The organism is Streptomyces sp. SID12501 (genome assembly GCF_010550245.1).
Taxonomy (GTDB): domain Bacteria; phylum Actinomycetota; class Actinomycetes; order Streptomycetales; family Streptomycetaceae; genus Streptomyces.
Map to the genome: position 1 here is coordinate 170,817 of NZ_JAAGLU010000003.1, position 115,343 is coordinate 286,159.

The 115,343-nt window shown below is 69.5% G+C and carries 103 protein-coding genes (2 of these 103 cut by a window edge); 47 read left to right on the forward strand and 56 right to left on the reverse strand.

The window, feature by feature from the left end; all coding sequences use genetic code 11:
- The 3 genes from G3I71_RS04250 to G3I71_RS04260 all read right to left on the reverse strand — a co-directional run.
- Positions 1-978, reverse strand: partial view of a four-carbon acid sugar kinase family protein gene (locus G3I71_RS04250; protein ID WP_203729282.1) — the 5' portion only. It extends 471 nt beyond the left edge of the window; the window shows 978 of its 1,449 coding nt (coding positions 1-978); the start codon lies at positions 976-978; the stop codon falls past the left edge of the window.
- A 47-nt stretch (positions 979-1,025) separates the two neighbouring features.
- Positions 1,026-1,724: a FadR/GntR family transcriptional regulator gene (locus tag G3I71_RS04255; RefSeq protein ID WP_164312549.1), complete on the reverse strand. Its 699-nt coding sequence runs from the start codon at positions 1,722-1,724 to the stop codon at positions 1,026-1,028.
- A 1,086-nt stretch (positions 1,725-2,810) separates the two neighbouring features.
- Complete coding sequence (locus G3I71_RS04260) at positions 2,811-3,065, reverse strand: type II toxin-antitoxin system prevent-host-death family antitoxin (RefSeq protein ID WP_164312550.1); 255 nt, start codon at positions 3,063-3,065, stop codon at positions 2,811-2,813.
- 128 nt (positions 3,066-3,193) lie between these two features.
- Between G3I71_RS04260 and G3I71_RS04265 the strand changes: the two genes are divergently transcribed.
- Positions 3,194-5,872, forward strand: coding sequence for an ATP/GTP-binding protein (locus G3I71_RS04265; RefSeq protein WP_164312551.1), 2,679 nt, complete (start codon positions 3,194-3,196; stop codon positions 5,870-5,872).
- A gap of 81 nt (positions 5,873-5,953) precedes the next feature.
- Here the strand turns inward: G3I71_RS04265 and G3I71_RS04270 are convergent, their stop codons facing one another.
- From G3I71_RS04270 to G3I71_RS04285, 4 genes are all read right to left on the reverse strand, one after another.
- Positions 5,954-6,487, reverse strand: coding sequence for an SMI1/KNR4 family protein (locus tag G3I71_RS04270; RefSeq protein WP_164312552.1), 534 nt, complete (start codon positions 6,485-6,487; stop codon positions 5,954-5,956).
- A gap of 339 nt (positions 6,488-6,826) precedes the next feature.
- Positions 6,827-8,746, reverse strand: a complete 1,920-nt coding sequence (locus G3I71_RS04275) for a hypothetical protein (protein ID WP_164312553.1) — start codon at positions 8,744-8,746, stop codon at positions 6,827-6,829.
- 191 nt (positions 8,747-8,937) lie between these two features.
- On the reverse strand, positions 8,938-9,600 hold the full coding sequence (locus G3I71_RS04280) for a Uma2 family endonuclease (RefSeq protein ID WP_164312554.1): 663 nt from the start codon (positions 9,598-9,600) through the stop codon (positions 8,938-8,940).
- Between the two features lie 895 nt (positions 9,601-10,495).
- Complete coding sequence (locus G3I71_RS04285) at positions 10,496-10,867, reverse strand: STAS domain-containing protein (protein ID WP_164312555.1); 372 nt, start codon at positions 10,865-10,867, stop codon at positions 10,496-10,498.
- A 306-nt stretch (positions 10,868-11,173) separates the two neighbouring features.
- Between G3I71_RS04285 and G3I71_RS04290 the strand changes: the two genes are divergently transcribed.
- The 7 genes from G3I71_RS04290 to G3I71_RS04320 all read left to right on the forward strand — a co-directional run bounded on the left by G3I71_RS04290 (position 11,174) and on the right by G3I71_RS04320 (position 18,547).
- A complete protein-coding gene (locus G3I71_RS04290; RefSeq protein ID WP_164312556.1) occupies positions 11,174-11,773 on the forward strand; it encodes a chemotaxis protein CheB in 600 nt (199 codons plus the stop codon).
- Positions 11,773-13,638 carry a CheR family methyltransferase gene (locus tag G3I71_RS04295; protein ID WP_164312557.1) on the forward strand — a complete coding sequence of 622 codons (1,866 nt, stop codon included), beginning with the start codon at positions 11,773-11,775 and terminating at the stop codon, positions 13,636-13,638. The genes G3I71_RS04290 and G3I71_RS04295 overlap by 1 nt, the downstream gene beginning before the upstream one ends.
- A 22-nt stretch (positions 13,639-13,660) precedes the next feature.
- A complete protein-coding gene (locus G3I71_RS04300) occupies positions 13,661-14,515 on the forward strand; it encodes a GAF domain-containing protein (RefSeq protein ID WP_164312558.1) in 855 nt (284 codons plus the stop codon).
- A gap of 12 nt (positions 14,516-14,527) precedes the next feature.
- Positions 14,528-15,265: an ANTAR domain-containing protein gene (locus G3I71_RS04305; protein ID WP_164312559.1), complete on the forward strand. Its 738-nt coding sequence runs from the start codon at positions 14,528-14,530 to the stop codon at positions 15,263-15,265.
- Positions 15,266-15,401: 136 nt separating this feature from the next.
- Positions 15,402-16,511 (forward strand): sugar ABC transporter substrate-binding protein, encoded by a 1,110-nt coding sequence (locus tag G3I71_RS04310; protein ID WP_164312560.1) that lies wholly within the window; start codon positions 15,402-15,404, stop codon positions 16,509-16,511.
- Positions 16,512-16,577: 66 nt separating this feature from the next.
- Complete coding sequence (locus G3I71_RS04315) at positions 16,578-17,354, forward strand: ATP-binding cassette domain-containing protein (protein ID WP_343242842.1); 777 nt, start codon at positions 16,578-16,580, stop codon at positions 17,352-17,354.
- Complete coding sequence (locus G3I71_RS04320) at positions 17,351-18,547, forward strand: sugar ABC transporter permease (protein WP_343242843.1); 1,197 nt, start codon at positions 17,351-17,353, stop codon at positions 18,545-18,547. The genes G3I71_RS04315 and G3I71_RS04320 overlap by 4 nt, the downstream gene beginning before the upstream one ends.
- Before the next feature lie 34 nt (positions 18,548-18,581).
- Here the strand turns inward: G3I71_RS04320 and G3I71_RS04325 are convergent, their stop codons facing one another.
- Positions 18,582-19,772, reverse strand: a complete 1,191-nt coding sequence (locus G3I71_RS04325) for an FAD-dependent monooxygenase (protein WP_164312561.1) — start codon at positions 19,770-19,772, stop codon at positions 18,582-18,584.
- 220 nt (positions 19,773-19,992) lie between these two features.
- On the opposite strand from G3I71_RS04325, the gene G3I71_RS04330 reads away from it, so the two are divergent.
- The 4 genes from G3I71_RS04330 to G3I71_RS04345 are packed head-to-tail and all read left to right on the forward strand — an operon-like array spanning position 19,993 to position 23,817.
- Positions 19,993-20,574: a hypothetical protein gene (locus tag G3I71_RS04330; protein ID WP_164312562.1), complete on the forward strand. Its 582-nt coding sequence runs from the start codon at positions 19,993-19,995 to the stop codon at positions 20,572-20,574.
- A gap of 2 nt (positions 20,575-20,576) precedes the next feature.
- Positions 20,577-21,842 (forward strand): peptidoglycan-binding protein, encoded by a 1,266-nt coding sequence (locus G3I71_RS04335; protein WP_164312563.1) that lies wholly within the window; start codon positions 20,577-20,579, stop codon positions 21,840-21,842.
- Positions 21,843-21,862: 20 nt separating this feature from the next.
- Positions 21,863-22,609 (forward strand): ABC transporter ATP-binding protein, encoded by a 747-nt coding sequence (locus G3I71_RS04340; RefSeq protein ID WP_343242844.1) that lies wholly within the window; start codon positions 21,863-21,865, stop codon positions 22,607-22,609.
- Positions 22,606-23,817: an ABC transporter permease gene (locus G3I71_RS04345; protein ID WP_164312565.1), complete on the forward strand. Its 1,212-nt coding sequence runs from the start codon at positions 22,606-22,608 to the stop codon at positions 23,815-23,817. Before G3I71_RS04340 ends, G3I71_RS04345 begins: the two co-directional genes overlap by 4 nt.
- A 113-nt stretch (positions 23,818-23,930) precedes the next feature.
- Here the strand turns inward: G3I71_RS04345 and G3I71_RS04350 are convergent, their stop codons facing one another.
- Complete coding sequence (locus G3I71_RS04350) at positions 23,931-24,299, reverse strand: SH3 domain-containing protein (protein WP_164312566.1); 369 nt, start codon at positions 24,297-24,299, stop codon at positions 23,931-23,933.
- Between the two features lie 272 nt (positions 24,300-24,571).
- On the opposite strand from G3I71_RS04350, the gene G3I71_RS04355 reads away from it, so the two are divergent.
- Positions 24,572-26,200, forward strand: a complete 1,629-nt coding sequence (locus G3I71_RS04355) for a cell wall metabolism sensor histidine kinase WalK (RefSeq protein ID WP_164312567.1) — start codon at positions 24,572-24,574, stop codon at positions 26,198-26,200.
- 21 nt (positions 26,201-26,221) lie between these two features.
- Here the strand turns inward: G3I71_RS04355 and G3I71_RS04360 are convergent, their stop codons facing one another.
- Positions 26,222-26,926, reverse strand: coding sequence for a response regulator transcription factor (locus tag G3I71_RS04360; protein WP_164312568.1), 705 nt, complete (start codon positions 26,924-26,926; stop codon positions 26,222-26,224).
- Positions 26,927-27,356: 430 nt separating this feature from the next.
- Between G3I71_RS04360 and G3I71_RS04365 the strand changes: the two genes are divergently transcribed.
- The 6 genes from G3I71_RS04365 to G3I71_RS04395 all read left to right on the forward strand — a co-directional run bounded on the left by G3I71_RS04365 (position 27,357) and on the right by G3I71_RS04395 (position 36,271).
- Positions 27,357-31,490, forward strand: a complete 4,134-nt coding sequence (locus G3I71_RS04365) for a WD40 repeat domain-containing protein (protein WP_164312569.1) — start codon at positions 27,357-27,359, stop codon at positions 31,488-31,490.
- Positions 31,491-31,964: 474 nt separating this feature from the next.
- Positions 31,965-32,735, forward strand: coding sequence for a glycosyltransferase (locus tag G3I71_RS04375; RefSeq protein ID WP_343242845.1), 771 nt, complete (start codon positions 31,965-31,967; stop codon positions 32,733-32,735).
- A gap of 79 nt (positions 32,736-32,814) precedes the next feature.
- A complete protein-coding gene (locus G3I71_RS04380; protein ID WP_164312570.1) occupies positions 32,815-33,711 on the forward strand; it encodes a DNA-processing protein DprA in 897 nt (298 codons plus the stop codon).
- A 13-nt stretch (positions 33,712-33,724) separates the two neighbouring features.
- Entirely contained in the window at positions 33,725-34,477 is a 753-nt protein-coding gene (locus G3I71_RS04385) for a hypothetical protein (protein WP_164312571.1), read from the forward strand.
- Between the two features lie 480 nt (positions 34,478-34,957).
- Positions 34,958-35,947: a helix-turn-helix domain-containing protein gene (locus tag G3I71_RS04390; protein ID WP_164312572.1), complete on the forward strand. Its 990-nt coding sequence runs from the start codon at positions 34,958-34,960 to the stop codon at positions 35,945-35,947.
- 171 nt (positions 35,948-36,118) lie between these two features.
- Positions 36,119-36,271, forward strand: a complete 153-nt coding sequence (locus G3I71_RS04395; protein ID WP_164312414.1) for a hypothetical protein — start codon at positions 36,119-36,121, stop codon at positions 36,269-36,271.
- Between the two features lie 85 nt (positions 36,272-36,356).
- On the opposite strand, the gene G3I71_RS04400 is transcribed toward G3I71_RS04395, so the two are convergent.
- From G3I71_RS04400 to G3I71_RS04420, 5 genes are all read right to left on the reverse strand, one after another.
- Positions 36,357-37,793: an RICIN domain-containing protein gene (locus G3I71_RS04400; RefSeq protein ID WP_164312573.1), complete on the reverse strand. Its 1,437-nt coding sequence runs from the start codon at positions 37,791-37,793 to the stop codon at positions 36,357-36,359.
- 135 nt (positions 37,794-37,928) lie between these two features.
- Positions 37,929-39,233, reverse strand: a complete 1,305-nt coding sequence (locus tag G3I71_RS04405) for a hypothetical protein (RefSeq protein WP_164312574.1) — start codon at positions 39,231-39,233, stop codon at positions 37,929-37,931.
- 108 nt (positions 39,234-39,341) lie between these two features.
- Positions 39,342-40,889 carry a serine/threonine-protein kinase gene (locus G3I71_RS04410; RefSeq protein ID WP_164312575.1) on the reverse strand — a complete coding sequence of 516 codons (1,548 nt, stop codon included), beginning with the start codon at positions 40,887-40,889 and terminating at the stop codon, positions 39,342-39,344.
- A 19-nt stretch (positions 40,890-40,908) separates the two neighbouring features.
- Positions 40,909-41,658: a serine/threonine protein kinase gene (locus G3I71_RS04415; protein WP_164312704.1), complete on the reverse strand. Its 750-nt coding sequence runs from the start codon at positions 41,656-41,658 to the stop codon at positions 40,909-40,911.
- Between the two features lie 327 nt (positions 41,659-41,985).
- On the reverse strand, positions 41,986-42,930 hold the full coding sequence (locus G3I71_RS04420; RefSeq protein ID WP_203729287.1) for an FkbM family methyltransferase: 945 nt from the start codon (positions 42,928-42,930) through the stop codon (positions 41,986-41,988).
- Between the two features lie 141 nt (positions 42,931-43,071).
- On the opposite strand from G3I71_RS04420, the gene G3I71_RS04425 reads away from it, so the two are divergent.
- Positions 43,072-43,653, forward strand: a complete 582-nt coding sequence (locus tag G3I71_RS04425; RefSeq protein ID WP_203729289.1) for a hypothetical protein — start codon at positions 43,072-43,074, stop codon at positions 43,651-43,653.
- Positions 43,654-43,737: 84 nt separating this feature from the next.
- Here G3I71_RS04425 and G3I71_RS04430 read toward each other — a convergent pair whose 3' ends face one another.
- From G3I71_RS04430 to G3I71_RS04460, 7 genes are all read right to left on the reverse strand, one after another.
- On the reverse strand, positions 43,738-45,042 hold the full coding sequence (locus G3I71_RS04430; RefSeq protein ID WP_164312576.1) for an amidohydrolase family protein: 1,305 nt from the start codon (positions 45,040-45,042) through the stop codon (positions 43,738-43,740).
- A gap of 173 nt (positions 45,043-45,215) precedes the next feature.
- A complete protein-coding gene (urtE, locus tag G3I71_RS04435) occupies positions 45,216-45,926 on the reverse strand; it encodes an urea ABC transporter ATP-binding subunit UrtE (protein WP_164312577.1) in 711 nt (236 codons plus the stop codon).
- Positions 45,927-45,931: 5 nt separating this feature from the next.
- A complete protein-coding gene (gene urtD, locus G3I71_RS04440; RefSeq protein WP_164312578.1) occupies positions 45,932-46,726 on the reverse strand; it encodes an urea ABC transporter ATP-binding protein UrtD in 795 nt (264 codons plus the stop codon).
- Entirely contained in the window at positions 46,723-47,886 is a 1,164-nt protein-coding gene (gene urtC / locus G3I71_RS04445; protein ID WP_164312579.1) for an urea ABC transporter permease subunit UrtC, read from the reverse strand. The genes urtD and urtC overlap by 4 nt, the downstream gene beginning before the upstream one ends.
- Positions 47,883-48,770, reverse strand: coding sequence for an urea ABC transporter permease subunit UrtB (gene urtB / locus G3I71_RS04450; RefSeq protein WP_164312580.1), 888 nt, complete (start codon positions 48,768-48,770; stop codon positions 47,883-47,885). The genes urtC and urtB overlap by 4 nt, the downstream gene beginning before the upstream one ends.
- An 80-nt stretch (positions 48,771-48,850) precedes the next feature.
- The gene (urtA, locus tag G3I71_RS04455) at positions 48,851-50,104 is read right to left on the reverse strand and encodes an urea ABC transporter substrate-binding protein (protein WP_164312581.1); all 1,254 of its coding nucleotides are present in this window, start codon (positions 50,102-50,104) and stop codon (positions 48,851-48,853) included.
- A gap of 127 nt (positions 50,105-50,231) precedes the next feature.
- A complete protein-coding gene (locus tag G3I71_RS04460; protein WP_164312707.1) occupies positions 50,232-51,347 on the reverse strand; it encodes a substrate-binding domain-containing protein in 1,116 nt (371 codons plus the stop codon).
- Positions 51,348-51,447: 100 nt separating this feature from the next.
- On the opposite strand from G3I71_RS04460, the gene G3I71_RS04465 reads away from it, so the two are divergent.
- Positions 51,448-52,089 (forward strand): precorrin-8X methylmutase, encoded by a 642-nt coding sequence (locus tag G3I71_RS04465; RefSeq protein WP_164312582.1) that lies wholly within the window; start codon positions 51,448-51,450, stop codon positions 52,087-52,089.
- Between the two features lie 35 nt (positions 52,090-52,124).
- On the opposite strand, the gene G3I71_RS04470 is transcribed toward G3I71_RS04465, so the two are convergent.
- Together G3I71_RS04470 and G3I71_RS04475 are read right to left on the reverse strand one after the other, a co-directional pair.
- The gene (locus tag G3I71_RS04470; protein ID WP_164312583.1) at positions 52,125-53,210 is read right to left on the reverse strand and encodes a HoxN/HupN/NixA family nickel/cobalt transporter; all 1,086 of its coding nucleotides are present in this window, start codon (positions 53,208-53,210) and stop codon (positions 52,125-52,127) included.
- Between the two features lie 92 nt (positions 53,211-53,302).
- Positions 53,303-54,079, reverse strand: a complete 777-nt coding sequence (locus G3I71_RS04475) for a cobalt-precorrin-6A reductase (protein WP_164312584.1) — start codon at positions 54,077-54,079, stop codon at positions 53,303-53,305.
- 35 nt (positions 54,080-54,114) lie between these two features.
- Here G3I71_RS04475 and G3I71_RS04480 point away from each other — a divergent pair, with 35 nt between their 5' ends.
- The gene (locus tag G3I71_RS04480; protein WP_164312585.1) at positions 54,115-55,290 is read left to right on the forward strand and encodes a cobalt-precorrin-5B (C(1))-methyltransferase; all 1,176 of its coding nucleotides are present in this window, start codon (positions 54,115-54,117) and stop codon (positions 55,288-55,290) included.
- A gap of 137 nt (positions 55,291-55,427) precedes the next feature.
- Positions 55,428-57,401: a TrkA family potassium uptake protein gene (locus G3I71_RS04485; protein ID WP_164312708.1), complete on the forward strand. Its 1,974-nt coding sequence runs from the start codon at positions 55,428-55,430 to the stop codon at positions 57,399-57,401.
- Between the two features lie 451 nt (positions 57,402-57,852).
- On the opposite strand, the gene G3I71_RS04490 is transcribed toward G3I71_RS04485, so the two are convergent.
- The 6 genes from G3I71_RS04490 to G3I71_RS04515 form a co-directional block, all read right to left on the reverse strand.
- On the reverse strand, positions 57,853-58,257 hold the full coding sequence (locus G3I71_RS04490) for a hypothetical protein (protein ID WP_164312586.1): 405 nt from the start codon (positions 58,255-58,257) through the stop codon (positions 57,853-57,855).
- A 123-nt stretch (positions 58,258-58,380) separates the two neighbouring features.
- Positions 58,381-58,749: a DUF6415 family natural product biosynthesis protein gene (locus G3I71_RS04495; protein WP_164312587.1), complete on the reverse strand. Its 369-nt coding sequence runs from the start codon at positions 58,747-58,749 to the stop codon at positions 58,381-58,383.
- Positions 58,746-58,970, reverse strand: a complete 225-nt coding sequence (locus G3I71_RS04500; RefSeq protein WP_164312709.1) for a hypothetical protein — start codon at positions 58,968-58,970, stop codon at positions 58,746-58,748. The genes G3I71_RS04495 and G3I71_RS04500 overlap by 4 nt, the downstream gene beginning before the upstream one ends.
- Before the next feature lie 618 nt (positions 58,971-59,588).
- Positions 59,589-60,833 carry a helix-turn-helix domain-containing protein gene (locus G3I71_RS04505; RefSeq protein ID WP_164312588.1) on the reverse strand — a complete coding sequence of 415 codons (1,245 nt, stop codon included), beginning with the start codon at positions 60,831-60,833 and terminating at the stop codon, positions 59,589-59,591.
- A gap of 98 nt (positions 60,834-60,931) precedes the next feature.
- Positions 60,932-61,573, reverse strand: coding sequence for an HAD family hydrolase (locus G3I71_RS04510; protein ID WP_164312589.1), 642 nt, complete (start codon positions 61,571-61,573; stop codon positions 60,932-60,934).
- Positions 61,574-61,873: 300 nt separating this feature from the next.
- Positions 61,874-63,712 carry a prolyl oligopeptidase family serine peptidase gene (locus G3I71_RS04515; RefSeq protein WP_164312590.1) on the reverse strand — a complete coding sequence of 613 codons (1,839 nt, stop codon included), beginning with the start codon at positions 63,710-63,712 and terminating at the stop codon, positions 61,874-61,876.
- 129 nt (positions 63,713-63,841) lie between these two features.
- Between G3I71_RS04515 and G3I71_RS04520 the strand changes: the two genes are divergently transcribed.
- Positions 63,842-64,243: a nuclear transport factor 2 family protein gene (locus G3I71_RS04520; protein WP_164312591.1), complete on the forward strand. Its 402-nt coding sequence runs from the start codon at positions 63,842-63,844 to the stop codon at positions 64,241-64,243.
- Between the two features lie 57 nt (positions 64,244-64,300).
- A complete protein-coding gene (locus G3I71_RS04525; RefSeq protein WP_164312592.1) occupies positions 64,301-65,107 on the forward strand; it encodes an SURF1 family protein in 807 nt (268 codons plus the stop codon).
- A gap of 45 nt (positions 65,108-65,152) precedes the next feature.
- Here the strand turns inward: G3I71_RS04525 and G3I71_RS04530 are convergent, their stop codons facing one another.
- The 4 genes from G3I71_RS04530 to G3I71_RS04545 form a co-directional block, all read right to left on the reverse strand.
- Positions 65,153-66,208 carry a hypothetical protein gene (locus G3I71_RS04530; RefSeq protein ID WP_164312593.1) on the reverse strand — a complete coding sequence of 352 codons (1,056 nt, stop codon included), beginning with the start codon at positions 66,206-66,208 and terminating at the stop codon, positions 65,153-65,155.
- A gap of 308 nt (positions 66,209-66,516) precedes the next feature.
- Complete coding sequence (locus tag G3I71_RS04535) at positions 66,517-67,182, reverse strand: SigE family RNA polymerase sigma factor (protein WP_164312594.1); 666 nt, start codon at positions 67,180-67,182, stop codon at positions 66,517-66,519.
- 398 nt (positions 67,183-67,580) lie between these two features.
- Positions 67,581-68,657 (reverse strand): aspartate-semialdehyde dehydrogenase, encoded by a 1,077-nt coding sequence (locus G3I71_RS04540; RefSeq protein ID WP_343242846.1) that lies wholly within the window; start codon positions 68,655-68,657, stop codon positions 67,581-67,583.
- A gap of 278 nt (positions 68,658-68,935) precedes the next feature.
- Positions 68,936-70,216, reverse strand: a complete 1,281-nt coding sequence (locus tag G3I71_RS04545; RefSeq protein ID WP_164312596.1) for an aspartate kinase — start codon at positions 70,214-70,216, stop codon at positions 68,936-68,938.
- A gap of 208 nt (positions 70,217-70,424) precedes the next feature.
- Between G3I71_RS04545 and G3I71_RS04550 the strand changes: the two genes are divergently transcribed.
- Both G3I71_RS04550 and G3I71_RS04555 read left to right on the forward strand, forming a co-directional pair.
- Complete coding sequence (locus G3I71_RS04550) at positions 70,425-71,144, forward strand: response regulator transcription factor (protein ID WP_164312597.1); 720 nt, start codon at positions 70,425-70,427, stop codon at positions 71,142-71,144.
- A complete protein-coding gene (locus G3I71_RS04555; RefSeq protein WP_164312598.1) occupies positions 71,141-72,493 on the forward strand; it encodes a HAMP domain-containing sensor histidine kinase in 1,353 nt (450 codons plus the stop codon). The genes G3I71_RS04550 and G3I71_RS04555 overlap by 4 nt, the downstream gene beginning before the upstream one ends.
- Positions 72,494-72,529: 36 nt before the next feature.
- On the opposite strand, the gene G3I71_RS04560 is transcribed toward G3I71_RS04555, so the two are convergent.
- Complete coding sequence (locus G3I71_RS04560; RefSeq protein WP_164312599.1) at positions 72,530-73,027, reverse strand: SgcJ/EcaC family oxidoreductase; 498 nt, start codon at positions 73,025-73,027, stop codon at positions 72,530-72,532.
- A gap of 234 nt (positions 73,028-73,261) precedes the next feature.
- Between G3I71_RS04560 and G3I71_RS04565 the strand changes: the two genes are divergently transcribed.
- Positions 73,262-73,897 carry a hypothetical protein gene (locus G3I71_RS04565; protein ID WP_164312600.1) on the forward strand — a complete coding sequence of 212 codons (636 nt, stop codon included), beginning with the start codon at positions 73,262-73,264 and terminating at the stop codon, positions 73,895-73,897.
- A 6-nt stretch (positions 73,898-73,903) separates the two neighbouring features.
- Here the strand turns inward: G3I71_RS04565 and G3I71_RS04570 are convergent, their stop codons facing one another.
- The 4 genes from G3I71_RS04570 to G3I71_RS04585 form a co-directional block, all read right to left on the reverse strand.
- Complete coding sequence (locus tag G3I71_RS04570) at positions 73,904-74,695, reverse strand: class I SAM-dependent methyltransferase (RefSeq protein WP_164312710.1); 792 nt, start codon at positions 74,693-74,695, stop codon at positions 73,904-73,906.
- Between the two features lie 172 nt (positions 74,696-74,867).
- Positions 74,868-75,527, reverse strand: coding sequence for a DUF5063 domain-containing protein (locus tag G3I71_RS04575; RefSeq protein WP_164312601.1), 660 nt, complete (start codon positions 75,525-75,527; stop codon positions 74,868-74,870).
- Complete coding sequence (recR, locus tag G3I71_RS04580) at positions 75,520-76,119, reverse strand: recombination mediator RecR (protein WP_164312602.1); 600 nt, start codon at positions 76,117-76,119, stop codon at positions 75,520-75,522. The genes G3I71_RS04575 and recR overlap by 8 nt, the downstream gene beginning before the upstream one ends.
- Before the next feature lie 130 nt (positions 76,120-76,249).
- Positions 76,250-76,597, reverse strand: a complete 348-nt coding sequence (locus tag G3I71_RS04585; protein WP_006373444.1) for a YbaB/EbfC family nucleoid-associated protein — start codon at positions 76,595-76,597, stop codon at positions 76,250-76,252.
- 307 nt (positions 76,598-76,904) lie between these two features.
- On the opposite strand from G3I71_RS04585, the gene G3I71_RS04590 reads away from it, so the two are divergent.
- Positions 76,905-77,675 (forward strand): SLATT domain-containing protein, encoded by a 771-nt coding sequence (locus tag G3I71_RS04590; RefSeq protein ID WP_164312603.1) that lies wholly within the window; start codon positions 76,905-76,907, stop codon positions 77,673-77,675.
- A gap of 147 nt (positions 77,676-77,822) precedes the next feature.
- Here the strand turns inward: G3I71_RS04590 and G3I71_RS04595 are convergent, their stop codons facing one another.
- The 4 genes from G3I71_RS04595 to G3I71_RS04610 form a co-directional block, all read right to left on the reverse strand.
- Positions 77,823-78,212: a hypothetical protein gene (locus G3I71_RS04595; RefSeq protein ID WP_164312604.1), complete on the reverse strand. Its 390-nt coding sequence runs from the start codon at positions 78,210-78,212 to the stop codon at positions 77,823-77,825.
- 180 nt (positions 78,213-78,392) lie between these two features.
- Positions 78,393-78,656, reverse strand: a complete 264-nt coding sequence (locus G3I71_RS04600; RefSeq protein WP_164312605.1) for a hypothetical protein — start codon at positions 78,654-78,656, stop codon at positions 78,393-78,395.
- A gap of 118 nt (positions 78,657-78,774) precedes the next feature.
- The gene (locus G3I71_RS04605) at positions 78,775-83,301 is read right to left on the reverse strand and encodes a ricin-type beta-trefoil lectin domain protein (protein WP_343242847.1); all 4,527 of its coding nucleotides are present in this window, start codon (positions 83,299-83,301) and stop codon (positions 78,775-78,777) included.
- A 479-nt stretch (positions 83,302-83,780) separates the two neighbouring features.
- A complete protein-coding gene (locus G3I71_RS04610) occupies positions 83,781-85,541 on the reverse strand; it encodes a serine/threonine-protein kinase (RefSeq protein ID WP_164312606.1) in 1,761 nt (586 codons plus the stop codon).
- A gap of 145 nt (positions 85,542-85,686) precedes the next feature.
- Between G3I71_RS04610 and G3I71_RS04615 the strand changes: the two genes are divergently transcribed.
- The 4 genes from G3I71_RS04615 (at position 85,687) to G3I71_RS04630 (ending at position 91,354) form a co-directional block, all read left to right on the forward strand.
- Positions 85,687-87,060, forward strand: coding sequence for an aspartate aminotransferase family protein (locus G3I71_RS04615; protein ID WP_164312607.1), 1,374 nt, complete (start codon positions 85,687-85,689; stop codon positions 87,058-87,060).
- 191 nt (positions 87,061-87,251) lie between these two features.
- Positions 87,252-88,088 carry a GntR family transcriptional regulator gene (locus G3I71_RS04620; RefSeq protein WP_164312608.1) on the forward strand — a complete coding sequence of 279 codons (837 nt, stop codon included), beginning with the start codon at positions 87,252-87,254 and terminating at the stop codon, positions 88,086-88,088.
- Positions 88,085-90,520 carry a glycosyltransferase gene (locus tag G3I71_RS04625; protein WP_164312609.1) on the forward strand — a complete coding sequence of 812 codons (2,436 nt, stop codon included), beginning with the start codon at positions 88,085-88,087 and terminating at the stop codon, positions 90,518-90,520. The genes G3I71_RS04620 and G3I71_RS04625 overlap by 4 nt, the downstream gene beginning before the upstream one ends.
- A 183-nt stretch (positions 90,521-90,703) precedes the next feature.
- A complete protein-coding gene (locus G3I71_RS04630) occupies positions 90,704-91,354 on the forward strand; it encodes a hypothetical protein (protein WP_164312610.1) in 651 nt (216 codons plus the stop codon).
- A gap of 36 nt (positions 91,355-91,390) precedes the next feature.
- On the opposite strand, the gene G3I71_RS04635 is transcribed toward G3I71_RS04630, so the two are convergent.
- A complete protein-coding gene (locus G3I71_RS04635) occupies positions 91,391-91,681 on the reverse strand; it encodes a DUF3303 family protein (RefSeq protein ID WP_164312611.1) in 291 nt (96 codons plus the stop codon).
- Between the two features lie 141 nt (positions 91,682-91,822).
- Here G3I71_RS04635 and G3I71_RS04640 point away from each other — a divergent pair, with 141 nt between their 5' ends.
- From G3I71_RS04640 to G3I71_RS04650, 3 genes are read left to right on the forward strand one after another with little or no spacing between them, the layout of a single operon-like run.
- The gene (locus G3I71_RS04640) at positions 91,823-92,251 is read left to right on the forward strand and encodes a hypothetical protein (protein ID WP_164312612.1); all 429 of its coding nucleotides are present in this window, start codon (positions 91,823-91,825) and stop codon (positions 92,249-92,251) included.
- The gene (locus G3I71_RS04645; protein WP_239148885.1) at positions 92,248-93,033 is read left to right on the forward strand and encodes a pectate lyase; all 786 of its coding nucleotides are present in this window, start codon (positions 92,248-92,250) and stop codon (positions 93,031-93,033) included. Before G3I71_RS04640 ends, G3I71_RS04645 begins: the two co-directional genes overlap by 4 nt.
- Positions 93,034-93,063: 30 nt before the next feature.
- Complete coding sequence (locus G3I71_RS04650) at positions 93,064-93,894, forward strand: endo-1,4-beta-glucanase (RefSeq protein WP_164312613.1); 831 nt, start codon at positions 93,064-93,066, stop codon at positions 93,892-93,894.
- Between the two features lie 76 nt (positions 93,895-93,970).
- On the opposite strand, the gene G3I71_RS50180 is transcribed toward G3I71_RS04650, so the two are convergent.
- The 5 genes from G3I71_RS50180 to G3I71_RS04675 form a co-directional block, all read right to left on the reverse strand.
- A complete protein-coding gene (locus tag G3I71_RS50180; protein WP_203729293.1) occupies positions 93,971-94,441 on the reverse strand; it encodes a hypothetical protein in 471 nt (156 codons plus the stop codon).
- The gene (locus G3I71_RS04660) at positions 94,438-94,701 is read right to left on the reverse strand and encodes a hypothetical protein (RefSeq protein WP_239148886.1); all 264 of its coding nucleotides are present in this window, start codon (positions 94,699-94,701) and stop codon (positions 94,438-94,440) included. Before G3I71_RS04660 ends, G3I71_RS50180 begins: the two co-directional genes overlap by 4 nt.
- A 143-nt stretch (positions 94,702-94,844) precedes the next feature.
- On the reverse strand, positions 94,845-96,245 hold the full coding sequence (gene iscB, locus G3I71_RS04665) for an RNA-guided endonuclease IscB (protein ID WP_343242848.1): 1,401 nt from the start codon (positions 96,243-96,245) through the stop codon (positions 94,845-94,847).
- A gap of 296 nt (positions 96,246-96,541) precedes the next feature.
- On the reverse strand, positions 96,542-96,946 hold the full coding sequence (locus G3I71_RS04670; RefSeq protein WP_164312614.1) for a hypothetical protein: 405 nt from the start codon (positions 96,944-96,946) through the stop codon (positions 96,542-96,544).
- A gap of 199 nt (positions 96,947-97,145) precedes the next feature.
- A complete protein-coding gene (locus G3I71_RS04675; protein ID WP_164312615.1) occupies positions 97,146-97,589 on the reverse strand; it encodes a hypothetical protein in 444 nt (147 codons plus the stop codon).
- Positions 97,590-97,712: 123 nt separating this feature from the next.
- Between G3I71_RS04675 and G3I71_RS04680 the strand changes: the two genes are divergently transcribed.
- Both G3I71_RS04680 and G3I71_RS04685 read left to right on the forward strand, forming a co-directional pair.
- Positions 97,713-98,549 (forward strand): helix-turn-helix transcriptional regulator, encoded by an 837-nt coding sequence (locus G3I71_RS04680; RefSeq protein ID WP_239148887.1) that lies wholly within the window; start codon positions 97,713-97,715, stop codon positions 98,547-98,549.
- Complete coding sequence (locus G3I71_RS04685) at positions 98,546-98,800, forward strand: DUF397 domain-containing protein (RefSeq protein WP_164312616.1); 255 nt, start codon at positions 98,546-98,548, stop codon at positions 98,798-98,800. The genes G3I71_RS04680 and G3I71_RS04685 overlap by 4 nt, the downstream gene beginning before the upstream one ends.
- A gap of 28 nt (positions 98,801-98,828) precedes the next feature.
- Here G3I71_RS04685 and G3I71_RS04690 read toward each other — a convergent pair whose 3' ends face one another.
- Positions 98,829-99,569: a hypothetical protein gene (locus G3I71_RS04690; protein ID WP_164312617.1), complete on the reverse strand. Its 741-nt coding sequence runs from the start codon at positions 99,567-99,569 to the stop codon at positions 98,829-98,831.
- Positions 99,570-99,765: 196 nt separating this feature from the next.
- On the opposite strand from G3I71_RS04690, the gene G3I71_RS04695 reads away from it, so the two are divergent.
- The 4 genes from G3I71_RS04695 (at position 99,766) to G3I71_RS04710 (ending at position 102,683) form a co-directional block, all read left to right on the forward strand.
- A complete protein-coding gene (locus G3I71_RS04695) occupies positions 99,766-100,407 on the forward strand; it encodes an RNA polymerase sigma factor (protein WP_164312618.1) in 642 nt (213 codons plus the stop codon).
- Entirely contained in the window at positions 100,404-101,339 is a 936-nt protein-coding gene (locus G3I71_RS04700) for a CU044_5270 family protein (RefSeq protein WP_164312619.1), read from the forward strand. The genes G3I71_RS04695 and G3I71_RS04700 overlap by 4 nt, the downstream gene beginning before the upstream one ends.
- 294 nt (positions 101,340-101,633) lie before the next feature.
- The gene (locus G3I71_RS04705; RefSeq protein ID WP_164312620.1) at positions 101,634-102,188 is read left to right on the forward strand and encodes a hypothetical protein; all 555 of its coding nucleotides are present in this window, start codon (positions 101,634-101,636) and stop codon (positions 102,186-102,188) included.
- 99 nt (positions 102,189-102,287) lie between these two features.
- Positions 102,288-102,683 (forward strand): hypothetical protein, encoded by a 396-nt coding sequence (locus G3I71_RS04710; RefSeq protein ID WP_164312621.1) that lies wholly within the window; start codon positions 102,288-102,290, stop codon positions 102,681-102,683.
- A 149-nt stretch (positions 102,684-102,832) separates the two neighbouring features.
- Here G3I71_RS04710 and G3I71_RS04715 read toward each other — a convergent pair whose 3' ends face one another.
- Together G3I71_RS04715 and G3I71_RS04720 are read right to left on the reverse strand one after the other, a co-directional pair.
- On the reverse strand, positions 102,833-103,219 hold the full coding sequence (locus G3I71_RS04715; protein ID WP_164312622.1) for a hypothetical protein: 387 nt from the start codon (positions 103,217-103,219) through the stop codon (positions 102,833-102,835).
- A gap of 120 nt (positions 103,220-103,339) precedes the next feature.
- Complete coding sequence (locus G3I71_RS04720; RefSeq protein WP_164312623.1) at positions 103,340-104,011, reverse strand: DUF4097 family beta strand repeat-containing protein; 672 nt, start codon at positions 104,009-104,011, stop codon at positions 103,340-103,342.
- Positions 104,012-104,253: 242 nt separating this feature from the next.
- Between G3I71_RS04720 and G3I71_RS04725 the strand changes: the two genes are divergently transcribed.
- Complete coding sequence (locus G3I71_RS04725; protein ID WP_164312624.1) at positions 104,254-105,027, forward strand: GbsR/MarR family transcriptional regulator; 774 nt, start codon at positions 104,254-104,256, stop codon at positions 105,025-105,027.
- A gap of 10 nt (positions 105,028-105,037) precedes the next feature.
- Here the strand turns inward: G3I71_RS04725 and G3I71_RS04730 are convergent, their stop codons facing one another.
- Together G3I71_RS04730 and G3I71_RS04735 are read right to left on the reverse strand one after the other, a co-directional pair.
- Positions 105,038-105,736 (reverse strand): hypothetical protein, encoded by a 699-nt coding sequence (locus tag G3I71_RS04730; protein WP_164312625.1) that lies wholly within the window; start codon positions 105,734-105,736, stop codon positions 105,038-105,040.
- Between the two features lie 13 nt (positions 105,737-105,749).
- Positions 105,750-106,679, reverse strand: a complete 930-nt coding sequence (locus G3I71_RS04735; protein ID WP_164312626.1) for a hypothetical protein — start codon at positions 106,677-106,679, stop codon at positions 105,750-105,752.
- Positions 106,680-107,067: 388 nt separating this feature from the next.
- Here G3I71_RS04735 and G3I71_RS04740 point away from each other — a divergent pair, with 388 nt between their 5' ends.
- Positions 107,068-108,360: a hypothetical protein gene (locus G3I71_RS04740; RefSeq protein WP_164312627.1), complete on the forward strand. Its 1,293-nt coding sequence runs from the start codon at positions 107,068-107,070 to the stop codon at positions 108,358-108,360.
- Positions 108,361-108,462: 102 nt separating this feature from the next.
- On the opposite strand, the gene G3I71_RS04745 is transcribed toward G3I71_RS04740, so the two are convergent.
- Positions 108,463-110,295 carry a bifunctional UDP-sugar hydrolase/5'-nucleotidase gene (locus G3I71_RS04745; protein ID WP_164312628.1) on the reverse strand — a complete coding sequence of 611 codons (1,833 nt, stop codon included), beginning with the start codon at positions 110,293-110,295 and terminating at the stop codon, positions 108,463-108,465.
- A gap of 276 nt (positions 110,296-110,571) precedes the next feature.
- Here G3I71_RS04745 and G3I71_RS04750 point away from each other — a divergent pair, with 276 nt between their 5' ends.
- Both G3I71_RS04750 and G3I71_RS04755 read left to right on the forward strand, forming a co-directional pair.
- Positions 110,572-112,563, forward strand: coding sequence for an Ig-like domain repeat protein (locus tag G3I71_RS04750; protein ID WP_164312629.1), 1,992 nt, complete (start codon positions 110,572-110,574; stop codon positions 112,561-112,563).
- 107 nt (positions 112,564-112,670) lie between these two features.
- Complete coding sequence (locus G3I71_RS04755; protein WP_164312630.1) at positions 112,671-113,276, forward strand: Uma2 family endonuclease; 606 nt, start codon at positions 112,671-112,673, stop codon at positions 113,274-113,276.
- A gap of 78 nt (positions 113,277-113,354) precedes the next feature.
- Here G3I71_RS04755 and G3I71_RS04760 read toward each other — a convergent pair whose 3' ends face one another.
- Positions 113,355-114,638, reverse strand: coding sequence for an adenylosuccinate synthase (locus G3I71_RS04760; protein ID WP_164312631.1), 1,284 nt, complete (start codon positions 114,636-114,638; stop codon positions 113,355-113,357).
- Between the two features lie 195 nt (positions 114,639-114,833).
- Here G3I71_RS04760 and G3I71_RS04765 point away from each other — a divergent pair, with 195 nt between their 5' ends.
- Positions 114,834-115,343 carry the 5' portion of a diacylglycerol kinase gene (locus G3I71_RS04765; protein ID WP_164312632.1) on the forward strand. The gene runs 381 nt beyond the window's last position, so 510 of the gene's 891 nt are visible here — the first part of the coding sequence; it begins with the start codon at positions 114,834-114,836; its stop codon lies off the right edge, out of view.

Below are 115,343 nucleotides of genomic sequence, written 5' to 3' on the forward strand. Positions count from 1 at the left end.
CAGCCGGTCCAACTGCCGCGTCGTCAGCGACACATGGGACCCCACGGCGATCAGCCCGTGCGGCGTGTCGCCGCGCAGCGGGCGCAACTGCGCCGGGGTGAGCGGTGGCCGCCCGGCCTGTCCGGCGCGGGCCCTGACGAAGGACGGCCCGACGCGGTAGAGCAGCCGTGTGCCGTTCTCCTCCGCTTGGGCGAGAGCCAGGGCGAGCACGCGCAGGTCGTCGTCGCAGACCGCGTCGACCACGGCCGTACGCCCGCCGCTCAGCGAGGACAGCAACCGCGCCGTATGCTCCGGGCCGCCACCACGCAGGTCGTCGAGGGTGATGCGCAGCACCTCGCCCGCGGGCACCCGCCCGCCCGTCTTCTCCTCGACCCACTCGGGCAGCGAGGAGCTGCGGTAGCCGAAGGTGGCGTCGCGGGCGAACTCGCTCTCACCGACCGGGAGGAGTCCGTCGACGGTGCGCATCCAGTGGTGGGAGTCGACGGTCAGCCGGCCGGCCTCGATGTAGGCGGGGACCAGCACGACACCGTCCGGGGCGCCGACACCCAGCTCGGTCAGTTCCTCGGCGAGGACGTCGGTCTCCAGGGGGAAGTGGCCGCGCAGGGTCGAGTCGCCACGGCTGGCCAGCACGTAAGCGGTGCCCTCGGCCGCCGACGCCGTGTGCAGGGCACGGACCACCTCGCGGTTGCGGGCGGCGGCATCCTGGGGCGACAGGCTGCGGGTGTTGGTGAGGACGAAGAAGGCGGCACTGTCCTGGCGCAGCGCCCAGCGCAGGTCGTCCACCGTCCAGGAGGTCAGGACCGGCACGTCCGCGACCGTCTGGGTGCCGGTCGGGTCGTCGTCGAGGACGACAAGACGGGCGCCGCCGGAGATCCGGGCGGCCACCTCGGCGGCGCTCACCTCGCGGATGGGCGGGAGCCCATCCAGCACCGCGGCCTCGCTGACGGGCCCCGTCTGGGCATGGAGAGGTAGGGACATGGCGAATTCCTGGTCTCTAACGGGAAGTTGGGGGGAGCTGGGCAACGTCAGTCGAGGTCGCGCTTGATCACATGGGTGCGCAGGTCGTCGGCGGTCTGGTTCATGTGACCGTCCATGGCGGTCCGGGCGGCCTCGGGGCTGCCGGACTCCAGCGCGGCGAGCACCGCCTCGTGGTGCGCGATGGCGTTCGTGCGGATCTCCGGGACGGCCGAGGTCTCCCGGCGCCCCCCGACGAGCAGCGGGCCGAACGGCTCGAAGAGCAGGGGGACGAAGAGGTTGCCCGTCGCCCGCATCACCGTGTCGTGGAAGTCGATGTCGGCCTGCACGAACTGCTCGGTGTCGCCTGCGTCGGCCGCCTCGCGCATGCTCGCCAGGTGCTGGCGCAGCACGTCCAGGTCCTCCTCGGTGCGGCGGGAGGCGGCCAGCTCGCACGCGCCGTTCTCGATGAGCCGGCGTGCCTCGATCAGCCGCTCCGACAGGGCGCCGCTCGCGGTGCGCGAGGCCGCCCGCACCACCGGCTCCAGGGCGGTCCAGCGGTCCGGTGCGTTGACGTAGGTGCCCCGGCCGCGGACCACCCGTACGACGTTCTGCGCACGCAGCTGCTTGACCGCCTCCCGCACGGTCAGCCTGCTCACCCCACCCTGCTCCGAGAGTTCTCCCTCGGGCGGGAGCGCGGAGTCCGGCGGGTACTGGCCGTCGATGATCGCGGTGAGCAGCTGCTCGGCAAGGTCATCGGGGAGCGACATGGCGGGAACCTCTTCGTCCGTGATCACATCTGACGTCAGACATCTGATGTCTATATGTCGGAAACGATGACACCGGAGGTAGGACTCGTCAATACCCTCCGGTCGGAAACAATTGGGGATCATGGAGGCGGGCGCCACCTCGTCGCCGCGGCATCCGCATCGCGTCTCTTCGACCACGCCGCCGAGCGGCCCGTCGACTCCCCTCGCCCGGCCAGGGATGGTGGCGGTGGTCGCTCTGACATGGAACGCTCCGGCCAGGGCGCCGGCGGCGCGGGCCAGGTTGTGCGCCAGGGCCGCCAGGGCGAGCCACGCGGCATTGGCGCGTCATTCCGCCCCAGAGGCAGCCTTGACCCAGATCACCACGGACCTCCGAAAGCGCCTGGGGGTGCGGCCCTCACTTGAGAGAGGCATGGACTCGCCGAGTCTTGGCGCTCCCGGACTGCACTACGGAACTCATCCGCGCTTTGCCCACCTGGACAGCCTTGACCATGGGCGGCCAACGGCATGGAACGGCCCACAAGGCTGTGGCATCGACCGTGTCGACCTCCCTCAGCGACAGCAACGAGGCATGGTCCCGCTTCGCCACCGACCCCGCCTCACACTCCGGCCCAACAGCGTGGCTACGACTCGGCGACATCCTCGATGCCGCCGCGCGAAATACGGACTGGCCGAAGCCCTCGAACTCCAAGTGACACTGCAGGCGCGCAAATTCCCGTGCGCAACGCGACAAGACTCGACAGTCGCAGTACCGCCGCTCGATCGGCTGGGAGAAATCTGGGAGAAGACCTTCTCCCAGAACCCTCGCAACACCTCGCCACACCAACCGAGACAGCTAGCCTGACCTGCATAATCATCCACCTCGGCCGGTATTGATCTTGTCCGGACCTCATTCGGGACGAAGAGGTCGTGGGTTCCAATCCCGCCACCCCGACAGTAAAACGCCAGGTCAGGGCCGCCCACTCAAGTAGTGGGCGGCCCTGATTTCGTGGTGCGTGACTAACTGCGTGACTACCGGTCCTGAAGCCGCCACCACAGATAGTCCTCCCAGGCGCGAGAGGAGAAGGTGATCTTCATTCGCGGCCCTTGTCAGTCGGTCGTCAGCTCGCGCACGGTACCGCCGCCGTTTTCCAGCTCGTCGATGGATGCGAGCAGGCGCCGGGCATTCGCAGGGCTGCGCAGCAGGTACGCCGTCTCCTTCAGGGACTCGTAGTCCTCAAGGGAGACGATGACGACCGGTTCATGTCCGGCCCGGGTGATGACGACCTCTTCACGGTCGTCGGTAACGGCATTGAGCACCTCGGCGTACCGCGCCCGAGACTCGGAATACGTCATGGTCTTCACGATCACCCCTCCTTCATCACTGACTGCGCACCAGGTGGACGCGACCTGCCTTCCCTGCCTGAATGCAGACTTGCCAGGCGGTCCTCAAGGGAGCATAGATTGGCTGCAGTTGATCGTCTGGGGGAGCGATGGCAGGGCAGGACCTTCGAACACTGTTCAGCTCGAACGACCGGAGCATCGCCGCCAATGAGGCGTTCACGAACCGGCAGGCACAGTGGCGAGCGGTCACGGCCGGCCTCGCAGGACACCTCCGGCACGTGACCGGTGCGGACTTCGACGTGGAGGACCTGGAAGCTCCCCGCCGCAACATCCTCGTCTTCCACGGCGTGGGTGGGATCGGCAAGTCCACGCTCTCCCGCAAGATCGAGGCATCGCTCGCCCGCAGCGAGCACCGCCCCGTGCAATGGGAATCGCCGTCCCACCCCGAGGATCGGACGCTGCCGGTCCGCATCGACTTCTCGCGCGCCGCGGGCATGGACTTCGAGCGCGTCATTCTCACCATCCGCCTTGCCGTCGCCGCGCTCGGTCGGCCGATGCCCGCCTTCGATCTCGCACTGCGCCGTTACTGGGAGCACAACCACCCGGGTGAACCGATCGAGGACCATCTGCGCCGGGGCGGGCTGCTGAGCCGCTTCAGCGCCGCTGCCGCCCTGCCCCAGCAGATGCAGTCCGCTCTCAGCGACGTCGCCCAGGCCCTGCTCCTGCCCGGCACTGTAGGGAGCGCGCTCGGTCTCGGGGCCGGAGCGCTCATCAAGGCGTTACGCGAGCGGCGCCAGTCCGTACGCGCTCTGGCCGGCTGCTCCCGTCTGGCCGACCTCCTGGAGGCCGAGCCCGACCTGGAAGCCCTCAGCTTCTACCCGCACCTCCTCTCCTGGGATCTGGCTCAACTCCCGTCGGACAAGGGCGCATTACCCGTGATCCTGCTCGACACCTTCGAGGACACCGGCGACCGTACACACCGCGATTTCGAGCGTCTGCTCCAGCGCGTCGTGTGGCTGATGCCCAACGCGTTCTTCGTCGTCACCGGACGCAACCGCCTCCAGTGGGCGGAGACCAGTGTGGAAGGACAACTCGACTGGACCGGGCCGGACGCCTGGCCCGGCCTCGTCCCCGACACCGCGCAGACCAGGTTAGGTGTATCGGGCCGCCAGATCCTGATCGGCGACTTCTCCCCCGAGGACTGCGAGGACTATCTGGCCCGCAGACTCAGCCGCGACGGGCAGCCGCTGATCGGCGACCCGATCCGCCGGATCATCGCCGAGCACTCCCATGGACTGCCTCTGTACCTGGACCTGTCGGTCATGCGCTACCTGGAACTCCGACGCGGCGGCAGACAGCCGCAGGTCACCGACTTCGACCACGACTTCCCCGCCCTGATCGCCCGTACCCTCAGCGATCTGACCGCCGATGAGCGCCACGTGCTCCGTGCGGTCAGCCTACTCAGCGCGTTCTCCGTGCCCCTGGCCACCCAGGTCGCCGGCATGGACCACGACGCGCCCGCCCTACGGCTGACCGAGCGCCCCTTCATCCGGGAGTCTTCCGCCGGTGTATGGCCCTTCCATGTCCACGACCTGATCCGTGCCGCCATTCGCAACGCGGACGACGACAGCGACGACCGCTGGTCCGAGCAGGACTGGCAGCGCGCGGTCCAGCGTGCCTTCCACGCCCTGGAGTCCCAGTGGCGCCGGGACCCACGACGCGACCGCGCCCTCCTGGTCGGCTGTCTTACCCAAGGGCTGCTCCTCGCACGGGACTTCCGACTCGATCTCGGCTGGCTCGCCGATGCCGCCTTCCAGTACGTCGGGGATTGCGTCTGGGAGCCGCTGGCACTCCCGGCCCCGGCCACCCATGACACGTCATCAAGCGGCCTACGGACTGCCGCGGACGCCCTGGTGGAAACGCTCAGCGCCGTCGCCCGGCGCCAGCACGAACACCGTGAACGCACGGCCGGTCGGCTCTCGGCCGTCCTCGCCTCGGGGCTGCTCCCTGATGATCTGGTCGAACTGGCCACGTATTACCTGGCGAAGGCCCAGCGAGACCTCGGCCTGACCGATGATTCGCGCCGCAACATGTGGCGTGTCGCCTCCGCCGACGGTCGGCTCGCTTCCGCCGCTCGACGCGGCCTGGCGCACCTGAGCAGGCTGTCCGGAGACTTCCCGACGGCGGTCGAAACCGCAGGAAGGCTGGGCTGGGAGGGTCGGCACCACCGGGTGCTGGGCGACGTGTGGTGGGTCCAAGGCGACATGGAGCGGGCGGCAGCCGCCTACCTGGCAGCCCGGAGCGAAGCCGAAGAACACGGCGTGGTCGGCGAGACCGCCATGGTCCAGGCGCATCTCGCCTTCGCCGTCTCCTTCTCTGACCCGCTTCGGGCCGATGACGAACTCGACTTGGCGGACCGGCTGCTGTCGCGCCTCAGCCTGCGCTCCACCGAGATGACCGCTCGCATCGCCGCAGTCGTACGCGACGTCGGGTTCGCCGCAGACGTGCCCGACCGGGCAGCCGTGCTGCTCGCCGAAATCGGCGTCTCCGGCATTTCCTACGCCGCGGCGAAACTGCAACTGGCCCTGTGCTTCCACCACGCCGTTTTCGATGCCCAGGACGACCTCGCCACCACGATCACACGCCTCCGCGACCTCACGCAGAGCGGTGACTACGCCTACTACGTCGACATCGCCCACTTCATGGCCGGCCTTCCGCTTCCCGAGCACACCGCGCGAGCACGGTGGATCGACGGAGAACAACAGACCCGCGAACGATGGCGCCACCTGGTTACGACACGTCGCAATCACCTCGCCACGACTCGTTAGCTTGACTCTGACACGAAAATAAAGGCTTCGTGCAGATCAGGTGATCTGGTCCGATTCGCCTCTGGTCTCAGACGATCGGGTTCAGCGGCAGAGCTCCATGATGGTGTCGTCGAAGTCGGGGAACTCTCGCGTGGCCTGCTCGATCACGACAACTGCCGCCGCGCGATGGAGTGGAGCGAATTGTTCCGCGATGGCAGCCAGTTCGCGGTTGGAATGTGGGACCCGGTCGGGCTCGGGCTCGTACGAGGTGGCCGCTTCCCATGGGCCGAAGCCGTCGGCCAGCAACCACAGGAAAGCGCCCAGGTCGCGGGCGACGACGCCTGTCTCTCCTTCGGAGCCGAGGAACACGACGGGCTGCTCGGCCAGTACTCGACCCGGGCGGATCAGCCAGAATGCGGCGTACCCACCGGTGCCGTCTTGGCCGAACACGCGGAAGGCGTCGCCGTTCAGCTCGCCGTTACCGGTCCACGCGCGGAACCAGTCGGTTGTCTCATCGGCAGTCAGGAAAGCCTTGAAGGGCTCGAAGTCGACGCCGTCCTCGCCGATGCGGTCGAGCCGGACCGCCATGGCAGCGGCAAGTGGGGCAGGGAACTGGCGGTCCTCGGTCGGTGTCACACGAACAGACTAGCGACGTGATCTTCCGCGACTACCGAGACTGGCTGGCCACCCAGTGCTGGTGGCAGTTCAGCACGCGAGCACCGGACCTGATCAACTGAGACGAAGTTGGCCATCCACCCCCGCCGAATCACGTCAGATGGGAAGCCGACTCACAGGGCGTCTCAAACGATCTGGTCGCCGCAGGTCACAGCTCGACTCCCGAACCAGATCCTTTGAGACGGGGCACGTACGACCGGGTACGGCGGGGGCGCTCGCGGAGTTGGTGCAGGGGTGGCCGACCAGGCGTGCCGGAGTTCGGTGTCGGACCGCCACGGCCTCCCTGCAGCGTGTCGGCGTTCAGCGCCGGGCTGCCACGGCTGTCGCGGCCGCGGCCAGGATGCGGTGCAGGACGGGGACCGGGATCGCCGGGTTGGTGACCGCCGCGCATGCCGTGTCGCGGTCGTGCAGCAGCCCGGCCAGGACGCGGGCCGGCAGCCGCGGATTGCGCACCGCGGTGCCGCGGACGTAACCCTCCGGGTCGTTCAGCAGCCGCACCGCGTCGGCCGGTGCCAGCCGGTAGTCCTCAGCCGCGCGGCGGCGCACCTCGGCTTCGGGATCCCGGGCCAGGCGTGCGACGTCGGCCGGTGTCGACTCCGGATCGTCCAGGGCCAGGCGGCGCATCCGCCCGCTGGGGTCGGCGGTGTAGCGCAGCAGGCCCGTACGGGGGAAGTTGGGGTGGCTGCGGGGCCGGTCGGGGTGGCTGAAGCTGCCGTCCCACCAGCGCCAGACCTCCAGCAGCATGTCGGCCGGCGCGTCGTCGCACGATTCGGCGAGGAACAGGCGGACCGTCCGGTCCTCGTCCCGTGCCAGGCGCGCCACGACATCCGGCGGGAGGTGCCGGGCTCGGGCCACACCGCGGCGGATGAGCGGATGGGACGACGTTGCCAGTCGGCGCATCGCGTCGGTGTCGCCGTGCAGGTCCTCGACCCAGGGCAGGGTGTGCGACATCGACGTCGGGTCGAAGTCGTGGCGTACCGCGGCACGTTGCTCCTCGGTGAGGTCGGGGCGCAGCGCCACCGTGGAGCGGATGTCGTCGTGCGGGTCCTGCGCCAGCACGGCGACGCCGTGCGCACCCAGGCCCGGGTTGGCGGCCAGCGCGCGACGTACCTCCGCGTCCCCGTCCCGGACCAGCTCCACCTCCAGCTCGGGCGCGAGGCGGCACCGTTCGAGCGCTCGTCGCGGGTCGCGCAGGGCGGCGAAAACCTCGCGGGGCATGGGGAGGCCGGTGTGGTGGGCGAGCAGCGCAGCCGTTCGCACCTCGTCGTCGGTGTCGGCCAGCAGCCGCTCCCGCAGCGGCGCGGCGAGGTCCTCCCACCGGGCGCAGGCTGCCGTCCGCACCCGTGGATCGGCGTCGGCCGCGAGGCTGGGAAGGTGGTGTGCGGGGAGCCCCGCGAGTTCGGCGGCCAGGGCGCGGGACGGGCCGGCGAGGAGGTCGTCGTACAGGTCCCCGGGAAGTTCGGCGCCCCAGACGCGGGCACGCTCCGCCCAGAACGCGCGTCCATCCGGCGACGGCTCGGCGCGGACCAGGCGTACCCACTGATCGGACGTGAGCTTGGGCCGGAAGGTGTCGGCGGGCCTTGACCGCACCCCCGGATCAGGGTGCGCCACGGCGGCGTCGAGGACGGCGGGCCGGCCGCATCCGTGCAGGAAGCCAACCTCCACATCCAGCAGCCGGATCAGCAGTTCGTCCGTCGCGGCCGGATTGGACCCGATCCCCTCCGCCCAGTGCAGAGGCCACGCACGTCGGCCGGGCACCGCCGCCCACACCTCGGCGCGCTCGACCTCCGTCTCGCGCCCGGCGGCCGCGGCGGCCTCCTCCAGCCGCTCCGGCAGCCGGTCGAGGGCCGTCACCCGAGGCCCGTCCGCGCCGGGCACCTCCGCCAGCAGCACCTGCCCGTCGAGGGAGAGCGCCATGAAACCGGGGTCTCCGGTCAGCCCCGGCACACCGCCGCCGACGTAGCGGACCCGGGTCCACAAGGAGTCGTTGCCGCCGATCCGATGTCCGAGGACGGCCACCAGGAACTCGCTGTCGACATCGCAAAGACGGCGCCACCACGCGGCATCGAGTGCTTCCCGGGCCACGCTGTCCGGCTCCGCGATCCCCCGCGCGATCCGCCAGCCGGCCTCAGGCGGGAACAGACTGCCTGGGCGCACGTCCTCGACGACCGTGAGTCCAGCGTGTACGAGCAGTTCGTGGAGTTTCTCTTGGCGCGCCACGCGGTCATGATCCCCGCCGGCTCACGGTGGAACAAGGCTTTCAGCCCCGGCCAGTGCTTCGGCGGGGCGACGGCCGGGTCCGTGATCCGGAGCCGGCGCTGCGACATCTGACGCGGGGATCCTGATGCCTTGGATGACCGGTTCGCCGCCTCGGACCGACTCGTCGACAGCGACGTGCTCACGGGCGCCGATCAGAACGCGAGGTCGTCCCAGGTGATGTGCAGGTTGAAGGGTTCGGGGAAGTCGATGCCCAGGCCCGTCGGCTCCCACTCGCCCACCGGGACGTATATGGCCGGGCGCAGTGGCTTGACGGTAAGACCGGCGGTGGGAACGGCGGCCAGTTCGTAGGCGCGTACGGCGCTGATGTCCCAGGTGCCGGCTGAGTCGAGTTCGACCTCCCAGTACCAGGGGATCCCGGCTTCGGCGTAGCGGGCCATCTTCCAGGCCACGCGCTTGGGGGTGTCCGAGCCGGAGAGGACCTCGCCGACCAGCGCGGTGTCGGTGGCGAAGGTGTCGGCGCCGCGGGGCAGGCAGTGGCGCACGAGGAAGTCGGGGGTGAGGAAACTGGACTTGTCGGGCTTGAAGAAGACGTTGGTCTCGACCCCGACCTGCCAGCAGGGCTGTTTGCCCTCGCCGGACGCGGTGCGCATGGCCTCGCGGGCGGAGGCTTCGAGCGCGTTGCGCATCCGGACGGAGAACTGCTGATGCTCGAGGGGTCCGCGCCGGTTCCAGATCACCCGCCGGTCCCAGAGCTCGATGTCGGCGGCGAGGCCGTCGGGGAGCTGCTGAAGTTCCTCCCAGCTCAGGAACTCGGGAAAATGTGCTTCCGGTGTGTTGAGCGCGCCTGCTGACATGTCGCCTCCCGAATGTGGTTCGCCCGACTCACGGTAGCGGAAACGGCGGGCCTGCCCGGGGTGACGGGGAGCGGTCGGGCGGCGCCACGCACGCCCTGCGTCCGGCCCCATCACCCCACGCAAGCACGGTGGGAGCCGTTTGGGAGCCGAATTGCTCCCCAAACCCCCGTCACACCACGCGAGACCGGTCGAGACCATGACTCTGACCAGGGGAAACGCCATCTCCGCACGCAAGATCAGCGCCCGAACCTCATTCGGGACGAAGAGGTCGTGGGTTCCAATCCCGCCACCCCGACAGCTGTAGCACCAGGTCAGGGGCCTGATCCGCATCGCGGGTCGGGTACCTGAGTCGTTGTGGGGGCCGGTTTGGGGGGGGCTAGTTGGGGGTGGCTGCGGAATTCGGCTTCCCCGTAGCCGTCCGTCGGGGCCGGGAGCGTCGGCGTCAGGGGCGGCCGTCGCCCTGTGGTGGCGACGGCCGCCGGCGCGCGGGCCTGTGCCCCCCTTGTCACGGGATCCGCGCGCGCGGATCGTCCTCGCGGTCACTGGGGCGACTCAGGAGTGTGCCCCAACTCGAACGGACCGGGAGGACACGGGCCGGAGGCCCGTCACGCCCGGTGCAAGGACGTGAGGTTCCGGCCACTTGACGGATGTGTCTCTCCCGACCCGGGGGCACGGGGTCGGAAACGGCCCACTGCACAGGCCACCAGTCCAGCAGTGCTGCAGTCCAGTGGTTCTGCAGTCCAGTGGTTCTTTAGTCCTGTAGTGCCGTAGTGCTGTAGTGCTGACTCGATGAGGGCGAAGCCTCTGCCCGCAGCCTAGGGCGAGTTGCGCGGAAGGCAACAGCCCGCGGACCGGACGTTCGGCAGGAGAACCCGGTCTCCGCGTGTGTCCGGCCTCAGCTCGCCGGCGTACGGACGCCGAGCGCCTCGTCCACGGTGGACGTGACAGCGAAGACCCGGTCGAGTTCCACGATCCGGAGCATCCTGCGGATGCGGGGATGGGGGCAGACGAGCGTCAGGCGTCCGCCGCGTTCCTCGGCTCGTCGGCGTGCACGGCAGAGCAGGCCCAGCCCGGAGCAGTCCAGGAACTCGACGGGGCCGAGATCGACCACTACGTCGGTATTCGGTCGGTTTATGGCCGCGTCCATCTCGGCGGTGACTCGGAGGACTACGGCTATGTCGATCTCGCCGTGCAGCTGGACGACGGTTCGTCCTGCCGTCTCGTAGACGTGAATCTGCTGGGCAGGGGAAACGGGCTCCCGGGGCATCGCGGCATCTCCATGGTTTCGCGAGATGCCCGCCTCGACGGCGAAGCGGGCGGCATTGGATATCCACAGCCACCGGGGGCACGGGTGACGACAGTGCCGACTTTAGGCCGACACTTCGAACAGAAACGCTTCGCCTTGGAGTGGGCTCCACCGTTCGGGTGTAATTTTGTAGATATTCTTGGTTAGGAGCCCCAAAGAGTGCACTCAGACCAGGAAGTCGCTCCGGAAGGCGTCGGCCGCGAACCTGGGCGCTCGTCAGCCGCTTCGGCTCCCCACCGGCCGGCCCCGTTCCGCTACGCTCGCGGCGTGACTCGTGACCAGCAACCCGCGGATCACTACAGCGTCGTCGCCGTCGCCTCGTCTGCGGGAGGCATCCAGGCACTGACCGCGCTGCTCGGGGCGCTCGGCCCCGAACTGCCGGTGCCGGTACTGCTGGTCCAGCACCTGTACCCGCGGCACCGGACGGTGCTCGCCGAGGTCCTCGGACGCCGGACCAGGCTTCAGGTCAAGCTCGCCGAGGCGGGGGAGCGCGTGCGGCCCGGCACCGTCTACGTCGCCCCTCCCGACCGGCACCTTCTCGTCGACTCCGACGGCGTCCTGAGCCTGTCCAGCAGCGAGCTCGTCCACTTCGTACGCCCCTCCGCCGACCGTCTCTTCGAATCGGTCGCCGGTGCCTACGGGCCGGAGGCGATCGCCTGCGTGCTCACCGGGACCGGCCAGGACGGAGCCACGGGAGTCGACGCCGTGAAGTCGCGCGGCGGTACGGTGATCGTCCAGGATCCGGAGACCGCGGATTTCCCAGGAATGCCGCAGTCGGCGGTGGACACGGGAGCGGTGGACTTCCTGCTACCCCTTGAGGAGATCGCCGCGGTCGTGCGGGGACTTGTCGGGGCCGAGAGGCAGTGATGGGCGAACCGCAGGACGACGAGGACAACGAGGCGTTGGAGGAACTGCTCGTATTCATCCGGGAATCCCGCGGTTTCGACTTCAGGGGCTACAAGCGTTCGACGCTGGCCCGGCGCATCCACAAGCGGATGACGGACGTCGGTATTCGCTCGTACCCGGACTACCAGGATCTCCTGGAGACCAACACCGAGGAATTCGGCGTCCTCTTCAACACGATCCTGATCAACGTCACCTCCTTCTTCCGCGACCCGGAAGCCTGGACCCTCCTCCAGCACGAGGTCGTACCCGAGCTGCTCACGACCCTCGATCCCGAGCAGGAGATCAGAGTGTGGAGCGCGGGCTGCTCCAGCGGCGAGGAGGCGTACTCGATGGCCATGATGTTCTCGGAGGCGCTCGGCGTCGAGGAGTGCCTGCGGCGCGTCAAGATCTACGCCACGGACGTCGACGAGGAAGCGCTGCGCGAAGCCCGTTCCGGGCTGTACACGTCGAGGTCGCTGGAACCGCTCCCCTCGGAGATAAGGGAGAAGTACTTCGAGCAGAACAGCGCGCAGTTCAGCTTCCACCCCGACCTGCGACGTCGGGTGATCTTCGGGCGGCACGACATCACCCGTGACGCCCCGATCTCCCGGCTCGACCTGCTCGTGTGCCGGAACACGCTGATGTACTTCAATGTCGAGGCCCAGACGCAGATCGTCGACCGTTTCCATTTCGCCCTGCGCCCCAGCGGCTTCCTCTTCCTCGGCAAGGCCGAGATGCTGCTGAACGACAGCGAGCGGTTCGAAGTGGTGAACATGCGTCAGCGTGTCTTCCGGCGCCGGGTCGGCAACAACGGACTGACCTACCATCCGGCCCCTTTGAAAATCAGGGGGGGCACAGGTGGCGAGGTGCACTCGGTGGCGCGCGCCCGCCAGTTGCGCGACCTGGTGCTCGACGCCGGACCCACCCCGTCGATCGCCCTCGACAGCGACGGAACCGTCGTGACGGTCAACAACCAGGCCAGGATCCAGCTCGGCCTGACCACCGGTGACATCGGCCGTCCCTTCCAGGACCTGGAAGTCTCCTACCGGCCGGTCGAACTCCGTTCCCTGATCGACCAGTCCATGCACGAGCGCCGGATCCTCCGGGTCAACCGGGTCGAGCGCCGGGCGAGCGAGGACGTCCAGTACTACGACATCATCATCCAGCCGCTCACCGGACCCAGCGGACTGCACGTCGCCACCGTGATCTCGTTCACCGACGTGACCGTCGCCACGCATCTGAAGGCCGAGGTCAAGCGGGCCCGGGAGGAGCTGGAGACCGCGTACGAGGAACTCCAGTCCACCAACGAAGAGTTGGAGACCACCAACGAAGAACTCCAGTCCAGCATCGAGGAACTGGAGACGACGAACGAAGAACTCCAGTCCACCAACGAAGAGTTGGAGACCACCAACGAAGAACTCCAGTCCGGCAACGAGGAACTGGAGACGATGAACGAGGAGATGCGCATCCGCACGGACGAACTGGACGAGGCCAGGGTATTCCTGGAGGCGGTTCTGACGAGCATCGCGGCGGGTGTGGTGGTCCTGGGCAAGGACCTGAAGGTCAAGAGCTGGAACCGGGGCGCCGTCGACCTGTGGGGGCTGCGCGTGGACGAGGTGATCGGCGAGCCCTTCTTCGAACTGGACTTCGGGCTGCCCACCAGACAGTTGCGGCCCGTCGTGGAGCAGTGCCTGGAGACCCGCAGTCGCTCCGGCCCGATCGGCGTCGAGGCCCTGAGCCGCATCGGCCGGCCCATCAGCTGCGACGTGTTCTTCTCCCCGTTCGGCGGGAACCACGGTGGCGTCGTCCTGATGATGGAGGAGAGCCGAGGCGATGTCCCCGACTGATCCTGCGGCGTAGCCTGGGCTCATGGACCCGAAGGGGCGCAGGGAAGACCTCGGTCTGGCAGCGATGGCACGGCAACGTGCCGCGCTGGCCCATGAGCGGGCGGACCGGGCCGAGGCCGCCGCCGAGCGGCACGAACTGCTGGCGGCGAAACCCGGACGGGAGTTGCACAGCCAGATCGCGAGTACGCATCGCAGAACCGCCGAGTGCCATCGCGCCTCGGCACGCCTCCAGGACAGCTTCGCCCTCCGCGCGGCGGCGTGGACCGGCGGGCGGGGCACCCGGCCGCGGTTCATGACGGTGGTCGCGGAGGCGTGCGGTACCGACAGCGCGGCGATGGCACTGATCGACACCGAGCAGAACCATCTCGCGGTCGCGGTCTCCGACCAGCTCTCCCGCGCGGCCCAGGACCTGGAGTACGTACTCGGTGAGGGTCCGGGCCAGGACGCGGCGGCGGAACACCGTCCGGTGCATGTGTCCGGGCCCGAGATCGAGAAGCGCTGGCCGGGGTACGGGCCTTCCCTGGTCTCGCTGGGCATCGCCTCGGTGGCCGCCGTACCGCTGCAGATACAGGGCAGCTGTATCGGGGCGCTGACGGTGTTCGACCCGCGGCCCGCGGACGCGAGGCCCGCCCGTCTCGCCGAGGTCGCCGAGGCCCTCACCCGCATCGTGCTGCTCGATCCCGACGCCGATCCGGACCTCTACGGCGGAACCGACGTGCGAGCCACCGTGCACCAGGCGGCCGGCATGGTTTCCGTACGGATCGGCTGCTCCGTCATGGACGCGCTGGCGCTCATCAAGGCCGTGGCGTTCGCCGAGGAGGTGTCCTCCGACGCCCTCGCCCGGCAGATCGTGCACGGGGACCGGAAACTCATCTGAGGGAGAGGTGCCATGACACCCGAACAGCGGCTGGCCGACGCGTTCGTAGCCCTGGCCGGCGGCACGGCGAACAGCTCATCGGACGGGCCCGGGCCGTTGTCCGTGCTGGCGCACCGCGCCCCGGCCCTGCTCGGCACCCATGCCGCGACCGTGGTGTTCGCCCCCGAGGGCTACGACGCGGCGCACGTGACGGGCTCCAATCCCCAGGTGTCGCTCCTGGAACACGAAGCCGTCGGGTGGCGGGAGGGGCCCGGTCACGACTGTCGTCAGGCCGGCACGGGGCCCCGGACCCCGGCGGCTCTCGACAGCGGTCCCGCCAGGCGGCGGTGGCCGCACTACACGCCACGGGCGCTGAAGCTGGGCTACACCCACGTCGTGGCCCTCCCTCTGCGCGGACACAGCGGAACGAGCGGCGCGCTCATCCTGCTGTCCTGCACACGGCACGCCTTCTCCCCGGCGACGCTGGAGCTCGGGCGGTCGCTCGCGGACTTCACCGCCGTCGTCCTGGAACACGCCCGCGAGGCCGACCGCAGTCGGACGCTCACCGCCCAGCTGGAACAGGCGTTGACCAGCCGCGTCGTCATCGAACAGGCGAAGGGCGTGCTCGCGACCCTCCGTGCGGTGTCTCTGGACGAAGCCTTCGATCTTCTGCGCAAACACGCCCGGTCACGTCAGCGACCGCTGAAGGACGTGGCCCGCGATGTGGTCGAAGGACGCGCGGCTTCCGATCTGACCCGTCCCACGCCCTGACCTCCGAGCGGGACCTCGGCGGCTTGGCTACGCTTGACCTCGAGTTCGCATATCGCCATACACATCCGCATACGTCCCGTTTGGATTGATCTTTCATTGCGCTCCGAAATCGCGCAAATGTTCTAAGGAACCGAACATGGGTCCCGGTGCCGGCCGTCCAGCCATGAAGCGCAGGTTCCTCGCGGTCTCGGTCGTCGCCGGTCTGGGCCTCCTCGGGGCCTGCGGCGCCGGGGACGGGGGTGGGGGCAGTGGCGCCGACGGTGACAGTCCCACCGTGGGTGTTCTCATGCCCGGAGGTGGCGATTCGCGGTTCGGGCAGTTCGACAAGCCCCTCATCGTGAAGAAGCTGAAGCAGTTGTGCCCGGACTGTCCTGCCGCGATCGTCGCCGCCACTGCCGACCCGGCGGTTCAGCAGCAGCAGTTCGAGGCGATGATCACCCGGGGCGTGGATGTGCTCATCCTCGCCGCCGTCGACCCCCAGCTGATGCGTCCCTCCGTCGAGGCCGCGCACCGGGCCGGTGTTCCCGTCGTCGCCTATGACCGGCTCGCGCAGGGGCCGATCTCCGGGTACGTCACCTTCGACGGGGAGGAGGTCGGGCGCCTACAGGGTGAGGGGCTGCTGAAGGCCATGGGCGACAAGGCCGACGGTGGGCGGATCGTCATGATGAACGGAGCCACCACCGATCCCAACGCCGGGTGGTACAAGGAGGGCGCGCTTGCCGTGCTCAAGGGCAGGGTGACGATCGGCAAGTCGTACGACACCGTCGGATGGCGGCCCGAGAACGCCTACGTCAACATGACCGGTGCCATCGCCGCCCTCGGCGCGGAGAACATCGACGGCGTTCTCTCCGCCAACGACAGCATGGCCGGTGCCGTCGTCTCCGCCTTCAACGCCGCCAAGGTCAGACCGCTGCCCCCGATCACCGGGCAGGACGCCGACCTCATGGCCGTACGGCGGATCGTCAAGGGCGAGCAGTACATGACCGTCTACAAGCCCTTCAGGCGCGCGACCGACGCGACCGTCGAGATGGCCGTCGCCCTCGGTCGCGGCGAGAAGGTCGAGGCCATCGCCACCGGGTCCGTCGACAGTCCCACCACCAAGAACGTGCCGGCGGTCCTGCTGCCGTCCGTCTCGGTGACTGTCGCCGATATCGGGGAGACGCTGGTGAAGGACGGTATGTACACCGTCGACGAGATCTGTACGCCCGCTCTCCGGTCCGCCTGTGACCGGGCCGGGCTCATGTGACGAGTCCGATGCGCTCGGTGAGTCCGGTGGGTTCGGTGGGTTCGATGAGTTCCAAGGAGGTGGCCCGTGCCCGGTCAGCCCCTGCTGGCGTTGCGCGGTGTCTCCAAGCGGTTCGCCGCCGTGCAGGCACTCGTCGACATCGAGCTGGAGGTCAGGGCCGGGGAAGTGGTCGCCCTGGTCGGTGACAACGCCGCCGGGAAGTCCACCCTGGTCAAGGTGATCTCGGGGGTCGGGCCCCCGGACAAGGGCGTTGTCGAGTGGGAGGGCAGCGCCGTCCAGATCCGGCGGCCACAGGACGCCAGCCTCCTCGGGATCGCGACCGTCTACCAGGACCTCGCGATGTGCGAGAACCTCGATGTCGTCGCCAACCTCTTCCTCGGCCGGGAGATCCACCGCTTCGGCATCCTCGACGAGGTCGAGATGGAGCGTCGTACCCGCGAGCTGCTGCACACGCTCTCCATCCGGATTCCCGACGTACGGGTGCCGCTCGCCAGTCTCTCCGGCGGCCAGCGGCAGGTCGTCGCGATCACCCGTTCGTTTCTGGCCTCGCCCCGGCTGCTGCTGCTCGACGAGCCCACCGCCTCCCTGGGCATCCAGCAGACCAACCAGCTCCTCGACCTGATCGAGGAGCTGCGCGACCAAGGGCTCGGGGTGCTTCTCATCAGCCACAACATGAGTGACATCAAGGCCGTCGCCGACCGGGTCGCCGTCCTGCGGCTGGGCCGCAACAACGGGCTCTTCGACGTCAACACCACCTCCCAGGAGCAGATCATCTCCTCCATCACCGGCGCGGCCGACCATGCCGTCGCCCATCGGCCGCAGGCGGACGAGGTGTGGCCGTGAACCTCGACCCGCGGCTCGTGGCGTGCGCCGGTGCCGTGCGCCGCAAGGTGCGCGAGGGCGGGCTCGGGCCTGCCCCGGTGCTGCTCGCGCTCGTCGTGACCTGGGTGGTCTTCCAGTGCCTCAACGAGAATTTCCTGTCGCCCCGCAACCTGTCCGTCCTCAGCGTGGACATCGTCGGGACCGGCATGGTCGCCGTCGGCATCGTCTTCGTTCTGCTGATCGGCGAGATCGATCTGTCCGTGGGCTCGCTCGCCGGTCTGGCGGGCGCGTTGTTCGCGGCGCTGAACGTGAACCTCGGTATGACGGAATGGCTCGCCGTGGTCATCGCGGTGATCTGCGGTACGGCCATCGGGGCGATCCACGGGTTCCTCTTCGCCCGGTTCCGCGTACCCGCCTTCGTCGTCACCCTCGCCGGGCTGCTGGCCTGGAGCGGTCTGATGCTCTACCTGCTCGGCCCGGACAGCTCCATCCACTTCAGCGAGGACGGGCTGGTCGCCACGCTGACCAGCCGTTACTTCAGCGCCCCCGTCCTCACCTACGGCCTGGCGACGCTCTGCACGGCCGCCTATCTGCTGGTCTCCCTGCGCGACCACGGCCGCCGCGCCGCCGCCGGGATGCCGTGCCGACCGGTGGCCGAGATCTGGGTGCGTACGGCCCTGCTCGCCGCCATCGCGTTCACCGCGGTCTCTGTCCTGGGCCGCTTCGAGGGGCTGCCGCTGGCGCTGCTGATCTTCCTCGGGGTCATCGTCGCCTCGGACCTGCTGCTGCGCCGCACGCCCTACGGACGGCAGGTGCTCGCCCTGGGCGGCGGGGTGGAGGCGGCACGGCGGGCCGGGGTCGACGTGACGCGCGTACGGATCTCGGTGTTCATGGTGTCGGGGACGCTGGCGGCGGTCGGCGGGCTGTTCGTCGCGTCGCGGTTCACCTCGGCGAGCCCCGTCTCGGGCTCCGGCATGCTGCTGATCAACGCCGTCGCCGCCGCCGTCATCGGCGGCACCAGCCTGTTCGGCGGACGTGGCTCGACCTGGTCCGCGCTGCTGGGGGTGCTCATCATCCAGTCGATCGCCTCCGGAATGGCGCTGCTGGGCGTCGAGACCGCCGTCCAGTTCATGATCACGGGCGGGGTGCTGATCACCGCCGTGATCTTCGACTCGCTGGCGCGGAGCGCCCCCGAGTCGCGTGGGCGGGCCTGAGAGAAGGCCCTGGGTCCTCCGGTCACTTCTCCGGTCACTCCTCCTGTACGTCGTCCCGCCACGCCGTCGAGTGCGGGCCGAACCTGTTCTCGTGCCCGTACGCCACCATCCGGGCGTTGCGGGCCTCGGCCTCCGGCCCGTCCGGCAGGTGGTAGGCGTCGCCCGCGCTCGCCGAACCGGCCTGCACGCGCGTCGCGGTGGCGAGCCGTCGGCGTACGTACCGGGTGAGCGCGTCCGGGATCTCCGCCGGTGCCGTGTCCGCGAGGGAGTCGCCCAGGACCGCCGCGTCCATGATCGCCTGGGCGGCGCCCTGGGCCTGGAACGGCACCATCGCGTGGGCGCTGTCGCCGAGCAGGGTCACTCTTCCGATGTTCCAACGCGCGAGCGGGGTACGGGTGTTGATGCCGTACCGGAACACCTGGCCGGCGCGTTCGAGGGCGGTGAGCACGCGGCGGTCCCAGCCGGCGAACTCGCGGAGTTGTTCTCCCGGTTCAGCCCGGGCGGTCCATGACTCGCGCGCCGCCTCCGCCCCCGCCTCCACCTCCATCTCCGTCGTGAACACGGCTACCAGGTTGAGGAGTTGACCGCCGCGCACCCAGTAGTGGACGACGTGCCGGCCCGGCCCCAGCCAGCCCGCGTACTCCGGCAGGTCCAGGTCGGCCACCTCGGCGGCCGGGAGCAGCGCCCGGTAGGCGGCGGTGCCGGAGAAGACGGCCTCGTCGGCGCCGAAGAGCCACTGGCGGGCCGCGGACCGCACCCCGTCGGCCGCGACGACGAGGTCCGCGCCGAGGCGTTCACCGTCGGCCGTCGTGACGTAGGCGGCCCTGTCGTCCTGGTCGATGCCCACGACCTGGGTGTTCAGCCGCACCGAGCCGGGCGGAATCCGGGCGGCCAGGGCCTGGTGCAGGTCGGCCCGGTGGACCTGTAGGTAGGGCGCCCCGAACTCGTCCTCGACCTCGGGGCCGAGCGCGTAGCCGCAGATCTCGGTGCCGTCCGACCAGGTGCGGAAGCTCAGCCGGGCGGGGTGGGCGGCCCGGGCGGCGACCGTGTCGAGCAGGTCCAGCCGGCGCAGTACACGGGTGGCGTTGGGCGCCAGCTGGATGCCGGCGCCGATCTCGGTGAAGCGCCGCGTCTGCTCGACGAGGGTGACCTCGTGACCGCCAGCGCGCAGGCTCAGTGTCGCGGCCAGGCCGCCGATGCCCGCTCCCACGACGATCGCCCTCATAATCCGCCTCCCCGATCGGCGTCGCACGGATCGGTCCGGGACCGATTCCGGACCGGTCCCGGACCGATCCTCGCCCTGCGCGTCACCGGCGTCGAGAGTCTTTTCCGCCGGTCGCACGACCGGATGACAGGTTCTTCAAAAGTTCTTCATCATGTCCGTTCTACCGTCGGGCTGCTCGCCGCGTTCGTGGCCGGGCACGACAGGAGGACGGGGAGAACCGATGAGGACGAATCGGGTACTGCTGGCCGTGGCGGCCTCGGTCATGGCGTTGGCCATGACCGGCTGCGGGGGCGACGACGGTGGCTCGAAGGTCCCCACGGCGGCGAGCGGGGGAGCGACCACAGCGTCCGGCTCGTCGGCCGGGGGCGGCTCCGGGGACGATGTGGCCGCGTATGTGGCGGCCCAGGGCAAGTACGTGAAGTGTCTGCGGGAGAACGGGATCGACGCGCCGGACCCGGACGCGCAGGGCAACATCGACTTCGGCGGCGGCGACAATCTGCGGGCCCTGAAGAAGGACCCAAAGTTCAAGACCGCCTCGGTGGCGTGCGCCGACTATCTGACGGCCGTTCCCGAGAGCATCGAGAAGGGCAACCAGCCCGCGCTCACCGCCGCGCAGATCAAGGTGAAGCAGGAGTACGCCACCTGTATGCAGAAGAACGGCGCCGCCGACTTCCCCGACCCGGGTGCCGACGGTCTGGGCCAGGGCGAGTGGGACCAGACGTCGGCCGGGGCCAAGCGGGCCATCCGTATCTGCGGGCCGATCGTCGGCGTTCCGGCGACCGCCGCCCCCGGCAAGGGCTGACCGTGGCGGAGACGGGCACCGTGACCCACTTCGACGCCGACACCGAACCGGCGGACACCGAGCCGCCCCGTGGGGTGCGCGGCCGACGTACCGCGCTCATCGCCTGTGGCGTGGTCGTCGTGGCTGCCGTTGCTGTGGTCGGGGCTCTCGGGCTCGGCGGCGGCGAGGACAAGAGCGTGAGCGCACCGCCCCGGGCCGGCTCGGTCGTTCCGGTCACCCGGGCGACACTCACCGAACGCACAGACGTGGACGGGCAGTTGGGCTTCGGTACGGAGATACCGCTGCCGGTGAAGGCGACGGGCACCGTGACCTGGCTGCCCCAGCAGGGCGCGACGGTGGAGCGCGGTGACACACTGCTGCGGGTCGACGACCGCCCCGTACTGCTGCTGTACGGGTCGATGCCCATGTACCGGGACCTCGGGCTCACCGCCACGCCCACCGTCTCCGATGCCGGGGCATCCGCGTCCGGGGAGTCCGACACCGGGACCGGAGCCGCTCCCTCCGCGTCACCCTCCCCCACCACGGGAACGGGAGCGGGAACCGGAACCACTGCGCCCGCGCCGATCACCGGTATGGACGTCCTGCAGTTCGAGACCAACCTCGCCGCGCTCGGCTACACCGGCTTCACGGTGGACGAGAAGTTCACGGACGCCACCGCGCGGGCCGTCAAGCGCTGGCAGAAGTCGCTCGGGCTGACCGAGACCGGGACAGTCGGTGTCGGGGACGTCATCTACTCCGCCGGCAAGGTACGGATCGGTCAGCCGGGCGCCCGGCTCGGCTCGGCCGTCGGCGAGAACACGCTGACGTACACCGGGACGGCACGCAAGGTCGTCGTCAACGCCTCGGCCTCGGACGCCGGTTGGGCCGTACGCGGCACAGCCGTCGGGATCACGCTGCCCGACGGGAAGTCCGTGCGGGGCGAGGTGGTCTCGGTCGGGCGGCAGGCCGACGCGCCCGAAGGGGGCAGCAGCGAGGGCGAGTCGGGAGCGGGCGCCGCCACCCTGCCGGTGACCATCACCATCGCGGACCAGAAGTCCGTGGGACGGCTGGAGAGCGGGCCCGTCACCGTCGAGTACGTGGGCCGCGAGGTCAAGGACGTGCTGAGCGTGCCGGTCGCCGCGCTGGTCGCCCTCGCCGAGGGCGGACACGGGCTGGAGACCGAGGACGGTCGGTTCGTCGCGGTGAAGACGGGGCTCTTCGCCGACGGGAACGTCCAGGTCAGCGGTTCCGGGGTCCGCGAGGGCATGAAGGTGAGGATTCCCGAGTGAGCGAGCCTTCGCCTCCGGCCGTGTCAACTCCCCCAGTATCGGCTCCCGTTGTCGAGTTCGACAGTGTCTCCAAGGCCTATCCCGGCGGGGTCGCCGCCGTCCGTGACGTGAGTCTGCGGATCGGGCGCGGCGAACTGGTCGGTGTGGTCGGGCCGTCGGGGTCCGGCAAGTCGACGATGCTGCATCTCATGGGGAGCCTGGACCGGCCCTCGGCGGGGCGGGTCCTGGTCGACGGGTACGACGTGGCGAAGCTGTCCGACCGTGAGGTCTCCGCGCTGCGGGCCACCCGGATCGGCTTCGTCTTCCAGCAGTTCCATCTGGCCGTCGGTGTCCCGGTGCTGGACTCGGTGGCGGACGGTCTGCTCTACACGGGCATGCCGATGCGCCGCCGCCGGGCCAGGGCCGCGTCCGCGCTGGCCCGGGTCGGGCTCAGTCATCGCGTCCGGCATCTGCCGCACCAGCTCTCCGGGGGCGAGCGGCAGCGGGTCGCGGTCGCCCGTGCGGTGGTCGGCGAGCCGTCGGTCCTGCTGGCGGACGAGCCGACCGGCAATCTCGACTCGGTGTCGGGAGCCGCCGTACTGGCACTGCTGCGCGAACTGCACGCGGCCGGTACGACGGTCGTGGTCATCACCCACGACCTGGAGATCGCCGCCCGGCTCCCCCGCCGTATCGAGATGCGCGACGGCCGCCTGATCAACAACACCCTGCAAAGCGCCGACACCAGTACGAGTACGAGTACGAGTACGACGATCGGGGCGCATCAGTGACCGACCCCTTGGACAGGCCCAGGCCGTTGCGCGCCGCGCGGCTGCGGCCCGCCGATGTCGTACGGCTGGGTGGGACGGGGCTGCGGACGAGGCCGTTGCGGGTGTTCCTGTCCGCGCTCGGGATCGCCATCGGGGTCGCCGCGATGGTCGCGGTGGTCGGTATCTCCGGGTCCGGACAGGCGGAGGTGGACCGGCGGCTCGACGCCCTCGGGACGAACCTGCTGCGGGTCGCCCCCGGCGAGTCCCTCACGGGCGAGCAGGCCAAGCTGCCGTACGAGGCTGTCGCGATGGTCCGGCGCATCCCGCCCGTGGAGCAGGTGACGGCCACCGGCGCGATCGGTGCCGGCGTGTACCGCAACGAGCGCATCGCCATCGGGCGGACCAACTCGCTGACCGTGCTCGCGTCGGGCACCGATCTGCTGCCGGCCGTCGGCGGAAAGGTCAACAGGGGCCGCTGGCTCGACTCGGCCACCGACAAGTACCCGGCGGTCGTGCTGGGTGCCACGGCCGCGCAGCGCCTGGACGTGTACACCCCGGGGACCCGGCTGTGGATCGGTGGCCGCTGGTTCTCGTTGATCGGCGTCCTCGAACCCGTACCGCTGGCGCCCGAGTTGGACAGTGCCGCGCTGGTCGGCTGGCAGGCGGCCCGGAGCTATCTGCGCTTCGACGGTCATCCGTCGACGGTGTACGTCCGTGCCGAGGACAGCCAGGTGACCGCCGTACGGGCGGTGCTGCCGGCCACGGCCAACCCGGAGAAGCCGGGCGAGGTGCGGATCTCGCGGCCCTCCGACGCACTCGCGGCCCGCGAGGCCACCGAGTCGGCGCTGACCGGGCTGCTGCTCGGGCTCGGCGGGGTCGCGCTGCTCGTCGGTGGGGTGGGCGTGGGCAACACCATGGTCATCTCGGTGCTGGAACGCCGGCCGGAGATCGGTCTGCGCCGCGCTCTCGGGGCCACCCGGGGCCAGATCCGGACGCAGTTCGTGACGGAGTCACTGCTGCTGTCCCTCATCGGCGGGCTGGGCGGGACGGTGCTCGGCACGGTCATCACGGCGGGCTACGCCGTCAGCCGCGACTGGCCGACGGTCGTCCCGGCCTGGGCCAGCTTCGCGGGCATCGGCTCGACCCTGCTCATCGGCATGATCGCCGGACTGTATCCGGCGGTCCGCGCGAGTCGGCTGGCCCCGACGGAGGCGCTGGCCGGCACATGACCACCACCGGGCGTTCTGGCCGACGCTCCGGTGGTACGGAGCGGGGGCGGCCCCGAGAACCGGGACCGCCCCCGCTGTCGCGCTACTTCGAGGTGCTGGACGTGATCGGCGTATCAGAAGCCGCAGTACACGCCGCTGCCGTTGTCACTCAGCAGGTTGTCCCGGACCCAGCCGGTGACACCCGTGGAGTCGTTCCTGAGGTACGTCCAGGTGTAGCCGTCGTTGCCCAGGGTCCAGCAGTGGTAGTCCAGGTTCTGCGTGTTGTAGGCGATGCCCTTGATGGTGCAGTTGGTGCTGCTGGAGGCAATGGTGCCGCTGCGCTCGTTGGCTCCGTTGGCCGTCTTGTTCCAGGAACTGCTGTCCTTGTCGGAGACCGTGGTGCCGCACGCGGCGTGTGCGGCGGCCGGTGTGGCGATGGACAGCGGAACGGCGATGGCGACGGCCGCGAGTGCCGGAACGAGAGCCGCGATTCGACGCTTCATTTCATACCCCCTGTATGTGATTCGTCGGCGCTGCGAAATGCGAAAGCAGCGGCCCCTGCAACCCCCTGCGACAACTGGGGGGCCAGTGGCTTAAGTACGATCGCCCCGCGTTAATACTGAAGAAATAATTCCGCCTACAAGTGTCCATATCTAATGCTTCGTAGGCTGAAAGTGACTGGGGAGATAATTCGCCACTCCTGAGGCTTTCTGGCCGACACCGTCCTCTTGCGATCCACGGAGATCCAGGAATCCGCACCGAAAGGGTCACGCCGATGAGTTTCCGGCTCCGGGTCCTCGGCCTGCTCATGCTGGTCGCCATGGCCGCCACCGCCGCCACCGGCTGGCTGACCCTGCGGCAGGCGAACCGCCAGGTCCAGGCGACCGTCACGGCCGGGCGGCAGGAGGTCGCCCGGATCACCGGTGAGCTGCGGACGTACGGATTCACCCACGGCACCTGGAACGGGCTCTCGCCCACGGTCGCCGAGCTCGCCCGGGACACCGGCCAGCGCATCCGGGTCGCCACCGAGTCCGACGTACTGCTCACCGACTCCGATGCCCTGGCCGGACGTACGCCCCGCGCGCTGAGCGGCCAGCCCGCGGTGCTGGTGGACGCGCGGCCCGTACTGAAGGTGCCGGCGGGCCAGGGGCACCGGGCCTCGCTGAAGCAGGTCTCCGTCGCGATCGCCGACTACCGCGCCGAAGTGGCGTACGCGGCCTGTCTCACGTTGGCCGGAGCCGAGGTGACCGTCCGGACGGACGGCCTCGGCATCCCCCGGTACAGCGCCGACCGGCGGCCTGCGCGGTGCCCGGCGCCGGGCACCGCCGGTCCGCTGGCCCCGGCGGATCTGAACGCCGTCGACGCCTGCCAGGCCCAACAGCAGTTCACCGCCTGTCTGCAACGGGTGTTCAACAACCGGGTCGGCTCGGCCGCCCCGCCCCGCCTGGAGGTCCACCTCGGCGTGCGGAACGAGTCGCCGCCGACCTTGGCCGCCGCGCCCACCATCGCCGTCGCGGCGGGCGTCGCCCTCGCCGTCATCGCCGTCGCACTGCTGCTGAGCAGGGCCGTTCTACGTCCCGTACGGGCCATGACGGTCGCCGCGAAGGCGCTCGGCGAAGGCGACCTCGGGCGTCGGGTGCCCGTTTCCGGGCGGGACGAGATCGCGCAGCTCGGCGGCGCCTTCAACCGTATGGCCGACTCCATCCAGGCGGGCGAGGAACGGCAGCGCCGGCTCACCGGGGACATCGCGCACGAGCTGCGCACCCCGCTGGCCAACCTGCGCGGGTATCTGGAGGCGCTGCGGGACGGGGTCGTCGACCCGACCCCCGAGCTGCTCGACTCCCTCCACCGGGAGGCCCTGCTCCAGCAGCGGATCGTGGACGACCTCCAGGATCTCGCCCTCGCGGAGGCGGGTGCGCTCACCTATCACCCCGCCGACGTCGACCTGCGCGACCTTCTGGAGGCCGGGCGCCGGGCGCATCACGCCCAGGCCGAGGCGGCGGGTGTCGCCCTGCGGGTGGAGGCGTCGGCGCCCGTCCATGTCACCGCGGACACGGACCGGCTGCGCCAGGTCGTCGGCAACCTGGTCGGCAACGCGCTGCGGGCCACTCCGGCGGGCGGCTCGGTCACCCTGGCCGTGATCCCCCGGGGTGAGCTGGCCGTCGTGGAGGTCCGGGACACCGGCAAGGGGATATCGGCGGCGGACCTGCCCCACCTGTTCGACCGCTTCTGGCGCGCGGACGCGTCCCGGGGGCGGGCGACCGGAGGCAGCGGTCTGGGGCTGTCGATCGCCCGTCAGATCGTGACGGACCATCGGGGCACGATCGACGTGCGCAGCACGGTCGGGGAAGGGACGACGTTCACGATCGTGCTGCCGAGGGCGCCCTGGCACTCCGCCGAGTAGGCAGTTCTTGCCCGCGCCCCTTCAGGGCGCTGCCGTACCGTCGGCCAGGCGGTAGCCCCGGCCGTACACCGTCTCCAGCAGACGGGGTCCGCCCCGGCTCCCCGCCTCCAGCTTCCTGCGTAAGTTCATGACGTGGGCGTCGATCGTGCGCTCCAGCACATCCCGATCGTAACCGAAAACGCGTTCGATTATCTGGGCCCGGGTGAAGACGCGGCCGGGTTCGCGGGCCAGGGTCTCCAGGATGTTGAACTCCTTCGAGGTCAGCGCCACCGGCCGGCCCGCCATCCGTACCTCGAAGCGTGCCGTGTCCAGCTCCACCTCGCCGACCCGCAGCACCGACGGCTGGGCCGCCGCGCTCGCCTTCCCGGACCGACGCAGCAACGCCCGTACCCGCGCGGTCAGTTCGCGGGGGCTGTATGGCTTGGTGAGGTAGTCGTCAGCGCCGAGGTCGAGGCCAAGGAGCATGTCCTCCTCGGTGGTGCGGGCGGTGAGCAACAGGATCGGTACGTCCGACTCGGTGCGCAGGATGCGGCACACGTCGAGTCCGTCGACCAGGGGCAGCATCACGTCCAGGACGATGAGGTCCGGCCGGGTCGAGCGGGCCCGCTCCAGGGCGGCGCGGCCGTCGGCCACCACCTGTACCGCGTTTCCCTCGCGTTCCAGATAGATCCGGATCAGGCGGGACTGCATCTCGTCGTCTTCGGCGACCAGAATCCGAGCGCTCAACGGTTCTCCCCCAACAACCACGACAAGGCCCTGCGCGTACCGGCACCGTACTGCGCCCACAACGACGTTCGGCACCGGTCCCTCCCCACGTGGGGACCGGTGCCGAACGATGGACGAGGACCCGGGCGGTGTCCGTACTGTGCCGGTTCCGCGGATCTGAGGCCCGCGCGGTGCCGCCGTCGCACCCGGCTGGCGAATCCGCGGAAGCTGGCCGAGAACGATCGGCGTCGAAGCTGCCCTGGGGATCGCTGCGCTGGTGGTCCGGGTGGACGCCACGCGGCTGGTTCCTTGTTGCGTCATGATCCTGCCATTCACGGCTCCAGGAGAGGAGGTTCCGGTGCAGGGCTGAGGGCTTAACCGCAGGTCAGCCATATAGAGTGGGTTTTCCGGTCCGGATGACACCGGATGACAGACGCGGGGGAAGTAAGGGGTGGAGACCTTGAGTTCCGACTCAGGGGCACGCACTGCCTTCGCGGAGCGGCTCTCGCTGTTGTACAAGGAGGCCGGTAATCCTCCCCTCAAACGGGTGGCCGAAGCCGTCGTCCAGTTGCAGCGGGTCGACGAACGAGGGCGTCCCGTGCGGGTCTCCGTCCAGCGGATCAGCGACTGGCGGCGGGCGAAGAACGTGCCCGCCCAGTTCGCCGCCCTCGCCGCCGTGCTGAGCGTTCTCGTCCCGCAGGCCCGGCGCACCCGGCCCGTGGCCGTCTCCCCCGGGCTGTACGACATGGTCCAGTGGCAGCACCTGTGGGAGCGTGCCGTCGCCGACCCCGTCGGTGACCGGGTCACGGGGTCCCTCGACGACGAGGAGTCCTCGGCCGCCGAGGTCGCGGCCGTGCCCGGCGGGGTGTGCCCCTACCTGGGCCTCGCCTCGTACCGTCTGGAGGACTCCCGGTGGTTCTTCGGCCGGGAGCGGAGCACCGACGCCCTCGTCGCCCAGCTCCGCGCGGCGGAATCAGCGGAGACCACGGCGACCACGGCCACCGGCACCGGCGGTCTGGTCATGCTCGTGGGCGCCTCCGGAGCGGGCAAGTCCTCCCTGCTGAGCGCCGGGCTGGTGCCCGCGTTGCGGGAGGGGGCGCTGGGCGGCCCGGGTCAGCGGGCCCGGGAGGTCCTTCAGCTCGTCCCGGGCAGTGATCCCCTCGCCGAGCTGACCCGCCGTATACCCGGGCTCTCGGAGATCCTTTCTCCCGCCGGAAAGCCGGCGATCGAGCCCGGTACGCCCGAATTCGCCCATGCCGTACGGGAGACGGTCACCGCCTGGGCCCGCCGCGACGCCCCCAACTCCACTGCCTCCGGCTCCACGGCCGCCGACTCCAGTGGCTCCGCGCCCGGCCGGCCCGTCGTCATCGTCGACCAGTTCGAGGAGACGTTCACCCTCTGCGCCGACGAGACGGTCCGTAACACCTTCATCCAGGTCCTGCACGCCGCCTCCTCGCCGCCCGGACGCGGTGAGCGGGACCGTTCCGGCGAGTGGGCGCCCGCGCTCGTCGTCCTCGGTATCCGCGCCGACTTCTACGACCAGTGCCTGCGCCATCCCGAACTCGCCGACGCGCTCCAGCACCGGCACATGGTCCTCGGGCCGCTGACCGGCGCCGAGCTGCGGGACGCGGTGACCGGACCGGCCAAGGCCGTCGGCCTGGAGCTCGAACCGGGGCTCGCGGAGCTGATCGTGCGGGAGGTGAGCACCGGCGGACCACGCGGTGGGGGTACCTCCCATGCCTTCCGGGCCATGGGGGAGCACGACGCGGGCGTGCTGCCGCTCCTCTCGCACGCCCTGCTCGCCACCTGGCAGCGCCGCAAGGCGGGCCGCCTGACGCTGTCCGGCTACCGCGCGGCCGGCGGTATCCAGGGAGCGGTGGCGGCGACCGCCGAGCGCGCCTGGACCGGCCTCGACCCGGCGGCCCGGACCGCCGCGAGGCTGCTGCTGCTGCGGCTGGTGCGCCTCGGCGAGGACACCCAGGCCACCCGCAGGCGCGGTACGCGACGGCAGCTGGCCGCCGAGTCGGCGGACCCGGACAAGACGGAGGAGTCCCTCGAAGCGCTGGTGCGCGCCCGGCTGGTGACGCTCGACGCGGAGAGCGTGGAGATCACCCACGAGGCGCTGCTGCACGCCTGGCCGCGTCTGCGGGACTGGATCGACGAGGACCGGGGCGGCAACCTGCTGCGTCAGCGCCTGGAGGAGGACAGCCGGTCCTGGGAGGAGTCGAAGCGCGACACGTCGCTCCTCTACCGGGGCTCCCGGCTGGACCAGGCGCACACCTGGGCGAAGTCCGCCGGTGACACCTTCCTGACCCGCGGCGCGGTGCAGTTCCTGACCGCTTCGGTGAGGCTGCGCCGTCGCACGGTCCTGATCAGCCGCGCCGCCGTCGCCGCGGTGGTCGTGCTGGCCCTGCTGGCCGGGGGTGCGGCGCTGATCGCCCGGCAGCAGCGCGACGACGCGGTGTTCGAGAACGTGCTCGCCGAGGCCGACCGCGTCCAGGCCACCGACCCGTCGCTGTCGGCGCAGCTCAGCCTGGTCGCCCACAGTCTCCGCCCGGACGACGCGAGCACCCGCAGCCGGCTGGTCTCGATCGTGAACACCCCGCTGGCCACACCGCTGATCGGCCACACCGGCGCCGTCTACCTGACCACGTTCAGCCCCGACGGACGGCTCCTGGCCACCGCCAGCTACGACCAGACCGTACGCCTGTGGAACGTGGCGGACCCGACGCATCCCAAGCCGCTCGGCAAACCCCTTGTCGCGAACGCGAGTTGGGTGAGCAGCGCGGTCTTCAGCCCCGACGGCCGGACCCTCGCGAGCGCGGGTGACGACGGCACGATCCACCGGTGGGACGTGTCAGACCCCGCCCACCCGCGCCCCCTCGGCGCGCCCCTGACCGGTCACAACGGCACGATCTATCTGATCGCCTTCAGCCCGGACGGCCGTACGCTCGCCTCGGCCGGCGAGGACCGCACGGTCCGCCTCTGGAACATGACCGACCCTGCCCGCCCCACCCCTCTCAGTACCCTCACCGGCGCGGGCGCCGCCGTGCGAGCGATCGCGTTCAGCCCCGACGGCCGGAAACTGGCGGCGGGCGGCGACGACAACACGATCCGGCTGTACGACGTGTCGAAGCCGCGCGACCCGAAGCCGTACGACGCGAGACTGACCGGGCACACGGACCTGGTGCACTCGGTGGCGTTCAGCCCCGACGGCCGCACCCTCGCCAGCGGCGCCGCCGACGACACGATCCGCCTGTGGAACGTGTCCGACCCCGAGCACGCCGCTCAGCTCGGCGCGCCGCTGACCGGCCACACCGACGCGATCTGGTCGGTGGCCTTCAGCCCGGACGGGACCACGCTGGCCGCCGCCAGCGCGGACAGCACCGCGAGCCTGTGGAACGTCAGCGACCCGGAGTACCCGTCGCAGGTCGGCGAACCCCTCGCGGGCAGCAGCGGCGAGATGTACGCGCTGGGCTTCAGCCCCGACGGCCGTACGCTCGCCACCGGGAGCGGCGACAGCAAGGTGCGGCTGTGGTCGCTGCCGACGTCGGACATGATCGGCCGCATCGGGGTGTTCCGCCCGGACGGCAAACTGCTGGCCACGGGCTCGCGCGACGGCCGGGTCCGCCTGTGGGACGTGTCCGACCCGGACCACCCGGTGGCGCAGGGCGAACCGTTCACGCCCGGGGGAGGCGAGGTACGGACGCCGGCGTTCTCCCCCGACGGCCGCACTCTCGCGATGGCGTCCGGAGACCGCACCATCCAGCTGTGGAACGTCGGCGACCCGAAGCGGCCCGTCGCCTGGGCGCCGCCCGTCGAGCTGAAGACCCGGTTCGCGGCGGCGGTGGCGTTCAGCCCGGACGGGCGCACGCTGGCCACGGCCTACGAGGACTTCACCGTCCAGCTGTGGGACGCGACCGACCCGGCTCATCTGCGCCCGCTCGGCCCCCAGCTCACCGGCCACACCGGCTACATCAACTCGCTCGCCTTCAGCCGGGACGGCCGTACGCTGGCCGGCGCGAGCGACGACGGCACGGTCCGCCTGTGGAACGTCACCATTCCGGCCAAGGCCCGCAGCCTCGGCAAGCCGCTCACGGGACACGACGGCCCCATCAACGAACTGGCCTACAGCCCGGACGGCCTCACGCTGGCCAGCGCGAGCGACGACGGCACGGTCCGGCTCTGGGACGTCACCGACCCGGCGAAGGCCCACAGCCTGGGCTCGCCCCTCGTCGGGCACACCGAGGCGGTCGAGTCGCTGACGTTCAGCCCGGGGGGAGACGTCCTGGCCAGCGGCGGCAACGACAACGCTGTCCGGCTGTGGGACGTCACGAACCCCGCGAGGGCGACACCCATCGGCCAGTCGATGAGCCCCAACGCCAAGACGGGCAACTTCCTGGCGTTCAGCCCGCACGGCGAGATCGTCGGGGTGTCGAGCGGCACGGACACCGTCCGGCTGTGGAACCTCGACGTCGAAAAGGCCGTCGAGCACATCTGCTCGACGACCCGGGGCGTCCTGACGGCTGAGAGGTGGCACGAGTATCTGCCGCGATTGTCCTACCAGCCCCCATGTGACGAGTAACGACCGGTAAGGGGACAAGTGGGGGACCCGTCCCCCGGCTCACGCGAGGTCGTACGCGCCCCGGTCGGCGATCTTGCCGTAGCCGATTCGCCGGTCGTTCGCGTTCACGTCGGGGTTACTCGCGAGTACTTGAAGAACGGTTGTACTGAAGTGGACACGAAAGAGAGTGATCCCGATCACAACTGGTCGTTGTAGCAGAGCAGTCGGCTCCCACTGAGCAGCCAGTGTTGTTACCCTTGGCCATAGCCCGATCGCTGGTGCATCCCCCGTCGCCAGCGGTCGGGTTTTTCTGTGCCCCGAGTCCGCTTGAGGAGTCGTACGCTGAGGTCATGCCCAAGGCGTACGAGGTGATCGCGGACGGTCTCCGCCGCTCGATCCACGCGGGGCCGTCCACGACCGCGTGGTGGACGTCTCCCGTATGACGCTCCCCGGCGACCGCACGGAACTGCTCCTCACCACTCCCCCGGAAAGGTGGTGAGTGTCGCCGTGCCCCGGCGCATCGTCATCGTCACCGCAGTCCACGCCCCCTCGGCCCGCTTCCTCCCGGAGGCCCACAAGTCCCTGTGCGAACAGGAGCTGCCGGACGGCTGGACCTGGCACTGGCTGATCCAGGAGGACGGCACGACGGACGAGGTCCGCCCGTACGTCCCCGAGGACGAGCGGATCACGTTCCGCCAGGGCCGGGCGGGCGGCCCGGGAGTCGCCCGCACGATCGCGCTGTCCGCGGCGGACGGCCCGTACGTGAAGATCCTGGACGCGGACGACCAGTTGGCGCCGGGCGCGTTGGCACGGGACCTGGACGCCCTGGAGTCGAACAGGGACTTGGGCTGGGCGACGTCACGCGTCCTCGACCTCCTCCCCGACGGCTCGACGGCCGGTTTCCCGGGCGACCCGGACGCCGGTCCGATCGAGCGCGGGGCGGTACTCGACTACTGGGCGGCCAACGATTTCCGGGCCCCGGTCCACCCGGCGACGCTGTGCGTACGCCGGGACCTCCTCCTGGCCCTGGGCGGCTGGATGGCCCTGCCGGCCTCGGAGGACACGGGACTGCTGCTGGCGCTGAACGCGGTGAGCCGGGGGTGGTTCTCACCGGAGGTGGGCCTGCTCTACCGGAAGTGGGAGGGCCAGGCGACAGGCCAGGCGGCGCACGTGGACTCGGGGGAACGGGACGCGCGGATGGGGGTGGTGGAGGCGCGGGCTCGGGCGTTGGGGGGGTTGGGGTGGAGTTATCGGGGTGGGGGGTGAGGGGGGCTTGCGGCGGTCGGTGGCCGGCGACCTGGGACGTGTGGGAGCCGTGGGAGGCGTGCCTTCCTATACTCGTGTCATGGACCAGGAGCTGGAGCGAGCCGCCCTCGTCGCACTCCTGCGGCGCGGTGATCGCTCATGGTCCGAGCTGACCGACCAGGTGGAAACCGTCGGGAGTGCGCGAGAGGTCCTGGAGAGCGTGCTCGACGCCTCGGGACAGGGGGCGCTCTTCGATACCGGGCCCGCAGTGGACCTGGAGGCTGTCGCCGCCGAGATCGCCGCCTGGGACCGCGAGGGCATGCGGCTGGTGACGATCCTGGACGAGGACTACCCCCTCTATCTGCGCCTGGTCCACCAGCGCCCACCGTTCCTGCTCATGCGCGGCGCGTCGACCGAGAGCGATCTGCAGGGCGATCTGCGAGTCGCCGTGGTCGGAACCCGGACGCCCACCCCGGAGGGTGTCGCGTACGCCTGTGCCATCGCCGGCGGGCTCGCCGAACGAGGAGTCACCGTGGTCAGCGGCCTGGCCGCCGGGATCGACACCGCCGCACACGGCACCGCGCTCGCGGTCGGTGGCCGTACCGTCGCCGTCATCGGCACCGGCCTGCGGCAGTCCTACCCCGCGCAGAACGCGGGTCTCCAGCGGGAGATCGCGGAGCGGGGCCTGTTGATCTCCCAGTTCTGGCCGGACTCGCCGCCCTCGAAGTCGTCGTTCCCCATGCGCAACGCTGTGATGAGCGGCTACAGCCTCGCCACGGTCGTGATCGAGGCGGCCTACCGCAGCGGTGCCCGTATGCAGGCCCGCCTGGCCCTGGAACACGGCCGCCGGGTCTTCCTCATGCGCTCCCTCATGGACCATGAATGGGCGAGGGAGTACGCGGGCAGACCCAACACCACCGTCATCGACGGCCCCGAGGACGTCTTCAGCCAACTCGACTCTCTCGTGCCCACCACGGGCGAACTGACCTGGGCCTGACGGGCAGACCCACGTGACAACAGTCGTCGGGCTGTCCGCCCGTTACGCCAACTTCCTCGTCCATCCCTTATTGCCCGGCCCCGGCGTGTGCCAGGTCTGCCGTGGCCCGGCGAGGACCGGCTGTCCCACCTGTCTGCCCTGCCACCAGACAAGCAGAATCCTTGGCGCTGACGCCGCCGACGCCGTGGTCCCGGTCAGCCTGGCGCTCAAGGGCGAGCAGTACGCGAACGAGCTGTGGCGCTACAAAAACACCGCAGGCCCGCAGCAGCAGTACTTCCGCACGGGCCTGGCAGCCGTCCTCTGGCGTTTTCTTGCCCTGCACGAGGACTGCGTGACGAACCACTGCGCCGTCCCCGGCTTCGAGATCGTCACCACGGTGCCCAGCACCAGTGGTCGTGCGGATCATCCCTTGCGCACCATGGCCGCAGACATGGTCGGCATCACCCGCGACCGCTACCGCGACCTGCTCACACCTACACCGGACGCGGTCGAACTCGGACGCACCGCGTCCGCCTCGCGCTACACGTCATCACCACTGTGGAACGCGAACGTCCTGCTCATCGACGACACCTGGACCACTGGCAACCACGCCCAGTCCGCAGCCGCCGCCCTGAAGGCCGCCGGAGCGGGCAGCGTGGCAGTCCTCGTCCTCGGACGCCACCTCAACAGCGGCTACGGCGACACGGCGACACATGTCGAGCAGGCACGGCTGCGCAGATTCTCCTGGGAGAGCTGCGCGCTCAAGAACTGGGACCACGTGCGCTGAGGACGACCGCGGATTCGCGGCGACGTCCAAGGGCCGGAGTCGCTCTGCGGTGACCGGGAGGCGGGTCAGTGTTCGCTCTCGTCGAGGCGCTCGCCGCCCGCTGGGGGTGGAGTCCGGGGCTCCGGCCTAGCAAAACGGTGTGGGCGGAAATCGATGTCGCACCGGAACCCGATTCCCCGTGCTCCGGTGCGACCAGCGGTCCTTTCAAAGGAACTTGGAGAGAAAGAACTCAACCAACCAAACCCCACCCCTCCCGTCCGCAGGAGACAGCGACCACAGCCGCTTCCGCTGCTGCCGCGCAAACTCACTCGCCCGAGTGAACATCAGCAACTCAGCTGGATTTGTGCCCGGTTGCCTGCCTTACGCTCAGCGCAGCAGCACGACCACAGGCAACCGCAGACAGCGGACATACGACGGCCCCCGCCGGGACTGGCATCCCAATGCGAGGGCCTGACCACCAAGGAAGTCGGAACCTTCCCGATGGATACGCAGAACCCTAGTGCGCCCCCGTGCGCCGAGTCCCGTCCGGCGGGCAAAAATCACCCCCACCGGCGCCCCAATTCCGGCATCTCCGGCGTCATTCATGACAACGCCCGCCACACCACCCGCTTCACGGTGATCGGCAACCACCTCGCCCAGCACCCCGCGCTGTCACTGCTCGCCATCGGGCTGAGCGTCCACATCCAGTCTCTGCAAGCTGGTTCCCCGGTCGACATCAAGACCCTCGCCAAGAGGTTCCCCGAGGGACCGGACCGTATCGCCGCCGCCCTGCGCGAACTCGAAACCCACGGCTACCTGCGCCGAACCCGCGAACGTACCACCGGCGGCAACATCGTCACCCGCACGGTCTCCTGCAACCGCCCCGGACACCACGCCGAGCGCCCTGCCAATACCGCTGCCCATACCGCTGGCGATACCGACTCCAGGGCCGACAGCTGGGCTGGCACCGGCGCAGACACCCGGACAGACGCCAGGGTCGGGGTCGACCGTCCGACCCGTCCCGCGCACCCCACCACCCCCGGCCCGCCCAAGAAGCGCGCCCCACGCAAGCCCCTCCCCGCCGTACCGCAGCCCGCGTACAAGGGGCCAGGTCTCCTCCAGGCCGCCACCGACCTCCTCGCCGGGCTCCGCCGCCTCGACCCCGACCTGCTCCTGTCGGCCTGCGACACGGCCCACCTCGCACCCGGCGTCGCCGCCTGGCTGGAACGCGACGCCAGCCCCACCGCCGTACGACACGCACTGACCAGCGACCTCCCACCCGAAGGCATGCGCCGCCCAGCCGCATTCCTCGCCCACCGCCTCACCGCGAAGCTGCCGCCTCCGGCACCTTTCGGGGGTCCTTCCTCACCGCCGGAGACCATCCGCGTCCAGCACCCGCTCCGGAACTGCGACGGCTGCGACCGGGGGTTCCGGGGGCCAGAGCCCGGCCGCTGCCGTGACTGCCGGATGGCGGTTCCCGTGGCCGCCTGACGCCCGCCCTCGTACGTCAGCAGCTCGCTCGCACGAAGAGCCGGGGTCCACCATGGTCAGCTCGTCACCACTGGACAGATTTCCGCCGACGCCTTTCCCGCCTCCTCCCGAGGCTCGCTCGGCCGCCGCCACGGCTCGATACCCTGGCGACGGCATCTCCAAGAGGACACGATGAACACCCGGTCCGACCACGGACACGAGCTGATCCCGCGTCCCGAGCACACCCCTGACGCCCTGCGCGCGGCCCTTGCCGTCGCCGATCCGGGCCGTCTGGAGGAGATGCAGGCCCAGAAGGACGAGGCCATGAAGGCAGTCCGCGAGTGAGCTGGAAGTGGGAGTACGCGTTCGGTGCGGAGGAAACTGCTCGAACCGCCCCGCTCAGGTTCAACCGGTGCCGGCCGAGCCCTGCTCAGGAAGCCGAGGGACGGACGATCTCCCACTCCTGGTCGTCGATGTTGGAGCAGGTGAAGAGTGTGAGGTCGGTTCCGTCGCCGCCGGTGCTGAAGCCGCCGACGTCCAGGCATTCGTTGTTGCTGGCGTAGTTGCGGATCCAGTAGTCGCCGCTCGGCTGTTTGGCGAGCCACCACAGCTGGTTGTCAGCGGTCGTGCCGTCGCAGGTGTACTCGAGGATCGGCGAATTGATGGGCTTGGAGCCGTAGTCCGACAGATCCACGCAGAGCTGGTCCTTGACGTTGCGGATCTGGAAGAGAGCCGAGCCGCCGGGACCCAGCTTCGGGTACCTCACCTCCAGGTTCCACCGCTGGGTTCCGGCGGCGTCATCGTCGCAGTTGGACTGCACGACCCGGCCCTTCAAGTCGGTGTCTTCGGGCGCCGGGAGGTCGGCGCACATCTTGGTGGTCGAGTTGCGCAGCATGATGCTGGACGCGGGCAGCACGCTCGGGGCCTTCGGCTTGGCCGACGGGGACTGCGCGCCCCCGCCTCCGGCGCCTCCATCGGCCTGCGCCGAGGCCGTCGGCTGAACTGCCGGTCGGGTCGGCTCGACGGGCGGGGCCGATTCGGCGGGGGCCGAAGGCTGCGCCGTAGGCGTCACGAGGGGAGGCGGCAGCGTGCTGACGGCGACCGCCTGCAGCTCCCGGGCGCTGCTGGTGACCCTGGGCTTGTAGGCGATCCACAGCATCGTGAAGGTGATCGCGAGCGCCAGGAAGATGCCGAGCGAGGTGGCGAGCCAGCCGGGCAGGAAGCTCCGCTGCACATAGGTGCCCTCGACCCCGAGCGGTGTCAGCCCCGACCGCTTCACCTCGAGGGTGTACGGCCGTTCCTGCTTGGAACCGAACCAGGTGATCTGCCGCGGTTTCAGCGTGGCGTTCACGAACGTGGCACGGCCGGGTTCGATCTGTACGTTGCTCGGATGGATGTCGTACGACAGGTGGTCGCCGTTGTCGCTTCCGCTGAGCGACGCGGTCACCTTCGTGTTGCCGAGGTTGTCGACAGCCAGTCTGGCGCGTCCCCGGAAACGGCCCTTCACCGTCGGAGGGACCAGCTCGGCCCGCACCTCCGTGAAGGGGGTGATCGTCAGGTTTCCCTCGGGGACGGTCGTCGACTCCGGATGCTCGGTCGGTGTGATCCGTACCGCGTACGGGTTCGGGCCCGCTGTCGCGTCCGGTGTGCGCGGCGGCGCGAACGTCAGCTCCACCGTCCCCGTCGTCCCTGGGAACAGCCGCAGCAAGGCGGGCTCCACCGTGGTCCAGGGCGCGGGAACACCTACCGGTTCGAAGCGGTACTCGTCGACCACGTCACCGGTGTTGCGCAGCCGCAGCCGCACGGTCGCGCTGCCACCGGGGTCCACCGTGACCGAAGCAGGTTCGAGAGAAGTCCAAAGGCTCACTGTTCGACGTTACGGTGGCGATCGGCTTCCGTCAGGAGTCAGCAGGGCAGGCCGGGCTGCCCCTACGGGCACCGATCACCTGACGGCAGCGGCAGGGCCTTGCGGTGCCCTCCGGCGAGTAGCTTCCGGTGAGGGCTACGCCGTCGCGCAGACCGGTACGTCGGGCAGCTTGTTGTCCGGTGAGCTGACGTAGATGTTGGACATGTAGCCGCCGTACTGGGGCAGGTACGCCCACCAGTTGTTGGTGTACGGCGGTACGGAGACGGTCTCGCCCTGCTTCTGGCAGCTGATCAGGACCTCCACACCGGCGGGCAGGCGTGTCAGGGAGCGCGCGGTGGTCGCCGCCTCACGGACGTTGACCCCCGATCCCCAGGTCCCGTACCACTTCCCCGCCGGCCTGGTCGCGCCGGGCACGTCGAGGCTGCGGGTCAGCCTGCCGAGGTCCGTGTACGCCTTGCCGTAGGAGGTGCCGACGGGATGCAGGGTGAGCACGGCGACGATGGCACGGTCGCCGGTACCGACCGTGCCGGTGGTGTGCAGGGCGGGCCGGGCCAGGTCCACCTGTGCGGCGGCACGGGTGACGGCCGGTGTCCGCGCCGCCGACTCCGAGCCGGCCTCCGGTGCGTTGTCCGCGGCCGGGTTCGGTGCCGAGGTCTTCGATACCGAGGTCTTCGATGCCGCCTCCGCGTTGCTCGCGCCGGAGGGACCGCAGGTGCCGTCCTCGTACTCGCCCGACCAGCCCTGCTTGACGGCCCAGGGGCGGTCGAAGGCGGCTGCGATGCCGAAGTGCTGGTCGAAGGCGTCCGAGGCACAGCGTGTCGACTGCCGCAGGTTGGTCATGATGAACTCCCGTACAGGCGCCGGAGCCTGCTCCAGGATGTAGCGGTAGATCTTCACCGTGTCGCGGGCCGAGATGGCGGTGTAGCCCCAGAAGCCCTCCATTCCGGCGGGGGGACCGACCGTGTCGCTCAGACCGAGCTGGGTCACCATACGGTCGATGATCGCCGGGCCGCCGCGCGCGACCCAGTAGTGATCTGCCGCCTCGTCGTAGCTGCTGCGGAGCATGGGTTCCAGCAGGGCTCGGTCGGCGGCCGGAATGGTGTAGTTCGGACCGCGGTCCCGGAAGAAGTCGAGGGTCAGCAGCAGTTTGACGACGGAGGCCGAGCGGAACTGCATGCTCGCGTTGACCTGTTCGGTGAAGGTCCCCGTCTGCCGGTCGTACACCACGACCCCGGCGGTGACACCGGCCGGGATCTGGGCCTGTGCGGCCGAGGTGGAGACCGTACGGTCGGATCCGGCCTCCGCGCCAACCGGCGGGACCGGAGCGGCTGTCGAGGTGGCCGCTGTAGTGAGGCCGAGCAGCAGGGCGGCCACCGGGAGCAGTGCCCGGCTCGCCGCCGTCGTCGTCGGCAGTCCACGGGCCGATGAGATGTGCCACATGATCGTCTTCCCCCTGTTGCATAAGGTGACAGAACGATCCTCAACGCTATTCAGGTCGGCTCGGGGCCGCTCCTGATGTATGTCAGGAGCGGCCCCGAGCCCGGTGCGTCAGAGTGTGTAGTCCTTGAGATAGGCGAGGACCTTGTCCACGTGGGGCTGTACCGCCGCCGGTACGCCACCGGCCTCGATGACGGTTCTGTCGCTGGTGCGGTAACCGGCGGTTATCAGCGCGGGGAGGTTCTCGCTCAGCCCGCTCTGCTTGAAGCGCTGGTCGAGCCAGCAGGTGAACACGGCCATGCTGGCGATGGCGTCGGGAGGAGACATGTAGTCCTTGTCGCCGTCGCGGTCGCCGTCCACGGCCCATGCCTTGAACACCGACGGCGTCCACATGGCGATGCCGTGCTCGCCGGTGGCGGTCCGGGACGCCTTCGGGTCGAAGCCGCTCTCGGCCTTGATCATCGCGGCCAGCAACGCCGGGGTGACCTCCTTGTCCGTGCACCGCTTCGCGGCGTCGGTGATGATCTGCCGCAGGGCGACGGGCACATCGGAGTCGGCGGGAAGGGCCCCGGGCAGGTCGGTGTCGGCGAGCGCGGTCCCGGGTGCGGAGGACGCCGACTTCGTGGGTGCGCCCTTGTCGTCGGAGGGTACGAAGGCCATGACGAGGCCGGCGACCGTCGCACACGCGGTGAGTGCGGCGGCGAGCAGGATCGCCGGACGCCGGCGAAAGGGGCGGGGGAGCCGCTCGGCGTGCAACTCCCGTACGCGCCGCGACAGTTCCTCCGCTTCCAGGGCTGCCCGGGTGGCGTGGTCCGGAGCCAGGCACTCGACGATGAGCTTCCGCCACCCCGGCTCCAGGCAGTCGTCGAGGCGAAGCGGAGTCGATCCGTTGGCATAGGCCTGGGCGGCCAGGGAGCGGGCCCGTGCCGTACTGCCGGGGAACGGATGGAGCCCACCCGTCAGCACCTGGTGCGCCAGCACGCCGAAAGCCCAGATGTCGGCCGTCTTCCGCACCGTCGTGCCACGGACGCCGGTGCGCTCCGACCACCACTCCGGGGGTACGTGGTCGAGAGAGCCCATGGGCGGAACGTACGCGTGAGTTCCTTCCAGTTCCACGGTGAGCCCGAAGTCCGCGAGCCACACGGCTCCCTCGGGGCCGAGGAGGATGTTCGCGGGCTTGAGGTCCGCGTGGATCCAGCCGTGGGCGTGCATGTGCGCCAGTCCGGCGGCCACTCCGCCGAGGATGCGTTCGACGTCCGCTAAGGGGTGCCCGGTCCGGCCCGCCGCGAGGAGATCCTGCAGACTGCGTTCCGCGCGGTCCATCACCAGCGCTGTCACGCCGTCCAGTTCGGGCCGCTCGGGATCCTTCAAGGTCACGACCGCATGGGTGCGTACCAGGTGGGGGTGGTCCGCCTCCGTGCTGAACCGTGCCTCCTTGCGCGCCAGTTCCTCCATCGACGCACGCTGTCCTGGGGTCAGCAGGTCAGTGCGCAGGAGCTTGATGGCCACGGCCGCGCCGCCCGCGGCACTGTCGACGGCTTTCTCCGCGGCATACACGCTGCCCCAGCTTCCGGAGCCGATCAGGCCGGTGATTCTCCACTCGCCGATCCGGTACCCCGGTGCCGGGTCGAGCGGCGGAGTGGTGTGGGGGTGATTCATCCCGGGCGAGCCTTTCGGTTCAGAGTCTGGCGGCAGGAGGGAGCAGAACCAAGTGATCTTCGCGGACCAGGTTGAAGCGCAGCGCGAGACTGACCAGCCGTTCACGCTTGCCTCCCGCCTCGCTGTACGAGCCGCCCGCTCCTTCCCTCAACCGCAGCTTGGTGTCGGCGAGATAGTCGATGTGATAGTTGAGCGCGGATCGCGTGAGGCCATGGCAACTCGGCAGCGGTAGCAGTCGTTCCAGGATCTCCCCCACGCCGGGAACGGCCGCGCTCGACGGGGAGCGCAGCCGCGGTTCGCACAGTGCCAGCAGCACCAGGAAATACTTGGACGACGGGTTCAGCGAGAAGGGGATCGTCGTGGGCTCCCCGGCGGGGGTGTCGCACCCGTGTTCCACATACGCGTGCTGAGGCGCGAACACCTTGAATTCCATGGGCGTTTCAGCGGGCAGAATCACGCGGGACAACTCGAAGGGTACAGGCGCACCGATACGGCCGGGCGCGACGCGGATATGTTCTCCCGCGCCTTCCAGGTTCTCCACGACGTAGGTTGCCGCGCCACTGTAATTGCAGAGGCGCCAGTAGTCCTCCACCGCGGTGATCTGTCCGGCACACCGCGACACCGCCGGATCACGCAGCGGGATGGGCAGGGGTGCTCCGGGCTCCCCACGTCCGAACTCGGCACTCTGGCCAGGGCTCAGGCGGAGCAGCCGTGGTTCGGGCGGAGGAGCGTCCGAGTGGCGGACGACGGCGTCGGGAAGCTGCACAATTACCGTGGTCACTCTGATCGGTCCCCAAATCTCAGTGGCTCACCGGGCATCCGTCGCATGGCCGAAAAGGGGTGAATGCGCGGTGCGTTCAGGTCTGGTCAGGACCTGGACGAGTAGCTCCCCAGAATGTCACCCGGTGAAGGACGAAGGGTAGGGGATCGCCACCGGAGAACCCGTTGCGGGTTCGGGTTCGGGTTCGGGTTCGGGTTCGCGTTCGGGTTCAGCTGGAAGGCCGCGGGGAGTCTCGCTCCGGCCGGACGATCCCGTCCCGACGGCCGGCGTGCCGCGCCCCGGAGACGGACACCTCCCGCAATCACACGCCCTGGATCAGCGCAACGTCTCCGCGTCCACCCGCGAGAAGATCAGGTCGCTCTCCCCCACCACGGGCCCCCGCCACCGCACCGGTACGCCGATCTCGTCCGGCGCCGCGCTCAGTGCGTACGCGTAGCTCTCCGGGGCGTAGCTGTTGGGGAGGCGGTAGAGGTGGAAGCCGGCCTCCCTCATCGTCCCGAGCAACTCCTCGACCGAGTCGCCCAGTTGGGCCATGCGGTCCGGGGTCACCTCGACCGTGATCTCCGCGTCGGGGCGGAGTTCGGTCAGCATGGGCGCAAGGCCCCGTACGACGCTTCCCTCCGCGCCCTCCACGTCGATCTTGATGACGCGGGCGTTCCTGATCTCCTCGGGTTCGAGCAGCTCCGGCAGCGGGCGGGCCTCGATGTCGAAGGTGGACTCCGTCGGGCCGTCCCACGGGACGATGCTGTTGGCGCCCATGTTCCGCGAGCTGGCGAGGATGAAGGTCAGGGTGCGGTGGCTGTCCGACACCGCCGCGTTGAGCGCGCGGATGTTGCGGCAGTCGTTCAGGGCGCTCTGGCGGAGGAGGACGTCGTGGAAGGCCGGGGACGCCTCGATCGACACGACCCGGCCCTTGTCACCCACCAGACGCGACGCCAGGACGCTGAACACGCCCACGTTCGCGCCGACATCGACGAACGTGTCCCCGGCGCGCAGCCTGCGGCCGAGCCATGCCGTCATGTGCGGTTCCCAGACGCCGAACAGGTAGACGTACCGCTGGATCAGGTCCTGCGTGTCGACCGCGAAGCGGGTGCCCGCACGGGTCTCGACGACCCGGTGACGCGGGTGTTCCCGGAGGTGGGGGTTCAGGAAGCGGGCCGCCAGGAGTGCCTTGCCGACGGAGCCGGGGGCCTTGCGCACGTACTGTCGGCCCAGGGTCACCAAGGTCTCCGAGAGCCCTGACATGGGGCTGCTGCTCATGCGATCCGCCTTTCCGTCTCTCCGCCGCACCGTCTCAGCGTCTCTCCAACGATCCGGAGCCAACCTACTCCGGCCATGTGATGGTTTCCGCCGGGCGCCTCTCCTAAGATCATCCGACGCAGGCACACATACGGGGGCTGCATGGGAACCGGCGAGCAACTCATCACCGTAGGCGCCGTGTTGCTGGGGGCGCTCACCACTCACGCGACCAACTACCTGATGGAGCGCGGCAGGAACCGGTACCAGTCGCAGACCCGGTGGGACGACAGGAAGATCGACGCGTACGCCGAGTACGTGGACTCGGCCAAGCTGCGGATCGCCGGAGCCGTACGGCTGTACGAGGCCAGGGAAGGGCTGCGTGAGGAGCACCGGCCCGAACCGGAGCTTCGGGAGAACCTGTCGGAGGCCGGGCGGCGCTGGGGGTCCGCCTTCGAACTGGTCATGCTGCTCGGGGGCGATGACGCCATCGAGGCCGGGCACGAGCTCAACTCCCTGGTCGCCGAGATCGACTGGCAGGCCACCGGACGGATCTCCGGGAGTCTCGACGAGTGGCGGGAGCGGCATCGGGGTGCCTTCCGGCTCATCAACGCCTTTCACGAAGCCGCGCGCGCCGACCTCGGGATCCAGGGCAGCGTCACCGGCGCGAGGCATCCCGAGCGGGATCTTCTGCTGCCGTCCGCCCGGCGCGACCCGTCCGCCCGGCAGGGGTCGGGTGAGGGCTGACGGCAGCAGTCGTCAGTACGTCCCCTGTCTGCCCGGCATCGCCTGCCTGGTACCTGATACCTGGTTTCCAGGTTTCCCGGCCGTCTACCTGCCCGCCGCCGCTGCCGCCACCGCAGCCCGTGCCCGTGTCCTGAACGCCTCCAACTTGTCGACCGGCTCGGTCAGTTGGCGGCTCCGGGGGCGGATGCTGACGTCGTGGCCCTCGGCCGCCTTGCGGAGTGCGCCGACGGTGGCCTGGTCCTTCGGGACGTGCGAGAAGGGGTCGAAGGAGTACCAGCGCATGGCGTTCTCGTGGGTCATCCTGACGGTGTCCTCGTCCGGGACCGAGTGCTTCTCCAGGACGCCGTGGATCTGTTCCGGCGCGTCCGGCCACATGGAGTCGCTGTGCGGGTAGTCACCCTCCCAGGCGATGTTGTCGATGCCGATCTCGTGCCGGAGCTTCACGCCCAGGTCGTCACTGATGAAGCAGGTCAGGAAGTGGTCGCGGAACACCTCGGACGGCAGCTTGCCGCCGAAGTCCTGGAGCGTCCACGTCGCGTGCATCTCGAAGGTCCGGTCGACGCGCTCCAGGAAGTACGGGATCCAGCCCGTGCCGCCCTCCGACAGCGCGATCTTCAGGTCCGGGTACTCCTTGACGACCCTCGACCAGAGCAGGTCGGCCGCAGCTGACACCAGGTTGATCGGCTGGAGCGTGATCATCACGTCCGGCGGTGAGTCGACCGCCGGGATGGCGAGCCTGCCCGAGGAACCGATGTGCACCGACATGACCGTGTTCGTGTCGGACAGCGCCTGCCACAACGGGTTCCAGTACTCGTCGTGGAAGCTCGGGTAGCCGAGAGCGGCCGGGTTCTCCGGAAAGGTGAGGCTGTGGCAGCCCTTCTCCGCCACCCGGCGGACCTCGGTGGCGCACAGCTCCGCCGACCAGATCGCCGGGAGCGCCATCGGGATGAAACGGCCGGGGTAGGCGCCGCACCACTCGTCGATGTGCCAGTCGTTGTACGCCCGCACCAGCGCCAGCGAGAAGTCGGCGTCCTCCGTGGCGAACATCCGCGCCGCGAAGCCGGGGAACGACGGGAAGTTCATCTGGGCCAGGACACCGCCGGCGTTCATGTCCTTGATGCGCTCGTGCACGTCGTAACAGCCGGGCCTGATCTCGTCCATGCCCTGGGGGTCGAGGCCGTACTCCTCCTTGGGGCGCCCGGCCACCGCGTTCAACGCCGCGTTGCCGACGGTGTTGTCGCGGAACTGCCACACGTCACTGCCGTCCTCGCGGTGGATCAGCTTCGGAGCGTCGTCCAGATACCGCTTCGGCAGGTGGTTAACGAAGAGGTCCGGCGGCTCGATGATGTGGTCGTCCACGCTGATCAGGATCAGGTCGTCCCGTTCCATGACGTTCCTCCGCAGTGGTTCCGTGGTTCCGCAGTGATGGCGCAGCGACTCCGCAGTGATTTCGACCTTCTCTGTTAACGTAAATTAGCTTCTCACTATCAGAGAATCAACCGTCCGGACGCAGCGAGAAGGGGCCCGATCCGCAGTGCGGATCGGGCCCCTCCCTGTTCCGTTCAGACGCTCAGCGCCGCCCTCACCGTCTGCTCCGAGCCCGTTCCGCCCTCCCCGGACGACGTCACCCGGCCCGCTTCCAGGACGTAGTACCGCTCCGCCGCCCGCATCGCGAACCCCACGTGCTGCTCCACGAGGAGGACCGACAGGCCTCCGCGTGCCGCCAGCGCCAGGATCGTCCGCTCTATCTCCGCCACCACCGACGGCTGGATACCCTCCGTCGGCTCGTCGAGGAGGAGCAGGCTCGGGCGGGTCACCAGGGCGCGCGCCAGGGCGAGTTGCTGGCGCTGGCCGCCCGACAGCAGGCCTGCCCGGCGGCCCGACAGTTCGCGCAGGACCGGGAAGAGGTCCAGCGCCTCGGCGACCGCCTCCTTGCCGTCCGCCCGTCCGTCGGCGACGAGTTGGAGGTTCTCGGCCGTCGTCAGGTGCGGGAAGGACTGCTGGCCCTGCGGGACGTACGCCATTCCGCGCGCCACCCGCTGGTGCGGGGACAGGCGGGTGATGTCCTCGCCGTTCAGCAGGACCTTTCCGGCGGTCGGCTTCAGGAGGCCCATGGCCGCCCGCAGCAACGTGCTCTTCCCGGCACCGTTGTGACCGAGAACGGCGGCCACACCGTCCTTCGGCACTGCCACACTCACACCGTGCAGGACGGTCGTACGGTCGTAACCCGCCCGTACGTCGATGATCTCCAGCGTGGATCTGGGCTCGGACATCGGCGTCATGCCTCCTCTCCGACCGACAGCGAGGACAGCGAGGCGGGCTCCGACGCGCGGCCCAGGTAGACCTCCTGGACCCTCGGGTCCGCCTGGACCTCCGTCACCGTGCCCTCGCTGAGCACCCGGCCCGCGTGCAGGACGCTGACGCTGCGCGCGAACGAGCGCATGAAGTCCATGTCGTGCTCGATGACGACGACCGTGTGGTCCTCGCTCACGCGCTGGAGCAGTTCGCCGGTCGCCTCGCGCTCCTCGTGGCTCATGCCGGCCACCGGTTCGTCGAGCAGCAGCAGCCGTACGTCCTGGACCAGCAGCATGCCGATCTCCAGCCACTGTTTCTGGCCGTGGGCCAGCGCGCCCGCCGGTCGGTCGGCGAGTGCGGTCAGGCCTGTGGTCTCCAGGGCCCTGGTCACCGGCTCCGGAACTCCCTTGCGGCGGCGGAGCATTGTCCACATTCCGCGTCCGGCGCCCGCCGCTATGTCCAGGTTCTGGAGGACGGTCAGCTCCTCGAACACCGTCGCCGTCTGGAACGTACGGCCGATGCCCATGCGCGCGATCCGCTGCACCGGGCGGCCGAGAAGCTCCTCGTCGCCGAAACGGACCGAGCCGGTCGCCCGCACCAGGCCGGTGACCGCGTCGACCAGGGTGGTCTTGCCGGCGCCGTTCGGGCCGATCAGGAACCTCAAGTCTCCTGGCTGGACAGTCAGGTTGACGCCGTCGACCGCCGTGAAGCCGTCGAACGTGACCCTCAGGTCGCTGATCGTCAGCGCCTCGCCACCGCCACCGCCGCCGCCGCTCATATCGCTCCTCCTGAACTGGCAGCCTCTGAACCGGCAGTTACCGAACCGGCCGTAGCCGTACGGCGGTTGCGCGCCAGCGTCACCAGGGACGCCAGGCCGCCGGGCAGGAAGCCGACCGCGACCACGAACAACAGGCCCTGGAAGTAAGTCCATCCGGCCGGAAACGCGTCCGACAGCGTGCTCTGTGCCCAGGCGACCGCGACCGCGCCGAGCACCGCGCCCACCAGTGACGCCCGACCGCCGACCGCCGCGCCGATGACGAAACCGATCGACGGCACGATCCCGATCAGTGCCGGGGAGATGATCCCGACGGCCGGGACGAACAGCGCGCCGGCGAGGCCCGCCATACCGGCCGCGACGACGTACGCCACCAGCTTCACGTTGGCCGGGTTGTAGCCGAGGAAGCGCACCCGCTCCTCGGAATCCCTTACGGCGACGAGGAGTTCGCCGTATCTGCTGACGAACAGCTGGCGGGCCAGGGCCATCAGGGCGAGCAGGACGGCCGCGATGACGAAGTAGACGAGCCGCTGGTTGACCGGGTCGTCGAGCGAGTAGCCGAAGAAGCCCTGGATGTCGGTGAGGCCGTTCGTGCCGCCCGTCGTCGCCTGCTGGCCGATCAGCCAGATCGACAGCGCGGCGGCGAGCGCCTGGCTGAGGATCGCGAAGTACGCGCCCTTCACCCGGCGCCGGAACACCAGGAAGCCGAGCAGCGCGGCCACCGCCATGGGCAGGATCATCGTCATGGCCAGCGCGAACAGCGGGTTGGCGAACGGCTCCCACCACCAGGGGAGGGTGTCCCCGGTGCCGTACAGCTGCATGAAGTCGGGGAGTTTCTCGCCGGTGTCGGCGGCGTCGGCGAGCTTGAGGTGCATGGCCATGGCGTAGCCGCCGAGGCCGAAGAAGACGCCCTGCCCGAGGACGAGGAGTCCGCCGCGGCCCCAGGCCAGGCTGACGCCGACGGCCACGATGGCGTAGCAGAGGTACTTGGCGAGGAGCGCGAGACGGAAGTCGGAGAGCGCCAACGGGGCTACGGCGAGGAGGAGTACGGCTCCGAGGGCGAAGCCGCCGGGTACGCGCAGCCGTTCCAGGAGCGGTGTACGGGAAGGGGGTTGCGGGGGTGGCGGAGTAACCGCCTCTGCGGACTTGGTCGTTGTCGTCATGCCAGGCTCCGGGTGCGCAGTGTGTACAGGCCCTGCGGTCGCCACTGGAGGAAGGCGACGATCGCCACCAGGACGACGACCTTCGCAACGCTCACCGTCGTCGAGTACTCCAGGACCGACTGGAGGACGCCGAGCGCGAACGCGGTGATCACGCTCCCCTTCAACTGCCCGATGCCGCCGACCACTACGACCAGGAAGGCGTCGACGATGTAGTTGGTGCCCATCGTCGGGCCGATCGGGCCCACGAGGGTCAGCGCGACACCGGCGACTCCCGCGAGACCCGAGCCGATGAAGAACGTGATCCGGTCGACCCGGCCGGTGGCGATGCCCGACACCTCGGCGAGGTCCCGGTTCTGGACGACCGCCCGGATCCGGCGGCCCAGCGGGGTCGTACGGAGGATGAGGGTGAGGGCGAGGACGCAGAGCAGCGCCAGGCCGAGGATGAACAGGCGGCTGTTGGCGAGGGTGATCCCGCCGCCCACCGAGACGTTGTCGGTGAGCAGATCGGGCGCGTGCGTCTGGACGTTGGGGGCGCCGAAGACGTCCCGGGCCAGTTGCTGGAGCATCAGCGAGACACCCCAGGTGACCAGCAGCGTGTCCAGCGGGCGCGTGTACAGGCGCCGGATGAGCAGCCACTCCAGCAGCGCGCCCATCAGACCCGCGACGACGAACGCCACGGGCAGCGCGACCAGCAGCGAGATCCCGGCGCTGCTGATCGACTTCTGCAGGACGTACGTCGTGTAGGCGCCGGTCATGATGAACTCGCCGTGCGCCATGTTGATCACGCCCATCTGACCGAAGGTCAGGGTCAGGCCGAGCGCGATGAGCAGAAGGACCGCACCGATGCTGATGCCGGTGAAGGTCTGGTTGAGGATGACCGTCATGGAGCGGCTCCTGATGGAGGGGAGCGGGGATACCGCGCGAAAGTGCTGTAACCCGGGTCCAGGAGGGGTTCAGAAGGGGGTCAGGAAAGGCCGGCTGCCCAGTCGTAGCCCTTGAGGAAGGGGTCCGGCTTGATCGGCTTGCCCGAGTTCCACACCTCGGTGATGAGCCCGTCCGCGCCGACCTTGCCTATCCGGGCCGTCTTGTAGACGTGCTGGGTCGCTCCGTCGACGGTGACCTCGCCCTCGGGGGCGGCAAAGGTGATGCCGTCCGAGGCCGCCTTCACCTTGGCGACGTCGAAGGAGCCGGCCTTCTCGACCATCTCCTTCCAGAGGTACACCGAGATGTACGCGGCCTCCATCGGGTCGCTGGTCGGCTTCCCCTTGCCGTACGCGGCCTGGTAGGCGGCGACGAACTTGGTGTTCGCGGCGCCGGGGGTGGTCTGGTAGTAGTTCCAGGCCGTCAACTGGCCCTCCAGGTACTGCGTTCCGATGCTCTTCACCTCCTCCTCGGCGATGGAGACGGACAGCACCGGCATGCTCTTCGCGGTCATCCCGGAGGACTTGTACTCCTTGAAGAAGGCCACGTTGCTGTCACCGTTGAGGGTGTTGAACACGGCGTCCGCGCCGGAGTTCTTGACCTTGTTGACGATCGTGCTGAACTCGGTGGAGCCGAGCGGCGCGTAGTCCTCGCCGACCACCTTCATACCCTTGGCCTTCGCGTACGCCTGGATCTCCTTGTTGGCGGTGCGCGGGAAGACGTAGTCACTGCCGACCAGGTAGAGCTTGGTCAGGCCCTGCTTCTTCAGGTAGTCGAGGGCGGGGATGATCTGCTGGTTGGTGGTCGCGCCGGTGTAGAAGATGTACGGCGACTCCTCAAGTCCCTCGTACTGCACGGGGTAGAAGAGCAGCGACTTGTACCGCTCGAAGACCGGCTTGACCGCCTTGCGGCTGGACGAGGTCCAGCAGCCGAAGGTGGCCACGACCTTGTCGTCCTTGATCAGGGCCTCCGCCTTCTCCGCGAAGGTCGGCCAGTCGGAGGCGCCGTCCTGGCTGACGGGGTTCAGCTTCTTGCCCAGCACACCCCCGGCCGCGTTGATCTCCTTGACGGCGAGCAACAGCGAGTTGTGGACGGTGACTTCACTGATGGCCATCGTGCCCGACAGGGAGTTGAGCAGACCCACCTTGACCGTGCTGCCTGAGGTGTCGCCCTTCACACCGGCGCCGGAGGACGTGTCGGAACCGGTTTTGGCGCCACAGGCGCTGAGAGCGGCGGACGCACCCACCGCGGACACTCCGGCCAACAGACCACGCCTGCTGAAACTGAGCCCAGACATGCAGAACCGCCCTTGGGGAGAAGGGGACGAGATGGGGGAAGTGCGGTCCACAGCCTGCGAGTTGACTGTTTCCCCTGCGTTTCCGTGGAATTGAAGAGCAGTTTCCAGCGGAACTAAAATTCTCGAATTAATGCTTCCTGGTGGAAGGATCTGTTTTTGGGAGTTGGGTGACGACGGTGAAGTCCAGTCCGTCCGCCTCCGCGAGGTAGATGCGCTGGCGTACGTGCCGGTCGCGCAGCCGGAGGAGGCCGCGCGGCCCCTCGTACGACACCGCCTCGGCCGCCGCGCCGATCGCGGACACGTCGAGGGTGCGGGCGCGTTCGACGAGGGCCGCGAGCAGCAGCACGCCCTCGTAGCAGGACTCGCCGAGGCTGCCCGGGGCCGGGGCGTCGACGCCGTAGCGGGCCGCGTAACTGCCGTGGAAGTCCAGGGTGTCCTGGTTGGCGAGGGAGGCGAAGAAGCCGGCGGTGCTGAACAGGTCGCGGGTCGCCTCGGATCCGCTGGCCAGCAGCATGTTCTCGTCCATGAGGGTGCTCAGCCGAAGACAGCGCCGGTCGAGTCCGAAGGCGCCGAAGGCGCGATTGAAACGGACCGCGTCACTGCCCACCAGCAGCATCAACACCCCGTCGGCGTCCGCGTGTTCGATGCGACGCAGTACGTCGGTGAAGTCGTCGGTGCCCAGCGGGAGATACGCCTCCCCGCACACCCGGCCCCGGTTCTCACGTGCGTACCGGCGGGCGGCGCGTGCGGTCTGCCGGGGCCACACGTAGTTGTTGCCGACGACGAACCAGCGCCGTACGCCCCGCGCCTCGCCGATCAGCCGCATCGCGGGCCGCAGTTGCCCGGCGGGCGTCTCGCTGGTCAGGAACACACCCTCGGTGCGCTCGCCACCCTCGTACAGGGCCGTGTAGACGTAGGGCACCCGGTGCGCGACCCGGGGCGCCAGGGCCTGCCGTACGGAGGAGATGTGCCAGCCGGTGACGCCCTGCACCACGCCGGTCGCGACCAGCGCCTCGACCTCCCCGGCGACCCGCTGCGGATCGGCGCCCCCGTCGACCTCCAGGAGCCGCAGCTCCTTCCCCAGGACCCCGCCCGCCCGGTTGACCTCCTCGGCGGCCAGCCGCGCGCACGCCTCGCACGCGGGACCGAAGATCCCGGCGGGCCCCTGCATCGGGTACACCAGCGCGACGGTCAGGATCGAGTCGTCGGCCGTGAACCACTCGGGGGTGCGGAGCCGCTCCATGGAGGTCATGATTGCCTGCCCGGGGGTGGGGCCCAAGGAACGGCCGGAATCGAGACCGTTTCGTACAATCACCGGCGGCCAGCAACACGAACGCCGACGGATGAGTGAGAGCACAGTGTTCGAGTACGAGAAGGACGGCGCCGCGATCTACCGCCGGTCCTTCGCCACCATCCGCGCCGAGGCCGACCTCGCCGGGCTGCCCGCCGACGTCGCCCAGGTCGCCGTACGGATGATCCACGCCTGCGGGATGGTCGACCTCGCGGGCGACCTCGGCTACACACCCGATGTCGTCACCCGCGCCCGCGAGGCCCTGCGCGCGGGCGCCCCCGTCCTCTGCGACGTCTCGATGGTGGCCAGCGGCATCACCCGCAAGCGGCTCCCCGCCGGCAACGAGGTCATCTGCACGCTCACCGACCCGGCGGTACCGGACCTGGCGGCGAAGCTCGGGACCACGCGCAGCGCCGCCGCGCTGGAGCTGTGGCGCGACCGGCTGGAGGGTGCCGTGGTGGCCGTGGGCAACGCTCCCACCGCGCTCTTCCGGCTGCTGGAGATGATCGAGGAGGGCGCACCCCGCCCGGCCGCCGTGATCGGCGTTCCGGTGGGCTTCGTCGGCGCGGTCGAGTCGAAGGACGCGCTGGCCGGGCACCCGTCCAGGCTGGAGCATCTGGTCGTACGGGGTCGCCGGGGCGGGAGCGCCATCGCGGCGGCGGCGGTGAACGCGATCGCCAGCGAGGTGGAATGAACGGAGGCTGTACGTGACAGGGGCGGCAGGGGGGCTTACGCCTCCGCCTCCACAGGCTCCCGCTCCGGCCTCGCCAGTCCCGACGTCCATCGCTCCTCGATCCGGCCGACCTTCCACACCACCAGGGCCACGGCCCAGGTCCCGAAGAACAGCCCGACGATGACGTAGCCGACGATGTTGAGGTCGAGACCGGCGACCCGGTCCCAGAACGGGCCGTGCAGGTCCGCCTGTTCGGCGATCAGGCCCAGCAGCTCCACCGTGCCGATGACGAACGCGACGGCGACCGACAGTCCGGTGATCGTGAGGTTGTAGTAGACCTTGCGGACCGGCTTGGAGAAGGCCCAGCCGTACGCGAAGTTCATGAACGAGCCGTCGATCGTGTCCAGCAGTGACATCCCGGCCGCGAAGAGGACGGGCAGGCACAGGATCGCGTACCAGGGCAGCCCCGAGGCCGCGCCCGAACCGGCCAGCACCAGGAGCGCGACCTCGGTGGCCGTGTCGAAGCCGAGGCCGAAGAGCAGGCCCAGCGGATACATCTGCCACGACTTGGTGATCGACCTCGTGAAGCGGCCCAGCAGGCGGTTCATGAACCCCCGGCTGTTCAGCTGCTCTTCGAGGGCGTCCTCGTCGAAGTGGCCGGTCCGCATCCGCCGGAACACCTTCCAGATGCCGGCCAGGATGACGAGGTTGATGCCGGCGATGAGGTAGAGGAACGTCCCGGAGACGGTCGTACCGATGAGGCCGGTGACGTTGTGCAGGTGGGAGTCGTCGTCCTGGACCGGCCCGGCGAGGGCCTTGACGCCCAGCGACAGCAGAAGGGCGAGGGCGAAGACGACGCTGGAGTGGCCGAGCGAGAACCAGAACCCGACGGACAGCGGGCGCCGCCCCTCGCCCATCAGCTTCCGGGTCGTGTTGTCGATGGCGGCGATGTGGTCGGCGTCGAAGGCGTGCCGCATACCGAGCGTGTAGGCGGTCACGCCGATGCCGATACCGAAGGCCTTCCCACCTGCGCTGTAGTGCTCGGGCGCGACGATCGCCACCAGCGTGAACCAGCCGATGACATGCAGCGCCACGATGAAGGCGGCCATGCCACCGACCCTGATCCACTCCTCACGACTCATCGCCCCAGCTTTCTGCCATCAACCATTACCTGCAATCAATGTGCAGTAAAGGTCCCGACAGGTTTCGGTCAGGAGGTGAGGAGGTGAGGAGGTCAGGGACGCTGGGAAAGTCGGGACACCAGCCAGTGCAGGGCCTGCTCCGGGCTGTCGGCCACCCGCACGCCCTCCGGTACCGGCGGGCGCCGTACGACGATCACCGGCAGCCCCGCCTCCCTCGCCGCCGTCAGCTTCGGGGCGGTGGCCGGGCCGCCGCTGTCCTTCGTGACGAGGACGTCGATGCGGTGGCGGCGCAGCAGCTCGCGTTCGCCGTCCTCGCCGTCGAGGGTGAAGGGGCCACGGTCGAGCAGCACCTCCATACGGGCCGGGTGCGGTGCCTCGGGCGCCTCCACGGAACGGACGAGGAACCACAGCTCGTCGAGCGCGGCGACGGCGAAGGCGGCCAGGCCCAGGCGCCCGGTGGTGAGGAACACCCGTCGGCCCAGCCCGGGCAGCAGCGCGGCGGCCTCCGCCAGGGAACCGGCCCTGTGCCAGTCGTCGCCCTCGACCGGCACCCAGCCGGGGCGCCGGAGCGCGAGCAGGGGAACATGGGCTGCGGCGGCGGCCCGTGCCGCGTGGAAACCGATCGTCTCGGCGAAGGGGTGGGTGGCGTCGATGAGCACGTCAACCTGGTGTGCGCGCAGCCACTCGGCGAGCCCCTCGGCCCCGCCGAAGCCGCCGACGCGCACCTCGCCGGGCGGCAGCCGGGGCGTGGAGACCCGTCCCGCCAGTGAGTTCGTCACCCGGAAGGCGGGCAACCCCGTACCGGCCGCGACGAGCTCGGCGAGGCGGCGGGCCTCGGCGGTTCCGCCCAGGATCAGTACGTGCGGCACGAGAACCGGGTTCCCTTCATGAGCGGCAAGTGGCGATGAGCAGCGGTGAGGCCGAGGCGAAAGGCGGGCGCGGCGCCCAACTCAAGCACACCGGCCTGCGCCCCGGCTGGACCACCGGCGCCTGTGCGACCGCCGCCACGACAGCCGCGTACACCGCCCTGCTGACCGGGGACTTCCCCGACCCGGTGACGATCACGCTGCCCAGGGGCCAGACACCGGCGTTCGCGCTGGCCACCGAGGAGCTGACCGGCTCGTACGCCATGGCGGGCATCGTGAAGGACGCGGGCGACGACCCGGACGTCACCCACGGCGCGCTCGTCCGGGCGACCGTACGTCTGCTGCCCGCCGGGTCGGGCGTCGTCTTCCGCGCCGGTCCTGGCGTCGGCACGGTCACCCGCCCCGGGCTGCCGCTGCCGGTCGGCGAACCGGCGGTCAACCCGGTCCCCCGGCAGCTGATGCGCGACCACGTCGCCCGGGTGGCTGCCCTGCACGGGCGCGGGGGCGGGAACGGAGACGGGCACAGGGACAGAGACAGGGACAGGAACGGGGGTGATGTCGAGATCACCGTCTCCATCGACCACGGCGAGGAGATCGCCCGCTCCACCTGGAACCCGCGGCTCGGCATCCTCGGCGGGCTGTCCGTCCTAGGCACCACCGGGATCGTCGTCCCCTACTCCTGCTCGGCGTGGATCGACTCGATCCGGCGGGGCGTGGACGTGGCCCGGGCCGCCGGACACACCCATGTCGCCGGGTGCACCGGTTCGACCTCGGAGAAGACGGTCGTGGCCGCGTACGGGCTCCCCGAGGAAGCCCTGCTCGACATGGGCGACTTCGCGGGGGCGGTACTGAAGTACGTACGACGTCATCCCGTCGACCGGCTCACGATCTGCGGCGGGTTCGCGAAACTGTCGAAGCTGGCGGCCGGTCATCTGGACCTGCACTCCGCCCGTTCCCAGGTCGACAAGGGCCTCCTCGCCGAACTGGCCCGGCGGGGCGGCGCGAGCGAGACGCTGGCCGCCGAGGTCGCGGACGCCAACACCGGCCTCGCGGCACTCCAGTTGTGCGCGGCGGCCGGGATCCCGCTCGGCGACCTGGTGGCGGTGGCCGCTCGCGACGAGGCCCTCGCGGTACTGCGCGGGGCGCCCGTCGCCGTCGACGTGATCTGCATCGACCGGGCGGGGCTGGTGGTGGGGCGCAGCGGCGTGGCCTGAGGATCTGATCATCCGACAGGCCCCGGACTGCAACCGCCCGTCCCGGTGAGGCAGTCTTCTTCCTCGTGGCGATCCTGGGGAACCTTCCGAGTCAGAGCGGGCCGAACGGTCCTCGTACCGGTGATCCCGCCGCGCACATGATCGTGTGCGGCGACGACGGGCTCGCGCACCGGCTGGCCCACGAACTCCGCAACGTGTACGGCGAGCAGGTCACGCTCGTCGTCCCGCCCTCGGAGCGGAACGTACGGCCGCCGGTGGTCGTCCGGGCCGCCGGAACCGCGTCGGCGCTGCTCGACCGGATGTCCGCGGCCGTCAACCGGGCGGCGGGCAACGGCAATGGGGGTGGGGGCGGGGGCGGGACTGGCAGTGGGACGGGGAGTGGGAACGGTGAACCCGGGCCGCACGAAGGGGTGTTGGAGGCCGTCGAGCTGACCGAGGCCGTCCTCGCCGAGGCCGGTGCGGAGCGGGCCGCGGCCCTGGCGCTCGTGTACGACGACGACGAGACCAACATCCGCGCCGCCCTCACCGCCCGTCGCCTCAATCCACGACTGCAGCTCGTACTGCGGCTCTACAACCGGCGGTTGGGCCAGCACATCGGGGAACTCCTCGACCAGGCCTCGGCGTTGGCGGCAGCGGCCGACAACACCGGTGACGGCGACGGTGACAGCAGCGGCGGCTATCCGGACAACCGCTCCGACGCGTCCACCACCGTCCTGTCCGACGCCGACACGGCCGCCCCCGCTCTCGCCGCCACCGCGATCACCGGTACCAGCAAGGTAGTTCAGACCGCCGGACTGCTACTGCGCGCGGTGGAACGGCTGCCACCGGCGCCGGGTGAGGTCGCCGACCCTGGCCTGTACACCCTCGCCCTGCTCTCCGCCACGAGCAGCGACCCGGCCGGCGCGGACGGCTCGGAGGGCAGCGGCGACCAGGGGCCCCAACTGCTCCCCGACGAGGCGGCGGTGGCGGCGGCGACCGGGCGCGGGACGGTCGTGCTCCAGCAGGTGGCATACGCGTACTCCGGGACGTCGATGTCAGGCGGGCGGGGGTGGGGCGTGGTGCCGCCGTTCGCCTCGCTCTTCTCGCGGCGGCTGCGGTGGTCGCTGGCCGGGATGCTCGCGTGCGTGATCGCCCTCGCGGTCGCGCTGACGCTCGCGACGGGCGACGCTCCCCTCCGCGCGACGTACCTGACCCTGCTCGACCTCTTCGCGATCAACGATCCGGCGCGCGGGGACTCCGCGGCCCGCCAGATCCTTCAACTCCTCTCCGGGCTGGTCGGGTTGCTGCTCATGCCGGTGCTGCTGGCCGCCGTGCTGGAGGCGCTCGGTACGTTCCGCAGCGGGTCCGCGGTACGGAGGCCGCCGCGTGGGCTGAGCGGGCATGTGGTGCTGCTCGGCCTCGGCAAGATCGGCACCCGGGTGCTGACCCGCCTGCGCGAACTCAACATCCCGGTGGTGTGCGTCGAGGCGGATCCCGACGCGCGCGGGCTCGCCACGGCGCGGCGGCTGCGGGTGCCCGTGGTGCTGGGTGACGTGACCCAGGAGGGCGTCCTGGAGGCCGCGAAGATCAGCCGCGCGCAGGCGCTCCTCGCCCTCACCAGCGCCGACACGACGAACCTGGAGGCGGTGCTGTACGGGCGTTCCGTACGGCCCGACCTGCGCGTCGTCCTGCGCCTGTACGACGACGACTTCGCCACCGCCGTGTACCGCACCCTGAGGGCGGCGCACCCCGGTGCGACCACCCGCAGCCGGAGCGTGTCGCACCTCGCGGCGCCCGCGTTCGCCGGGGCGATGATGGGGCGCCAGACGCAGATCCTGGGCACGATCCCCGTCGAGCGGCGGGTGCTGCTGTTCGCGGCGATGCGGGTGGGCGGGCATGCGCAGTTGGAGGGGCGGACGGTCGGGGAGGCGTTTCGGGCGGGGGCGTGGCGGGTGCTGGCGCTGGACACGGGGGTGGGGGCCGTCGGGGCGGACGGACGGCCGTCGGGGCTGGTGTGGGATCTGCCGGCGACGTATGTGCTGCGGTCGGAGGACCGGGTGGTGCTGGCCGCCACCCGGCGAGGGCTGGCGGAGCTGCTGGGGAGGCGGCGAGGTGAGCGGGCGGGGGTGTAGTTACTCGCCCGCTCACCCCGCCGCCCCGCCGCCCTCCGGCCCGCCCCCACAGCCAAGGCGGACAGGCCGGATCTGAGTGGCGTCCCAACGCGGGCTTCAGGCGGTCGAGGTCATCAGCTGCCGTCTGTCGGCATTGGGCCCCTGCCACTGGAGGCAACGAGTCCTCTGGCGGCAGGGGCCTTTCGCATCAGCAGGTCATGCGGCGGGCTGGCCGCTGCCGGGGCACATCTCACGGCTGCCCGGCGCCTGGTGCGGCGCGCACGGCTCACCAGGATTGGCGCTTCCGTACGAACCACAGACAGGGCAGGAGGCCGTGCACTGACCAGGGTCGAACCGGTATCCGGGGCGGTGGTGCATGCATTCCATGTCGCGCTCCTCACATGATGTGGGTGGTGCTGGCTGCTGGTGCGGTGCTACTCCCCGCGCGGCCGTTCCGGTCACCAGGGAGGGTCTAGAGCTTGCGTACGTACGCCTTGGCTCCGTTGTGGAAGAACACCGTCAGGCCCTGGTGGTCGGGCCGCTCCCCCTCCCGAACGGACCAGCGCTCGATCCGGGCGATCTCCGGGGATTCGGCCTGGCCGACAGCCGCCGCCAGCCATGCCTCGGGGCCGTCACCGGGCTCCGCCGCCTGCCAGCCGGCCGGGGCGCCTTCGACGGGCGCGTCCGCGTTGTCGTGACGCTCGCCGTCGGCGAGCTGGCCGATGATCTGCCAGCGGGTCTCACCGTTCGCAGTGGTGACGGCGAGTCCATAGGGGTAATTGGTGTCTCCGGCATCGGCGAGGGTCTGCACCCTCACGGTGCCAGGGGCGTTCTTCAGAACGTCGAGGGCGAAGTTCTGGAACCGGTCTGGACGCATGCGGCTCATTCCTCTCGTGGCGGCTGCGCCAGTCTAGGAAGACCGCGCACACGACATGCCGTCGGCCTTCGGGCCGTTCTGCCGGATCCGACTGTCCAGGGCGGCCGGGCAGACTGAAGGTGTTCACCGGCCAACCTCCGGACGGGCACCGCACAGCTCCTCGTAGTGATCGCACAGCACGTTCAGAGAACGAGACAGTCGGCGCGCGTACGCGAGGTGTGAACTCAAGGCGGGGTGCGGCTCGATGCGCAGTTTCCTGCGGCTCTCGGAGATCGCCATCCGGGCGCACACGCGGGCGAGGCTGTCGTCACCGCGCCGTCTTGAGGCAGCCCGCCCCAGTTCGGGGATGATGAGCGCCAGGTGCCCCTTCAGCAGGAGCGTCAGCGTCTCCAGTTCCTGCGCGGACGGCACTACGGCGTCGGGCTCGAGCAGGCGGCGCGCGCTGGCGTGCATTGTCTCGATGTCGATGGGAAGAGAGGCGTCGCTGGTCACAGGTGCTCTCCCCTTGAGCGGGCGTTGGCCACCGCGACGGCCGAACGCAGCGCCTGGGCATCGGTGACCGGCCGGAGGTCGTCCGGCCGCGCATCCCATTCCCGGCCGCCACCGACCGGCCGCACCTGTACGTACGGCCCCTCGAAGCCCATGACCTTGCCGATCCTCCCGGCGTCGGCGTCCTCGACGGTGTCGCCGAGGTTCGGCTTGTACGCGGTCATGCTCACCCAGCCTCCTGCGCCGACAGGGCCAGCGCTCGCGCCTGCCCGTTCGGTGGAAAGGCGTAGGCGCGCACCGGAGTGGCTGCGCCCGGCTCGATGAACCGAGCAGGCGCCGACACCAGCCCTTGGCGCTGAGCCCTGCGACGTCGGGCGTGGATGAGGATGGCTCCCCACATCTCCGGCGACGGATCGCGCACGATCACGCCTGAGCCGTCTTCCCGGTCTGCATCAGGAATGGGGCTGCTGGATGCAGGCGGCCCGAGCAGGAGTGTTCTCACCCGCTCGAGCAATCGTGGTACAAGATGCACGTCGACTCCTTCATAGTCGGCCGCGCCCCGGGGTGTTCCCGCACCGCCGGGGTCTGACGTCAGGTCTGAACACGCCCCCGTACTCAAGTCCCCTCCGTCGTGGATGCAGAAGGAGTTCGAGATGGTCGGGCACGGGGTGAGCACCGGGAGCCGGGCATGCCCGCGGGTTGTCGGACACGCCGCCTGCACATGAGATCCCTCAAGGTGATCGCAAGCTCACTGTCGGTGAGCTATCCACGATGCACCGTGAAAAGAGGTACGCCCCCTAGGTTTTCTAGGGGGCGCTCACCGGGGAACTGGTTCCCGACCGTCAGTGGACAAGTTCCATGCTGCGGATCAAGGAAGACAACGCCCCCGCCTGTGAAGGCACTCCGACCCGGGCCAGGTCTTCCACCAGGGCCCGCGCCATCGGGTCCGCGTGCACGTAGTACGGAGCCGATGAGGCGGCCTCCTTTAGCGTCACTACGGCGGACGGCAGCCGGTTCATGCGCCGCAGAGCGCGCGCCTTGTCAATCTTGTAGTGGGTCTGCCGTTCCTTGCTCGGGACATCGTCGACCGACACGTTCTCGACCCTCGACAGTCCCGTGTCCGGCTCGCCGATCTCCACGCCGACCTCGGCGGCGTGGACGGCCACAGTGCCGCGCCCGAACACCGTCTGTGCGTCCAGATCGTAGAACTCCGGTCCGAGACGGTCGGCGTCCTCGAGAGCGGCGTCGATTCGGGCCCACGCGTCCTGTCCCTGAGAGCCCCGGGCATGGGCCACCGCGCACCGCAGATGCAGCGCACCGCGCAACGACAGCGCTTCCGGGCTCCCATCACGTGCTGTGGCCAGCGGCTCAACGTCCCGGAGCGCGGCTTCCGCGACGGCCACCGTCTCCAGGAGAGAGGCTTGGTGCAGCAGGGCACCGCAACGGTCCCAGGCAACCTGCGCCTTCACCAGAGGGTCGCCCAACTGCGTCGCCGCGCCGGCGGCGACTTCGGCGGCCGACCACGCCAGATCCGCGTAACCGAGCTGGTTGAGGCACATGCGCGCAGTACGAGCCGCGTCGACCATGTACCGCAGCGCCTCATCGCGAGCAGTGCCCTCACTGACGAGGATCGCCGTGTTCAGGTCCTCGACCATCGCGGGCAGCAGCGTGGCCACCTTCGGCAGATTCGCGGACTGCCGCGCCCGGTTGGCCTGCTGGGACTTCGCCCTCATCGTGCGGGCATCGACCGCCACACCCTGAGGTGCGAGCCCCGGATGACCGGACAGGATCAACCCCGCACGGCGCAGCCCCGTTCGCAGGGCCGGTACGTGGGCGTGGGCGAGGTTTCCGCCATCGCGCCGAAGGCGGTAGGGCTGGCCCAGCAGCCACACCACGTCGACGTCGCAGCGGTCGGCGACAGCGGTGATCAGGGAGTATCGGTCGAGGGGCATCCTGCCGTTCTCGACGTTGGCCATCCAGGACTCGGTGCGGTTGAGGAAATCAGCCAGTTCCTGTTGAGTCAGACCAGCCGCATTGCGTGCGATCCGTACGCGCGCCCCGATGTGGTTGTCACTACCTTCCGGCATGATGTGACTCCGTTCTGCGTCGACAACAGAACGGTACCCCGGAGCCATGTTCCGGGATCGCGCTCAGTGGCCCCGCTGGCTGGTGGGGCCGTTCGCTGTCAGCCGCCGACGATCTCCGTGAGCTGAGTGAGATTGTCGATCCGCCAGTCCGCCGTCGCGACAACATCCGGGTCGTTCGCCCACAGATGTCCCCACGGGCCGCGACGAATATGAGCGACACGCAGCCCGGCGGCCTTCGCCGGGAAGACGTCGTTGGCGGGATGGTCGCCCACGTACACGGTCTCGCTCGGTGCCGCCTGGGCCACGTCCAGAACACGCTCGAAGAATGCCGACTGCGGCTTCGCGACACCCCACTCCCCCGACGTCACGATCAGGTCCGCCGGGAGATCCAGGCCGCGCAGCAACTCACCTGCACGAGCCGTCTGGTTGCCTGCGATGATGACGCGCACACCCAGCCTTCGCAGCTCGGACAGAGCAGACCGTACGTCACCGTAGAGATCGCTCTCATCGAGCTGCTCACCACGGCCGGCAGCTTCGCGGGCCCGATACTCGGCGTCGATGTCGATGTCCGGCCGTACAAGACGAAGGGCGTCGGCGTTGTCGCGGCCCTGGGTCACGACAGCACCGACGAGCGCGGAGAGGGTGTGGCGGGGGACGGCCAGCCAATCAGCCCAGGAAGCCCAGTAGCGGTCGTCCCGGGTGATCGTCTCTCCGACGTCCAACACAACGGTCTCAGTCACCCTGCGAGCCTAAAACACATGACCGCAGAGGAGAGATCAGCCGTGACTGACACCCGCACACTGGCCGCCCGAAACCTCCGAGTCGCGTGGGTCAAATCCCCCGCTGATGCCGTCCGCCACGTTCGAATCCTTCGTCACCGGTGCGCGTGTGAGCCGCTTCGAGTCCTGACGCACCGAACCGGGGCCCGCCCCATCCGAGCCGGAGCGGGCCTCGACGTGTACGTGTGCGGCGCCCCGGCCAACGACGAGGGGGAGGGTGACCGGGGCAACCCGGTCGTTCGTCAGCCCCCTCCCCCTCACTCACGCCCCCAAATGCCGCTCCACGAACTCCAGTTCCAGCCGGACCTGCTTGATCCGTTCGTCCACCACCAGTGATCCATGGCCCGCGTCATAGCGGTACACCTCGTGTACCGCGCCCCTCGCCTCCAGGCGCTTCACGTAGTTGTCGATCTGGCGGATCGGACAGCGCGGGTCGTTCACCCCGGCCGAGATGTACACCGGCGCCCGCACCGCGTCGACGTACGTCAGGGGCGACGACGCCTCGAACCGTTCCGGAACCTCCTCCGGCGTACCGCCCAGCAGTGTGCGGTCCATCGCCTTCAGCGCTTCCATCTCGTCGTGGTACGCCGTGACGTAGTCCGCGACCGGCACCGCCGCGAGGCCCAGCGCCCACGCGTCGGGCTGCACGCCGAGGCCGAGAAGCGTCAGGTAGCCGCCCCAGGAACCGCCGGTCAGGATCAGCCGGTCGGGGTCCGCGAGGCCCGAGCTCACCGCCCATTCCCGGACCGCCGCGATGTCCTCCAGCTCGATCAGACCGACCCGGTGCTTGAGGGCGTCCGTCCACTCACGCCCGTACCCGGTGGATCCCCGGTAGTTGACCCGCACCACCGCGTACCCGTGGTCGACCCAGGCCGCCGGCCCCGCCGCGAACGAGTCGCTGTCGTGCCAGGTGGGCCCGCCGTGGATGTCGAAGACCGTCGGGAACGGGCCCTCCGCCCCCGCCGGCTTCTGCACCAGGGCGTGGATACGGCCCCCTGGCCCCTCCACCCACACGTCCTCCACCGGCACCGAGCCCGGCGACTTCAGCCCGGGCGGGTCCAGGACCACCGCTCCCGTCGTCGAGCGCACCGACGACGGCTGCGCCGACGACGACCACAGGTACTCCACGCTGCCGTCGGGCCGGGCCGTCGCCCCGGAGACCGAACCGGGGGGCGTGGGCACCTTCACCAGCTCGCGCGAGCCCAGGTCGTAGCGGAACAGCTCGCTGCGCGCCTCGAAGCCGTGGGCGATCAGGAGTCCGGAGCCGTCCGGATACCATTCCGCGCTGACATCACCCGGCAGGTCGAGGCCGAGGTCGGTCTCCTCACCGCTCACCACGTCCCACACCAGCGGCTCCCAGCGGCCCCGGCGCTGATGTCCGACGAGCAGCCGTGTGTCCCCCTCGACGGGCGCGAAGCCCAGCACCTCCAGGCCGAGTTCCTGCGCGCCGCCCTTGGTGTCGTCGAGTTCGGCGACCGTCGTACCGTCCGGGCGCAGGACGCGCAGCGCCGAGTGCATCGCGTCGCCGTGCTCCGTGTGCTCGATCGCGATCAGCGAACCGTCGTGCGAGAGGTCGCCGACGCCCGCCGACTCGCGGTGCCGGTAGATCACCACCGGGGGCTCGCCCGCCACCGCGAGGTGGATCGTCGTACCCTCCTCGTCCGTCGAGCGTCCCACGACCGCCGTACGACCGTCCCGGCCCAGCGCCAGCCCCGCCGGGTACGAGGCCTCCAGACCGGGAGTCGCGAACTCGTCCTCGCCGCCCGTGAACGGCTGCCGGCGCCACACGCCGAACTCGTCGCCGTCCTTGTCGTCGAACCACCAGATCCACTCGCCGTCGAGCGACAGCACGCCATCCGTCGTGCCGTTCGGCCGGTTCGTCACCTGGCGCTGTTCGCCCGTGGCGCGGTCCCAGGCGTACAGCTCGTACGTCCCCGTCGCGTTGGACACGAACAGGGACCGCTCCGGCGCGTCCTCCGCCCAGTCCGGCAGCGACACCCGCGGCGCCCTGAACCGCTTCTCCCAGTCCGGCGTGACCGTGTCCCGCGTGGCCGTGTCGGGCGTATTCGTGTTCGGTGTGGACCCGTTGCTGTCAGTCATGACCCCATACTGCCCGCCCATCACGACAATCCGCCGCCGAGGTCCCCAGCCTGTGGAAAACTTCGCGGAGGATCAGACATATCCACAGGTCAAAGCCGATTGTCAGTGGCCGGGTACAGACTCTGCCCCATGACCGACACCACCCGTACGACCGAACTGCGCGAGACCGTCGAGCGGTTCTGGGCCACCGCCGAGGCCAGAGACTGGGACGCGTTCGCCGACACCCTCGCCGACGACGTCGTCTACACGCTGCCCCAGACCCGGGAGCGGGTCAGCGGCAAGGAGCGCTTCGTCCGGTTCAACCGGGAGTACCCGAGCGACTGGCACCTGCGAACAGAGCGCGTGGTCGCCGAGCCGGGGCAGGTCGTCACCTGGCTCCGCTTCACCGTGGGCCCGGAGGAGATGCACGCCCTCTCCTTCTTCACCGGGGACGAGAACGGGAACATAGCCACCATCACCGACTTCTGGCCCGAGCCCTACGAGCCCCCGGCGAGCCGGGACCACCTGAAGGAGCTGACGGAGCGGTACTGACAGGGCCGGCCGACCCCGCGAACCGGGCATGGACGGCCGCACCGTACCTTTGAAGGCGTGTACCGGTTTCTGCTGACGCCCCGTTGGTGGGGGATCAACGTCTTCGTGCTGCTCGCCATCCCCTTCTGCGTGTTCATGGGGTCGTGGCAGCTGAGCCGGTTCGAGGACCGGGTGCAGGACCACAGGACCGCCACCGAGGAGGTCTCCGCCGAGAAGGGCGAGGCCGCCCGGCCGCTCGCCGAGCTGCTGCCCGTCGACAAGAAGACCTCCGGGGAACGCGTCACCGTCACCGGGCGGTACGGCAGGCAACTGCTCGTCCCGGACCGGCAGCTCGACGACCGGAACGGCTACTTCGTACTGACGCTGCTGCGGACGGACGGGGGCAAGGCGCTGCCCGTCGTACGCGGCTGGCTGCCCGGTACCGCCGACCCCGCGAAGGCCCCCGCCCCGCCCACCGGCGAGGTCACCGTCACCGGTGCGCTCCAGGCGTCCGAGACGCCGGGGTCCAACGGTGTGAGCGCGGCAGGCGGGCTACCGGCCGGGCAGACCGGCGCGATCAGCGCGGCCTCACTGGTGAACCTCGTGCCGTACGACGTGTACGACGCCTGGGTCACCCTCGACAAGGGCGACTCGGGGATGAAGGCCGTACCGGCGACCGCGCCCGCGAACACCGGGCTCGACCTGAAGGCGTTCCAGAACCTCGGCTACACCGGCGAGTGGTTCGTCTTCGCCGGCTTCGTCGTCTTCATGTGGTTCCGGCTGGTGCGCCGCGAGGCGGAGTTCGCGCGGGACGCGGAGCTGGGGCTCGCACCGCCCGACGAAACGCCGGCGGCGGAACCCGCGCGGGAAGGCGCCACCGCCTGACCTCCGTCCGAGCTCCGGCTGAGTGGCGCCGGTGGCGCGCCGGTACTACGTGCTCTCCGCCATGACACCGGTCCTGTACACCGTGCCCGCGCACGCGTTCGACACCGTCGCCGTCACCGTGGGCGAGCCGCCCTCCGCCGTGTAGGACACCGCCACACTGCCGTCGGCGGTGCCGTCCTCCGTGAACAGCTGGGCCGAGGTGCCGGTGTCGCCGCTGCTGGTGCCGGTCGTGGCCGAGTCGGTGCTCTCGCTCGGTGTGGGCGTCGGCGACGCCGAGGGATCGCTCGTGCTGCCGCCGTCGGTGGTACCGCCGGTCGTGGGGCACGTCTCCGAGGGCACCCAGGCGAACTGCACGGTGTAAGCCGCACCCGGCGCCAGCACCAGTCCGCTGACCGAGGCGGACGGGTCGGGCAGGCTACCGGCCGCGTCCCCCGCCGTATGGTCGGTGACACCCAGCTTCGACTGGTCCGCCGCGCCCTGCGCGAGCGGCGACACGGTGCCGTTGCCGCCGACCGTACAGGCGGCGGCGGAGACGTTGACGACCCGGAACGTGCCGTAGACCGCGCCACTGCCGTCGGGGCTGCCGACCGAACCGGTGGCCGATCCCAGCTGGGTCGCGTCGCAGGTGGGCGTCGTCGCGGAGCTGGTCGTCGGATCGGCGCCGCCGGTCGTGCTGCCGCTGCCGCCGCCCTTGTCCGGGTTGGTCGCGCCGCCGGAGGCGCTGCTCGTCGGCTTGTCCTTGACCGTGCCGGAGCCGCCCCCGGAGGTGCTCTCGCCACCGTCCGGGCCCTTGCCGGTGTCCTTGCCCCCCTCGGTCTGCGCGCCGTGGCCCGCGATGAGGGAGGGGTCGGACGCGGCACCGGTGACGTTCGAGACGTGCAGCAGGGCCGGGATGGCCGTGCCGATGAAGAGCGCGGCGGCGGCCATACCTATGGCGGCGTGCCGCTTGCGGGCCCGTCGGGCGGGTACCGCGCGCCGGAGATGGTCCAGCACCGCGTCGGTCGGCTGGATTCCGCCCACCGCCTGGTGCAGCATCGTGCGCAGTGCCAGCTCTTCCGAGCCGAGCCCGTCCAGGCTCTGGTCGTCGGGGCCGTGATTCACAATTCCGTTCCCTGCGTGCGATTGCTTGTGCTCTTGCTCATGGCGGCCTGGTCCGTGGACTCCGGCTCGCCAACTCCCATTGGATCGTGCCCCGTTCACCGGAACTCTACCGGCCCGGAACTCCTCGGTCCGGAAACCGCCGCTCCCCGAGGCGGCATCCCCGTGCCCTTCGCGCCCGGCAGTGACCGAGTCCGACTCCTCGTGTCCCGCCCCCTCGGCTCCCTGCTCGTCCGGTCCCTGGGGCTGGTCCCGCTCCCGGTCCTGGCCCTGCTCCCGGTCCTGGCCCTGCTCCCGGTCCTGATCGCCGCTCATACCGGTTCCTCCATGGCGATGCGCAGCGCGGCGATCCCCCGCGAGCCGTACGCCTTCACCGAGCCGAGCGATATGCCCAGCGTCTCGGCGACCTGCGCCTCCGTCATGTCCGAGAAGTAGCGCAGGACGAGGACCTCGCGCTGGCGGCGCTGCAGTCCCTTCATCGCCCTGATGAGGGAGTCGCGCTCCAGCAGGTCGTACGCCCCCTCCTCCGCGCTCGCCATGTCGGGCATCGGCTTGGAGAGGAGCTTCAGGCCGAGGATGCGGCGGCGCAGCGCGGAGCGGGAGAGGTTCACCACCGTCTGGCGCAGATAGGCGAGCGTCTTCTCCGGGTCACGGACGCGCTTGCGCGCCGAGTGCACCCGTATGAACGCCTCCTGGACGACGTCCTCGCAGGACGCGGTGTCGTCGAGAAGGAGCGCGGCCAGTCCGAGGAGTGAGCGGTAGTGCGCGCGGTACGTCTCGGTCAGGTGATCGACCGTCGTCCCCGCCGCCGCGCTCTCGTCGGCGCCGTCGCGCTGGTTGGGTATGCGGGCCGGCCGCGCTGCGGGCATCGGCGCGATCACCGGCATGCCGCCGTGCGCACCCGGCACGCGGGGTCGGCGGGGCGGACGCAGGGCTGTGCCGCGCGTCGCCGCTCTGAAATCCAGTACCTCTGCCACGCATGTTGGACACGCGTACCCCCGTCAGGGTTGTACGCATCCGGCATCACTTTTGCGTCATCCGACACAGCCACCCTCATGCGTCCCGCTCTTCCCCTAAATCCATGGTCACCGCGCGTCCCCCGCATGGTCACGACGTCCCACGCCCCGGAAGGGCGACCGCAAAGACGCTCCCCGCCGTCCGCGCGGTTGCGGGCGGCGGGGAGCAAATCTTCTTTTCTCGTCGTTCTCGCCAATCTCATCTGGATCCTACAAACGTTTTCTGCCGTAACCAGAGTGATTTCCGACAAGATCAACAGACCGCAACGAATCAGAACAGAGGGTTACCCGCAGGTCAGGGCAGGTCGGGGCATGTCAGGGAATAGTCAGGTCGGCGTCAGGGGAACGTGAGGGTGCCGTCAGGCCCGCTCGGCCGCCACCAGCTCGGCGATCTGTGCGGTGTTGAGCGCGGCGCCCTTGCGCAGGTTGTCCCCGCACACGAACAGCTCCAGCGCGGTCGGGTCGTCCAGCGACCGCCTGATCCTGCCGACCCACGTCGGGTCCGTCCCGACCACGTCCACCGGGGTCGGGAACTCCCCGGCCTCCGGGTTGTCGAACAGCACGACCCCGGGCGCGGTGGCGATGATCTCCCGGGCCCCGGCGACGGTGACCTCGCCCTGGAAACGGGCGTGGACGGTCAGCGCGTGCGCGGTGACGACGGGCACGCGTACGCAGGTCACGGCCACGGGAAGCTTTGCCAGCCCGAGGATCTTGCGGGTCTCGTCCCGCAGCTGCATCTCGTCCGACGACCAGCCGTCCGCCCGGACCGAACCGGCCCACGGTACGACGTTCAGCGCGACCGGCTCCGGGAACGGCCCCGTCCCGTCGCCCACGGCCCGCCGTACGTCTCCGGGGCTGGTCCCCAGTTCCGTACCGGCGACCAGGGACAGCTGCCGGCGCAGGGTGTCCACGCCGGCCCGGCCCGCCCCGCTCACCGCCTGGTACGTGGAGACCACCAGCTCGCGCAGGCCGTACTCGGCGTGCAGCGCGCCCACGCCGACGATCATCGACAGGGTCGTGCAGTGCGGGTTGGCGATGATCCCGCGCGGACGCTGCCGTACGGCGTGCGGATTGACCTCGGGGACGACGAGGGGCACGTCCGGGTCCATCCGGAAGGCGCCCGAGTCGTCGATCACGACGACGCCCTTGGCGGCGGCGACCGGCGCCCACCGCTCGGCGATGTCGTCGGGCACGATGAACATGGCGACGTCGACGCCGTCGAAGGCCTCCTCCGACAGCGCCACCACCTCGACCTCCTCGCCGCGCACGGCCAGCTTGCGGCCGGCCGAGCGGGGGGAGGCGACGAGACGGATCTCGCCCCAGACGTCCGCGCGCTGGGACAGGATCCGGAGCATGACGGCGCCGACGGCACCGGTCGCTCCCACGACCGCGAGCGTGGGCCGCGCGGCGGACCGGGACGCGGCTGATCGCGACACGGCCACCCGAGGACCGCCGGACCCGCTCGCGGCGGCCCACCGGGGCACAGCAACCGATCCGGACCCGGTCGACCGGGGCACGGCCGATCCGGACACGACCGCCCGAGGACCGACCGATCCGCCCACGGCGGCCGACCGGGGCGCGGTAGTCGACCCGGACCCGGCCGACCGGGACGCGGCTGATCCGGACACGACCGGCCGAGGACCGACCGATCCGCCCACGGCGGCCGACCGGGGCGCGGTAGTCGACCCGGTCGCGGTCGATCGGGGCGGAGCCATCAGCGGCCGGTGCCTCCGTAGACGACGGCTTCGTCGCTGTCGGAGTCGAGGCCGAAGGCCGAGTGCACGGCGCGGACGGCCCCCGGGACGTCGTCCTCACGGGTGACCACCGAGATGCGGATCTCGGAGGTCGAGATGAGCTCGATGTTCACGCCCGCGTCGGCCAGCGCCTGGAAGAAGGACGCGGTGACGCCCGGGTTGGTCTTCATACCCGCGCCGACCAGCGAGATCTTGCCGATCTGGTCGTCGTAGCGCAGCGAGTCGAAGCCGATCCCGCCCTTCGCCTTCTCCAGGGCGTCGATGGCCTTGCGGCCCTCGGACTTGGGGAGGGTGAAGGAGATGTCCGTGAGACCGGTCGACGCGGCCGACACGTTCTGCACGATCATGTCGATGTTGATCTCCGCGTCCGCGATCGCGCGGAAGATCACCGCGGCCTCGCCCGGCTTGTCCGGGACGCCGACGACCGTGATCTTGGCCTCGGAGACGTCGTGGGCGACTCCGGAGATGATGGCGTGCTCCACCTGCTGGTCCCCTTGCGACTTGGGATTCTCGTTGCTGACCCAGGTGCCCGGCAGTCCGGAGAAGGACGAGCGAACGTGGATCGGGATGTCGTAACGACGGGCGTACTCCACACACCGGTGGAGCAGCACCTTGGAGCCGGACGCGGCCAGCTCCAACATGTCCTCGGAGGAGATCCAGTCGATCTTCCGGGCCTTCTTCACCACGCGCGGGTCGGCGGTGAACACACCGTCGACATCCGTGTAGATCTCGCACACCTCGGCGTGGAGGGCGGCGGCCAGCGCGACGGCCGTCGTGTCGCTGCCACCCCGCCCCAGCGTGGTGATGTCCTTCTTGTCCTGGCTGACGCCCTGGAACCCGGCGACGATGGCGATGTTGCCCTCGTCCAGCGCGGTCCGGATGCGCCCCGGCGTGACGTCGATGATCCGCGCTTTGTTGTGGACCGAGTCGGTGATGACACCTGCCTGGCTGCCGGTGAACGACTGGGCCTCGTGACCCAGGTTCTTGATCGCCATGGCCAGCAGCGCCATGGAGATCCGCTCTCCGGCGGTCAGCAGCATGTCGAACTCACGCCCGGCAGGCATCGGAGACACCTGTTCGGCGAGATCGATCAGCTCGTCCGTCGTGTCGCCCATCGCGGAAACGACGACGACCACTTGATGGCCGTTCTTCTTCGCTTCCACGATTCGCTTGGCGACACGCTTGATGCCCTCGGCATCGGCTACGGATGAGCCTCCGTACTTCTGCACGACAAGGCCCACGTGCGCTCCTCGCTCAGTCCGTCTGCGGTCGGCTCAGTCTAACGAGCGGCCGAATTCCCCCTTCGGGGTATCGCATGGTGAGATGTCCCGCTCATCGCAACGATCTTCGGCCACTCCGGACGGCACATGCCCACCTCGCCATCGAATACGCGTCATACGCGTCACGACTGTGAATTAAGTTTCAAGGACTGCGGGCTAAGGTTCGGCTGTGCGCGTACTCCTGGTGGAAGACGATGAACCGGTGGCCCAGTCACTCCGTCGCGGCCTGCTGCGCTACGGCTTCGAGGTCGCGTGGGTGTCCACGGGCGGCGCGGCGCTCAGCCACACCGACCCGTACGACGTCGTCCTGCTCGACCTCGGCCTGCCCGACACCGACGGCCTGGACGTCTGCAAGGCGCTGCGCGCACGCGGTGACGTCCCGATCATCGTCATCAGCGCGCGCAGCGACGAGACGGACCGGGTGGTCGGACTGGAACTCGGCGCGGACGACTACGTCTCCAAGCCCTTCGGCGTACGAGAGGTCATCGCGCGCATAAGAGCGGTGATGAGGCGCGTCCAGCCGCGCGACCGGGCCGCCGATGCCGGCCCCGACCGGTACGGCACCCGCCTGACGATCGACCGCAAGGCCGCCCGCGTCCGCCTGGACGGCGACGAGGTCGCCCTCGCCCCCAAGGAGTACGACCTGCTGGCCTTCCTCACCGAGGAGCCGGGCGCGCTGATGTCGCGCGAGCAGATCATGGAGGCGGTCTGGGACGCGAACTGGTTCGGGCCGACGAAGACCCTCGACGTCCATGTGGCGGCGCTGCGGCGGAAGTTGACGGGCGCGATCGCGATCGAGGCAGTACGGGGCGTCGGCTTCCGCCTGGAGATCGTCAAGAACGAGAAGGACGAAACGAACGAGATCGTCAAGGACGCTGAGCCCTCGTGAACCGTCAGCTCATCCGGAGTTACATCCTGCTCGTCGCGGTGGCCATCTTCCTGTTCACGGTGCCGGTCGCCTTCACGCTCACCAAGCAGCTGCGCGACGACACGAAGGTGTCCGTCCAGCGCGAGGCCCAGACCATGGCGCTACTCCTCGGCAACGGCGACAGGATCTCGTGCGAGGCCCTGGAGAAGGTGGCCAAGGCGTACGACCGCGAGACGCTCGGCAGGGTTCAGGTGGCCACCGACAGCTGCGCCGCGAAACTGCCGAGGCCCGAGGCGGACGCCGCCCTGGACCGGGCCGTACGGGACAACGAAGGCACTACCGACTGGGGTTCCGACTTCATCTGGGGCAAGCATCTGACGGTCACCGTCCCCGCGCAGGGGGAGTCGGCCGTCCGGATCGTGTACTCGACGTCGGACATGACCAAGCGGCTGTGGAGCATCTGGGGTTTCCGGGCGGGGCTCGCCGTACTGGTGCTGGCCGCCGCCGCCGCGATCGGCGCGTACGCCGCCCGCCGCATCACCGCTCCCCTGCGTGAACTCAACAGCATGGCAAGCAAGTTCAGCGACGGTGACCTGACCGCACGCTCACCGGTGACGGGCCCGCCGGAGACCCAGACGCTGGCCCGCACCCTCAATCAGGGTGCGGAACGCCTGGACACGCTGGTCGCCTCGCAGCGGATCTTCGTGGCGGACGCCTCGCACCAACTCCGTACCCCCCTCACGGCGTTGCGCCTGTCGCTGGACAACATCGCGGACGGCACCGACGACGAGTTCGTACGGGAGGACGTGGAGCAGGCGACCGCCGAGGTGGTCCGGATGAGCCGTCTGGTCAACGGGCTGCTGGTGCTGGCCCGGGCCGAGGCGAAGGTCACTGCGGCGGAGCCGCTGTCCCTCAGGGACATCGTGGCCGAACGCCTGTCGGTGTGGAGGCCGGCCGCCGACGAGCGCGGAGTCACCATCGCGCTCAGGGGGAGTGTCGACGACCGGCTGCTTGTGCTGGCCAGCCCCGGTCACCTGGACCAGGTACTGGACAACGTGCTGTCGAACGCCCTGGAGGTCTCACCGGACGGCGGGACGATCACCGTACGGGCACAACCCCGGGGCGACGAGATGGAGTTGACGGTGGCGGACGGGGGTCCCGGTATGTCGGACGCCGAGAAGTCCCGTGCCTTCGACCGCTTCTGGCGCGGCCAGGGCCTCACCGGGCGCTCCGGCTCGGGCCTCGGCCTCGCCGTCGTCAGACAACTGGTGACGGACGACGGCGGCACGGTTGCCCTGGCGGACGCGCCCGGGGGCGGGTTGTGCGTGGTGATCAGCCTGCGCTCGGCAACTCGGAAGAGCACCGGCTGACCTGTCCACTTGGCTGAACTGGCCTGACCGGGCTGATCAGCCCTCGGGCATCATCGAGGAGTGGTGGTTGACGATCAGCCACTGGCCGCCCCGCTTCTCGTACTCGTACGTGTAGCGGGCGTCGACCCTCCTCTTCTCGCCGGTCTTCGGGTCGGTGAGGATGAAGTAGTAGGAGCCGGCATCGATCGCCGAGTTGTCGTCCAGGATGTTGATGTACGACTTGATCTTCTTGCCGACCGGCTTGTTCAGCAGGAAGTGGTCGAAGTAGTCCTCGATCTCGGCGTGGTTGGTCCGGATCTTGTTGGAGACGGTCGGCAGCAGCACCGCGTCCTTCGCGTACCGGTCGGTGACCTTCTCCGCGTCGCCGGTCTGGAGGGTCTTGTTCCAGCCGTCGAAGAGGGCGGCGATCTGCTTCTTGGTGGGCTTCTTCGCCTGCTCGCCACCCGCCACGCTGACACCGGCCGTCACCGTCGCTGCGGTGACAAGGGCGGTGGCCGTGACGAGGGCGGCGCGTATGCGGGTCTTGCGGTTCATCGCAACTCCTGTACGGGTGAGGGGGGTTCACCTCCTCCGCAGCTCCTGCGGTGGAAGTGACTCCAGCTTCGCTTTCCGCTGGTTAGCACCCGTGCAAGGGACGTACAGGGGTCGGGAAGGAAGACTCCAACTCACGTACGGCGATGACTCGATCACGCTCCGAGACAAAGGCTGCTGCTGGACCTGGCGGGCAGCCCCGGAGCCCGAGGGTCTCTGGAGTCCTAAGGTTTCTCCATGGGTGATGTGCGGGTGGTGCTGATCGGGGGCACGTCGAACGCCGGGAAGTCGGCCGTCGCCCAAGTCGTCGCGGAACGGCTGGGGTTCGCCTGCCGGTCGACCGACGGGCTGGCGCGGCATCCGGGACGGCCGTGGCGTACGCCGGGTCGGGAAGTGCCGGAGCATGTCGCCGAGCACTATCGCTCGCTCACCGTCGAGGAGTTGGTCTCCTCGGTCCTGGACCACTACGAACGGCTGTGGCCCCGGATCGAGGAGCTGATCGCCCAACACGCGGCCGGGCCGGGCGGCCTGGTCCTTGAGGGGTCGGCCCTCTGGCCCGCCCGTGTCGCGGTGCTCACCGTCCCCCACACGGCCGCCGTATGGCTCGCGGCCGAGGACACCGTCGTACGAGCCCGGGTGCACCGGGCCGGGCGCTACGCGCAGGCGACGGCCGGGGAACGACACCTGATGGACAAGTTCCTTGCCCGCAGCGCCCGTTACCAGTCCCTCATGCGGGCCGAGCTGGCCGGGCTGGGCCTGGACCCGGCCCGCGTCGTGGACTCGGGTGACGGACGGCCGGTGGAGGCGGTGGCCGACGCGGTCCTGCGTGCCGTGGACGCGCCGGACGGGGGCCGGAGGGCTCAGCGAAGTTAGTGGGGGTCAGCCCGGCTTGACCGCCAGCGTCGCAAAATAGTGCGACATGTATTGAGCGGATGCGTTGGATTGGTGCGGCGCTTCCGCGAAGCCGGTGAGGACGAACCCCGCGGCGAGTTGCCCGCCGATCTGGTCGGCGAGGGTGTGGCTGTATTCAAGAGGGGCATCCGCGCCGAACTTCGTGGCGCGTTCCTCGGCGGAGTACTGCGTGACATCGCTGTAGGGCAGCTTGTGCACGACGATCAGCTCGCCGCGCTCGTCGAGCGCCTCGTGGTCGAACAAGTACACATCAGGGTTGAGGAAGCCCACGAGCAGAGTTCCGCCCGGTCGCAGGACGCGGAAGCACTCACGCCACACCGGTGCCAAGCCTGGTACGAACAGGTTGGAGACCGGATGGACCACGACGTCGAATGTCGCGTCGCCGAAGGCGCTGAGGTCGCGCATGTCGCCCAGGACGGTGCGCAGCTCGAGTCCGTCGCGCGCCGCCACCATCCGGTCCTGGCCGAGCTGGCGGGGTGAGTTGTCGAACACGGTGACCCGCGCCCCTGCGGCGGCGAGGATCGGACCCTGCTGGCCACCGCCGGAGGCCAGGCACAACACGTCCTTGCCGGTCAGGTCCGTCGGCAGCCAGGAACGGTCGACCGGCTCACGCCCGATGAGAACAATCGACCAGTCGCCCAGGCGGGCGCGCTCGACATCCTCAGCACTCACCGGCCTCGACCACTCGTTGCCCTCTTGGACACACTTGTCCCAGGCTGCCCGATTGTGGGCAACGGGGTCGACAACCATGTCCTGCACGTTCAACTCCCTGCTACAGCCAAGCGGACACGTGCGGTACCGACAGTTCGGTACGTAAGCACTGGTTGCCGGGGTTGCGGAAGCCGTAGGCGTCGCGGGCGACGGTCTTGATGACCCGGTTGCCGGTCCGGGCGGGTCCGGGCGGGTCCGGGCGGCGGAGCGGACGTGGACGCTACTTCGCCGTCCGCAGCCCCAGCGGCTCCGCGATCTCCTCCTCCATCACCTTGCCGGCCTCCTCGGCCAGGGTCTCGTCGCCGAGTTCCTGGTCCGTGTCCAGGCCGTCCAGTTCCGCCAGGGGCTGGTTCAGGCGGACATGGGCGACCAGCGACTGCAGCGCGCGCAGGGTCGCGGACGCCGTCGAACCCCAGTTGGAGAAGTAGGAGAACTGCCACCACCACATGGCCTCCGTGGTGCGGCCCGCGCGGTAGTGGGCCATGCCGTGGCGGAGGTCGGCGATGACGTCGGCCAGGTCGTCGGAGATACGGGCCGGGACCGGGGCCTTGCGGGGCTCGTAGGGGTCGAAGACCTCCGAGTAGACGTCCACCGGGTCCAGCATCAGCGCCAGGCGTTCGCGGATGTCGTCCACGTCCGGTTCCGGGCCCATGTCGGGCTCGTAGCGCTCGTCCGGGAGGATGTCCTCGTGCGCGCCGAGGCGACCGCCCGCCAGCAGGAGCTGGGAGACCTCCAGAAGGAGGAAGGGGACCGCCGAGTCCGGCTCGTCGCCCTTCGCCACCTCGGTGACGGCCACCAGGAAGCTCTCCACCTGGTCGGCGATCTGGACCGCGAAGTCGTCGGGGTCCTGCGCCGTGTCGTGCAGCGTGGCGTCAGACATCTAGAAGTCGTCTCCCCTCGAAGGCGCGGCCAAGGGTGACCTCGTCCGCGTATTCCAGGTCGCCACCCACAGGGAGGCCGCTGGCCAGGCGGGTGACCTTGAGGCCCATGGGCTTGATCATGCGGGCGAGGTACGTCGCTGTGGCCTCGCCCTCCAGGTTCGGGTCGGTGGCCAGGATCAGTTCCGTGATCGTGCCGTCCGCGAGGCGGGTCAGCAGTTCCCTGATACGGAGGTCGTCCGGGCCCACCCCTTCGATCGGGCTGATCGCGCCGCCCAGGACGTGGTACTTGCCCCGGAACTCACGCGTCCGCTCGACCGCCACGACGTCCTTGGACTCCTCGACGACACAGATGACCGTCGTGTCCCGGCGCGGGTCGCGGCAGATGTTGCACAGCTCCTCCTGCGCCACGTTCCCGCAGGTCACACAGAAGCGGACCTTCGCCTTCGCTTCGAGGAGGGCGTGCGCGAGGCGCCGTACGTCCGTCGGCTCCGCCTGGAGGATGTGGAAGGCGATCCGCTGCGCGCTCTTGGGACCGACGCCGGGGAGCCGCCCCAGTTCGTCGATGAGGTCCTGGACCACGCCTTCGTACAACGGACTGCCTTTCCTGGGTGCTTCGGTGCTTCGGTGCTTCCTTACACGGTTCCGTCTTTCCTGCTGTACGTACCGTAGTTGGCCGCCGCCCACCTGAGGAAGACGGGACGGGGGGCGCGTGGGGCGAACGTCAGAACGGCAGGCCCGGGATGCCGCTTCCGCCACCGCCCAGACCCTGGGCCAGCGGGCCCAGCTTCTGCTGCTGGAGCTGCTGCGCGTTCTCGTTCGCCGCCTGTACGGCCGCCACGACCAGGTCGGCGAGGGTCTCGGTGTCCTCCGGGTCGACCGCCTTCGGGTCGATCTTGAGGGCCCGCAGTTCGCCGGCGCCCGTCACGGTCGCCTTGACGAGACCACCGCCCGCCTGCCCGTCGACCTCGGTCCGCGCCAGCTCCTCCTGCGCGTTCGCCAGGTCCTGCTGCATCTTCTGGGCCTGCTGGAGCAGCTGCTGCATGTTGGGCTGGCCACCACCGGGGATCACGATCAGCTCCTCGTCGTCCGTAGTCATGCGCGCGAGTCATGCGCGCGAAATTCGGCGTTCGGCACGAGCCTACGTGGTCGGGTAGGCCATCGCTCCAGCACTCTTTCGAGTGAGCCGGTCCTTTGGCCTATACCTGATCAAGGGCCTCTTCCGAGCGGAAAAGAAACGAAAGCCCGGTCACCGCCACCCGTTGGGCGGTAGGAAGGGGGCGGCGCGACAGCTTTACACCGGCATCAGACGTCACACGGGCGTCTTACGGTGTCACGCACGGTGATGTGGTCAGTCTGCTCAGCTAAGGGAGTGCCGGGTGAGCCAGCCGGAGATGCAGCCCGAGGGGCCGCCGCAGAGACCGCCCCACGACGGGCGGAGCGAAGGTCCCCCCGAGCTGGGCTTCCCCGGGCTGCGGCCCGGGGACCTGACCGGCCGGCCCTTCCCCCTCGGCGACTGGGGCGAGCCCGCGCCACGCCTCGACGAGCTGTACCGGTGGGTGGAGCAGGGGGCCCTGGAGACGGCGGCCTGGTACCTCGCCGACCGCGTCTGGAAACGGCGGGGGGCCCGGGCACTGCGTACGGGCGCCGCGCTCGGGGCGGTCGCCGGGGCCGCGCTGCCGCTGCTCGATCTCACCGGGGTGATGGGCGGGGTCGCCCCCTGGGGATACCTGGCGATGCTGGTCGCGGTGGCATGCGTGGCCGCCGACCGGTTCTTCGGGGTCACCTCGGGGTGGATAAGGGACGTGGCCACCGCGCAGGCCGTGCAGCGGCGGCTTCAGGTGCTGCAGTTCGACTGGGCGTCGGAGAGCGTGCGAGAGGTCCTGGGGCCGACGGAGGGAACGGCGGGCGAGGCCGCCGACCGGTGCCTCGGGGTGCTGCGGAGGTTCTCGGAGGACGTGACGGAGCTGATCCGGGCGGAGACGGCGGACTGGATGGTGGAGTTCCGCACGGGGTCCGCGCCGCTGGGCATCCAGTCGGCGGGGATGGGAATGCCCCGGCAGGACGCGACGGTGCACCAGGGCCGGTTCGGGGTCGCCCCGGGAGCCCGCCCGAACATGCCTCGGCAGAGGCCGCCGGAGGCGCGGTGAGGTAGGTGGATGCGGCCGAAGAACCCGCCCCCGCGAACGGCGGCTTCACGATGCACACCACATGGCTGCCGACCGGGGGTTCGGCGGATACCGGGGTCGCCAGGCCGCGTCGGGAGGCCCCTTCGTGAAGGGGCCTCCCGACCAGTCTCAGCGCGTTCCCGGCAGAGGGCCGAACCACGATGGATCGTTCATCTCGCCCTCGTCCTCCTGCCACTGTGGAGGTGCCGAAACGACGAAGCTCCTCAGGCCACCACCCAGCAAGAACAGACTGCCGGGCTCGACTTCCACCCCGTGATCGAGGCCTACCTGCCGGCATTCCTCGTCGTCGGCCCGGCGGATGACCAAGCCGTCGTAACTGGGACGGAGAAGCATGAGATCGACGTTGGCGAAGTAGATTTCGATCCGGGTGTCCGGCGGCCTGTCCCGGCTACTGCGGAGGATCAGTCTTCGATGACCGACGGTGTATTGCCAGACCTTGAAATACCTGTCGGATCGGAATATCTCGGAACCGGCGAACTCCGGCGTCACATCACCCATTTAGTGCGTCCCATTTGGCGGCTGGAGGCTCACGCCGGTGCGGCATTAGGCGGTCCCGAGTGAGCCCGGGTCGTCGAACCGGACCCTGAACAGCTTGAGGTGCGTTGCTCAACCCACTGCGACGTCAGCAAGACAGTCAAACGCCAACTCGCGATCGCCGCCGGACGTTAGAGAACAACATTAGTCGGTGAGCCAGGGCGACAGGAGAGCGGAAAACTCTTGGTCAGAAATCTGGACGCCTCCCCCGCCAAACCGCCCCCACGCTTGCGCTCGCTGAAGAACAGGAAGCGGAACATCAAACGCAATACGGAATACGGCAATGAAAGAGATGGCACCGAACGCCGAACCCAACTTTTCCCTGGAAAGCAAAGCCAGTTCCACTGCACCCTTGCCTTCCGAATGAGCCACCCTCAGTTCGGCTGCAATATTTTCCAGGTCACCCATCTCGCACCTAGCTTTCCGCTCTACCCTGAGCACTATTGCGGCGTGAGGGCAGGTCTCACTTCGCGTGAAACCCACCCTCACACACGCTCACCATCTGGCAAATATTGCGGACGGCATCCTAAGAGAAGATCACACCAACCTCGGTGTACTCGCCCAGCATTCCTCGAAGTTCAATTATTTCCACGTTCGTGAACCCTGACTTCGAAGACATCTTACCCGTGAACGTTCCTCGAAGTGCGGCTTCCTCAAGTGATGCGTATTCGCCACTCCGCACGGCCTTATTGAAGGAGTTGAGGTTGTCGCTGAGTTCTCCACCGTTCTGCCAGTACGCCTTCACTCCCTTGACCTTGTTGCCAAAGTGCGCAAGGGCGGCGTTGAACATTTCGCCGCCACTCGGCGTACCCGGGCCTTTCTTAACGGCTATAGAGACAAGGCCGGCATCGTCGATGCCTGCAACGATTCCAAATCCGCTTGGCGCTACGTCGACGTAATCCGGGCACTTGGCACTGCGGGCCGCGCTGATCCGCCTCGCACCGCCGTCAGGCAGCATCGCGCGCGTCTTGGACGGGGCCAGAACCGTCAGACAAGTTGCTCTCAGCCGCAGAAACTGCGCCTTGCTGATGCCGGCGATGGCCTCTTTCGACAGACCGAGGGAACGCAGGGCCTTGTACGCGTCCACGAAGCCGATACCCGTCTTGGCTGCCGCGTCGAGAGCCTTGACGGCACGCGCGATCGGGGCGAGGAGGCCTTCGACCGGGACATACGTGGCGAGGCTCCAGGCGCAGGCGGTCTTGTCGCCGTGCCAGCAGTCCATCAGGTCTTCGGCGAAGACAGAGAACAGGATCGATCCGGCCACATCACCGAAGAGCTTCTGCCATCCGGCGCGGACGATGTCCTTACCGGAGAACTTGTGCGTCCAGCCGTCGATCTTGATGTTCTTCAGCGTCGACCGCTGGAGGAAATTCCACGCCCGCTTCGGACACCCGTCGGCCGTGGCCTCGGCTTGGTCGTCGGTGCACAGGTAGAAGTCGGCCTCGTAGGTGACGACCAGGTCGAACTTCGCGTCGCAGCCCAGGAAGGCCGCATCCGGCATCCCGGGGCAGATGCCGATCTGCTTCGAGCTGACGATCTCGACGGTGGACTCGTCCGGAACGGCGAACACCCCGGGAATGCCTGTACCGGACCCCTCGGAGCGTCCCTTGTTGGCCTCCGCCTTTTCCGCCCTGTCCGCGGCCTGCTGCGCCTCCTGCGCGTACTTCAGCGCGTCCTTCGCCGCCTGTTCCGCTTCCGTGGCGGCTGCGTCCGCGCGGTCGGCTGCGGCTCGGGCGTCCTTGGCGGACTGTTCCGCCGCGGCTGCGGCGTCGCGAGCGGCCTGGGCGTCGAGGGCGGCCTGGTCGGCGGCGGCTCGGGCGTCCTTGGCGTAGCCCTCGGCGCGCCCGGCTGCCTGGTCGGCGGCGGTCGCGTCGACGGTGGCCTGTCGGTCGTACTCGACGGTGCGGGCGAGGGACGCCGATGCCTGTGAGGCGGCCTTGGCGGCGTCGGCCGCGTAGCCGAGGGCCTCCTTGGAGTAGGTACGGGCGGTCGCCGCGTGGGCTGCGGCGTTGGCCGCGTACTGGTAGGCGATCTTCGTGTCGCCGGTCGCCTGTTCGGCGAGGTTCTTGGCCGCGGCTGCTTCCGCCTGCGCGTTCTTGGCGTGGGCGTCGGCGACGGCCTGCTGCTGGTCGGCGATCGACTTCGCCCCCTGACCGGCCAGCACGACCAGGCCGGCGGCCGAGTCGGTGGTGACGTAGGGGGAGCCGAGTTCGATCGCGTCGTTGGCCGGCTTGGCGACCTGGGATGCGGCGTTGCCCGCGTCGACCGCGGCCTGCGCGGTGACATGGGCGAAGCCCGCGGCCTTCGCCGAGGCGGCCAGGGCCTTGGCGGTCTCCTTGTTCGCCTCGTCGGCCTGGGACATGGCGGTCCTGGCCAGCGTCTCCGCCTCGTCCGCCAGCTCGACGGCCGTCCTGGCCTCGGAGGAGGCGTGCTGGGACGCCGTGATGGCGTCGGCCACGGCGCTGGTCGCGGTGGCGACGGCCGCGTCGGCCCTCAGCTTGGCGGCCTGGGCGGCGTCCGCGTTCGAGCGGGCACGCTTGGCGGCTGCCTCGGCGCGGGTGGCGGCGGCGTCCGCCTCGGCTGCCGCCTGGGTGGCGGCGTCCGCCGCGGCCCGGGAACGGCCGGCGGCTGCCTCGGCGTCGTCCGCGTGCGCGGAGGCCGCGTCCGCTGCCGCCCTGGACTCCCCCGCGTTGCTGTCGGACTCGTGGGCCTGGGCGAACGCCTCCTTCGCGTCCGCCTTCGCCCGGGAGGCGTCCGCCTTCTGCTCGGCGTCCCAGGCGTCGTCCCGCAAGTCGCGGGCCTCGTCGCGGGCCGTCACCGCGTCGTTCTTCCGCGCGACCGCGGTCGCGCCGGCGGCTTCGGCCTTCTGCTGGGCGTCTTTCGCGTTCGCGGCCTCGGTCTGCGCGGTCCGCTTGTGCTGGTTGGCCTCGATCTGCTTGGCGGTGGCGGTGTCCCTCTCCGCCCTGGCCGTCTTCTCCTCGGCTTCGGCCGCGAGCCGCTTGGCGCGCGCGTCGGCGGCAGCCGCCTTCGCGTCGGTTTCCGCCTTCAGCGCGGCGCCCAGCTTCGCCTCCGCCGTCTCCTTGTCCTTCTTCGCGTTGTCCCGGTGCACCTTGGCCGCGTCCGCCGCGGCCTTCGCCTGCAACTCGGCCGTGTGCGCGGCCTCCTTACGGAACTCCGCGTTGACCTGCGCGGCCTGGGCCTGAGCCCGCTGCGCGATCGTCGCGCTGTCACCCGCGGCAGCCCTGGTCGCGGCCTCGGCGGTCTCGCCGGCCTTCACCGTCGCCGTCAGCGCCGCCACCGTCCCCTTGGTCACCTGCGCCTTCTGCTGACCGACCAGAAGCCCACGGCCCCTCGGCGCACCGGCGGCGTCCGCGATGCCGTACGCGGCCTGCTCGGCGGCGTCGGACGCGGTGGCGGACTTCTTGGCGTTCTCCAACTGGGTCCTGATCGCGGCCAGTTGCTTCTTCGCCGCCACCTGGGCGTCGGTGACGATCTTCTTCGCCTTGTCGAACTCGGCCTTGTCCGGGTACAGGGGGCTGTCCGTGCCCTTGTGGCCGGACGGCTTGATCAGGAACTTCTGTGAGTCGGCGTTCTTGCACTCCAGCAGCCGCGCGTCAGTGCTCTTGGTGAACGCGCTCAGGTCGAGGCACTTGCCCGTGGTGACGCTCTTCAGGGGCGAGGTGGCACGGACGTCGCCCTTCCACGACTGCCCGGCGGACTTGTAGCAGTCCGATATCTGGATCTTCGTGCCGTTCGCAGAGGCGTTTCCGGCGACGTCCAGGCACTTCTGCGAGCCGACATTGCGGAGGTGGAGGTCGTCCTCCTTGCCCTCAAGCGTCCACTGCTGGGACGCCCCGCCGTTGCAGGTGAAGATCTGGACCGGAGTGCCGTTGGTCTTGCCACTGCCCTGGACGTCCAGGCAGTTGCCCTTCGCGCCCGGTACCTCGATCGTCACATGGCTGTCGCCGATCCAGCCCAGCCCGCCCGCGGACCAGTAGTCCTGCCAGCGGGTGGAGTAGTCCGCGAGCCATGACTGACCGAGGATCTGGCCCAGGGCGAACGTGCCGTCCCGCAAGGCGTTCGTGGCGTTGAGGCCGGAGCTGAGGATCTGTTGCCGCTGCGCGGCCTGTGCGGCGATCTCCTGCTGCCACTCGACGGAGGCCTGTGCAACCTCCTTGCCGAGAACCCGGTTCGGGTCGATCGGGGCGTGCCACGCGCACGACGCGAAGCGGGCCTTCAGGTCCTCGACCGCGATACGGAACTCCGGGGTGCCCGGGGCCGGCGCGGTGCGAGGGAAGCCGCCGGAGGCCAGGAAGATCCGGGCGTCATCGGCGAACACCCGGGGAACGAACAGCACATCGGGTTCGATCTTCCCCGAGTTCTTCTTCCACAGCTTCCACGCCTGCTGCTCCTCCGGTGTTCCTCCGGTGGTGTACAGCGGGTCGCCGATCGCGAGCGCGGCGGCCTTGGTCCTGTCGTCGGCGGTGGGCGACGGATCGTAGAACGGGGAGAACAGGTCGACCGAGCTGCTGTACGACTGCCACAGCCACGGAAGCAGCCCGGTCTGGTCGAGGATCTCGAACTTTCCGCGCGGTTCGCCAGGGTAGGAAGTCAAGCCGCTGACGGCGTTGACGAACGCCAACTCCTGGTCATCGACCTTCTTGACCCACTGGTCGGTGCCGGCGCTGTCCGCGCCGAAGGCCTGGTGCAGCGGGGAGTTGGCGTCCGAGAGATCCCGGCGGAGCTTCTGGTGGAGCTGATCGGCGGGCAGCCCTACGGCGTTCTGCGCGAGGGCGAACAGGTTGGGCCCGCCCTTGCGCAGACCGTAGGCGGCCACACACTGGTCGTCGCGCAGCTGCTCAGCCGCTTTGGAGTCGAAGCCGTCGTACGAGTCGCCCGTCGCGGCGACAGGCTGCGTGGCGTCCCGGCCGAGCAGGCCGGGCTGGACGACCATCCCACCAAGGACGGCCAGGGCGGCGACGGAGGTGACAGCGGAGGTCAGCGTCGCGGAGGTTCGTGATCTGAGGCCGAACAAGCCCGGTCTGAAGCGCAAAAGCAGATCCTTCACAGAAAGCGAGTGAGGGCAGGCAGGGGTGACCTCCCGAAGAGGCGGTGGGACGCGCGCGGGTCAGCCCGCCGTCCCCGTGCGGGAACAAGGACCGCAGACAGCAGCGGTCGGGCAGGCGTGCACAACGAGCCGGCATCGCGGCATGACGAACCAATCCCCCGTGGCGGCACAGTCCCCCCGGCCGCCGAATGACGTGCGCGCATCACACGGCAGGGTGGTCAAGTCCCTGACGTCGGCGCGGCGCTCACCATAGCCACAGGCCAACAGGGCGCGGCAAGAGCCGACCTCGGGGTCCGGAACGCGGAACGGCAAAACCACTTGCCCGACGATTCACCGCACGGCACGTGCAAATGACGTGCTCACGGCGGGAGTTACCTGTGTGGGACGTGTGAGGAAAGTGTTCACACAGGGCGCAGTCTCCGCCATTAATTGGCCAGAAGTCGCCCACATGCCGACGTCGGCGTTCAGCTCTCCTTCTCGTACGTCAGCTTCCCTCCGTTGCCCTCCGTCGCCCGCTCCAACGTGCCGTCCTTGCGGAGAGTGAGCGTGGAAGCGGCGCCCGGGGTGCAGGCGGAGGACTGTTCGCCGACGGTGACCTGGGACGGGGCGATCCTCAACAGGCCGCCCTTGGCGGGCTGTTCGGACAGGGCGGCGACGAACACGCAGTGGTAGGTGCCCGTGGAAGCCGTGGGACCGTCGGCGACCAGGGTCAGCACCCTGTCGCCCACCCCGCCCTGCCTGATGGTCAGTTGACGCGTGTTGTGGCCCGTGGAGGTGTCGATCGAGGCGGTCCAGGTGCCGAGGAAGCCGGACGGTACGGCACCGGCCGGCGGCGAGGTCGGTGTGGGGCTCGGGGGCGGCGTGGCCGGGGTGCCTTCGTCGCCGTTCAGCAGGGCGACGATGGACGCGCCGGCCCCGAGGGCGACGACCAGCGCGGCGACGCCGAGTGCCAACGACAGGCGTGATCTCCTGCTCCGCGCCTCTGTGTGCCCCACTCCGTACGACGGAGGCGGGCCGGAGGGTGTCGTGCTCCACGCGGCCGGCACAGCGGGCTCTTCGAGCGCCGGGTCCCCGGGCCAGACAGGGGGCCTCTGGCTGTCGCCGGGGGTGGCGGCGAAGGACTGCGGACGGTGCTGGGGGTGAGGGTGTCCCTGAGCGGGGCTGCCTGAACGGGCGGGCGGTTCGGCGGGCGGTGCGTGCTCGGGCGGTACATCGTCCGGCTCCGCCCCGCGGCCCGCCGCCTCCCCGACCTCGACCTCCACCTCGACCTCGACCTCGACCTCGACCTCGTCAGCCTCAGCCTCCATCTCCAGCAACCGCACCGCGTGCCGCCCCAGTTGGGCGACCAGCGCGCCCGGCAGCCAGGTGTCCCGCTCGTATCCGCCGGTCCCGGCCGCGACGGCGTCCGCCGACACCCCCGTACGCGCCAGGATCTGTTCCGGTGTAGGCCGCTGGGCCGGGTCCTTGTGGAGGCAGTCGCGGACGAGGCCGGCCAGGCTCTCCGGGATCCCTGTCAGGTCGGGTTCCTCCTGGGCGATGCGGAACATCATGGCGTGGGCCCCGCTGCCGACCGCGCCGAAGGGCAGGGCACCCGTGACCGCGTACGCGAGGACGGAGCCGAGGCAGAAGACGTCGGCCGCGGCGGTGACCCGGTCGCCCCTCACCTGCTCGGGCGCCATGAACCCGGGTGAGCCGACGAGCGCGCCCGCGCGCGTGAGGCCGCCCTCCGTGACGGTCTCCAGGGCGCGGGCGATACCGAAGTCGATGACCCGGGGCCCGTCGATGGTGACCAGGACGTTGGACGGCTTGAGGTCGCGGTGGACGATCCCGGCGGCGTGGATGTCGTGGAGTGCGTGCGCGAGCCCGGTGGCGAGGACGCGCACCGAGTGCTCGGGCAGCGGCCCGTGGTCGTGCCCGACGACCTGCTTCAGGCTGGGCCCGGCGACGTATCCGGTGGCGAGCCAGGGGACAGCGGCCTCGGTGTCGGCGTCGAGGACGGGCGCCGTCCAGTGGCCCCCGACGCGTCGCGCGGCGGCGACCTCCTGCCGGAACCGGTCCCGGAACTCGTCCTGCTCGGCCAGCTCCCGCCGGACCAGTTTGACGGCGACGGTACGCCCCCGCTCGGACCGCGCGGCGTACACATGCCCCATCCCGCCCGCACCGAGCCGCGCGACCAGCCGGTACGCCCCGATCCGCACCGGATCCCCGTCCCGGAGCTTCTCCATGCCCGCGCCGCCTCCCCTTTCCTTACTCCCCTCCCCCGCTCCCCTACTTTGCCACTAGGACACACGACAACCTGTCGTGTAAAGCGCCGGACCGCAGACAGGACGCCGATATCCCGCGGTCACCCGGGACATCTACGCTCCCCGCATGACCTCTCAGCCCATCCCCCAGTCGGCGACCCTGGCCCAGGCCGGTGCGGCCGTGAAGGCCGCCGATCGCGCGCACGTGTTCCACTCCTGGTCCGCGCAGGAGCTCATCGACCCGCTCGCCGTCGCCGGCGCGGAAGGGTCGTACTTCTGGGACTACGACGGCAGGCGGTACCTGGACTTCAGCAGTGGGCTGGTCTTCACGAACATCGGGTACCAGCACCCGAAGGTCGTCGCGGCCATCCAGGAGCAGGCCGGGCGGATGACGACCTTCGCGCCCGCGTTCGCCGTCGAGGCACGGTCGGAGGCGGCCCGGCTCATCGCACAGCGGACCCCGGGCGATCTCGACAAGATCTTCTTCACCAACGGTGGCGCCGACGCCGTCGAGCACGCCGTGCGCATGGCCCGGCTGCACACCGGGCGGGCCAAGGTGCTGTCCGCCTACCGCTCCTACCACGGCGGCACCCAGCAGGCCGTGAACATCACCGGCGACCCCCGCCGCTGGCCCTCCGACAACGGCACCGCCGGTGTCGTGCACTTCTGGGCTCCTTATCTCTACCGGTCCAGGTTCTATGCCGAGACCGAGGAGCAGGAGTGTGCCCGGGCACTTCAGCACCTTGAGGACACCATCGTCTTCGAGGGCCCTGCCACCATCGCCGCGATCATCCTGGAGACCATTCCCGGCACCGCCGGCATCATGATCCCGCCGCCCGGCTATCTCGCCGGGGTGCGCGCGCTGTGCGACCAGTACGGGATCGTCTTCGTCCTGGACGAGGTCATGGCCGGGTTCGGGCGCACCGGTGAGTGGTTCGCCGCCGACCTGTTCGACGTCGTGCCCGACCTGATGACCTTCGCCAAGGGCGTCAACTCCGGCTATGTGCCCCTGGGCGGCGTGGCGATCTCGGGCGCCATCGCCGAGACCTTCGCCACCCGCCCCTATCCCGGCGGCCTCACCTACTCCGGGCACCCCCTCGCCTGCGCCGCCGCCGTCGCCACGCTCACCGTGATGGCGGAGGAGGACATCGTCGGGCAGGCCGCCCGCACCGGCGAGAACATCATCGGACCGGCGCTCAGGGAGCTGGCCGTACGTCATCCGAGCGTCGGCGAAGTCCGCGGCACCGGTGTCTTCTGGGCCCTGGACCTCGTACGGAACAAGGAGACCCGGGAGCCGCTGGTCCCGTACAACGCCGCCGGGGAGGCCAACGCCCCGATGGCCGCGTTCGGCGCCGCCGCGAAGGCGAACGGGCTGTGGCCGTTCATCAACATGAACCGCACCCATGTCGTCCCGCCCTGCAACGTCACGGAGGCCGAGGCCAAGGAAGGGCTCGCAGCCCTGGACGCCGCACTGACGGTCGCCGACGAGTACACCGAGTAGGAGGACGAGTACACCGAGTAGGAGTGAGTGGGAGTCAGCAGGAGCCAGGAGGAGCCGGCAGGTGCTGACACACGGTGAATGTGGGTAAGCGCACGGGAAAGTTCGTCGGGAACCCGAACGCGTAAGGTGACGTGCTCGTAGTCATATGCGAGCAGAGTCATCCACACGCGCGAAGGGGGAGGGCCCCGACCATGCCCGCCAGCAGCGGCAACGGCGCCGTGACCCGCAGCACCCTGCGTCAGCAGATCGCGGCCGCGCTCCGCGACGAGGTGCTGGCCGGCCGTCTCCAGCCGGGTCAGGAGTTCACGGTCAAGGAGATCGCCGAGCAGTACGGCGTCTCCGCGACACCCGTCCGCGAGGCCCTGGTCGATCTGTCCGCCCAGGGCCTGCTGGAGGCGGACCAGCACCGCGGCTTCCGTGTGCACGAGTACTCGCTCGCCGACTTCCAAGGCATGATCGAGGCTCGTGGCCTGGTCATCGACGGCATGTTCCACGGCCTGGCGAAGGGCCTGCCGACCGGCGCGGCGAGTGATCCGGCAGACGGTCACGTGGTCGACAGCCCGGGTCCGCGCGGCTTCTTCGTCCGCGTCGGCGACCCCCGTGCCGCCGCCGCCCTCGCCGGTGTCCGCCGCCGGGGCGAGGAGGCACGGCGCGCCGCCACCGCCGGTGAACTGAACGTCCTCATCGGCTACGACCTGCGCTTCTGGCGCGAGCTGGGCGCGCTGTTCGGCAACCAGTACCTCACCGACTTCCTGCACCGGCTGCGCGTCCAGTCCTGGGTGTGCGTGGTGCAGCACCTGCGCCGGTTGAGCGACCTGCGCGGTCACCTGTGGTCCGGGTACACCGAGGTCATCGACGCGCTGACCCTGCGCCACCTCGCCGAGGCGCACCGGATGGTCGACGACTACGACCGGCACTCCCTCGCCCTCATAGAGGGCCTCGCCGACCTCGCTTCCGACGGGGGCGAGGACAAGGAGAAGGACGACGGGGTCACCGCACCAGCCGGCAACGGGGGCACCCTCGGATGAGCGCGCCCACCCGCACCACCGGCACCCTCGACCTGACCGTCGTCGTCCCCGCCTACAACGAGGAACAGCGGCTCGGCCCCACGCTCGCCGCGATCACCGGCCACCTCCGGGAGAACGAGAGCCGCTGGGGTGACTGGGAGGTGGTGGTCGTCGACGACGGTTCCACCGACGGCACCCGCGACATCGTCACCGGCCTCGCCGACCCCCGCGTCCAGCTCGTCACCAGCCCGCGCAACCGGGGCAAGGGCAACGCCCTGCGCCTCGGCGTCGCCGCCTCGCGCGGCGCCCGCGTCCTGGTGACGGATGCCGACCTGGCCGCGCCCATAGAGGAACTCGAAGTGCTGGACGAGGCGCTCGCCGAGGGGCACGCGGCGGCGATCGGCTCCCGTTCCGTGCCCGGCTCGACGATCGAGCACCACCAGCACCGGGTGCGCGAACTCCTCGGCCGGGCCGGCAACCTCCTGATACGCCGGGTCGCGGTCCCCGGCATACGGGACACCCAGTGCGGCTTCAAACTGTTCGACGGCGACCGTGCCCGTACGGCGTTCGCCGCGTCCCGGCTCAACGGCTGGGGCATCGACGTCGAGGTTCTCCAGCACTTCCGCCGCGCGGACTGGCCGGTCGCCGAGATACCGGTCCGCTGGGCCCACCAGTCCGGCTCGAAGGTACGCCCGCTGGACTACGCCCGCGTCCTCGCCGAACTGACGGCACTCAAGGCGCGCGCGGTCCGCCCGGCCGACCTCCTCGCGGTCACCCTCTTCCTCCTCATGGCGGTCGCCCTGTACGCGGGCCGCTGGCTCGACCCGGCGGGCCGCTACCTCCCCGACTCTCTCCAGGACCAGAACCAGTGGGAGTGGTTCTTCGCGGTGACGGCCGACAACATCAGCCACTTCCGCAACCCGCTCTTCACCGACTTCCAGGGCTTCCCCGACGGCGTCAACCTCATGGCCAACACGGTCATGCTCGGCCTCTCCGTCCCCTTCGCACCGATCACGCTCCTCGCCGGCCCGGCGGTCTCCCTCGCCCTGGTGATGACCCTGGGCCTCGCCGCGACCGCCACGGCCTGGTACTGGCTGATCGTGAAAAGGGTCGTACGGCAACGGGGTGCGGCCTTCTCCGGCGCGGCCCTGGCGACCTTCGCACCCCCGATGGTCAGCCACGCCAACGCGCACCCGAACTTCGTCATCCTCTTCATGATGCCGCTGATCATCGACCGCGCCCTGCGGCTGTGCGAGGGCGAGCGGGTCCGCCGCAACGGTGTGGTCCTCGGCCTGATGGCGGCGTACCAGATCTTCCTCGGCGAGGAGCCGCTGCTGCTGGCGGCGATGGGGATGGCACTGTTCGCCCTCGCCTACGCCGCCGTACGCCGGGACGCGGCGAAGGCCGCCTGGCGTCCGCTGCTGCGCGGCCTGCTGATCGGCGGCGCGGTCTGCCTCCCGATCGTCGCCTTCCCCCTCTACTGGCAGTTCGCCGGACCGCAGAGCTACAAGAGCGTCCTGCACGGCGACAACGCGGGCAACAGCCCGCTCGCGCTGCTCTCCTTCGCCGAGCGCTCCCTCCTCGCGGGCAACGCGGACAGGGCGAACGCCCTCTCTCTCAACCCCACCGAACAGAACGCCTTCTACGGCTGGCCGCTGGTCCTCCTGGCCTTCGCGATCGTCGTACGGATGTGGGAGCGCACGGCCGTGAAGGCGCTCGCCTTCACCGCGGTCGCCGCCGCCTTCCTGTCCCTGGGCCCCGAGTTCCGTGTCCCGCTGACCGACACCGTGCTGCCGGGGCCCTGGGCGCTGCTCGCCAAGAAGCCGCTGTTCGAGTCGGTGATCGAGGGCCGGGTCGCGATGATCTGCGCGCCCGCGCTGGGCATGCTCCTGGCCATCGCGCTGGAACGGCTGGCGGCCACCCGCCACCTGCCCACGCAGTACTTCGGCACGCTGGCCGTCCTCCTCGCCGTGCTCCCGATCGTCCCCGCCCCGCTGAAGACGGTGGAACGCACGGCCGTGCCCCCCTTCATCGCGGACGGCATGTGGAAGTCGTACGTCGGGAAGGGCGAGTCGCTCGTCCCGGTGCCGTTGCCCGATCCCGGCAACGCGGAGGCACTGCACTGGCAGACGGCGGCCGGTCTCGGCTTCAAGCTGCCGGGCGGTTACTTCAACGGGCCGTACGGCGACGAGCGCGTCGGCATCTACGGCGCCGCGCCCCGCTTCACCTCCAACATGCTGCGGGACATCCGCTACACGGGCGTCGCGCCGACCATCGGCGTCAACTGGCGGGCGCAGGCGAAGGTGGACTTCGCCTACTGGAAGGCGGGCGTTCTGGTGCTGGCCCCGCAGGGCAACGACGGGGTGCTGCGCAAGACGCTGGAGCAGTTGACGGGCGAGAAGGGTAAGTGGACGGGCGGGGTGTGGGTATGGGACCTGCACGACGGGTCGTGAACCCGTCCCCGATCCAGTCCCTGAACCAGTCCCTGAACCAGTCCCTGAGCTGTTCCTGACCTGTTCCTTTCGGTGTCTGGCCCGTCACACGGGGGTCCGACCCACCCGTCACCCATTACGCTTCCCTGACTGCTCTGCCCACGGTGCCTGACCACCGCCTGCGACCATGCGAGGAGTTCTCCTTTGGCCTGTGACCTGTGGCTGGTCCCACTCGTCGATGTGCTCTGCCACACCCCCGACAACCCCTTCGCCGACGAACTCGCGCTCTACGACAAGGTGCTGGGCGAGGCGGGACTGCCTCCGGTGCCGGTGTACGCGTACATGCCGGGACTGTCCGGCGACGTGGCCCCGATCGCGGGCTTCGACTACGACGCGCTGCACTTCCTGCGCCGCGCGTATCTGCTCCAGGTGTGCGGCCTGCCGGTGACGCCGGTGGACGAACTGGGCGGTGACTACGAGCAGTTGCTGGAGATGTTCGAGGCGACCGCCCAGCAGTCGCACCTGGTCTGGCACTACGACCACGCGGGCGCCTACGTCCCGGTGGACTTTCCACACCCTCTCTCGAGCGACGAACTCCTGGCGGGGGGCGGCCCGTTGTGCTCGTCCCAAACCCTTTTGAGGGAGCTGGAGTTCGTGGCCCCCTCGATCGGCATCGACCCGGCGAACCCGCCGGTGGCCCCGGCCCCGCCACTGACCCCCACCTCACTGGAGGAACCGGCGGCACCCGCACCACACGACTCGAGCCCGTTCGCCCGGGAACGGCACGTGTGGCTGGGGCTGAACGCGGCGGCGACGCGGAGTCTGGCCCAGGGGTCGATGATCGTCTTCAGCTGAGCGCGAGCAAGGGCACGCGCGGCGGCACGCGCACGCTCACCGGATCTGGGACAGACCCCTCTGCAGATCGTCGGCGTTCATGACGGGAGTGAACGAGACCTTGGCGTTGAACTGGGTGAAGAACGGCTCGGCGGTGGACGGGATCTGGGAGGAGTCCTCCATGTCGATGACCATCCAGCAGCACCGGCAGCCTTCGTCGGGTCCGAAGTACGCCGCCTCCGGCTTGAGGTGGTCCAGGGTCTCCTTCAACAGTTCCGGCAGCTTGCCGCTGCGTATGCCCTCGTTGCCCTTCTCGGTGTCGAACTGCGCCTTGAGCAGAACGCGCATGGCACTCACCTTCTCCTGATCGACGCGCGCCGAATACACACTCGCGCCAAACCAGGATATGCCCGGTATGTGCGCTTGGTGTACACACGTTCGGCCTATTCGAAAATGCGCGCACGGTGACCAGCTGAACACGATGCGTGCATGAACCAACGCATACGTACCCTGGTGCCTCTCACCGCTTTCGCGGCGTCGGCCATGGTGTCCCTGCTGCCGGGCACAGCCGCGGCACAGGCGGCCCCCGCCACCACCATGGTCAAGCTCCCGGCCGGCTACTGCTGCCAGGAACTCGCCCCCGCGAGCGACAGTCACCTCGCCCATGTCCTTACCGAGGCGGATCTGACCGTCCCGTCAGACGTCTCCGTCGGCATCAACTGCCACCCGAGCAACTTCACGCCCGAGGAGCACGTCGAGGAGTGCGAGCCCGGCGTCGCCGTGGAGTGCGTCGCCGACGCCCACGCGGGCCGGTACGGCCTGGTCGCGCTGGGCTGCGTCCCCGCGGGCTCCACCCACACCGTCGACCTGCACCGCGCGGGCGACGCACGTACGGGACGGACGGTGACGGCGTCATGAACATGAACCGGATGCGCACACTCCTCGGTGCCGGCCTCACCCTGGCGGTCGCCCTCACGCTCACCGCCGGGCCCTCCCCCGCCTCCGCCGCGAGCTGGCCGACCGCGAAGCGCACCCAGAAGGTGCCCGCGACCATCAAGGTCCCCGCCGGCACCAGGGACTTCGACTTCACCCGCCTCGTCGGCAGCGGCGCCCTCGCCGGCGGCGACCAGGCCGAGAACCAGCCGCCCATCCTCGAACTCGCGGACGGCGCCACGATCTCCAACGTGATCATCGGGTCACCGGCCGCCGACGGCATCCACTGCCGGGGCACCTGCACCATCAAGAACGTCTGGTGGGAGGACGTCGGCGAGGACGCGGCCACGTTCAAGGGCACGCGCGCCAACCAGACGATGACGATCGACGGCGGCGGTGCCCGCAAGGCGGCCGACAAGGTCTTCCAGCACAACGGCCCCGGCACGTTCGTCATCAAGAACTTCGAGGTCGAGAACTTCGGCAAGCTGTACCGCTCCTGCGGCAACTGCAAGACCCAGTACCAGCGTCACGTGGTCCTCGACAACGTGACGATCAAGGCCCCCGGCCTGGACGTCGTCGGCATCAACGCCACGCCGTACGGCGACACGGCCAAGCTGACCCGCGTCACCGTCGTCGGCGACGCGGCACGCAAGATCGTGATCTGCCAGAAGTTCCGCGGGGTGACCTCCGGTGAGCCCGCGAAGACGGGCTCGGGCCCGGACGGCAGGAACTGCATCTACCGCACGTCCGACGTCACGTACAAGTAAGCCGAGTTCGACAGGTAAGGAAGAGACATCGTGGTCACCATCAAACGCCTGTACCGCCTGCCGTTGCTCGTCGGCCTGGCGAGCGCGGCCGTCGCGGCACCCCTGCTGCTCGCCCCGGGCGCCTCCGCCGCTCCCGTCGCCGCTCCCGTCGCCAAGCGGGACTCGTGCACCGCCTTCAACACGGTGAAGATCCCGCCGTACTACCTCAACAACAACGTGTGGGGTGCGAAGGGCGCGACGGGCCAGGCGTGCACCTGGCTCAACTCGTACAAGAGCGGCAAGGCCAACTGGGAGACGTCCTTCGACTGGAAGGGCGGCGACCCGAACGGCGTCAAGTCGTACGCCAGCATCGTCCTGGGCTGGCACTGGGGCTGGAAGGACACCACCACCAAGCTCCCGGTCCGGCTCAACAGCGGCCGCAAGGTGACGTCGTCCTGGAACTTCAACATCACCCAGACGACGCCGACGGTCATGAACGTCTCGTACGACCTCTGGTTCCACCAGAAGTCCAACCCGGACTGGCAGGACCAGCCGCACGACGAAATGATGGTCTGGCTCAACCGCCAGAACGGCGCGGGCCCCCTCGGCACGAAGCGCGAGACGCTGACCGTGGGCGGTGTCGCCTGGGACCTCTACGTCGGCAAGATCGTGAACACGAACAGCAGTTGGAACGTCTTCTCGTTCGTCCGCAAGACCAACACCAACTCGCAGACGACCGACCTGACGGGCCTGGCGAACGCACTGGTCCAGCGCAAGCTCATGGCCAACACCAACTACCTGACGAGCGTCGAGGCGGGCACGGAAGTCTTCCGCGGCAAGGGCAAGTTGAGCACGTCGTCGTACTCGGTGAACGTGGGCTGACGATCCGACCGATCAGCGGCCGGGGCCCGCGTCCCTCAGGGGGCGCGGGCCCCTTCCCGTTGCCGGGTGCCGGGGGCTATCGCTGTCGCGGCAGCCTGAGGGTCCGCACGAGGGGCATGTCCGCGTACAGGTCGGGATCTACGGTCAGTACGCGCCGGCCGTCCGGCCAGTCCGCCGTCGGCCTGGACAGGTGGACCGCGTGGCCGAGCCGCCACTCCACCCCGTCGCGCAGCAGCGCGCCCACGGTGGACGCACCCGCGAAGTCCAGCTCGACGATCTCGACGGCGGGCAGAGCCCCGATGTGCTCGGCCAGCCCCTTGCGCATGCCGTCGGCGGCGGCGAGGCAGAGCGCCGGTACGTACACGTGCCGGGTGGGCCCGTGCTCGGTGTTGGACACGAACTGCGAGGCGAGCGAGTTGCCCGACCCGAGCGCAAGCAGCGCCGACTCGTCGAAGACGACCCCGGTCGATCCGCCGGGCCCAGGCCTTCCGCCTCCCCCGGCGCCTCCCTTTCCGCTTGCCTTTCCGCTTCCCTTCTCGGCGCTCACAGGCTCTCCACCTCCTGTCCGGCCTCCAGGTCCTGCCACACCTTCTCGACCCTGTCGTGGTCCTCGTCGGTGAGGGTGACACCGAAGTGCGTCTCGCAGTACGCCTTGGTCTCCTCGTACCGCTTCCGCAGCTCCTCCTGCGTGGGCGTGGCCCCCGCCAGCTCAGCGATCAGATCGCGCATGGTCATCCCGCGCTCGCGGGCGAGCACCATGAGGCGGTCGCGGACCAGGGGGTCGACCTTGACGGTGGTGTCAGCCATGACGACAGTATACTGCCGGTATACCGTCTCGGCCGCTCAAGCAATGCGGTCATCGGAGCCCTTTCGTGGAAACCCCCGCTTCAGCTGGGGGAGGAAACGGAAGCGCAGGAGGGCCGCCAGGGCCCGAGTGGTGCTCTGAGGTGTCAGGGCGCATCACTCGGCCCGCCTTCGGGTTGCGTGGTGTAGGCGTAGCCGTCGGCGCGCTGGAGCAGACGGAAGTACTTGTACCGGGCGGTGTAGAGGCCGCCGGCGGTGCGGACTGCGAAGCTGCCGGAGGATCGGACGGCGATGCGGCCGGTGTGGGTGCCCGCGTTCTTTCCCGACGGGACGACGGCCCGGACGAGGTCGCCGGTGGCGTAGCCGAAGAACTGTTTGGTGCGGGGCAGGCGCAGGCGGGGGAAACCGTGCTTGTCGGCGCGGGTTCGGGCGTAGGTGCCGCGCCCGGTGGCTTTGACGACCAGGACGGTGCGCGGCCATGCGGTGACGGTGTCGAGGTCACCGACGGCCAGGGCGTCGAGGGTGTGGGTCTTGGGCAGTGCGCACCGGACGCGGTTCCATTTCGTGCGCCCGCCACTGGCGGTCCGGGTGGGCAGTCGTGCGTCCAGGGCCCGCCACAGGGCCCACCGGGTGGCGTTGACGGCGGCGGCGTCCCGGAGGGGGGCCTTCGCGCGCTTGAGGATGTCGGCGGCCTGCTTGGGGGCGAACTCCTCGACGGGCCGGTGGCCCTTGGCCTGGTTGCAGGGGATGCACGCGAGGGTCAGGTTGGAGACCCGGTCGGACCCGCCACGGCTGCGGGGCCGGATGTGGTCGATGTTCAGCGGCACGCCCGTCGCGCCGCAGTAGGAGCAGGCGCGGCCGAACTTCGCGAGGAGGTACTCGCGGACCTCCGTGCCGTGCAGGGTGCCGTGCTGGTACTCGGCTCCTTCCAGCGGCTTCCCGGCACTGATGGCGTGGGTGTCGAATGCGACGCGCTCGACGTGGACCGTACGGACCGGTGCCCAGCGGGCGAGGCGGCCGGTCCACGACATGGTGGTGTCGACACGGTGCTGGAGCGACGGCGGCAGCCAGCCCTTCGGGCGGGTTCGGTTGAGGAAGCGGGGTGCGCGGTAGCGCAGGTTGCGGGTACGCCGGCCCCGCCGGTAGGCGGATCGCTGCTCCAGCTTCTTGCGGATCGCGGCGCCCCGGTGGTCGAGCTGGACCGCGAACCGGCCCCGGCGCTCACCGTCCCGGGCGGTGAACACAGCCAGGCCGGTGTGCTTGGAGCCGGGGTCGATGCCCAGCTCGACACCGTCGACCTCCGAGGCGTCGGCGGTGCGGTCCTTCAGACGGATCACGAACGGTGTGTGCCGGGCGACGACCGCGCGGCCGGATACCAGGAGCTTGCGGGCCCTGGCGGGGCTGGTGGGCTGTAATGGCGTGCCGTGCTTGTCCAGGACGAACACGGCGGGGTCGGCCTCACGGCCGGGCTCCCGGACCTGATGGTCCGGGGTGACGCCACCGGCAGTAGGTGCACTGCCGGTGATCTCCCCTCGCACATGTTCCACACCGGATGCCTTACGGCGTCCGAGCCCCGTTTCGTCCCTGATCCCGGGGTTGTCTGCTGACTCGAATTCCAGAGCCAACTGCTGAGGAAGCACAGATGGGTGGGTCTTCTGTCCTGCGTGGAACGTAGCCAACTTCGGTCACCTCCATATCAGTTGGCTGGTGCTGGTAACAGCGGACCATCAGCCGGTCGGGCTGAAAGCCCCCGCCGCCTTCAGGCGGGGGATCCCATTACCCTGTTTCCTTCCGGGTGGGTCGACCCGGCCGCACGGACGTACGGCCGGGAGTCTGTGTGTGCCTACGCGGGCGCGGGCCGCCCCTGCGGCAGGGCGCGGGCCAGGGCGCCGCCGCGTCGCACGGCCACGCGGTAGCCGGAGGCCCCGGATCGCGACTCACCGGAGGCCGGCTTCTGAACTTCTTCGGATTCACCCGTGGGCGGCTCGTCCTCGTACGGAGTGTCGAACACCTCGTACACGGTGGAGAATTGCCCGGACTCCTCGTCCTTGCGCACCACCCGCCGCAGATACCGGGATTCCTCCAGCTCATGCAGGGCGGCGGCGATCCGCGCCCGCCCTTCCTTGCGCTGCTCGGCGAGGGTACGGATGGTGGCGCGGGCGCCGTTCGGCAGACTGAGGAGGTACGTCAGTACGCCTACCGCGCACCAGGAGAGACTCCGGTCGCGGAGAAGGGCGTTGCTGAACACTGAAAAGGCGCGCGTGGGCGTCGTACGATGAATCCGCACTGGGAGCTCCAGCAATTCGTGTGTGGAGCTGGCGCTCCGGGTGTCGAGCCCCCGGGTGTTGGCGCACCGCGGGGGCGTTCTTTGTTGCCGTGACTCTAAGGGCACGCAGAGCGACGAATGCAAGCTGAACGGGCTTTTACGGGGTGGAAGTTCGCGTTCTTCACTCTTCGGGGTGAAGTGCCGCCTTCAAAAGCAACGCGTGTACGAGGTGATCTCTCCCCGTCGGCCGATAACGCCAAGTCAGCGGCCATGTCTGACCGTTGAGCGCCTGGACGGGGATGAAGGCGATGCGGCACGGACCGGACGAGAGACAGGTGACGCCCGGCGGCCAGACCCGGTGGGTCGTCGCGCCCACGGGCACGAGGAAATAGACGGCACGGCTCCCGTTCGCCTCCTCAACCACAGGCCCCGGCGCGCCGCCGGTGATCCGCGCCAGCCGGTCCGCCGCCGCTCTGCCTTCGTCGCCGTCCACCCGTACCGCGTCGAACTGGACGCCCGCCTTGCGGAGTTGGATGCCGGTGGGTGGGATCCAGTCAGGGATGTCGGGGATCTCAGGGGTGAGTGGGGGTTCGGCGAGGTTTGTCTCGTCACTTTCTGTATTCATGGGGACAGTTTCGGCAGGCGGGTCTAGCTTTTCCATAACTCTGTGTCGAGGGTATGTAGCTGTTGGAAATCGGCGCGGGTCGGTGGTGACCAGTTGAGTTCGGTTGAGTTCGGGAGTGACCGGATGGCGAGTTCGGACAACAAGGTGGAAGCGGGCGGCACGGCACACATGGTCGCCGCCCTCGCCAAGGCCCTGCGCGAGCAAATGGGGCTCACGCAGGAGGAGTTGGGCAAGCTGATCGGCTACACGGCGTCGGCGGTCAGCGCGATGGAGACGTGCGCGCAGCCCGCGAGCGACAAGATGCTCGTCAAGTTGGAGGAGGTGCTCGGGGGTGGGCTGGGCGTCTTCGAGAAGGCCCGGAAGTGGATGCTGCTGGAGAAGTATCCGGCTCGGTTCCGGGGAGTCGCGGGGCTGGAGCGGGGCGCGGTCACTATCTCCTCGTACGAGACCTTCGTCATCGACGGGATCTTCCAGACCGAGCCCTACGCCCAGGCACTCATCCGGGGCGGCTATCCGACGGTCTCCGACCAGAAGCGCGAAGAACTCGTCGAGGCGCGGCTTGCCCGCCGGGCGCTCTTCGACCGCGATCCTTCCCCGATGATCGAGCTGATCCTCGAAGAGACCGTGCTGCGGCGGCCGTTCGGCGACTGGGACATCATGCGCGGGCAACTGCGCTCGCTCGCCGAGGACGCGCAGCGGGACAATGTGTGCCTGCAAGTACTCCCGTTGGACCGCGGGCTGCGCGGATCCCACGCCGGTGACCGCGGCCCCATGAAACTCCTCGTCACCGAGGACCACGACCACGTCGTCTTCATGGAGATCGAGGACCAGGGCATCCTCATCAGCGATCCACCCGAGGTGGCCCAACTCGCGCACCGCTATGCGAAGATCCGATCACAGGCCCTGAGTCCGGACGACTCACTGAGCCTCATCGAACGGTTGGCAGGAGAGGAACCATGAGCGACGCCAGTGCACTGCGGTGGTTCAAGTCCAGCTACAGCGACAGCGGCGGCGGCAACTGCGTCGAAGTCGCCTACGCCTGGCGCAAGTCGACGTACAGCGACGGTGGCGGCGGGAACTGCGTGGAGATCGCCCCCTGCCCCCACACCCCCACCGCCGCCATCCACATCCGCGACTCCAAGAACCCGACCGGCCCCAACCTCACGGTCACCGGCGAGGCCTGGTCCGCGTTCCTCACCCGTACCGCCTGAACTACGGCAATTTTGCTGGGCGTTGGCCTCAGCAGTGACAAAGCACGTCGATGACAACGGCCTCGGCGTCGAGGCCCTCGAGATAGCGGTCGGCCTGTTCCCAGTGGCCGTCTGTTTCCCCGTCCGTCCACGAGCCGTCAAGGGTCACCAGGGCGAAGTTGGGCACGGCGCTCCGGGCCGACCACTGCCGGGCTTCCTCGTGGTCGTGCGCGAAGTATTCGATGGGGTCACGGGTCAGGAACGACATGCCAAAGTGCGGGTCTCCCGCAATGGCCCGCTTGGCCACGTCCTGGATCAGCGGCTGGAGGAGATGCTCCTCCTTGGCGTCTCCCCGGGAGTAGTTTTCGGGATCGGCCTCGTGGCGAGCGAGGAAGTCGGTGAACGGGCGGGCCGGCGGGTGTATCTCGGTCAGCTCGGTCCAAGCGGCGAGCCGGTCGTCGTACGCGCGCGCCGCCCGGTTCCGCATACCGTCGAAGTCGAGCAGACCGCGAGGCCCGCCGTAGCACTCCAGCGGCCCGAGGGCACCGAGGTTGGCCTTCCTGCGCGGCACGGTTGACGCCGTGACGAGCCTGCCGTCGCCGTCGTACGGAGGCAGCACGAGGTAGGCGTTGCCGGCACTGGAGTGGATGGCCCACCAGTCCCAGTGCCCGACCGGATTCTGTCCCTCGGCGAGGCCCATGTTGTAGGGCGCCAGGGCAGCGGCTACCGCCCGTGGAACCTTCCGGGGCGCGGTCGGCGGCAGGCACACGGTGGCGTGGAACTTGGTCATGCCCAGGAGCGTAAACCCTGGGATTCGACCGTCCGTACGACCGCCCAGTGGCGCATGCGCCGTCCCGTGCTGCCGCAAGGTCTTCTCCCGCTCGGGCCCGCGTGGTCACGACGTGGGGAACCGGATTCCCGCGAACGGCGAAGTACCGGTGAAGGCACAGGACTTCAGCACCATCGAACCGACGAAAGGAGCCCCGATGACCGTTGAACCAGGCGTCAGAGTGGGGCAGGACGATGACGCCTCGGTGGTCGAACGGTCGTGGGACGAGCCCGAGGCGTTCGCCGTGCTCTTCGACCGCCATGCCGACTCGGTGCACGGATACGCGGCACGCCGACTCGGTGCGGAGACGGCCGAGGACGTGATGGCGGAGACCTTCACCATCGCGTTCCAGCAGCGCTTCCGGTACGACACGGGGCAGGCCGGCGCCCGTCCGTGGCTGTTCGGCATCGCGACCAACCTCATAAGCCGCCACAGGCGTGCCGAGGCCCGGCGCCTGAGGGCGCTCGGACGGCTGCCTCCGGACGGCACCGGCGGCGGCCGGGCCGAGGAGACGGTCGCGGACCAGGTGGCGGCGCGGGTCAGCGCGCAGGCGGTGGGGCGTGAACTCGCCGGTGCGCTGGCCCGGTTGCCCGCCCGCCATCGGGACGTCCTGCTGCTGGTCGCCTGGGCCGACCTCGGCTACGAGGAGGTCGCGCGCGCCCTGAACGTGCCGGTGGGGACGGTCAGGTCGCGGCTGCACAGGGCTCGCAGAAAGGTTCGCGAGGCATTGGGCGGATCTGATCCAACCGCTCTCCGAGACGAATCCGAGGAATCAGACGATGGAGGTTTCCGGCGATGAATGAACTCAAGCTCCTCAGGGAGTGGGACGCGGACGCGCCTCCCCTCACGGACACCGCCCGTGCCCGTGCCCGTTTCCGCCTGCATCAGGCGATGCAGGCTCCCACCGCTCCCAAGGCCGTCGGCCGCCGACCACTGCTGCGGATCGCGGTGGCCGCCGTAGCCGCTGCGGCGGTCACCACGACTGTGGTGGTCGCCGAGAACACGGGGACCTCGCCTCGCACCCAGCCGGTGAGCGCGGCCACCGTGCTGCGAGGGGCGGCGGCCGAGGCGCGCAGTCTCGAAAAGCCGATCGCGCCGCGTGACGACCAGTTCATCTACACCAAGGAGATCATCAAGGAAACGCCGGTCGGAGGCGGCCGGAGCAAGACGTACGTCGACGAGAGCTGGGACTCGGTCGATGGCTCCAAGAAGTCCTACGTCAGCGAGTTGGGATACACCCAGTGGGTCCCGCCGGACCAGCCGGGGCAGAGCAGCTGGCCGCCGCGCAGGTGGTCGCAGCTGAAGCAGTTGCCCACCGAGCCGGGCAGGCTGTCGATCGCACTGCGCGACCTCGGCGGGGAGCCGGACTACGGCCAGCCGGTGGAGGCCGACGATTGGCCGATGGTCCAGGTCTTCCTCTCCGGCCTGCTCCGCAAGGCCGTTCTGCCGAAGGGACTGCGCCCTGCGGCGTTCGAGGCACTCGCCACCGTCCCCGGCATCAAGTTGTTGCCGGGCCGGACGGACGCGGAGGGCCGCACGGGCCTCGGCATCCAGTACGTCGGCAAGCCCGGCATGCCTTGGGCGGACGGCGGACCGGTGCTTGTCTTCGACGCGAAGACGTATCAATACCTCGGTATGCGCAACAAGCGCAGCGCAGGAGGGAAGACGTACGAGCAGTGGTCCTACATGGCCGTCAACGCCGTGGTGGACCGGGTGATGCAACGCCCCTGAGGGCGGCCCGCCCCGCCGAGGGGGCCGACCTGGTCTCTGGCGTCAGGACGGTCGGCGGGTTCCGTTGGCGGGTGACGTGCGGACGAACCAGGTCCGCGACTCGTCCGCGGTCAGGACGCGGGTCACCTCGGCCGTGCCCGGAAGGTGCGGGAAGAAGCGGTCGGTGTTCCAACTGCGTTGGTATGTCGGCTCGTCGGGCGAGGTTTGTCCGCTGTCATCGGACCAAGACCGTGCGAACCCCGTGCGGTTACGCTTCCACGGCGCGGCCGACACTGATCAGGACCGGGGGAGATCGTGAACCGACCACTGCTGTTCCTCGACGTGGACGGACCACTCAACCCCTATGCGGCCCAGCCGGAGAGACGCCCCGACGGGTACACCACGCTCAGGGTGCCCCGGGACAGCGGAACTCCGGACGAGCACAGGGGACTCTCGGCCCGGCGGCGACCCCTGCGGGTCTGGCTCAACCCGGAGCACGGGCACCAACTGCTCCAACTCGACTACGAGTTGTGCTGGGCCACCACCTGGATGGACAAAGCCAACCGGTGGATCGCCCCGGTGCTCGGCCTTCCCGAACTCCCCTTCGTCGACTTCGGCGACGCCTTGTTCCAGGAACGCCCCGACGGGGTCCACTGGAAGACCGCTCCCCTGGTGGACTACGCCGACGGCCGTCCCTTCGCCTGGGTCGACGACGAACAGAGCGATCCGGACCAGGCCTACGTGAGCGCCCACCACCGCGGTCCTGGGCTGCTGCACCACGTCAACCCGCGAATCGGACTGCGCGAGAACGACTTCCACGCACTCGCCGACTTCGCCCGGTCCGTGGACACTCCGCGAGCCACGGGCTGAGCACGTCGCCGACCTGTCGGACAGCGCCGCGCCTGGAACAACTGGATCCAGTGGATCCACGATCATCCCGGGACGGCCCTGAGGTGCGATCCTGCGGGCATGAACCGCCTCAACGACGAGCATCTGCGCACCTTGACGCTGCGATTCGCGTCACTCCTCGCAGCCGACATCCAGGATCAGCTTGCCTGGGTGGGCGAGCGTGAGCTGGAGACGGAGTCCGTCGGCGAAGACCTGGAGTTCTTCTGCAGCATCTCCGAAGGACTGGCAGAGCGCGGAGTCTTCGAACCCGGGGAACTGCCCGATCTTCAGGCCATCGGCCGTCGCCTCGGCGAAATCGACGCCACCGGTCGCGTCGGCTTCTGGGCCAACGCCCTCGCCACAGATCCGGCGTGGGACGAAATACGTCGTCTCGCCCGCCAGTTCCTCCTCACGACACTGGGCGACTGGCGTCAGCCACTGCCATGCCCCGGTCCCTCGCACACGAGCGGCCACTGAGCACGTCCAGGCTCATGGGACGGCCGGTGGTCAACTGCGGGCTCCCCCACACTCCGTAGCCACTGATCAGGCCTGTCGGTGCCTCGTGCTTCCATGCGCACAAGGCATCAGACGCCCTACGAGGATTCCGGGGATTCCGAGGACGGGTCCTAACCGCCCAAGTACAGAGGCCCGTTGATGTCCCGGGCCTGGACGACCGGGCCCTGGAAGGTACCCCCGGAGATCTCGTTGCGTACGTCGCCCGCACCGGTTCGGGTGCCGTCGAGCGCCTCGGCCTCCCTACGCCAGGTGTCGAGTGCCTGGGCGAAGGCCGGGTCCTGTTGGGCGCACAGTGCGAGTACGTCGGCCAGTTGTCTGGCCCGGGTCGTGCTGTCGGCGGCCTCGTCGAGGGACGTCAACTCGCCCTCGCCGCGCGGCTCTCCGGCAGTCGGGCGACGCCTGACCAGGTCCCGCAGCGACGCCCAGATCTGCTGCCCGGCGGCACCCGCCGTTCCTCCCGCGAGGGTCATGAGTAACTCAGGTGCGATGGGCTCCACGGACACCCTCCCCCGTACTCCCGTACTCCCGTACTCCCACTGGTGTACGTCGTGAATCGAGGGTAGGTCACCACCGGTCCGCCCGAATCGGCGAACGGGCGATCGGCCCTTTCCGCTGGTTCAGAGGCTCCGCGCGCTGATGTTGCCGTAGCCGGTGGTCGCGTGGATGGCGAGTTGGGCGGTGGCGCCGTCGGCGTTCTTGAGTGCGTTGTCGATGCGGCCGTAGGGGGTGGCGGCGTCCAGGGTCGCGGAGACTCCGCGGGTGGCGCCGACCGTGATGTCGCCGGACTCGGTGCGCAGGGTGACCGTGCCGCGTACGGCCTCGGTGACGCCGAGGTCGCCCTTCTGGGTGCGGAGTTCGCCGGATCCGCCCAGGCGGCCGACGGTGATGTCGCCGGCCTGGAGGGTGAGGCGGGCACTGTCGGTCTCGTCGAGCTTGACCGTGCCCTGCGCGCCCTCGTAGGTGACGTCGCCGAGCCGTCCCACGCCCCGCAGGTCGGCGCCGGCCGTCTTCGCCTCGATGCGGGAGCCGGCGGGCAGTTGGACGGTCACCTCGACGGATCCGGAGGCGCCGAGGATGCGGTTCTTCGCCGGTGCGGCCTCGATACGCAGGATGCCTTCGCCGTAGGCGACCGTGATCTGCTCGGCTGCCTTCACGTCGCGACTCTTCGACGCGTCCGCGGGCAGGACCTCGACAGTGGTGTCGGTGCGGTCGGCAGCGATGAACCGGATACGTCCCGCGGGGATGTCGAGGACGGTCAGGACCGGGGCGGGAGTGTCGAACTTCTGCATCGTGCTCTCCTTGGACTTATTTCGTTCCCTTGTTTCCGACAATAGAAAAGCTACGTTGCGTTCATAGATCTAGCAACAGACTCGTTGCACGCGATCAGTATTCTTGCAGGTGAACGCAGGTATTTCGTTGCAACGGTTTCCGATTTAACGCAACAATGAGCACTCGGGGCGTTGCAATGCAATGGAAGTGAACGCTATGGTTGAGGCGTTACGGAACCACAGGAACCGCGAAGGAGACCGCGATGCCGGGAGGCAGGCTCACTCAGCCCGAACGTCAGCAGATCGCGCTCGGGCTGGCCGACGGCCTCGCCTACGCGGAGATCGCCCGGCGCCTGGAGCGGCCGACCTCCACCGTCACGCGTGAGGTGATGCGCAACGGCGGTCCCACCTCCTACCGCGCCGAGGCAGCTCACCGCGCCACCGAACGCCGCGCCCACCGGCGCAGGACCACCACACCTCGGGGGCCGCAGACGCCGGCGCCCGCCTACGGACGTGACGCCGAGGCCGTACGCGAGTACGAGGAGGTGTTCACCACCGTCCTCACCGCCTCGGGTATGCCCACGATGATGTCCCGGGTGATGGCCTGCCTCACCCTCACCGACACCGGCAGCCTCACCGCGGCCGAACTCGTCCAGCGCCTCGATGTCAGCCCGGCGTCCGTGTCCAAGGCGATCGCGTTCCTGGAGAGCCAGGGCATGGTCCGCCGGGAACCGGGCGAACGCCGCCGCGAGCGCTATGTCGTCGACGACGACATCTGGTACGAGTCGATGATGGCCAGCGCCCGCTCCACCGCCCAACTCGTCGGCATCGCACGGCAGGGCGTCGGCGTCCTCGGCTCCGGCACCCCGGCCGCCGCCCGCCTGGAGAACATCGCCCGCTTCCTCGACTTCGTCTCCGAGAGCATCGCGCGCGCGGCGGAACAGGCCCGCGAGATCCTCCACACGAAGCCCGCGACGCCCACGAAGCCGACGCCCTCGGGTGACACCGGCGCCGAGCCACCGCGAGAAGGCGGGTGACGACTCCCCCTCAGGCGCTCAACCGGCCTGCTCTGCGCACCGGCTGACGAGTAGTCAGCCACCCGTTCACGCCCGGTCCGAGGTGGACCTCGTTCGGGCCGCGGAACCCGATGGACCTCAACTGGTCCCCATGGCGAGGGGACATCGTGATCGCGACGGCGGTCGCGTTCTCGTCGTCGACGGCGCGCAGGCCCGGCGCCAGCAGGTCGGCGGCCACGGTGTGGTCCCAGGCGCTCGTGTCGTGCAGCTCGCCGACGATGAACACCTTCCAGTGCGGCAGGTCGGGTCCTACGTCCTCCAGCCACATCGGCAGGGCCGGGCAGTCGTCCGGACCGGTGGCGAGCTCACGGGCGAGCAGGCTGCTGAAGCGGGTGTCGGGGGGCTCGGACCCGACGCCGGGCGGCAGCCAGACGGCAGCCGCGAGGAGCCCGCCGTCCGACCGCTCGGCCACCCATATCCGGCCCTCTTCGAGGGCGTAGTGGGCCAGCACCAGCCGCATCGCGCTCCGCGTCTGCTCCCAGTCCGGCCCGTCGACGTCGAGGCCGAGGCCGAGGCCGAAGTCGCCCGAGGGTGAGGACTGCGGCGACGCGATCATGCGTACCACCGCGGGCACGTCCACCAGTTCCGCCGCGCGTACGACCGTCGAAGGGCGCAGTTGAAGCATCGCCGTATTCGGCTTCATGCTCGGCGTCATCGTCGTCACCATCATCGTGTTCTCCATTTCAGGCCGCCCGGCTCGTGCCGGTGAGAATCCGGGCGGGTCGCAGCTCCGGTACGGATACGGATACGGAGTTCGGGCTTGTCCGGCGAGGTGCTTGTTGGAGCTGGGGCCGGGACAGGGGCTGGGGTCGGCTGAGCAGGACCACACCGTGGGCGGCCGTCGCCGCTCCGGCCAGGGCGAGGAGGGTGCCGGTCGCGCCGTACTGGAAGCCCTCGCCGAGCAGGGTGACGCCGATGGCGGACGCGGCGACCGGGTTGACGAGGGTGAGCAGCGCGAGGGGGCCGCCGAGGCCGCTCCCGTAGGCCTTCTGGGCGAGCAGCAGCCCGCCCGCGGCGAATCCGACGGTGAGGACCGCGACCAACGCCGCACCCCACGACATCCCCGTCCCGACGGCGAGCTTCTGGGCCAGCGTGGAGCCGACTCCGGAGGCGATGCCGGAGGCCGCCGCGAAGGCGAGGCCGCCCGTGGCCGAGCGGCCCGAGGCCAGCCGTACGAGCAGCGCGATGACGGTGACGGCGGCGAGCGCGACCAGCAGGATCTCGGTGGTGCTCAGGGTGCTGTCCGGTCCGCTGCCCGAGGCGGTGACGGTCAGCAGTGCCGTCAGCCCCAGGAGCGTGAGGGCCATACCGCGCCACTGTGTGCCCGAGGTGCGGCGGCGGGCGGCCAGCGAGCCCAGGGGCACCGCCACCACGAGGGTCAGTACACCGAGCGGTTGTACGAGGCTCAGCGGGCCGTAGCGCAGGGCGACCACGTGCAGCAGCGCGCCGCCGGCGTTGAGGAGGACCGCCCACCACCACGAGCTCCGGGTGAGCGCCCCGCGCAGGTTCGCCGTTCCGGCGGCGGTCCGCTCCTGGACGACGGCGGCCGTGGCGTAGCAGAGCGCGGAAACGAGGGAGAGCGCGACGGCCAGGAGTACTGGAGAGTTCGTCATCACACATTCCCATCGATACGAAACGGTTTCGTATCGACAAGCTACGGCGGCCCGGATCGAAACGCAAGCGTTTCTCTAGCGGGGATCGGGCGCGGGTTCCCGCCCCACTCGGCATCGACCCAGGTCACGGAGTGATTGAGTCCGGATAAAGCCCAAATTCTCCGGCAACCATCCGGCCTCAGCACCGTCTTACAGGCGCAGGGGGCTCACTCCAGACCATGACGTAGGGGTCAGGCACATCAGAGCCGACGCTGCGTATCTCGCACCGCACGCTTCTCGCACCGCATCTCGTACGGCACCGCAGCTCGCACGGCACCGCAGCTCGCACACCGCACCGCCTCTCACCACACCACACCACACCACACCATTAGCGAATCCGGGGGGATTCATGTTTCGCACCATCCGTATCGGTCGCCCACTCGCCATGGGAGCGGCCGGCGTGCTGATATCGCTGGGAGCGGTGGCCGTCAACGCGCCCGCCGTGTGGGCCGTGCCGGGGGCGCCGACTTCGTCGGCCGGACCCTCGCAGACCTGCTGCCACACCGAGCTGGCCGTGGACGGGCCCGGCACGTTGGGGCTGGCCGGGCAGCCGGTCGAGTTCACCGAGAAGATCACCAACACCTCCACGACCGAGTCGGAGAACGTCTTCCTCAACCTGGTCGCGGACGCCGGCGTCGGCATGCCGGAGAACGGCCTGGCCATCTGGTACCGCACGGACAGCGGGGCCTGGGAGAAGGCGACGCTGGAGTACCACGACGGTTCGTTCCAGGGGACGCTGCCGCCCACCATCACGCTCGGCCCCGGCGAGAGCCGTGTCCTGCACCTGCGCCTCGGGCTGCCCATGGGCGAGCCGCACAACGGCGACAGCAACGGCGGCGCCCAGTCCGTCAAGCTGACCTCCTCCGTCGGGGCCGCGGACGGTTCCTGGGTCCTCCAGGCCCGTGACGTGCGCACCATCCCCGTCAAGGGTCTGACCGCCGACTTCATCGGCGTACCCGCGACGGCCGTGCCCGGCGGTGCTCCCGTCGAGTTCAAGGCCACCGTGGCCAACACGACGGCGTCCGACTACATCAACGTCAGCAGCGTCCTGTTCACCGACCGCCACACCACCGTGCAGGTGTACCGGGAGGGCGAGTGGGTCACGCTGACCCCGGTGCTCGCGGCCGCCGAACCCGACACCGCGGGCTTCTACCTTCGTGGCCGCGACCACACAGTCCCGGCGGGCGACACCAGCACCGTCCGGGTACGCGTCTCCTGGAAGGCGAACGCACCGCTCGGCAAGACCCGCCTCGCCCAGAGTGTCATCGTCAACGAAGGCGGCTCGGTCCCGTTCAGAGGTACGACCGTGGGCGCCGCATCCGCCCAGATCACCCTGGCCGCCGCCCAGTCGGCATCCCCGAGCCCAAGCCCGACCCCGACCACGTCGGCATCACCCTCGGCATCACCCTCGGCATCACCCTCGGCATCACCCTCGGCATCGGCATCGACCGGCGCCACACCCACACCCACACCGACGTCCACACCCACATCCGCCACGCCCACCCCGACCAGCACCGACACCCAACTGGCCAGCACCGGCGGCAACGGCAGCGGCACGCTCGCCCTCTCCCTCGGCGGCACCGCACTCGTATTCGCCGGAGGCTCGCTGGCCGCCTACACACGGCTGCGGCGCCGCACGTAGGACCGCTCCCGTGAGGCCGCTTCCGTAGGACCGGTCCGAGGCCGCCGACGTACCCACGCCCACCGGGGCGGGTACGTCGGTGGCCTGGCCGGGGCGAGTACGTCAGGCGGGGAACACCGCCGTACCGCCCTGTGTCAGCTTCCAGTTGGTGACCGCGAAGTCGGCGGGGTCGAGGGTCCCCTTCGTCGTCACGTAGTCGATCATCAGCTGGCGGATCTCGTTGGTCGAGCTGTACGCGATGTCGGCGGCGGCGATGTGCGGGTACCCGGAGCCTCCGTTGGCGCGGTAGTTGTTCACCGCCACGACGAAGACCTGGTCGGCCGTGACCGAAGTGCCCTTGTAGGAAAGGTTCTTGATCCTCGAACCCTCCGCCTGCGCGATGTCGATCTCGTAGTCGACGCCCGCGGCCGTGTCGTACATGTAGTCCCAGAAGCTGTTGGCGTTCGTCAGTGTCGCGGTGTCGACGGCCGTGCCCGCGGGCACCTGGTGGTAGTACTTCGCCGCGAACTCCAGGTAGTCCTTGAGCTGGGCGCCGGTCAGCTTCTTGCCGTACAGGGTGTTGTCGTAGATGTAGAGCCCGGCGACATCGCGGATGGTGACGTCACCCTTGGGGATGTCCGCGGTGCGGCTGAAGGGCGCGGCGACGGAGATCAGCGGGAGGGCGGCGTCCGCGGTCGACAGGCCGGTGGCCACGGTGGCCATCTGGACCTGGTGGATGAAGTCCATGACGGGCACGTCCTTCCAGCACGCCTCCGCCGCCGACAGGTCCGCCGTACACGTGCCGACAGCCGTGTTGACGTACTTCACGACGAGATCGTGGTCGGCCTTGAGCAGCTTGGTGATCTGCTCGTCCTCCTCGACCGCGTTGCTGTTGAGGGTCTTGGCCTTCGTGCTGGTCACCTTCCACTGACCGCGCTCCAGTTCGAGCTCGAAGTCGAAGACGGTCAGGCGCATGCCGTAGCAGTACGGCTCGGAGAGGATCACGTCCTTGCCGGTCGTCTTGTTCGTCACCGCGTAGGACGACACCTCGGTGTGCGTGTGCCCGACGAGGATCGCGTCGATCCCGGGCACCTGCTCCGCCACCAGGTTCGACGCGTTCTCGACGTACGGCAGCTCGGTCCCGTACGACGAACTGCCGTCCAGGCCCGAGTGATCCGTGAGGAAGACGACGTCACAGCCGAGGGCGCGCATACGCGGGACGTACTTCTTCGCCTGCTCGACGAGCCCCGTGAACGTCATCTTCCCGGCGACGTTGTCCTTGTCCCACAGGGCGATTCCGGGGTTCGTGAGGCCGAGGATGCCGACCTTGATGTCCGGTGCGCCGGGGACCCGGATGCGCTTGACGGTGTACGGCTGGAAGGCGGGCCGGAGCGTCTTCGCGTCGAGGGCGTTCGCGCCGAGGAGCGGGAAACGGCACTGGCTCTCGAACTTGCGGAGGGTGTCGATGCCGTAGTTGAACTCGTGGTTGCCGAGGGCGGCGGCGTCGTAGCGCATGGCGTTCATGGCGACGGCCATCGGGTGCTCGGGGCCGCGCTTGCCCTTGCCCGCGTCGATGGGGTCCACGCGCGCGTAGTAGTACGCCAGTGACGTGCCCTGGATGATGTCGCCCGCGTCGACGAGCAGGACGCGGTCCTCGCCCTTCTCCGCACGCTGCTGCTTGATGAGGGTGGCCACGCGGGCGACGCCGACCGAGTTGCCGGCCTTGTCCTTGTAGGCGGCGTCCGTGTAGTAGTCCCAGTCGAAGACGTGACTGTGCAGGTCGGTGGTGCCCAGGATGGAGAAGGACCAGGTGCGGGGCGGCTTGCAGTGCGCGCCGTCGGGGCGGTCGGCGGCCTGTGCGGGGGCTGCCGCGACGGTTCCGGCGGCGGCCACGACGGCACCGGTGACGGCCGACTTGTGCATGAACTGACGGCGGTTCATGGGCGAGATGGGCATGAGGGGAACTCCTGGGCAGCGGGGACGGCTGGGGCGGCAGGGAGGTGGCTACACGCGTAGATCGTGACTCCATACCGGTCACCCAGGAACAAAGAACAGGCCATGACAGGCCATGTCCGGGTCAATTCCAGCGAAAGGCGGGGGTCCCACCCGGCCCGTTAGCCCCCCGTGACCCTTCTGTCAGTGGTGTGACCTACGCTGCTCTTCACGGGCTCTACACAGAGACCAAGTGGCCCCGCTTCGGGGCGCTTTCGTACCGGGGGGTTCGAAATCATCGTGCACAGACGCACTCTGTCGACCGCGCTCGCGGTCGCACTCACTTTCGGTTCCGTCGCGCTCACGACCGGCGTCGCGAGCACCGCCATGGCGGACGACCAGCGGGACCTGGGCATCGTCTCCTTCGGTGACATCGTCGTGGACGGCGTCCATCAGCGGGTCTTCGTCAGCGACCCGGTCAGCGACCGGGTCGTCGCCACGGACTACCGGGGCAACTTCGTCGCAGAGGTGTCCAACCTGCGCGGTGTCAAGGGCCTGGAGCTGTCCGCCGACTCCAAGACGCTGTACGCGGCGGTGCCCGACGTCCTGAGCGACAAGGCCGACGCGATCGTCGCCATCGACGCGGCCACGGTCACGGTGTCGGCGCAGTACCCGACGGGGGACGTGAACCCCCAGTCCGTGGCCCTCGCGGGCGGCAGACTGTGGTTCGGATACGGCGTCGCAGGTACCGGCAACATCGGCTCGGTCGACCTGACCGACCCGGAGCACAAGGTCACCCTGGACGCCGACGCGGCCAAGCCCTGGAGCGCCGCTCCCCTGCTGGACGCCGCGCCGGGCTCGAACAGCCTGGTCGCGGGCATGCCCGGCCTGGCCTGGAGCGAGTTGGGCGTGTACGACGTCTCGTCGGGCACCGCGACCGCCACCGCGCGCAAGACCGTCGCCGGCAGCGACCTGCGCGACCTCTCGGTCACGCCGGACGGCGGGCGGGTCGTCGTGGCCGCCCAGGACCCGTACAACCACGTGACGTACAAGACCTCCGACCTCACGTCGGACGGGAAGTACTCCAACACCCAGGGGTCCGCCAACGCGGTGGCCGTCGCCCCCGACGGCACAGTCGCCGCGGGCAACGACACGTACTTCGGCCAGGGCCTGAACGTCTACAAGCCGGGCGGCACCACCTCGGTCCGGGACTACGACCTCGTCAACGGGGGCAGCACCGGCCAACTCGCCGCGGCGGGCCTCGGCTGGGCACCGGACAGGTCCCGGCTGTTCGCGGTGACGGCCGCCGGGGACAACAAGTACGACCTGCGTGTCCTGAACAACCCGACCAAGGCCGTCACCAGCGTCTCCGTCACCGCCCCGGCCAAGTCCGACCGGGCGAAGAAGCTGACGGTCAAGGGCAAGCTCGCCAGCAAGGTGGCCTTCCCGGCCGGCACCAAGCTGACGATCACCCGCAAGGACCTGGACAGCCCGAGCGGCCGGAAGATCGGCACGGCGACGGTCGCGGCGAACGGCACGTTCTCCTTCACCAACAGCCCGCCGGCCGGCGGCAAGGTGACGTACGCGCTGTCGTACGCGGGTGACGCCAACCACCTGGCGTCCTCCGGCTCGGACACGGTCGACGTCTCGCGCGCGGCGACCTCGGTCCGCCTCTCCAACAACAAGAAGACGTACGACTACGCGAAGAGCGTCAAGTTCACGGCGCACCTCGGCAAGACGTACAAGAACCGCAAGGTCGAGATCTGGGCCGACCCGTACGGCTCCGACCGGCCCAACAAGCTGGTCAAGGCCGGCACGGTCAACGGCAACGGCGACTTCTCTGCCACGTACAAGCTCACCCGCGACACCCGCCTGACGGCACGCTTCACGGGCGACGCGCGCTACGCGCCCAAGACGGTGGCCAGCACGGTCTACACCAAGGTCAAGGTGTCGACGTCGATCAGCCGCCAGTACAAGAACAAGAGCGTGTACGGCCAGACGTACGCCTACTTCCACCAGGCCACGGTCCCGCTGTTCACCACGTCGATGACGGCGTACCCGAACCGCGAGCAGCGCCTCCAGATCGAGTACTTCTACGAGGGCTCGTGGTACGACGGCGGCTCCCAGTACTTCGGTCTGGACTCGTCCGGCGTCTCCCGCGTGGAACTGGGCGGCACGCACGACATCGGCTACCGCTTCCGCATCCGCTCGTCCTACTTCGACGGCGCCTCGGGCGACAACGTGAACACGACGACGCACGGCGCGTGGAAGTACTTCATCTTCACGAGCTGAGTACCCAAGGTCCGGTGGACCTGAGGGATTGAGGGAACCGGCTGCCTCTCAGCGCACGCTTGACTACGCTGAGTGGCAGCTGGCCTGTCTCAGGGGAAAGGCGCATCATGACGTTGATGACAGAGCGACCGATCACGATAAGCGGCACGGAGCCCCCCAGCTTCGAGGGCTTGCTGGACGCCCTCGACGAGCTTCACGTGCCGGACGGCTACAAGGCCGAGATCGTCAAGGGGAACATCGTCGTGTCACCGTGGTCGAAGGGGTACTACTCCCGCGTCATGAAGTCGGTGCGTCGACAGCTTGAGGAATTCCTCCCCGAGGGCCACCTCATCGATTCGTCGCCACTCCTGTTCGTCTTCCCAGGCGTCGAGCGTGCGTACGGACCGGACATCTACGCCGCGCACGAGCGGACGCTGGAGACCGACAGCAATCGTCTCGACGGAGAAGGCCTTTCCTTCGTCGCCGAGCTGACCTCGGTCTCCACCCGGCTCGACGACCTCACCGACAAGGTCGAGGCCTACGGCAAGGCAGGCGTCCCCGTCTACCTGGTCCTCGACATGCAGGACGAGCGGGCCATCGTGTTCTGCGACCCGTACGACAAGGGGTACCAGGCCACGCACACCAAGCCGTTCGGGGAGAAGCTCTACATCCCCGACCCCTTCGGCTGCGAACTCGACACCGCGGGGTTCCAGGCCCCTCCGGACGAGGACTGACTCCCGGACGGATGAGGGGCACCCCGTTGGCCGGGGTGCCCCTCATCCGTTCTTCCGCGCTGGATCCTGATGCCGGATCTAGATGAACGAGTTGACCTCGATCGTCTCCGTGCGCCCCGGGCCGACGCCGATCGCCGAGATCGGGGCGCCGGACATCTCCTCCAGGGCCCTCACGTACGCCTGGGCGTTCTTCGGGAGGTCGGCGAAGGTCTTGGCCTTCGTGATGTCCTCCGACCAGCCGGGGAGGGTCTCGTAGATCGGCTTCGCGTGGTGGAAGTCGGTCTGGGAGTACGGGAGTTCCTCGACGCGCTTGCCGTCGATCTCGTACGCCACGCAGACCGGGATCTCCTCCCAGCCGGTGAGGACGTCGAGCTTGGTGAGGAAGAAGTCGGTCAGGCCGTTGACGCGGGTCGCGTAGCGGGCGATGACCGCGTCGAACCAGCCGCAGCGCCGGTCACGGCCGGTGGTGACGCCCCGCTCGCGGCCGATGCGGCGCAGCGCGGCGCCGTCGTCGTCGAAGAGCTCGGTGGGGAAGGGGCCGGCGCCGACGCGGGTCGTGTACGCCTTGAGGATGCCGATGACCCGGCTGATCTTCGTCGGGCCGACGCCCGAGCCCGTGCAGGCACCGCCCGCGGTCGGGTTGGACGACGTGACGAAGGGGTACGTGCCGTGGTCGATGTCAAGGAGCGTGCCCTGGCCGCCCTCGAAGAGGACCACCTTGCCGTCGTCGAGCGCGTTGTTGAGGACCAGGACGGTGTCGGCGACGTACGGCTTGAGCCGGTCCGCGTAGGTGAGGAGTTCCTCGACGATCTGGTCGGCCTCGATCGCCCTGCGGTTGAAGACCTTGGTGAGGAGCTGGTTCTTGCCGTCCAGCGCCGCCTCGACCTTCTGCGTCAGGATCGACTCGTCGTACAGGTCCTGGACGCGGATGCCGACCCGGTTGATCTTGTCGGCGTACGTCGGGCCGATACCGCGCCCCGTCGTACCGATCTTCCGCTTGCCGAGGAAGCGTTCCGTCACCTTGTCGACGGTCACGTTGTACGGCGTGATGATGTGAGCGTTACCACTGATCAGGAGCTTGGACGTGTCGACGCCTCGCTCGTTCAGCCCGTTCAGCTCGGAGAACAGGACCGACGGGTCGACGACGACGCCGTTGCCGATGACGGGTGTGCATTCAGGTGTGAGGATTCCGGAAGGGAGGAGATGCAGGGCGTACTTCTGATCGCCCACGACTACCGTGTGGCCGGCGTTGTTGCCGCCCTGGTAGCGCACCACATAGTCCACAGACCCACCAAGCAGGTCCGTAGCCTTCCCCTTACCTTCGTCACCCCACTGAGCACCGAGCAGCACAAGTGCGGGCACGCGCGTACACCCCTTCCGGGCGGGGCATGTCCAAGGCCAGGGGCGTACGTGACAGAGCTGACAGCTCATGCCTCGTACACCGGCGACCATCTTCGGCCGCAACACGTCGGACCCGGATGCCCCGGAATAGACCAAGCCCCTGGCGCAATAGCGCAAGGGGCTCTTGCACAAAGATGCTACCCGAGGAAGCGAGGCATGACCGAGGTGGCGACTTCCGACCAGCTTTTCGTGGTCATCGACCCGGTCGCCCGGCGGACGGACGGCGAGTCTGTACGAATCGCGAAAGACGTGCTCAGCGCGGGTGCGAGAACAAAGGTGTGCCTCCCGGAAAGTCCCGAGGAATTCGCTCGGGCACTGGCCAGGAGGGGTTCCCGGAGGCCGGTGGTGATCGGCGACGACCGGGCCCTGCTGCGTACGGTGGCCCTGCTGCACCGGCAGCGGGAACTGGCCGGATGCGCACTGTCGATCGTCCCGGTGGGCGCGATCGAAGCGCTCTCCCTCGCCCGCGCCCTCGGCGTCCCCACGGGCGCGGTGGCCGCGGCCCGGGCCGTCCTGGAGGGCACCGAACGCCGGCTGGACCTCCTCGTCGACGACAGCGACGGGGTGGTGGTGGGCGCGGTGCGCATTCCGGCGCTACGGGGGCCGGCCGACGCCGACGGCTCCGGCGAGGCCGACATGGACACGGGGGGCGCGGCTCATCCCTGG

Coding starts and splice junctions, on each gene's coding strand:
- G3I71_RS04505 (WP_164312588.1), bottom strand. CDS start 60,833: ATGCCGGAAGGTAGTGACAACCACATCGGGGCGCGCGTACGGATCGCA.
- G3I71_RS04565 (WP_164312600.1), top strand. CDS start 73,262: ATGGGTGATGTGCGGGTGGTGCTGATCGGGGGCACGTCGAACGCCGGG.
- G3I71_RS04735 (WP_164312626.1), bottom strand. CDS start 106,679: ATGACGAACTCTCCAGTACTCCTGGCCGTCGCGCTCTCCCTCGTTTCC.
- G3I71_RS04350 (WP_164312566.1), bottom strand. CDS start 24,299: ATGAAGCGTCGAATCGCGGCTCTCGTTCCGGCACTCGCGGCCGTCGCC.
- G3I71_RS04405 (WP_164312574.1), bottom strand. CDS start 39,233: ATGTGGCACATCTCATCGGCCCGTGGACTGCCGACGACGACGGCGGCG.
- G3I71_RS04755 (WP_164312630.1), top strand. CDS start 112,671: ATGACGTTGATGACAGAGCGACCGATCACGATAAGCGGCACGGAGCCC.
- G3I71_RS04490 (WP_164312586.1), bottom strand. CDS start 58,257: ATGCGTCCAGACCGGTTCCAGAACTTCGCCCTCGACGTTCTGAAGAAC.
- G3I71_RS04730 (WP_164312625.1), bottom strand. CDS start 105,736: ATGATGGTGACGACGATGACGCCGAGCATGAAGCCGAATACGGCGATG.
- G3I71_RS04305 (WP_164312559.1), top strand. CDS start 14,528: ATGACACCCGAACAGCGGCTGGCCGACGCGTTCGTAGCCCTGGCCGGC.
- G3I71_RS04595 (WP_164312604.1), bottom strand. CDS start 78,212: ATGGGTGATGTGACGCCGGAGTTCGCCGGTTCCGAGATATTCCGATCC.
- G3I71_RS04640 (WP_164312612.1), top strand. CDS start 91,823: ATGAACCAACGCATACGTACCCTGGTGCCTCTCACCGCTTTCGCGGCG.
- G3I71_RS04725 (WP_164312624.1), top strand. CDS start 104,254: ATGCCGGGAGGCAGGCTCACTCAGCCCGAACGTCAGCAGATCGCGCTC.
- G3I71_RS04390 (WP_164312572.1), top strand. CDS start 34,958: ATGGATACGCAGAACCCTAGTGCGCCCCCGTGCGCCGAGTCCCGTCCG.
- G3I71_RS04635 (WP_164312611.1), bottom strand. CDS start 91,681: ATGCGCGTTCTGCTCAAGGCGCAGTTCGACACCGAGAAGGGCAACGAG.
- G3I71_RS04695 (WP_164312618.1), top strand. CDS start 99,766: ATGACCGTTGAACCAGGCGTCAGAGTGGGGCAGGACGATGACGCCTCG.
- G3I71_RS04295 (WP_164312557.1), top strand. CDS start 11,773: ATGGGCGAACCGCAGGACGACGAGGACAACGAGGCGTTGGAGGAACTG.
- G3I71_RS04610 (WP_164312606.1), bottom strand. CDS start 85,541: ATGGAGAAGCTCCGGGACGGGGATCCGGTGCGGATCGGGGCGTACCGG.
- G3I71_RS04470 (WP_164312583.1), bottom strand. CDS start 53,210: ATGAGTCGTGAGGAGTGGATCAGGGTCGGTGGCATGGCCGCCTTCATC.
- G3I71_RS04410 (WP_164312575.1), bottom strand. CDS start 40,889: ATGAATCACCCCCACACCACTCCGCCGCTCGACCCGGCACCGGGGTAC.
- G3I71_RS04325 (WP_164312561.1), bottom strand. CDS start 19,772: ATGAGGGCGATCGTCGTGGGAGCGGGCATCGGCGGCCTGGCCGCGACA.
- G3I71_RS04425 (WP_203729289.1), top strand. CDS start 43,072: ATGGGAACCGGCGAGCAACTCATCACCGTAGGCGCCGTGTTGCTGGGG.
- G3I71_RS04380 (WP_164312570.1), top strand. CDS start 32,815: ATGGACCAGGAGCTGGAGCGAGCCGCCCTCGTCGCACTCCTGCGGCGC.
- G3I71_RS04460 (WP_164312707.1), bottom strand. CDS start 51,347: ATGGAGCGGCTCCGCACCCCCGAGTGGTTCACGGCCGACGACTCGATC.
- G3I71_RS04280 (WP_164312554.1), bottom strand. CDS start 9,600: ATGTCAGCAGGCGCGCTCAACACACCGGAAGCACATTTTCCCGAGTTC.
- G3I71_RS04520 (WP_164312591.1), top strand. CDS start 63,842: ATGACCGACACCACCCGTACGACCGAACTGCGCGAGACCGTCGAGCGG.
- urtD (WP_164312578.1), bottom strand. CDS start 46,726: ATGAGCGGCGGCGGCGGTGGCGGTGGCGAGGCGCTGACGATCAGCGAC.
- G3I71_RS04430 (WP_164312576.1), bottom strand. CDS start 45,042: ATGGAACGGGACGACCTGATCCTGATCAGCGTGGACGACCACATCATC.
- G3I71_RS04680 (WP_239148887.1), top strand. CDS start 97,713: ATGGCGAGTTCGGACAACAAGGTGGAAGCGGGCGGCACGGCACACATG.
- G3I71_RS04575 (WP_164312601.1), bottom strand. CDS start 75,527: ATGTCTGACGCCACGCTGCACGACACGGCGCAGGACCCCGACGACTTC.
- G3I71_RS04265 (WP_164312551.1), top strand. CDS start 3,194: ATGGCAGGGCAGGACCTTCGAACACTGTTCAGCTCGAACGACCGGAGC.
- G3I71_RS04255 (WP_164312549.1), bottom strand. CDS start 1,724: ATGTCGCTCCCCGATGACCTTGCCGAGCAGCTGCTCACCGCGATCATC.
- G3I71_RS04645 (WP_239148885.1), top strand. CDS start 92,248: ATGAACATGAACCGGATGCGCACACTCCTCGGTGCCGGCCTCACCCTG.
- urtC (WP_164312579.1), bottom strand. CDS start 47,886: ATGACGACAACGACCAAGTCCGCAGAGGCGGTTACTCCGCCACCCCCG.
- G3I71_RS04300 (WP_164312558.1), top strand. CDS start 13,661: ATGGACCCGAAGGGGCGCAGGGAAGACCTCGGTCTGGCAGCGATGGCA.
- G3I71_RS04700 (WP_164312619.1), top strand. CDS start 100,404: ATGAATGAACTCAAGCTCCTCAGGGAGTGGGACGCGGACGCGCCTCCC.
- G3I71_RS04615 (WP_164312607.1), top strand. CDS start 85,687: ATGACCTCTCAGCCCATCCCCCAGTCGGCGACCCTGGCCCAGGCCGGT.
- G3I71_RS04720 (WP_164312623.1), bottom strand. CDS start 104,011: ATGCAGAAGTTCGACACTCCCGCCCCGGTCCTGACCGTCCTCGACATC.
- G3I71_RS04285 (WP_164312555.1), bottom strand. CDS start 10,867: ATGCCCCGGGAGCCCGTTTCCCCTGCCCAGCAGATTCACGTCTACGAG.
- G3I71_RS04600 (WP_164312605.1), bottom strand. CDS start 78,656: ATGGGTGACCTGGAAAATATTGCAGCCGAACTGAGGGTGGCTCATTCG.
- G3I71_RS04485 (WP_164312708.1), top strand. CDS start 55,428: ATGATCGTGTGCGGCGACGACGGGCTCGCGCACCGGCTGGCCCACGAA.
- G3I71_RS04395 (WP_164312414.1), top strand. CDS start 36,119: ATGAACACCCGGTCCGACCACGGACACGAGCTGATCCCGCGTCCCGAG.
- urtB (WP_164312580.1), bottom strand. CDS start 48,770: ATGACGGTCATCCTCAACCAGACCTTCACCGGCATCAGCATCGGTGCG.
- urtE (WP_164312577.1), bottom strand. CDS start 45,926: ATGTCCGAGCCCAGATCCACGCTGGAGATCATCGACGTACGGGCGGGT.
- G3I71_RS04480 (WP_164312585.1), top strand. CDS start 54,115: ATGAGCAGCGGTGAGGCCGAGGCGAAAGGCGGGCGCGGCGCCCAACTC.
- G3I71_RS04625 (WP_164312609.1), top strand. CDS start 88,085: ATGAGCGCGCCCACCCGCACCACCGGCACCCTCGACCTGACCGTCGTC.
- G3I71_RS04420 (WP_203729287.1), bottom strand. CDS start 42,930: ATGAGCAGCAGCCCCATGTCAGGGCTCTCGGAGACCTTGGTGACCCTG.
- G3I71_RS04740 (WP_164312627.1), top strand. CDS start 107,068: ATGTTTCGCACCATCCGTATCGGTCGCCCACTCGCCATGGGAGCGGCC.
- G3I71_RS04500 (WP_164312709.1), bottom strand. CDS start 58,970: ATGACCGCGTACAAGCCGAACCTCGGCGACACCGTCGAGGACGCCGAC.
- G3I71_RS04310 (WP_164312560.1), top strand. CDS start 15,402: ATGGGTCCCGGTGCCGGCCGTCCAGCCATGAAGCGCAGGTTCCTCGCG.
- G3I71_RS04745 (WP_164312628.1), bottom strand. CDS start 110,295: ATGCCCATCTCGCCCATGAACCGCCGTCAGTTCATGCACAAGTCGGCC.
- G3I71_RS04355 (WP_164312567.1), top strand. CDS start 24,572: ATGAGTTTCCGGCTCCGGGTCCTCGGCCTGCTCATGCTGGTCGCCATG.
- G3I71_RS04515 (WP_164312590.1), bottom strand. CDS start 63,712: ATGACTGACAGCAACGGGTCCACACCGAACACGAATACGCCCGACACG.
- urtA (WP_164312581.1), bottom strand. CDS start 50,104: ATGTCTGGGCTCAGTTTCAGCAGGCGTGGTCTGTTGGCCGGAGTGTCC.
- G3I71_RS04560 (WP_164312599.1), bottom strand. CDS start 73,027: ATGAACCGCAAGACCCGCATACGCGCCGCCCTCGTCACGGCCACCGCC.
- G3I71_RS04710 (WP_164312621.1), top strand. CDS start 102,288: ATGAACCGCCTCAACGACGAGCATCTGCGCACCTTGACGCTGCGATTC.
- G3I71_RS04660 (WP_239148886.1), bottom strand. CDS start 94,701: ATGGCTGACACCACCGTCAAGGTCGACCCCCTGGTCCGCGACCGCCTC.
- G3I71_RS04330 (WP_164312562.1), top strand. CDS start 19,993: ATGAGGACGAATCGGGTACTGCTGGCCGTGGCGGCCTCGGTCATGGCG.
- G3I71_RS04465 (WP_164312582.1), top strand. CDS start 51,448: ATGAGTGAGAGCACAGTGTTCGAGTACGAGAAGGACGGCGCCGCGATC.
- G3I71_RS04620 (WP_164312608.1), top strand. CDS start 87,252: ATGCCCGCCAGCAGCGGCAACGGCGCCGTGACCCGCAGCACCCTGCGT.
- G3I71_RS04675 (WP_164312615.1), bottom strand. CDS start 97,589: ATGAATACAGAAAGTGACGAGACAAACCTCGCCGAACCCCCACTCACC.
- G3I71_RS04690 (WP_164312617.1), bottom strand. CDS start 99,569: ATGACCAAGTTCCACGCCACCGTGTGCCTGCCGCCGACCGCGCCCCGG.
- G3I71_RS04685 (WP_164312616.1), top strand. CDS start 98,546: ATGAGCGACGCCAGTGCACTGCGGTGGTTCAAGTCCAGCTACAGCGAC.